General features: G+C 72.8%; 94 protein-coding genes, 2 tRNA genes and 1 pseudogene (2 of these 97 only partly in view). 32 read left to right on the top strand and 65 right to left on the bottom strand.

The window, feature by feature from the left end; genetic code table 11:
• A protein-coding gene (locus AB8O64_RS30620) for an MmcQ/YjbR family DNA-binding protein (protein ID WP_370424021.1) crosses the window boundary here: on the bottom strand, positions 1-210 show its 5' portion. Its footprint begins 180 nt before the window's first position; 210 of the gene's 390 nt are visible here — the first part of the coding sequence; the start codon lies at positions 208-210; the stop codon falls past the left edge of the window.
• A 241-nt stretch (positions 211-451) separates the two neighbouring features.
• Here AB8O64_RS30620 and AB8O64_RS30615 point away from each other — a divergent pair, with 241 nt between their 5' ends.
• A complete protein-coding gene (locus tag AB8O64_RS30615; protein ID WP_370422678.1) occupies positions 452-3700 on the top strand; it encodes an amidohydrolase family protein in 3249 nt (1082 codons plus the stop codon).
• Positions 3701-3765: 65 nt separating this feature from the next.
• Here AB8O64_RS30615 and AB8O64_RS30610 read toward each other — a convergent pair whose 3' ends face one another.
• The 3 genes from AB8O64_RS30610 to AB8O64_RS30600 all read right to left on the bottom strand — a co-directional run bounded on the left by AB8O64_RS30610 (position 3766) and on the right by AB8O64_RS30600 (position 6905).
• A complete protein-coding gene (locus tag AB8O64_RS30610) occupies positions 3766-4653 on the bottom strand; it encodes a chitosanase (protein ID WP_370422676.1) in 888 nt (295 codons plus the stop codon).
• Between the two features lie 144 nt (positions 4654-4797).
• A complete protein-coding gene (locus AB8O64_RS30605) occupies positions 4798-5985 on the bottom strand; it encodes an MBL fold metallo-hydrolase (RefSeq protein WP_370422674.1) in 1188 nt (395 codons plus the stop codon).
• Between the two features lie 272 nt (positions 5986-6257).
• Positions 6258-6905, bottom strand: coding sequence for an alpha-ketoglutarate-dependent dioxygenase AlkB (locus AB8O64_RS30600; RefSeq protein WP_370422672.1), 648 nt, complete (start codon positions 6903-6905; stop codon positions 6258-6260).
• A gap of 165 nt (positions 6906-7070) precedes the next feature.
• On the opposite strand from AB8O64_RS30600, the gene AB8O64_RS30595 reads away from it, so the two are divergent.
• On the top strand, positions 7071-7631 hold the full coding sequence (locus tag AB8O64_RS30595; protein WP_370422671.1) for a carboxymuconolactone decarboxylase family protein: 561 nt from the start codon (positions 7071-7073) through the stop codon (positions 7629-7631).
• Here AB8O64_RS30595 and AB8O64_RS30590 read toward each other — a convergent pair.
• Genes AB8O64_RS30590 through AB8O64_RS30580 form a run of 3 tightly spaced genes read right to left on the bottom strand, consistent with a single transcriptional unit; the run spans position 7628 to position 9670 of the window.
• Positions 7628-8485, bottom strand: a complete 858-nt coding sequence (locus AB8O64_RS30590) for an SAM-dependent methyltransferase (protein ID WP_356456563.1) — start codon at positions 8483-8485, stop codon at positions 7628-7630. The genes AB8O64_RS30595 and AB8O64_RS30590 overlap by 4 nt on opposite strands.
• 57 nt (positions 8486-8542) lie before the next feature.
• The gene (locus AB8O64_RS30585; RefSeq protein WP_356456561.1) at positions 8543-8800 is read right to left on the bottom strand and encodes a DUF397 domain-containing protein; all 258 of its coding nucleotides are present in this window, start codon (positions 8798-8800) and stop codon (positions 8543-8545) included.
• A 3-nt stretch (positions 8801-8803) separates the two neighbouring features.
• On the bottom strand, positions 8804-9670 hold the full coding sequence (locus tag AB8O64_RS30580) for a helix-turn-helix domain-containing protein (RefSeq protein WP_370422670.1): 867 nt from the start codon (positions 9668-9670) through the stop codon (positions 8804-8806).
• A gap of 136 nt (positions 9671-9806) precedes the next feature.
• Between AB8O64_RS30580 and AB8O64_RS30575 the strand changes: the two genes are divergently transcribed.
• Complete coding sequence (locus tag AB8O64_RS30575) at positions 9807-10265, top strand: ATP-binding protein (RefSeq protein WP_370422669.1); 459 nt, start codon at positions 9807-9809, stop codon at positions 10263-10265.
• A gap of 65 nt (positions 10266-10330) precedes the next feature.
• Here the strand turns inward: AB8O64_RS30575 and AB8O64_RS30570 are convergent, their stop codons facing one another.
• A complete protein-coding gene (locus AB8O64_RS30570; RefSeq protein ID WP_370422667.1) occupies positions 10331-11122 on the bottom strand; it encodes an SGNH/GDSL hydrolase family protein in 792 nt (263 codons plus the stop codon).
• 213 nt (positions 11123-11335) lie between these two features.
• Between AB8O64_RS30570 and AB8O64_RS30565 the strand changes: the two genes are divergently transcribed.
• A complete protein-coding gene (locus AB8O64_RS30565) occupies positions 11336-12142 on the top strand; it encodes a tyrosine-protein phosphatase (RefSeq protein ID WP_370422666.1) in 807 nt (268 codons plus the stop codon).
• 47 nt (positions 12143-12189) lie between these two features.
• On the opposite strand, the gene AB8O64_RS30560 is transcribed toward AB8O64_RS30565, so the two are convergent.
• The 16 genes from AB8O64_RS30560 to AB8O64_RS30485 form a co-directional block, all read right to left on the bottom strand.
• Positions 12190-13584 (bottom strand): aspartate aminotransferase family protein, encoded by a 1395-nt coding sequence (locus AB8O64_RS30560; RefSeq protein WP_370422664.1) that lies wholly within the window; start codon positions 13582-13584, stop codon positions 12190-12192.
• On the bottom strand, positions 13581-15491 hold the full coding sequence (dxs, locus tag AB8O64_RS30555) for a 1-deoxy-D-xylulose-5-phosphate synthase (protein ID WP_365210352.1): 1911 nt from the start codon (positions 15489-15491) through the stop codon (positions 13581-13583). Before dxs ends, AB8O64_RS30560 begins: the two co-directional genes overlap by 4 nt.
• 127 nt (positions 15492-15618) lie before the next feature.
• Entirely contained in the window at positions 15619-16641 is a 1023-nt protein-coding gene (gene hpnH, locus AB8O64_RS30550) for an adenosyl-hopene transferase HpnH (RefSeq protein ID WP_370422662.1), read from the bottom strand.
• Between the two features lie 5 nt (positions 16642-16646).
• A complete protein-coding gene (locus AB8O64_RS30545; RefSeq protein ID WP_370422660.1) occupies positions 16647-17297 on the bottom strand; it encodes a 1-hydroxy-2-methyl-2-butenyl 4-diphosphate reductase in 651 nt (216 codons plus the stop codon).
• Entirely contained in the window at positions 17297-19303 is a 2007-nt protein-coding gene (gene shc / locus AB8O64_RS30540; RefSeq protein WP_370422658.1) for a squalene--hopene cyclase, read from the bottom strand. Before shc ends, AB8O64_RS30545 begins: the two co-directional genes overlap by 1 nt.
• A gap of 124 nt (positions 19304-19427) precedes the next feature.
• Positions 19428-20519 (bottom strand): polyprenyl synthetase family protein, encoded by a 1092-nt coding sequence (locus AB8O64_RS30535; RefSeq protein WP_370424020.1) that lies wholly within the window; start codon positions 20517-20519, stop codon positions 19428-19430.
• A gap of 44 nt (positions 20520-20563) precedes the next feature.
• Complete coding sequence (hpnE, locus tag AB8O64_RS30530) at positions 20564-22012, bottom strand: hydroxysqualene dehydroxylase HpnE (protein WP_370422657.1); 1449 nt, start codon at positions 22010-22012, stop codon at positions 20564-20566.
• 82 nt (positions 22013-22094) lie between these two features.
• Positions 22095-23045: a presqualene diphosphate synthase HpnD gene (hpnD, locus tag AB8O64_RS30525; RefSeq protein ID WP_370422656.1), complete on the bottom strand. Its 951-nt coding sequence runs from the start codon at positions 23043-23045 to the stop codon at positions 22095-22097.
• Positions 23042-23941 (bottom strand): squalene synthase HpnC, encoded by a 900-nt coding sequence (hpnC, locus tag AB8O64_RS30520; RefSeq protein WP_370422654.1) that lies wholly within the window; start codon positions 23939-23941, stop codon positions 23042-23044. The genes hpnD and hpnC overlap by 4 nt, the downstream gene beginning before the upstream one ends.
• Positions 23942-24328: 387 nt before the next feature.
• A complete protein-coding gene (locus tag AB8O64_RS30515) occupies positions 24329-25126 on the bottom strand; it encodes an ABC transporter ATP-binding protein (protein ID WP_370422653.1) in 798 nt (265 codons plus the stop codon).
• On the bottom strand, positions 25119-26054 hold the full coding sequence (locus AB8O64_RS30510) for an ABC transporter permease (RefSeq protein WP_356456534.1): 936 nt from the start codon (positions 26052-26054) through the stop codon (positions 25119-25121). Before AB8O64_RS30510 ends, AB8O64_RS30515 begins: the two co-directional genes overlap by 8 nt.
• A gap of 78 nt (positions 26055-26132) precedes the next feature.
• Positions 26133-27014 carry a glycosyltransferase family 2 protein gene (locus tag AB8O64_RS30505; RefSeq protein ID WP_356456593.1) on the bottom strand — a complete coding sequence of 294 codons (882 nt, stop codon included), beginning with the start codon at positions 27012-27014 and terminating at the stop codon, positions 26133-26135.
• A gap of 8 nt (positions 27015-27022) precedes the next feature.
• A complete protein-coding gene (locus AB8O64_RS30500) occupies positions 27023-27802 on the bottom strand; it encodes a CDP-alcohol phosphatidyltransferase family protein (protein WP_370422652.1) in 780 nt (259 codons plus the stop codon).
• Positions 27780-28841, bottom strand: a complete 1062-nt coding sequence (locus tag AB8O64_RS30495; RefSeq protein ID WP_130881384.1) for an iron-containing alcohol dehydrogenase family protein — start codon at positions 28839-28841, stop codon at positions 27780-27782. Before AB8O64_RS30495 ends, AB8O64_RS30500 begins: the two co-directional genes overlap by 23 nt.
• Positions 28829-29581: a sugar phosphate nucleotidyltransferase gene (locus AB8O64_RS30490; RefSeq protein ID WP_370422651.1), complete on the bottom strand. Its 753-nt coding sequence runs from the start codon at positions 29579-29581 to the stop codon at positions 28829-28831. The genes AB8O64_RS30495 and AB8O64_RS30490 overlap by 13 nt, the downstream gene beginning before the upstream one ends.
• Positions 29578-31380 carry a DUF5941 domain-containing protein gene (locus AB8O64_RS30485; RefSeq protein WP_370424019.1) on the bottom strand — a complete coding sequence of 601 codons (1803 nt, stop codon included), beginning with the start codon at positions 31378-31380 and terminating at the stop codon, positions 29578-29580. Before AB8O64_RS30485 ends, AB8O64_RS30490 begins: the two co-directional genes overlap by 4 nt.
• 319 nt (positions 31381-31699) lie before the next feature.
• On the opposite strand from AB8O64_RS30485, the gene galE reads away from it, so the two are divergent.
• The 3 genes from galE (at position 31700) to idi (ending at position 34426) form a co-directional block, all read left to right on the top strand.
• A complete protein-coding gene (gene galE / locus AB8O64_RS30480; RefSeq protein ID WP_365210373.1) occupies positions 31700-32686 on the top strand; it encodes a UDP-glucose 4-epimerase GalE in 987 nt (328 codons plus the stop codon).
• Positions 32687-32831: 145 nt separating this feature from the next.
• Positions 32832-33779 carry a cation diffusion facilitator family transporter gene (locus AB8O64_RS30475; protein ID WP_370422650.1) on the top strand — a complete coding sequence of 316 codons (948 nt, stop codon included), beginning with the start codon at positions 32832-32834 and terminating at the stop codon, positions 33777-33779.
• 56 nt (positions 33780-33835) lie between these two features.
• The gene (gene idi, locus AB8O64_RS30470) at positions 33836-34426 is read left to right on the top strand and encodes an isopentenyl-diphosphate Delta-isomerase (protein ID WP_370422649.1); all 591 of its coding nucleotides are present in this window, start codon (positions 33836-33838) and stop codon (positions 34424-34426) included.
• Here idi and AB8O64_RS30465 read toward each other — a convergent pair.
• Together AB8O64_RS30465 and AB8O64_RS30460 are read right to left on the bottom strand one after the other, a co-directional pair.
• Positions 34401-34904, bottom strand: coding sequence for an ATP-binding protein (locus AB8O64_RS30465; protein WP_370422648.1), 504 nt, complete (start codon positions 34902-34904; stop codon positions 34401-34403). The genes idi and AB8O64_RS30465 overlap by 26 nt on opposite strands.
• 199 nt (positions 34905-35103) lie before the next feature.
• Positions 35104-35760: an HdeD family acid-resistance protein gene (locus tag AB8O64_RS30460; RefSeq protein WP_370422647.1), complete on the bottom strand. Its 657-nt coding sequence runs from the start codon at positions 35758-35760 to the stop codon at positions 35104-35106.
• Positions 35761-35835: 75 nt separating this feature from the next.
• Between AB8O64_RS30460 and AB8O64_RS30455 the strand changes: the two genes are divergently transcribed.
• The 3 genes from AB8O64_RS30455 to AB8O64_RS30445 all read left to right on the top strand — a co-directional run bounded on the left by AB8O64_RS30455 (position 35836) and on the right by AB8O64_RS30445 (position 40058).
• Positions 35836-36606: an enoyl-CoA hydratase/isomerase family protein gene (locus tag AB8O64_RS30455; RefSeq protein WP_370422646.1), complete on the top strand. Its 771-nt coding sequence runs from the start codon at positions 35836-35838 to the stop codon at positions 36604-36606.
• An 85-nt stretch (positions 36607-36691) separates the two neighbouring features.
• The gene (locus tag AB8O64_RS30450) at positions 36692-37543 is read left to right on the top strand and encodes a hypothetical protein (RefSeq protein ID WP_370422645.1); all 852 of its coding nucleotides are present in this window, start codon (positions 36692-36694) and stop codon (positions 37541-37543) included.
• Positions 37544-37667: 124 nt separating this feature from the next.
• A complete protein-coding gene (locus AB8O64_RS30445) occupies positions 37668-40058 on the top strand; it encodes a Tex family protein (RefSeq protein ID WP_370422644.1) in 2391 nt (796 codons plus the stop codon).
• Between the two features lie 169 nt (positions 40059-40227).
• On the opposite strand, the gene AB8O64_RS30440 is transcribed toward AB8O64_RS30445, so the two are convergent.
• The 3 genes from AB8O64_RS30440 to AB8O64_RS30430 all read right to left on the bottom strand — a co-directional run bounded on the left by AB8O64_RS30440 (position 40228) and on the right by AB8O64_RS30430 (position 45432).
• The gene (locus tag AB8O64_RS30440) at positions 40228-42468 is read right to left on the bottom strand and encodes an NACHT domain-containing NTPase (RefSeq protein WP_370422643.1); all 2241 of its coding nucleotides are present in this window, start codon (positions 42466-42468) and stop codon (positions 40228-40230) included.
• A gap of 229 nt (positions 42469-42697) precedes the next feature.
• Complete coding sequence (locus AB8O64_RS30435; protein WP_370422642.1) at positions 42698-44335, bottom strand: ABC-F family ATP-binding cassette domain-containing protein; 1638 nt, start codon at positions 44333-44335, stop codon at positions 42698-42700.
• A gap of 65 nt (positions 44336-44400) precedes the next feature.
• Entirely contained in the window at positions 44401-45432 is a 1032-nt protein-coding gene (locus tag AB8O64_RS30430) for an oxidoreductase (protein ID WP_370422641.1), read from the bottom strand.
• Positions 45433-45501: 69 nt separating this feature from the next.
• Between AB8O64_RS30430 and AB8O64_RS30425 the strand changes: the two genes are divergently transcribed.
• Positions 45502-46455 (top strand): FAD-dependent oxidoreductase, encoded by a 954-nt coding sequence (locus tag AB8O64_RS30425; protein ID WP_370422640.1) that lies wholly within the window; start codon positions 45502-45504, stop codon positions 46453-46455.
• Between the two features lie 117 nt (positions 46456-46572).
• Here the strand turns inward: AB8O64_RS30425 and AB8O64_RS30420 are convergent, their stop codons facing one another.
• Complete coding sequence (locus tag AB8O64_RS30420) at positions 46573-48558, bottom strand: Xaa-Pro dipeptidyl-peptidase (RefSeq protein WP_370422639.1); 1986 nt, start codon at positions 48556-48558, stop codon at positions 46573-46575.
• Between the two features lie 211 nt (positions 48559-48769).
• On the opposite strand from AB8O64_RS30420, the gene AB8O64_RS30415 reads away from it, so the two are divergent.
• Positions 48770-50302 (top strand): M1 family metallopeptidase, encoded by a 1533-nt coding sequence (locus AB8O64_RS30415; RefSeq protein ID WP_370422638.1) that lies wholly within the window; start codon positions 48770-48772, stop codon positions 50300-50302.
• 68 nt (positions 50303-50370) lie between these two features.
• Here AB8O64_RS30415 and AB8O64_RS30410 read toward each other — a convergent pair whose 3' ends face one another.
• The gene (locus AB8O64_RS30410; protein ID WP_370422637.1) at positions 50371-52197 is read right to left on the bottom strand and encodes a long-chain fatty acid--CoA ligase; all 1827 of its coding nucleotides are present in this window, start codon (positions 52195-52197) and stop codon (positions 50371-50373) included.
• Between the two features lie 168 nt (positions 52198-52365).
• On the opposite strand from AB8O64_RS30410, the gene AB8O64_RS30405 reads away from it, so the two are divergent.
• The gene (locus AB8O64_RS30405) at positions 52366-53115 is read left to right on the top strand and encodes a MerR family transcriptional regulator (RefSeq protein ID WP_370422636.1); all 750 of its coding nucleotides are present in this window, start codon (positions 52366-52368) and stop codon (positions 53113-53115) included.
• Between the two features lie 95 nt (positions 53116-53210).
• On the opposite strand, the gene AB8O64_RS30400 is transcribed toward AB8O64_RS30405, so the two are convergent.
• The 7 genes from AB8O64_RS30400 to AB8O64_RS30370 form a co-directional block, all read right to left on the bottom strand.
• On the bottom strand, positions 53211-53519 hold the full coding sequence (locus AB8O64_RS30400) for a hypothetical protein (RefSeq protein WP_370422635.1): 309 nt from the start codon (positions 53517-53519) through the stop codon (positions 53211-53213).
• A 53-nt stretch (positions 53520-53572) separates the two neighbouring features.
• Positions 53573-53899, bottom strand: coding sequence for a hypothetical protein (locus tag AB8O64_RS30395; RefSeq protein ID WP_370422634.1), 327 nt, complete (start codon positions 53897-53899; stop codon positions 53573-53575).
• 202 nt (positions 53900-54101) lie between these two features.
• A complete protein-coding gene (locus AB8O64_RS30390) occupies positions 54102-56285 on the bottom strand; it encodes a 3-hydroxyacyl-CoA dehydrogenase NAD-binding domain-containing protein (protein WP_370422633.1) in 2184 nt (727 codons plus the stop codon).
• Between the two features lie 82 nt (positions 56286-56367).
• Complete coding sequence (locus AB8O64_RS30385) at positions 56368-57582, bottom strand: acetyl-CoA C-acetyltransferase (RefSeq protein WP_370422632.1); 1215 nt, start codon at positions 57580-57582, stop codon at positions 56368-56370.
• A gap of 79 nt (positions 57583-57661) precedes the next feature.
• Positions 57662-58804 carry an acyl-CoA dehydrogenase family protein gene (locus AB8O64_RS30380; protein WP_370424018.1) on the bottom strand — a complete coding sequence of 381 codons (1143 nt, stop codon included), beginning with the start codon at positions 58802-58804 and terminating at the stop codon, positions 57662-57664.
• A gap of 2 nt (positions 58805-58806) precedes the next feature.
• Entirely contained in the window at positions 58807-59940 is a 1134-nt protein-coding gene (locus tag AB8O64_RS30375) for a CaiB/BaiF CoA transferase family protein (RefSeq protein ID WP_370422631.1), read from the bottom strand.
• Positions 59941-60121: 181 nt separating this feature from the next.
• Positions 60122-60499, bottom strand: a complete 378-nt coding sequence (locus AB8O64_RS30370; RefSeq protein WP_370422630.1) for an MmcQ/YjbR family DNA-binding protein — start codon at positions 60497-60499, stop codon at positions 60122-60124.
• Between the two features lie 660 nt (positions 60500-61159).
• On the opposite strand from AB8O64_RS30370, the gene AB8O64_RS30365 reads away from it, so the two are divergent.
• A complete protein-coding gene (locus AB8O64_RS30365) occupies positions 61160-62545 on the top strand; it encodes a glycosyltransferase family 2 protein (protein WP_370422629.1) in 1386 nt (461 codons plus the stop codon).
• Between the two features lie 58 nt (positions 62546-62603).
• Here AB8O64_RS30365 and AB8O64_RS30360 read toward each other — a convergent pair whose 3' ends face one another.
• The 3 genes from AB8O64_RS30360 to AB8O64_RS30350 all read right to left on the bottom strand — a co-directional run bounded on the left by AB8O64_RS30360 (position 62604) and on the right by AB8O64_RS30350 (position 65004).
• Positions 62604-63041, bottom strand: a complete 438-nt coding sequence (locus AB8O64_RS30360) for a hypothetical protein (RefSeq protein ID WP_370422627.1) — start codon at positions 63039-63041, stop codon at positions 62604-62606.
• A 95-nt stretch (positions 63042-63136) separates the two neighbouring features.
• Positions 63137-64072 carry a dihydrodipicolinate synthase family protein gene (locus AB8O64_RS30355; protein WP_370424016.1) on the bottom strand — a complete coding sequence of 312 codons (936 nt, stop codon included), beginning with the start codon at positions 64070-64072 and terminating at the stop codon, positions 63137-63139.
• Positions 64073-64266: 194 nt separating this feature from the next.
• On the bottom strand, positions 64267-65004 hold the full coding sequence (locus AB8O64_RS30350) for an endonuclease V (protein WP_370422626.1): 738 nt from the start codon (positions 65002-65004) through the stop codon (positions 64267-64269).
• Positions 65005-65088: 84 nt separating this feature from the next.
• On the opposite strand from AB8O64_RS30350, the gene AB8O64_RS30345 reads away from it, so the two are divergent.
• Positions 65089-65388 carry a YciI family protein gene (locus AB8O64_RS30345; RefSeq protein ID WP_356455038.1) on the top strand — a complete coding sequence of 100 codons (300 nt, stop codon included), beginning with the start codon at positions 65089-65091 and terminating at the stop codon, positions 65386-65388.
• Positions 65389-65404: 16 nt separating this feature from the next.
• On the opposite strand, the gene AB8O64_RS30340 is transcribed toward AB8O64_RS30345, so the two are convergent.
• The gene (locus AB8O64_RS30340; protein WP_370422624.1) at positions 65405-66511 is read right to left on the bottom strand and encodes a WD40/YVTN/BNR-like repeat-containing protein; all 1107 of its coding nucleotides are present in this window, start codon (positions 66509-66511) and stop codon (positions 65405-65407) included.
• A 151-nt stretch (positions 66512-66662) separates the two neighbouring features.
• On the opposite strand from AB8O64_RS30340, the gene AB8O64_RS30335 reads away from it, so the two are divergent.
• Positions 66663-67841 carry a sensor histidine kinase gene (locus AB8O64_RS30335; RefSeq protein WP_370422622.1) on the top strand — a complete coding sequence of 393 codons (1179 nt, stop codon included), beginning with the start codon at positions 66663-66665 and terminating at the stop codon, positions 67839-67841.
• A gap of 30 nt (positions 67842-67871) precedes the next feature.
• Here AB8O64_RS30335 and AB8O64_RS30330 read toward each other — a convergent pair whose 3' ends face one another.
• Positions 67872-69302: a sigma factor gene (locus AB8O64_RS30330; RefSeq protein ID WP_370422621.1), complete on the bottom strand. Its 1431-nt coding sequence runs from the start codon at positions 69300-69302 to the stop codon at positions 67872-67874.
• 237 nt (positions 69303-69539) lie between these two features.
• Here AB8O64_RS30330 and AB8O64_RS30325 point away from each other — a divergent pair, with 237 nt between their 5' ends.
• Positions 69540-69953 carry an SsgA family sporulation/cell division regulator gene (locus tag AB8O64_RS30325; RefSeq protein WP_370422620.1) on the top strand — a complete coding sequence of 138 codons (414 nt, stop codon included), beginning with the start codon at positions 69540-69542 and terminating at the stop codon, positions 69951-69953.
• On the opposite strand, the gene AB8O64_RS30320 is transcribed toward AB8O64_RS30325, so the two are convergent.
• The 3 genes from AB8O64_RS30320 to AB8O64_RS30310 all read right to left on the bottom strand — a co-directional run bounded on the left by AB8O64_RS30320 (position 69905) and on the right by AB8O64_RS30310 (position 73271).
• Positions 69905-71455, bottom strand: a complete 1551-nt coding sequence (locus AB8O64_RS30320; protein ID WP_370422618.1) for a hypothetical protein — start codon at positions 71453-71455, stop codon at positions 69905-69907. The two genes, AB8O64_RS30325 and AB8O64_RS30320, sit on opposite strands and share 49 nt — an antisense overlap.
• A gap of 56 nt (positions 71456-71511) precedes the next feature.
• Entirely contained in the window at positions 71512-71994 is a 483-nt protein-coding gene (locus tag AB8O64_RS30315; RefSeq protein WP_130881412.1) for an inorganic diphosphatase, read from the bottom strand.
• 200 nt (positions 71995-72194) lie between these two features.
• On the bottom strand, positions 72195-73271 hold the full coding sequence (locus AB8O64_RS30310) for a DMT family transporter (RefSeq protein WP_370422617.1): 1077 nt from the start codon (positions 73269-73271) through the stop codon (positions 72195-72197).
• Positions 73272-73662: 391 nt separating this feature from the next.
• Here AB8O64_RS30310 and AB8O64_RS30305 point away from each other — a divergent pair, with 391 nt between their 5' ends.
• The 4 genes from AB8O64_RS30305 to AB8O64_RS30290 are packed head-to-tail and all read left to right on the top strand — an operon-like array spanning position 73663 to position 81333.
• Positions 73663-75195, top strand: coding sequence for a flavin monoamine oxidase family protein (locus tag AB8O64_RS30305; protein ID WP_370422616.1), 1533 nt, complete (start codon positions 73663-73665; stop codon positions 75193-75195).
• Positions 75195-78500: a ferritin-like domain-containing protein gene (locus AB8O64_RS30300; RefSeq protein WP_370422614.1), complete on the top strand. Its 3306-nt coding sequence runs from the start codon at positions 75195-75197 to the stop codon at positions 78498-78500. Before AB8O64_RS30305 ends, AB8O64_RS30300 begins: the two co-directional genes overlap by 1 nt.
• Positions 78497-80107 (top strand): FAD-dependent monooxygenase, encoded by a 1611-nt coding sequence (locus AB8O64_RS30295; RefSeq protein WP_370422612.1) that lies wholly within the window; start codon positions 78497-78499, stop codon positions 80105-80107. The genes AB8O64_RS30300 and AB8O64_RS30295 overlap by 4 nt, the downstream gene beginning before the upstream one ends.
• On the top strand, positions 80104-81333 hold the full coding sequence (locus tag AB8O64_RS30290; protein WP_370422610.1) for a cytochrome P450: 1230 nt from the start codon (positions 80104-80106) through the stop codon (positions 81331-81333). Before AB8O64_RS30295 ends, AB8O64_RS30290 begins: the two co-directional genes overlap by 4 nt.
• Here the strand turns inward: AB8O64_RS30290 and AB8O64_RS30285 are convergent.
• The 3 genes from AB8O64_RS30285 to AB8O64_RS30275 all read right to left on the bottom strand — a co-directional run bounded on the left by AB8O64_RS30285 (position 81317) and on the right by AB8O64_RS30275 (position 84610).
• On the bottom strand, positions 81317-82870 hold the full coding sequence (locus AB8O64_RS30285) for an FAD-dependent oxidoreductase (RefSeq protein WP_370422608.1): 1554 nt from the start codon (positions 82868-82870) through the stop codon (positions 81317-81319). The two genes, AB8O64_RS30290 and AB8O64_RS30285, sit on opposite strands and share 17 nt — an antisense overlap.
• Before the next feature lie 153 nt (positions 82871-83023).
• Positions 83024-84166 carry an NAD(P)/FAD-dependent oxidoreductase gene (locus tag AB8O64_RS30280; protein ID WP_370422607.1) on the bottom strand — a complete coding sequence of 381 codons (1143 nt, stop codon included), beginning with the start codon at positions 84164-84166 and terminating at the stop codon, positions 83024-83026.
• A gap of 72 nt (positions 84167-84238) precedes the next feature.
• The gene (locus AB8O64_RS30275; protein WP_370422606.1) at positions 84239-84610 is read right to left on the bottom strand and encodes a hypothetical protein; all 372 of its coding nucleotides are present in this window, start codon (positions 84608-84610) and stop codon (positions 84239-84241) included.
• A 6-nt stretch (positions 84611-84616) separates the two neighbouring features.
• Here AB8O64_RS30275 and AB8O64_RS30270 point away from each other — a divergent pair, with 6 nt between their 5' ends.
• A complete protein-coding gene (locus AB8O64_RS30270) occupies positions 84617-85366 on the top strand; it encodes a helix-turn-helix domain-containing protein (RefSeq protein WP_370422604.1) in 750 nt (249 codons plus the stop codon).
• A gap of 206 nt (positions 85367-85572) precedes the next feature.
• A complete protein-coding gene (locus AB8O64_RS30265) occupies positions 85573-86103 on the top strand; it encodes a hypothetical protein (protein ID WP_370422603.1) in 531 nt (176 codons plus the stop codon).
• Positions 86104-86280: 177 nt separating this feature from the next.
• Here AB8O64_RS30265 and AB8O64_RS30260 read toward each other — a convergent pair whose 3' ends face one another.
• Both AB8O64_RS30260 and AB8O64_RS30255 read right to left on the bottom strand, forming a co-directional pair.
• On the bottom strand, positions 86281-86511 hold the full coding sequence (locus AB8O64_RS30260; RefSeq protein WP_370422602.1) for a hypothetical protein: 231 nt from the start codon (positions 86509-86511) through the stop codon (positions 86281-86283).
• Positions 86512-86651: 140 nt separating this feature from the next.
• On the bottom strand, positions 86652-87218 hold the full coding sequence (locus AB8O64_RS30255) for a hypothetical protein (RefSeq protein ID WP_370422601.1): 567 nt from the start codon (positions 87216-87218) through the stop codon (positions 86652-86654).
• 199 nt (positions 87219-87417) lie between these two features.
• On the opposite strand from AB8O64_RS30255, the pseudogene AB8O64_RS30250 reads away from it, so the two are divergent.
• A pseudogene (locus tag AB8O64_RS30250) lies at positions 87418-87603 on the top strand (helix-turn-helix domain-containing protein); the annotation flags it as partial.
• Between the two features lie 848 nt (positions 87604-88451).
• Here AB8O64_RS30250 and AB8O64_RS30245 read toward each other — a convergent pair.
• The 3 genes from AB8O64_RS30245 to AB8O64_RS30235 form a co-directional block, all read right to left on the bottom strand.
• Positions 88452-88539 (bottom strand) — tRNA-Leu (locus AB8O64_RS30245).
• A 135-nt stretch (positions 88540-88674) separates the two neighbouring features.
• Positions 88675-90126, bottom strand: a complete 1452-nt coding sequence (locus tag AB8O64_RS30240; protein WP_370422600.1) for an MFS transporter — start codon at positions 90124-90126, stop codon at positions 88675-88677.
• Between the two features lie 172 nt (positions 90127-90298).
• A tRNA-Leu gene (locus AB8O64_RS30235) sits at positions 90299-90386 on the bottom strand.
• Between the two features lie 104 nt (positions 90387-90490).
• Between AB8O64_RS30235 and AB8O64_RS30230 the strand changes: the two genes are divergently transcribed.
• Positions 90491-91822, top strand: coding sequence for a DUF2254 domain-containing protein (locus tag AB8O64_RS30230; protein WP_370422599.1), 1332 nt, complete (start codon positions 90491-90493; stop codon positions 91820-91822).
• Positions 91823-91838: 16 nt separating this feature from the next.
• On the opposite strand, the gene AB8O64_RS30225 is transcribed toward AB8O64_RS30230, so the two are convergent.
• Positions 91839-93431: an aldehyde dehydrogenase family protein gene (locus AB8O64_RS30225; RefSeq protein WP_370422598.1), complete on the bottom strand. Its 1593-nt coding sequence runs from the start codon at positions 93429-93431 to the stop codon at positions 91839-91841.
• A 279-nt stretch (positions 93432-93710) separates the two neighbouring features.
• Between AB8O64_RS30225 and fdhD the strand changes: the two genes are divergently transcribed.
• From fdhD to AB8O64_RS30210, 3 genes are read left to right on the top strand one after another with little or no spacing between them, the layout of a single operon-like run.
• Positions 93711-94544, top strand: a complete 834-nt coding sequence (gene fdhD / locus AB8O64_RS30220; RefSeq protein WP_370422597.1) for a formate dehydrogenase accessory sulfurtransferase FdhD — start codon at positions 93711-93713, stop codon at positions 94542-94544.
• A gap of 40 nt (positions 94545-94584) precedes the next feature.
• A complete protein-coding gene (locus AB8O64_RS30215) occupies positions 94585-96072 on the top strand; it encodes a hypothetical protein (RefSeq protein ID WP_370422595.1) in 1488 nt (495 codons plus the stop codon).
• Positions 96073-96111: 39 nt separating this feature from the next.
• A complete protein-coding gene (locus AB8O64_RS30210; RefSeq protein WP_370422593.1) occupies positions 96112-96435 on the top strand; it encodes a hypothetical protein in 324 nt (107 codons plus the stop codon).
• 152 nt (positions 96436-96587) lie between these two features.
• Here AB8O64_RS30210 and AB8O64_RS30205 read toward each other — a convergent pair whose 3' ends face one another.
• The 9 genes from AB8O64_RS30205 to AB8O64_RS30165 all read right to left on the bottom strand — a co-directional run bounded on the left by AB8O64_RS30205 (position 96588) and on the right by AB8O64_RS30165 (position 107802).
• A complete protein-coding gene (locus tag AB8O64_RS30205) occupies positions 96588-97919 on the bottom strand; it encodes a protein kinase (protein ID WP_370422592.1) in 1332 nt (443 codons plus the stop codon).
• Positions 97919-98848, bottom strand: a complete 930-nt coding sequence (locus tag AB8O64_RS30200; protein WP_370422591.1) for a PP2C family serine/threonine-protein phosphatase — start codon at positions 98846-98848, stop codon at positions 97919-97921. The genes AB8O64_RS30205 and AB8O64_RS30200 overlap by 1 nt, the downstream gene beginning before the upstream one ends.
• 2 nt (positions 98849-98850) lie before the next feature.
• Positions 98851-99513 carry a VWA domain-containing protein gene (locus tag AB8O64_RS30195; RefSeq protein WP_365374950.1) on the bottom strand — a complete coding sequence of 221 codons (663 nt, stop codon included), beginning with the start codon at positions 99511-99513 and terminating at the stop codon, positions 98851-98853.
• A 31-nt stretch (positions 99514-99544) separates the two neighbouring features.
• Entirely contained in the window at positions 99545-99694 is a 150-nt protein-coding gene (locus AB8O64_RS30190; RefSeq protein WP_365374874.1) for a hypothetical protein, read from the bottom strand.
• A 62-nt stretch (positions 99695-99756) separates the two neighbouring features.
• Positions 99757-101337 carry a hypothetical protein gene (locus tag AB8O64_RS30185; protein WP_370422589.1) on the bottom strand — a complete coding sequence of 527 codons (1581 nt, stop codon included), beginning with the start codon at positions 101335-101337 and terminating at the stop codon, positions 99757-99759.
• On the bottom strand, positions 101334-103727 hold the full coding sequence (locus AB8O64_RS30180) for a GTPase-associated protein 1-related protein (protein WP_370422588.1): 2394 nt from the start codon (positions 103725-103727) through the stop codon (positions 101334-101336). Before AB8O64_RS30180 ends, AB8O64_RS30185 begins: the two co-directional genes overlap by 4 nt.
• On the bottom strand, positions 103724-104950 hold the full coding sequence (locus AB8O64_RS30175) for a hypothetical protein (protein WP_370422587.1): 1227 nt from the start codon (positions 104948-104950) through the stop codon (positions 103724-103726). Before AB8O64_RS30175 ends, AB8O64_RS30180 begins: the two co-directional genes overlap by 4 nt.
• Position 104951: 1 nt before the next feature.
• Complete coding sequence (locus AB8O64_RS30170) at positions 104952-107189, bottom strand: hypothetical protein (RefSeq protein ID WP_370422586.1); 2238 nt, start codon at positions 107187-107189, stop codon at positions 104952-104954.
• 163 nt (positions 107190-107352) lie between these two features.
• Entirely contained in the window at positions 107353-107802 is a 450-nt protein-coding gene (locus AB8O64_RS30165; protein WP_370422584.1) for a MarR family winged helix-turn-helix transcriptional regulator, read from the bottom strand.
• A 115-nt stretch (positions 107803-107917) separates the two neighbouring features.
• On the opposite strand from AB8O64_RS30165, the gene AB8O64_RS30160 reads away from it, so the two are divergent.
• Together AB8O64_RS30160 and AB8O64_RS30155 are read left to right on the top strand one after the other, a co-directional pair.
• The gene (locus AB8O64_RS30160) at positions 107918-108880 is read left to right on the top strand and encodes a zinc-binding alcohol dehydrogenase family protein (protein ID WP_370422583.1); all 963 of its coding nucleotides are present in this window, start codon (positions 107918-107920) and stop codon (positions 108878-108880) included.
• Positions 108881-109016: 136 nt separating this feature from the next.
• A complete protein-coding gene (locus tag AB8O64_RS30155) occupies positions 109017-110960 on the top strand; it encodes an exo-alpha-sialidase (protein WP_370422582.1) in 1944 nt (647 codons plus the stop codon).
• On the opposite strand, the gene AB8O64_RS30150 is transcribed toward AB8O64_RS30155, so the two are convergent.
• Positions 110861-111907: a bile acid:sodium symporter family protein gene (locus AB8O64_RS30150; RefSeq protein WP_370422580.1), complete on the bottom strand. Its 1047-nt coding sequence runs from the start codon at positions 111905-111907 to the stop codon at positions 110861-110863. The two genes, AB8O64_RS30155 and AB8O64_RS30150, sit on opposite strands and share 100 nt — an antisense overlap.
• 85 nt (positions 111908-111992) lie before the next feature.
• Here AB8O64_RS30150 and AB8O64_RS30145 point away from each other — a divergent pair, with 85 nt between their 5' ends.
• Complete coding sequence (locus tag AB8O64_RS30145) at positions 111993-112922, top strand: LysR family transcriptional regulator (protein WP_370422579.1); 930 nt, start codon at positions 111993-111995, stop codon at positions 112920-112922.
• Positions 112923-113134: 212 nt separating this feature from the next.
• Positions 113135-114724 carry the 5' portion of a long-chain fatty acid--CoA ligase gene (locus AB8O64_RS30140; RefSeq protein WP_370422578.1) on the top strand. 237 nt of this gene lie beyond the right edge of the window, so the window shows 1590 of its 1827 coding nt (coding positions 1-1590); its start codon is at positions 113135-113137; its stop codon lies beyond the right edge, outside the window.

The raw sequence follows: 114724 nt of genomic DNA, 5'->3' as shown, positions 1-114724 counted from the left end.
CTCCGTCGCGATCAGCTCCGCCCGCTCCTCACGCGGACACTTGACGCCCATCGACGCGTCGTCGTCCGCCAGCGCGGCGAAGATCTTTCCGCCCTTCGCGGCCTTCCCCGCCGCCCCGCCCACCCGGAACGTGGGCATCCCCCAGGCGAGCCTCTCCGCCGTCTCCGGCAGGGAGAGCGCGATCACTCGGACGTCCTCGGCAGTGACCATGATCGTCCATGTCCCCTCCGACAGCGGGCGGGCCGGCGGCTCACCCGAAGCGGATACAGCGCGCATACGGGGCGAATGCGATGCCGATACGAACGACCGTAGTCCCCGGCACCGAGACCCGCACCCACGACGGCTCCGGAGCCATGCGCGGTGTTGACCTTGGACCGGTGCGCCGTGCAAGTATCAAGCCTCTCGTTTTTCAGCTCCCGCACCGCGCAACTCCCCCGCACCAGGAGGACAGTTGGATACCACCGGCCCGGCGGACGCTCCCCCCTCCGCCCTCTCCCGGCGCAGATTCCTGCAGGCCACGGCTGGTACCGCCGCCGTGGCCGGCGCGGCCGTCGCGCTGCCCGTGGACGCGGTGGCCGCCGCGCCCTCTCTCGCGTCCCGCGAGGCCGCGACACGAAAGGTCACGCTCTCCTTCACCGCCGCCACGAACGGTTCGGCGTCGCTGTCCCCCGCCGGTGACCGGCTGGTCGCCGAGGTGCAGAACGTCCTGTGGTCCGTTCCCCGCGCGGGTGGCGAGGCCGTCGCCATCACCCCGGCCGACCTCGAGCCCACCCGCCCGGTGCACTCCCCGGACGGCAAGCAGCTCGCGGTCTGCGCCTTCCGGGGCGGCGGCTTCCATCTGTGGATCTGCCGCACCGACGGCTCCGGGCTGCGGCAGCTCACGGACGGGCCCTGGGACGACCGTGGGCCGTCCTGGTCGCCGGACGGGACCCGGATCGCCTTCGCCTCCGAGCGCGGCGGGGACCCGGTGACGGGCAGCCCGTACCGCGTGTGGGTGATCGACGTCCGTACCGGTGCGCTCACCCGGGTCACCGGGCTGCCCGGGCAGGAGGGGCCCGCGCAGAGCGGGGCCTGGGAGGATTTCGACCCCGTCTGGTCGCCGGACGGGGCCCGGCTGCTCTTCGTCCGCGCCAGGGTCGCCGGGGCGGCGCTGGAGGCCCGTACGGTCGCCTCCGTGCCGTCCGACGGGCAGGGGCCGGTACGGGTCGAGCACGTCGAGAGCGCCGCGGCGCAGGTGATGACGCCGGCCGTGTCACCGGCCGGGAAGCTGGCCTATCTGCGGACGACGGCCGCGCCCACCGCCTCCTGTGTGCTCGTCGTGGACGGGGCCGTGGTGGCGGTGGACGGGGACGTGGAGCCGGTTCCGCCGCGGTGGGTGTCCCGCGACGAGCTGCTGCTGACGGTGAGCGGTCAGTTCCGGATCATCCGCCCCGAACGGCCCGGAGCGGGAGTCAAGGCCGACACCGCCGACACCATCGCCTTCACCGCCCCCCTGCCCGTCGACCGCCCCCGCTACCGCGGCAAGCGGTACGACTTCGAGGGCGGCGTCGTGCGCCGGGTGCGGGCGGTTCATCTGCCGGCGCTGTCACCGGACGCCCGGCAGGTGGTCTTCGCCGCGCTCAATTCCCTCTGGGTGGCCGACGTCTCCGGCGGCCGGGCGCCGCGCCGCGTGGTGCGGACGGACCCCACGCGCTATCTGCTGGCCCCGACCTGGACCCACGACGGGCGGGCGCTGGTCTATACCGACGACCGCGACGGGCTGCCGGCCGTGCGCCGCCACGATCTCGCCTCCGGCAAGGAGACCGTGCTGGCCGACGGCGGCCGCGCGTATCCGGCACTCTCGCCCGACGGTAAGCGGCTGGCCTGCCTCGACCTCTCCGGCAATCTCCTCGTGCGCGACCTCGCCGCCGGTACCGAGCGGGTGCTGGCGGCCCCTATGGGCGGCGGCGGGCTGCCCGGGCGGCCCAGCTGGTCACCCGACGGCCGCTACGTCGCCTTCTGCGACCGCAACCGCCTCAACCAGCGATTCCGTGAGGGCTACAACCTGATCCGGGTCGTCGACACCACCACCGGCACCGCCCGGCTGCACCCCGTCGCCCCGCACACCTCGATCGCCGACCGCTACGACTCGGGCCCTGTCTGGTCGCCCGACGGGGCTCTGATGGCGGTGATCGTGGAGTCCGCGCTGTGGCTGCTGCCCGTACGGCCCGACGGGACCCCCGACGGCCGGGCCCGTCGGATCACCGACGAGGCCGCCGACCACCCGTCGTGGTCCGCGGACTCGCGCCGGCTGCTCTATCTCTCGGCCGGGCGGCTGCGGCTGCTGGATGTCACGGGCGGCAAGGCGAACGGCTCGGCGCGCACCGTTCCCGTCGCGCTCGACTACCGCCGTCCCACGCCCGCCGACACCGTCGTGCGGGCCGGGAAGTTCTGGGACGGCACGGGCAAGGCCGTCCGCGAGGACGTCGACATCGTCGTGCGGGGCGGGCGCATCGCCGCCGTCGAGCCGCACCGGGCGCGGCGGGCGGCGCTGCGCACCGTCGACGCGTCGCGGCGGACGGTGATCCCGGGGCTGTGGGACACCCATACGCACCCCTACCAGAACACCTACGGCGGCCGGCAGACGGCGCTGCAGCTGGCCTACGGGATCACCACCGCGGTCTCCTTCGGCGGCTTCGCCTACGAGCAGGCGCGGATCCGGGAGGCCGTCGCCGCGGGCGAGCTCGCCGGGCCGCGGCTGCTGGCCACCGGTGAGCTGCTGGACGGGGCCCGGGTGGCGTACAGCATGGGGCGCGCGCACCGCACCGAGGAGGGCTTGCGCCGGTCGCTGACCCGGGCCGCCGCGTTGGACTGGGACTTCGTCAAGACGTACGTCCGGGCGCCGGGTTGGGTGATGAAGGAGGCGGCGCGGTTCGCGCACGAGCGGCTCGGCGTCCGGGCCGGCAGTCATCTGTGCTCGCCGGGCGTTCAGCTCGGGCAGGACCTGACGACGCACCTCCAGGCCACGCAGCGGCTGGAGTTCGGGCATGCCACGACCGCCGCCGGGCACGCCTATCAGGATCTGACGGAGATCTACACCGCCACCGACTTCCATCTGGTCGCCACGATGTTCACGTCCGTTCCCCTGCTGGGCGACGACCCGGATCTGGCGAAGGACCCCCGGGTCACCCACTTGATGCCGCCGTGGGATCTCGCGGTCGTCCGGCAGACGGCGGCGGCCCGGCCGACCGCCGACCAGCTGGCGACGCTGGAGCGGGAGATCGGGGTCTACCGGCGGGTGCTGGCCGGTGGTGGGATCGTGGCGCTGGGCACGGACGCCCCGCTGGTGCCGGTCGGTCTCTCCCTGCATCTGGGGCTGCGGGCCCTGCACCGCTTCGGGCTGTCGGCGGCCCAGGCGCTGAGCACCGCGACGGTGCTGCCCGCGCGGGCGCTCGGCGCGGAGCGGGATCTGGGCACGCTGGAGGTCGGCAAGTTCGCCGACGTGACGGTGATCGACGGCGATCCGTTCACGGACTTCGACTCGCTCGTCCGCACGGAGTCGGTGCTGCGTGGCGGGGTGCCGTTCGAGCAGGCGCGGCTGGTCGGCGCGTTCGAGCCGGCGGGTGTCGCGGCCCCTCGCGCGGGGGTGCGGCAGGAGGACTGGCTCGCGGTGGGGCGGCAGCTGCGCCGCGACTCCTGCTGCGACATGGACACGCTCTGAACTGACCAGGGCGCGTCCCGGGGCCGCCCGCGCACCCTCGGGCCGAGGGTGCGCGGGTCCGCCGGCTACTCCTTGATCTCGTAGGAGTCGCCGTAGACCTTCCACTTCAGCGGCGGCTTGAGGTCGAAGTTGCCGTTGTTGAGGAAGACGCGCTGGGCGGTGTCGACGCGGCTGGTGTCGCTGTGCGCCTCCTCGCTCTGCATGGCCTTCTTGCGGGCGTCGAGGAAGGCGCCCAGATAGGTCTTCTCGTCGCCGCCCTGCGCCGGGGGCTTGGCCTTGGCCAGTGCGGCCTTGCGGATGCCGCCGAAGCTGTCCTTGCTGCTGCCGGGGCCGTGCATGACGATCGCGTCGTAGTAGGCGAACTGGCCGAGCGCGCGCAGACCGTCGGCCTTGGCCTGCTTGACCGCCGGGTCGAAGTAGACGCGGTCGCGCTCGGACTCCTGCGCGTCCTGGAAGGCCTTGTGCTGGGCGGCCTTCTTCCAGGCGTCCTCGAAGGGCTTGCCGAGGCCGGCGTGCGAGTCGCTGCCGTTGACCTTGCGCAGGGCGGGGAGGTACGTGGCGAGCGGGTTGTCGGGCTTCTGCTTGGTGTACCGCTCGACGAGGTCGAGCATGTCGCCGGTGCCGGAACAGAAGCCGATGATGCCGGCGGTGTAGCCGCGGCCGTCGCCTATGTCCTCGATGTAGGTGAACTGGGCGCGCCAGTCGAGCGAGGAGTTCTCCGCGCTCGACACCAGCCGCATGGCCATGTCCTTCTTGTAGGGGTCGTTCAGGTCGGTGCCCGCCGCCAGGGTGCGGAGGGTGGCCCGGGGAGCGGGGGCGGAGGCGGGGGAGGTCGCGGTGGCGGACGCCTGGTCGACCCCGGTGAGCATGAGGGCGGTGGGGATAGCGGCGGCCAGGCCCACGAGGGCGAGACGGCCGGACACAGGGATCCTCTTCGAGGTGCGCGCGGGCATGCGGAACTCCGTTTCCCGATCAGCTGTTAGGAAGCTTTCCTAACCATCGGCGCCATTGAAGCGGCCCTTCCGCGCACGCCACAAGAGGCCCGTACGCATCCTGGTGAAATACCGCCACCCGCCCGAGCGCCGCCGACCGGCCCGCTACGCCTGCAGAATGACTTCGGCGTCGTCCTCGGCACCGCTCGCGGCGCCGTCCCCCGTCTCGGCCCAGCCACCGGCCGGACGTACCGCGACCGCGCGCCACCACGGGTCGACCCGGGGCGCGGCGGCGGGCTCGAACGGCTGGCCGGGACGGGGGGTGGCCACCGCCGCTCCGGCGCGGTGTGCCGCGGCGAGCGTCCCCTCGGCGGGCTCCTCCCAGGGGTGCGGGGCGAGATTGAACGTCCCCCAGTGGATCGGCAGCATGATCCCGCGGGGCACACCGCCCTGCAGGTCGAGATGGGCGCGCATGCCCTCCTCGGGGGTCATGTGGATGTCCGGCCAGAATTCGCTGTAGGCGCCGATCTGCACCATCGTGACGTCGAAGGGCCCGTACTGGGCACCGATGTCCGCGAAGCCCGGGAAGTAGCCGGTGTCACCGCTGTGGAAGATCCGGTGCTCGGGGCCGGTGACCACCCAGGAGGCCCACAGCGTGTGCTGGGTATTGCGCAGTCCCCGGCCGCAGAAGTGCCGGGCGGGAGTGGCGGTGAGCGTGAGGCCCTCGACGACCTGGGTCGACTCGTGCCAGTCGAGTTCGGTCACCCGGTCGGCGCGCACCCCCCAGTGTTCGAGGTGGGCGCCGACGCCGAGCGGCACGACGAAGCGCGTACCGGCCCGGGCCAGGGCCTTGACCGTCGGCAGGTCCAGATGGTCGTAGTGGTCGTGGGAGATGATCACCGCGTCGACCGGCCCGACCTCGGCCAGCGGCACCGGCACCGGGTGCAGGCGCTTGGGCCCCGCGAAGTCGAACGGCGAGCAGCGCTCGCCCCACACCGGGTCGAACAGCAGCCGGCGGCCGTCGATCTCGGCGAGGACGCTGGAGTGGCCCATCCAGGTGATGCGCAGCCCGGAGGCGGCCGGCTCGGAGAGGTCGGCGATGGTCGTGGGGTACACGGGCACCGGCCCGGCGGGGGCTCTGCGGACGCGCTCTTCCTTGCGGAAGTAGGTGGGCAGGAACTTCAGCATGGAGCCGGACGGCGTCCGGTCGGCCGCCACCGGATTGACGAACCGGCCGTCGGCGAAGTGCGGCGACCGCCGGATGCGCGCCATCCGCTCCCCGGACGGATCCGCCCCGAAGGCGGCCGGGCGCAGCGAGTCGAGCGGTGAGCTGTGCGGTCGGGAGCCGGTCACGGCACCTCCAAGGCGATGGGGGCGCCCCCGTGCCGTGCGGGCCACGGGGGAGGGCAGGTCCCCCCATTATCTGCCCGAGCGGCCGGATCACACGGTGATCCATCCCACGTGCGGGCCGCTGAGCTGCGCGTACACCTGGACGTCACCGTCCGGGCCCACCCCCGTTGACTTACGGGCCCGGACGGCGGTGTCCATGCCGGCCGGGAATCCACTGTGCAGGCTCGGCGCCCGGAGCGCACGTCAATTTCGGCGCGCGCCGCCGTGGCGGGCGTTCACAGTCCGCTGACGCGCAGGGTGATGTTGAGCCGGCCGGTGAGGCCCAGGCCGGGTGGCGCGGTGCCCGGCCGGGTGCGGGGGACACCGTGGTAGGCGAGCCGGGAGGGGCCGCCGAAGACGAAGAGATCACCGCTGCGCAGCTCGACGTCGGTCCAGGGCCGGGTCCGGCCGCCCGGGTGCCCGAAGCGGAAGACGCAGGTGTCGCCGAGGCTGAGCGAGACGACCGGCGCGTCGGACTTCTCGTCGCCGTCCCGGTGCAGGCCCATGTGCGAGCCCGCCTCGTAGAAGTTCACGAGCGCGATGTCGTACTCCTCGGTCACCGCCGGCTGTCCGTAGGCGCGGGCCACCGCCGCCCGGGCCAGCTCGCCGAGCCGGTCGGGGAAGGGCTTGACGGGTGAGCCGTCACCGTCGACGACGGTACGGGCGTAACCGTAGGGGAACCAGTGCCAGCCCAGACAGAACGATCGAACGGACATCTCGCCGCCGCTCGGCATCCGCACGGTCCGCAGGCCCGCCGGGGGTTTCGCCCACTCCCGGCAGTCGGCCAGCAGGCGGCGCTGCGCGGCCTCGTCCAGCCAGCCGGGGATGTGCACGGCGCCCGGGGCGATCTCGGCGGCGGGGCGGGGGAACAGCTCGTCGTGCATGTCCCCCAGCGTAGGCCGGGGTCCGTGGCGGACCGGGAAAAGTTTTTTCCCGGATTCCCCGGCCGGATGTCACGAAAGCGCACGGCCCGCCCGTCGTACGGGCAGAGGCGACCGCGGAAGCGGCCGCCACCGGACGACACCCACAGCGACCACGGAGGACCCGACATGGCCCGCGTCTCCCTCACCCCGCCCCGCACCCCGCTGATCCGCCTGCTGGAGTGGTACTCCAAGCGCGCCTACGGGAAGGTCCTCGACCCGCTGATGGCCTACGGCCACCACCGCCGGGTGCTGATCGGCACGACCCGCCTCGAGCTGTCGGTGGCCCGCTGGAAGAAGCTCGACCCCGGGCTGAAGGCCCTCGCGGTGATGGCGTCGGCGTCGGCCATCGGCTGCTCGTGGTGCATGGACTTCGGCTACTGGGAGAACCGCAGGCACGGTATGGCGCACGAGAAGCTGCACGACGTGCCCCGGTGGCGGGAGAGCGAGGTCTACACCCCGCTGGAGCGGGACGTGATGGAGTACGCCGAGGCGATGACCGCGACCCCGCCGACGGTCGAGGACGACCTGGTCGGGCGGCTGCGGCAGCACATCGGCGACGAGGGGCTGGTCGAGCTGACCGCGATGGTCGCGGTCGAGAACCTCCGCTCGCGCGTCAACGCGGCCTTCGGACTGACCGGCCAGGGGTTCAAGGACAGCTGCGACATCCCGGCCCGGGGCTCCCGCTAGGCCTTGCGCCCGACTCCCCCGTAGAAAATGGTGTTGCTGAGCTCCTCGGCGCCCGGCACCGGCCCGTCCGGGCGCCACAGCGGTACCCGGACCAGTCCGGGGTCAAGGAGGGTGAAGTCGCCGAAGAGCGGCGCGATCTCGGCGCGCCCGCGCAGGTTCAGGGTGGCGGTGGCGTTCTTGTAGACATCGAGGACGCCGTCCCGGGCCACCTCGTCCGTGCGGCCCGCCTCGTACGCCTCGTAGGGTTCGCCGGTGGCGTGGGAGAGCACGAGGCAGCTGCCGGAGGGCAGTGCCTCGGCGAAGGCGGCGACGATGCCCGCGGGGTCCTCCTCGTCCTTGACGAAGTGCAGGACGGCGACGAGCAGCAGGGCCACCGGCCGGTCGAAGTCGATGAGTTCGCGGACCACGGGGTCGGCGAGGATCGCCCCGGGGTCGCGGACGTCGCCGAGGGCGAATCCGGCGTCGCCCGCGTTCGTCAGCTTCGCCCCGGCGTGGGTGGCGACGATCGGGTCGTTGTCGACGTAGGCCACCTTGACGTCCGGCGCCACCTCCCGGGCCACCTCGTGGGTGTTGGGAGAGGTGGGTATGCCCGTGCCGACGTCGATGATCTGGCGGATGCCGCCGCCCACCACCTCCCGCACGGCCCGGCGCAGGAAGGCGCGGTTGGCGCGGGCGGAGAGGCGGACCTGGGGGTGGGCCTCGATGACGCGCTCGGCGGCCTGCCGGTCGACCTCGTAGTTGTCCCAGCCGTCGAGGTAGTAGTCGTACATCCGGGCCGGGTGCGGCCTGCTGGTGTCGATCTGGTCGGCCGTGAATCCCTGCTCGCTCACGCGGTTGTTCCCTTCGGTACGCATGACCTTCGGTGCCGGTTGTGCCGGTGCCGCCCCGCCGCGTTCGCCGGCGGGGCCGCTTCACTCGCCGCTGACGCTCGGTCCGGCGAGCAGGAAGTCCGCCTCGCCGGCCTTCGCGCCGCGGATGAACGTCTCCATCTCGTGGTGCGTGTAGATCAGAGCGGGGCCCGCCGGGTCGGTGGACTGGCGGACGGCCACCCGGCCGTCACCCAGGCGCATGACCTCCACGCAGCTGCCTCCGTTGCCGCCGCTCCACGGCTTGCTCCAGCCCTCGGTGCCGAGGTCGCTGGCCCGCATGCCGTTGTAGATGCGATCCATGGTTCAGATCTCCTTACGAATGCCACCCAGGAAGGCCTCGGTGGTCTGTGCCGGCGCGGCTTGCGCGCACATCCGGTCCAGCGCCTCCAGGAAGGCCGAGACATCGTCACGCTGGTCGAAGTAGGAGGCCCCGACGAGGTTTTCCGCGTACGCGATGTCCGGAAGCTCGGGGAGCGGGAACCGGAAGATATGGAACGGTCCGTACATCGCCGGGTGCGGCCCGGCGGCGAACGGCATGATCTGCAGTCGAACGTTCGGCAGCGCGGTGGCCTCGACGAGATGGGCGATCTGCTCGCGCATCACCCCGGGCCCGCCGATCGGCCGGCGCAGCACGGTCTCGTCCATCACGACCCACAAGAGCGGCGCCCGGTCCCGGGTGAGCAGGCTCTGGCGCTCGCGGCGAACGGCCACCGCGCGGTCGATGTCGGCGTCGGGGGCGTGGGGCATTCCGGCGCGGAGCACGGCGCGGGCGTACTGTTCCGTCTGCAACAGGCCGGGGACGTAGTGCGGTTCGTAGGCCCGGATGAGATTGGCTTCTCCCTCCAGGCTGACGAACGCGCTGAACCACTCGGGCAGGACGTCGCGGAAGCGGTGCCACCAACCGGGGCGGTTGGCTTCCCGAGTGAGCGTGAGGAAGCCCTCGACCTCTGCCGGGTCGGTGACGCCGTAGACCCCAAGCAGCTTCTCCACATAGGGAATCTTCAGGCCGACCTCGGCCTTTTCCATTCTCCGGACGGTGGCGTGCGTGACGTCGAGGGCGCGGCCCGCCTCCTCGAAGGAGAGCCCGGCCTTCTCTCTGAGGTCCTGCAGCCGCTTGCCGAGCACGACCCGCAGGACAGTCGGGGCGCCTACACCGCGCGCGTCCGCCACTGTCCACCCCCTCCAACTACTGTCATATGCCAGCAGTGTGCCACGCGACCTGTGGAGCCGACAGACTGTCCTTACGATTCTGCAATTTACAGATTGAACCTTGCCACACCCGAGCCGTATCGCACATAGTTGCGGAGTGGTCCCCTCCCATGACGCCCCCCTGCTCGGGCGCTGCGGCAGTTCCATCGCCGAGCGTCTGCAAGACGCCTTCCACTTCCCGGCCCTCAACACCTCGGTGGCGGAGGCGCGAAGACGAGTCCTCGCCCGGCTGCGGGAGTGGGGCATCGACGAAGTGGCCTGTGACGACGCCCAATTGGTGGTGTCGGAGCTCTTCACCAACGCCGTGCGGCACACCGACAGCGACAAGGTCAGCTGTCAACTGCGGATCAGCGGCGCCCGGCTGCGCATAGAGATCGCCGACCAGGGGCACACCCCCACCGAGCCCCGGGCGCGGTGCAGCGGCGCGGACGAGGAGAGCGGGCGCGGGCTGCTGCTGGTCGGCGCGGTGTCCGAGGCCTGGGGAGTGCGGCCCGACGACAGCGGCCGTGGCCGTGTCGTCTGGGCCGACCTGTCGCACCGTCGGGTCCCCCACTGAGCCGTACGGACCTGTCTTTCCGTACGATCCCCCCACTGAAGGGACCGCGACCTGAGGGCGCGGTGTTACAGCGGCAGCAGATCCGGCCGCTTGGGCTCCACATGGTCCCCCGAGGACTCCCCGCGCAGCCGTCGGCCGATCCACGGCACGAGGTGCTCGCGCGCCCAGTGGATGTTGTCCCGGCGCACCTCGGCGGGCGAGCGGTGCCCCTCTTCCGGCCAGGCCTGGTCGGGGTCGGCCGGTACCCGCAGCCCGAGGACCTGGGCGGCCCGCAGCGCGACGCGCGTGTGACCGTCCGCCGAGAGGTGCAGCCGGTCGTCGCTCCACGCCCGCCGGTCCTGGACCGAGCGCAGCGACCACAGGTCGAGGACCGGGCAGTCGTGCCGGTCGGCGATGGCCCGCACATGCGCGGTGTACGTCGCGATCTTGCCCCGCAGATGACGCAGGACGGGGATGCCACGGGTGTCGAAGCCGGTGCACAGCAGGACCGTGCCGACGGAACCCGCCAGCTCGGCGACGGCCGCCTCGTAGCGCTCGGCCACGTCGTCGGGGTCGCTGCCCGGCCGCAGGATGTCGTTGCCTCCCGCGCAGAAGGTGACGAGGTCCGGCGCCAGCTCCTTCGCCCGGGGAATCTGTTCTTCGACGATCTGGTCGAGAAGTCTGCCGCGGACCGCGAGGTTGGCGTATCTGAAGGAATGCTCCGCCTGCTGGTCCGAGAGGAGTACGGCCAGTCGGTCGGCCCAGCCGATGAAGGTGTCGTCCGGCCCAGGGTCGCCGACGCCTTCGGTGAAGCTGTCCCCGACGGCTGCGTACGACCCGATCGCGCCCTTGCTGAATGATTTCGAATCGTCTGCCACGTCAGCACATCTTTCACCTCACCGAGTGACCTACGCCACCGTAACCAAGGGTTGACGTGCCGTGATGTATCCCACCCCGACAAAGTCGGTGTATGCGGAATACGTCCACACGGCTCCCGTACGGGCCGATCCCCCCGTGAAAAGGGTGTCGTAAGGTCGTTGGGCCGCTTCGTCGACGAGCAGCGTCGACAGCCGGACCAGAGGAGAGCGCCCGTGACGCAGACGCCGCAGATCCCGTCGACCGAGCCGGAGCTGGCGGGGGTGCGCAACTTCCGTGATCTCGGCGGTCTGCCGGCCGCCGACGGGCGGCGGGTCCGACCCGGCGTGCTCTTCCGCAGCGGCCACCTCGCCCACGCGACCGAGGCGGACGCGCGCTTTTTGGACTCGCTGGGGCTGCACACGGTCTTCGACTTCCGCAACGCCGCCGACATCGCGCTGGAGGGGGAGGACGTCACCCTCACCGGGGTGCGGAACGTGAACATCCCGCTGACCGACCCGGCGGACGGCACCGAGTTCTGGCGGATGGTCCGCGACGGCGACCTGGATCTGCTGCGGTCGATCCTGTCCGAGGGCCGGGCCGCCGGGCGGATGTCCGACACCTACCGCGAGATCATCACCACCCGCACCACCGACCACAGCCGGGTGCTGCACGCCCTCGCCGAGGACAGCGTCCCCGCGCTCATGCACTGTGCCGCCGGCAAGGACCGGGCGGGGCTGTCCATCGCGGTGACCCTGCTCGCACTCGGCGCCTCGCGCGAGACCATCGAGGCGGACTACCTGGAGTCCAACGCGCCGCACCGCCGCTACCGGGTGCGCCGGGGCGAGGGCGCGCCCGGCGGTACGTCCCCCGAGGTCATGGAGCTGCTCTCGCCGCTGTTCGAGGCCCGCGCCGAGTACCTCGCCGCCGCGTTCACCGCCATCGAGGAGACCTGGGGGACGACCGAGCGCTATCTCGCCGAGGGTCTCGGCCTCACGGCGGGCACGCGCGAGCGACTGCGGGAACGACTGCTCACCGACTGACCGGGGGCCGACGGCTGCGGGGGCTCCCGCTATTTTCCCCGCAGCCGTCAGCGGCCCGCGACGGCCTGCTTGACCAGCGTCCGGCCGAAGTCCCACATCAGCCCGCCGCCATCGTGGGCGTCGTCCATGACGGCCGTGAAGGCCGCCACGAACCGGTCCACCTCCCGCTCACCGATGATCAGTGGCGGGATCAGCTTGATGACCTCCAGCCGGTCGCCGGAGACCTGGGTGAGGACACGGTGCCGCTGGAGCAGCGGCACCACCACCATCTGCGCGAACAGCCCCTTCCGCGCCGCCTGGAGCATCGTCCAACGGCTCCGCAGCCCCAGCGACTTGGGCCGGCCGAACTCGATGCCGATCATCAGGCCCCGGCCGCGCACCTCCTGCAGCAGCTCGTACTTCTCGACGAGCCCCGCCAGCCGGGTCCGCAGCAGATCACCGGTCCGCCGGGCGTTGGCCACGACCTGTTCGTCCTCCATCACGGCGAGCACCGCGAGCCCGGCCGCCATGGCCTGCGCGTTCGCCCCGAAGCTCGCCGAGTGGACCAACACCCGGTCCATGGAGGAATAGACCTTCTTGAAGATCCAGTCCTTGCCGAGGGTCGCACCGACCGGCACATAGCCGCCGGAGAGCGCCTTGGCCACGCACACCAGGTCCGGTTCGAGCCCGCTCTCGTGCTGGTAGGCGAAGAAGGCACCGGTCCGCCCCATGCCGGTCTGCACCTCGTCGGCGATCAGCAGCGCCTTGTGCCGGCGCAGCAGCTCCTGTGCCGCCCGCAGGTATCCGGCCGGCGGCTCCAGGACGCCCTTGCCCTGGATCGGCTCGACCACGAAGCCCGCCACGTCGCCGCGCTTCAGCTCCCGCTCCAGGGCGTCGAGGTCGCCGAGCTCGATCGCCGTGTCCGGCAGCAGGGGGGCGAAGCCGTCGCGGAAGCCGCCCTCGCCGTTGACCGACAGGGAGCCGACGGTCAGCCCGTGGAAGGCGTGCGCGCAGTACAGGATCCTGGGTCTGCCGGTGGCGTAGCGGGCGAACTTCAGGGCCGTCTCGACGGCCTCGGTGCCGCTGTTGCCGAAGAAGACCCGGTCCAGATGCGGGGCGTACGACAGCAGCTTCTCGGCGAGGAGGCCGGGAAGCGGCTGGCAGTCGAAGCGGGTGAGGTCGGCGAGGGAGGCGTCGAGGACGTCGTGCAGCGCCTTGCGGACGACGGGGTGGTGCCGGCCGAGGCCCATCACCCCGAAGCCCGCGAGCATGTCGAGGTAGTCCTGCCCGTCCGCGTCCCAGAAGTACGCGCCCTCGGCCCGTTCGTAGACCTTGTCGAAGCCGATGGTGCGCAGCATGCGCGGAAGCTGGTGGTTGAGGTACCGGGTGTGCAGGTCGTACCGCTCGCCGCCGCGCTCCGCCAGGAGCCGGGCGAGGTCGAAGTCGCGGGTGTCGTCCGTCATGCGTCCCTCTCCTCGGTGACCGGGGCGGCCGCCCGGCGGACCAGCGTGGCGCTGATCCGGCCGGCGATCTCGGCGGGGGTGAGACCCAGGTCCGCCAACACCTCGCCGCGCTTGGCGTGCGGCAGGAACTGCTCGGGGATACCGAAGGTGCGCACGGGCAGGTCGACGCCCGCGTCGCGCAGGGTCTGCGCGATCGCCGAGCCGACACCGCCGGTACGGCTGTTGTCCTCGACGACGGCGACGACGCGGTGGCGCGCGGCGAGCGCGGGCAGCGCCTCGTCGACCGGCTTGACCCAGCGGGGGTCGACGACGGTGCAGGCGGTGCCGCGCGCGGCGAGCAGGTCGGCGGCGTCGAGGGCGACGGTGGCCATGGCGCCGACCGCGACCAGCAGCACATCCGGGTGGGTGGTCTCCGGCGCGCTCAGCACGTCCATGCCGCCCACCCGGGCCAGGGCGGGGAGGGCCGGGCCCACGGTCTCCTTGGGGAACCGCACGACGGTCGGGGCGTCGTGGACGTCGACGGCCTCCCGCAGCTGGGCACGGAGCTGGTCGGCGTCGCGCGGGGCGGCGATCCGCAGCCCGGGGACGACCTGGAGGATCGACATGTCCCACATGCCGTTGTGACTGGGCCCGTCGGTGCCGGTGACGCCGGCCCGGTCCAGCACGAACGTCACCCCGCACTTGTGCAGGGCCACATCCATGAGCACTTGGTCGAAGGCGCGGTTGAGGAAGGTGGCGTACACCGCGAAGACCGGATGCAGCCCGCCCGTCGCCAGCCCGGCCGCCGAGGTCGCCGCGTGCTGCTCGGCGATGCCCACGTCCCAGACCCGGTCGGGGTAGGCGGCCGCGAACTTCGTCAGGCCCACGGGGTGCAGCATCGCCGCGGTGATCGCCACCACGTCCGGCCGCTCCGCGCCGATGCGCAGCATCTCGTCACCGAACACCGAGGTCCAGGACCGGCCGCCGGCCGGGACGAGCGGCTCGCAGGTGAGCGGGTTCATCACGCCGACGGTGTGGAAACGGTCCGCCTCGTCCTCCAGGGCGGGCCGGTAGCCGCGCCCCTTCTCGGTGCGGCAGTGCACGAGCACGGGGCCGTGGAAGCGCTTCGCCCGGCGCAGTGCCTCCTCGACGGCCCCGATGTCGTGTCCGTCTATCGGACCGACGTACTTCAGGCCGAGGTCCTCGAACATGCCCTGGGGCGCGAAGGCCTCCTTGAAGCCCTTCTTGGCGCCGTGCAGCGATTCGTAGAGCGGGGTGCCGAGCAGCGGCAGCCGCTGGACGATGTCCTTGCCCCAGGACAGGGCGCGTTCGTAGCCGTCGGTGGTGCGGAGCCCGGCGAGGTGGTGGGCGAGGCCGCCGATGGTGGGCGCGTAGGAGCGCTCGTTGTCATTGACGACGATGATCAGCGGGCGGTCCTTGGCGGCGGCGATGTTGTTCAGCGCCTCCCAGGCCATGCCGCCGGTCAGCGCACCGTCACCGATGACGGCGACGACGTGGCGGTTCCAGCGCCCGAGCACCTGGTTGGCCTTGGCGAGCCCGTCGGCCCAGCCGAGGACGGTGGAGGCGTGGCTGTTCTCGATGACGTCGTGCTCGGACTCCTCGCGCGAGGGGTAGCCGGAGAGGCCGCCCTTGCCGCGCAGCTTGGAGAAGTCCTGCCGCCCGGTGAGCAGCTTGTGCACGTAGCTCTGGTGCCCGGTGTCCCACAGGATGCGGTCGGCGGGCGAGTCGAAGGCGCGGTGCAGGGCTATGCAGAGCTCCACCACGCCGAGGTTCGGGCCCAGGTGGCCGCCGGTCCTGGCGACCGCGTGGATCAGGAAGTGCCGGATCTCCTCGGACAGTTCGGTCAGGTCCTCCGCGTCGAGCGCCTTCAGGTCGCGCGGACCGCGGATGTTCTCCAACAACGACACGCGGGCCCCTCCTCGTCTTTCGCTCTCGTCTCCGTACTCGCCGGTCAGCCGGTGCCGGCGACGGGGCCCCCGGCATCGGGGGCCCCGGCGAGTCCGGGCGATATCCGTCGCGCCCGGGCCACGGGACTCAGCCCCGGTTCGAGGCGATGGTCTCGCGGGCGGCGCGCAGCGACTCCTTGAGGGAGCCCATGGTGGCCAGCACGGCCGTGGGTTCGTAGCCGCAGTGCGCCATGCAGTTGGCGCACCGCGGGTCCTTGCCCCGCCCGTACTTCTCCCAGTCGGTGTCCTCGATCAGCTCCCGGTAGGTCGGCACGTACCCGTCGCTCATCAGGTAGCAGGGGCGCTGCCAGCCGAAGAGGGAGTAGTTGGGGATGGCCCACGCGGTGCACGGGAAGTCCGCCTTGCCCTCGAGGAAGTCGAGGAAGAGCGGGCTGTGGTTGAGCCGCCAGCGGCGACGGTTGCCGCCCGAGAAGGCCTTCTTGAACAGCTCACGGGTCTGCTCGACGCCCAGGAAGTGCTCCTGGTCGGGGGCCTTCTCGTAGGCGTAGGCGGGCGAGATCATCATCTCGTCGACCTGGAGGTCGTCGTTGAGGTAGTTGAGCACCTCGATGATGGTCTGGGGGGTGTCGGTGTTGAAGAACGTCGAATTGGTGGTGACCCGGAAGCCGCGCCGCTTGGCCTCCTTGATCGCCTCCACCGCCTCGTCGAAGACGCCTTCCTTCGCGACGGACTCGTCGTGCCGCTCGCGCAGCCCGTCGATGTGCACCGCGAACGCGAAATAGGGCGAGGGCGTGAAGTTCTCCATCTTCTTGCGCATCAGCATGGCGTTGGTGCAGAGGAAAACGTATTTCCTCCGCTCCACCAGCTGCCGCACGATCTCATGGATCTGTGGGTGCATCAGGGGCTCGCCGCCCGCGATGGACACCATGGGCGCACCGGATTCCAGCACCGCGCCCACGGCCTGGGCGACCGGCATCCGCTGCTTGAGCACCCCGGCCGGGTGCTGGATCTTCCCGCAGCCCTCGCACTTGAGGTTGCAGGCGAAAAGCGGCTCGAGTTCCACGATCAGCGGGAACTTCTCCCGCTTGCGGAGCTTCTGTTCAAAAAGGTACGTCCCGACCCGGATGGTCTGGCGGAGCGGCATGGCCATCTAGCTCACCTCCTGGGGAGCAGCAAAGAACGGTGCCATTCGAAAAAGGCCGGAAGAACAGTGCGCAGTACGCGGAAAGCCGATATTCCACCCCGCAAGGTCCCAATTCGGACGAGTTCATGTTCTGGAGCGTCCACGACCACCCGGACGGCCGCAACCGGACGCGGACCGGCCCGCACGGCGCTTCGGAGCGTGGCGGCGGACTCCATGTCCACCGCGAGCGCTCCCGCGGCGTGCAGAGCCGTCCGCTCCGCGCCGCGCACGATGTGGTCCGAGCCGACCACCGGGCCGGTGTGGATGACACGCCGGGGCACGGCCCGGGCCAGCTCCTTGGCCAGCAGCTCCACGCCGACGCACTCGGTGCGCCCGGCGCCGTCGCGGGTCTCGTCGGCGACGACCAGGTCCCCGGGGTGCATCCCCGGGGCGAGGCCGGCGCAGAAGCCGGTGGCGATCACGGCGGCGTCGCACAGCTCCGGGTCGTCCCCCAGCGCGAGGGCCACGGCCCGGTCGGCGGCCTGCGGTCCCATGCCGGTGCGCAGTACGGTCACGGGCCCGGCGGCTCCGCCGAAGCCGCCGCCCAGGGCGAGCCGCTCGATGCCGAGCGCGCAGGCGATCAGCAGCGGTGCGGAGCCGGGGGTGCCCGTGCCGGGGGTCATCAGCCCTCCCGCCCGTCGGGGGCGAAGGGCTCGCCGCGCAGATAGCGGCCGAGGGCCGTGAGGGGGAAGACCTGCCGGTACAGGTGGTAGTTGATGGAGAAGTCCCAGGGGAAGCCGGTCCCGGTGAAGTGCGGCTCGTCCCAGGAGCCGTCCGGGCGCTGGTTGTCCACCAGCCAGGCCACACCGCGCTCGACGGCCTTGCTCTCCCGCTCCCCCGCGGCCAGCAGCGCCAGCAGCGCCCAGGCGGTCTGCGAGGGGGTGGTCGCGCCGCGCCCGATCCACTCGGGGTCGCGGTAGGAGCGCTGGTCCTCGCCCCAACCGCCGTCGGCGTTCTGCACGCTCTCCAGCCAGGCCACGGCCCGGCGGATCGCCGGGTGCGAGAGCGGCAGCCCGGCGGCGACGAGGGCGGGCAGCACCGACCCGGTGCCGTAGACGTAGTTGGTGCCCCAGCGGCCGAACCAGGCGCCGGACGGCTCCTGCTCGGCGAGCAGCCAGTCGATGCCGCGCCGGGTGCGCGGGTCGTGCTGCTTGCCGAGGACCGCCAGCATCTCGACCACATGGGCGGTGACGTCGGCGGACGGCGGGTCGATGACCTCGCCGAAGTCGCAGAACGGCAGCCGGTTGGGGAAGGGACTGGTGTTGTCGGCGTCGAAGGCCCCCCAGGCGCCGTTCCTGGACTGCATGCCCAGGTTCCAGCGGGTGGCCCGCCGGATGGCCGTCTCGACGCGCCCGGGGTCGGGGTGGCGCACCCGCTTGAGGGCGAGGACGACCTCGGCGGTGTCGTCGATGTCGGGGTAGTTGTCGTTGTGGAACTCGAACGCCCAGCCGCCCGGGGGCAGCTCGGGCCGGCGTACGGTCCAGTCGCCGGGCCGGGTGATCTGCTCGTCCAGCATCCAGTCGGCGGCCTTGACGAGCGCCGGGTGGTCGGCGGCGACACCCGCGTCGGCGAGCGCGATGACGGCGAGGCAGGTGTCCCAGACGGGCGACTGGCACGCCTCGATCATCCGGGCGCCGTCCTCCCGCCAGACGGCGAAACGGTCCAGCGACTCGAGCCCGGCGCGCAGCACCGGGTGCCCGAGGTCGTAGCCGAGGAGGTGGAGGGCGATGACGGAGTAGACGGCGGGGGGCTGGATGCCGCCCCAGCAGCCGTCGTTCTCCTGGCGCTCGACGATCCAGCGCTCGGCCGCTCTGAGCGCGGTGCGGCGCAGCGGGGCGAGCGCGAACCTGCGGTAGACGTGCAGCGCCTTGTCCAGGCGCTGGAAGAGGCCGTCCCAGCTCGCGGCCGGGGCCGCCGGGCGCGGGGGGTTGGGGCGCCGCGGGTCGGTGTGCAGCTCGTCGAGGGCGAACGGCGCGGGCCGTACCGGGCGCTCGGCGGAGACGACGGTCAGCGGCACGATGGTCTGCCGGGCCCAGCAGCCGAAGTCGTAGATGTTGAGCGGGAACCACTTCGGCAAGTACATGATCTCGGGCGGCAGTTCCGGGAGGTCGTCCCACTTCCACCAGCCGAAGAGGGCCAGCCAGATCCGGGTGAAGACCCGGGCGGCGGCGATGCCGCCCTGCTCGCGGATCCAGAGCGCCGCGGCGGCCATGTGCGGGGCTTCGGGGGCGTCCCCGGCGAGCCGCAGCGCGACATAGGCCTCGATGGTGGCGGAGAGTTCGGCGGGCCCGCCGTGGAAGGTGGACCAGGTGCCGTCCGGGCGCTGCTCGGTGCGGATGAAGAGGGCCGCCGCCCGGGTGGTCTTCTCGTCCTGGATGCCCAGGAACTGACGAAGCATCAAATCTTCGGCGTCCATGGTGACGTTGGTCTCCAGGTCGCCCTTCCACCATCCCGCCGCGTCCTGCCGGGCGAGCAGGTGCCGGGTCGCGCGGGCGGTGGCCCGCTCCGCGGCCGCGTGCGGCTGCTCCTGCCCGGCCGCATCGGCGGGGGGCAGGACGGTGGTGCTCTCGGTGGCCGCGGCCGCAGGGGGCGAGCCCGCCCCGGTGCCTCCGTCGGTCGTCGCTGTCATGGCTTCCCCTTTTTGCAGTGAGTTTCTTCTCTGCCGTACTGCCGTACTTGGGGGTTCCGTCGGCGGCGCCCCGAGCGAGGGGCGCCTGCCGGCGACTGCGAGATCTAGATCGGGTGAATGGGAATCATCTCTTTCGTACGACGACGAAGTCGGCGAGCGCGACGAGCTGCGCTCGGACCTCTGCGGGCATGTCGACGCCGTCCAGCGCCTCGATCGCGGTGGCGTGCTGGCGGCGGGCCTCCTGGGAGGTCCACTCCCGGCCGCCCGCCTCCTCGATCAACGCCGCGCGGCTGGCGAACTCTTCCTCGTCGAAGTCGGCGGCCGCCGCGTCGCTGAGCTTGGCGTCGGCGGCGAGGATCCGGGCGAGCCGCTCGGAGGCGGGGCCGCCGGCGGCGAGGGCGGCGACGACGGGCAGGGACTTCTTGCGCTGGCGCAGATCGCTCCAGGTCTGCTTACCGGTGGCCTCCGGGTCGCCCCAGATGCCGAGCAGGTCGTCGACGGCCTGGAAGGCGAGGCCGAGGTGGTAGCCGTAGGCCTCCAGGGTGTCGGCCGTACGGTCGTCGGCGCCGCCGAGGACCGCGCCGATGGAGACGGCGCAGGCGAGCAGGGCGCCCGTCTTGTTGCCCTCCATCTCCAGGCACTCCTCGACGGTCACGCGCTCGCGGTGCTCGTAGGAGATGTCCTGGGCCTGGCCGTCGATGAGCTTGCGGGTGGCGGTGGTCAGCCGCCGGGTGGCACGGCCGGCCTCGACCGTGCCGAGCTCCAGCAGGACCTCGTTGGCGAGGGCGAAGAGGGCGTCGCCGACCAGGATGGCCTGGGCCGGGCCGTGCACCTTCCACACGGTGTCGCGGTGGCGGCGCTGCTCGTCGCCGTCCATCAGGTCGTCGTGGAGCAGCGAGAAGTTGTGCACGAGCTCCACGGCCACCGCGCCGGGGATGCCCACCTCGGGGGCGACCCCGGCCGCCTCGGCCGAGAGCAGGGCGAGGGCGGGGCGGATCGCCTTGCCACCGTCGCCGTGCGAGGGGCGGCCCTCGGCGTCGATCCAGCCGAAGTGGTAGGCGGCGACGGTGTCCATGGGCGGCGCGAGCCGGTCCACGGCGGCACGCAGCACCGGCGTGGCAAGCGTCCGTCCGCGCTCCAGCAGGGCGGTGACGCCTGCGGTGTCGACAGCTGGGATCGCCGAAGTCACGGTCTCTCCTCTGGTGTTCATGCTCATGCGTCCCCCGTGCCGGGGGTGCACGCCTTGGGTGGCTCGCTCGTTCATGCCGGCTCCCGGAGGGGGCTCTGATGCGGACGCCCGAGCTCGGAGAGGGCCGCGCCGGCGGCGGACAGACCGCTGCGCACCGCGCCCTCCATGGTCGCGGGCCAGCCGGTGGCGGTCCACGCGCCGGCCAGGTACAGGCCGGGCGCGTTCGTGGGGGCGTGCGGCCGGAGCCGGCCGACGCCCGGGGTGGGGGCGAACGTCGCTGTCCGCTCCCGGGTCACGAAGAAGTCCCGGACACCGGCGCCGCGTGCCGCGGGCAGCAGCCGCTCCAGCTCGGGAAGATAGCGGTCGCGCAGCTCGGCGACGGGCAGGTCGATCTCGTCCTGCACGGCCGACTGGGAGACGGCCAGGTACTGGCCGCCGCCGGCGAGGCCGGAGGAGTCCGTGCGGTCGAAGACCCACTGCACGGGGGAGCCGAGGGCCGCGAAGAACGGCTGTCGCAGGACCTTGCGGTCGTAGACGACGTGCACGTTGAGGATCGGGGCGGTGCCGATGCCGAGCAGCCGGTCGGCGTCGTCCAGGGCGCCCTCGGGCAGCAGGGCGTGGGTCTCGCGCTGCGGGACGGCGAGCACGACGGTGTCGGCGTCCAGCCGCTCGGCCGCACCCGGCCCGGACTCGGTGTCCACGTGCCAGATGCCGTCGGTGCCCCGGGTGAGACCGGTGGCACGGGTGCGCAGACAGGTGCGGACGCCCGCCTTGTCGAGGGCCGCGCGGGCGCGGACGTCGTGCAGCTCGCCCAGCGGGACGTGCGCCCAGCCGATGTCGGCGGCGCCGGGCTCGGAGAGCAGCCCGGTCTTGAAGACCATGGCGGCCAGGCCCAGGGAGGCCTGGTCGGCGGTGGCATTGAGGGTGGCGACGCCGACGAGGTCCCACAGTGCCTCGACCGCGCGGGGGGACTGGCCGTGGCGGTGCAGCCAGCTCGCGAAGTCCTCCCCGTCCAGCGCGGGGTCCATCGGGTCCAGGCCGCGCAGCGCCAGCGCGGCGCGGCCGACCTTGGCCCGCTCGGCGAGCGAGAGGTGCGGGTAGCCGGCGAGGCTGGCCGCCAGGTGCAGGGGTACGGGCAGCGCGGTGCGGCGCAGCCGGCCCAGGACGGGCCGCCCGGAGGGGCGGCCGACGTCGAGGACGGGAACGTCCAGCCGGCTCTGCAGCGGGGCGAGCGCCAGGGCGTCGACCCGATCGAGGAACCACTGGTAGGCGGTGCAGCAGCGCAGGTAGACGTGCTGGCCGTTGTCGACGGTCAGCTCGCCGCGGCGGAAGGAGAAGGCCAGCCCGCCCAGCCGGGGCCGCCCCTCGATCAGGGTGACGCGCAGCCCCGCGTCGGCGAGTTCGAGCGCCGCCGTGGTGCCCGCGAGGCCGCCCCCGATCACCACCGCGGCCGCCCCGACGGGGCGGCCTGCCTCCTGCGCGCGGTGCCCGTCGGGCCGGGTCGTCGTCCGTGCTGTCATGCGCCCTCTCCCTCGGCTGCTGTCAGGGACGCGTCCGCGGGGCGGAGGGTTGCACACCGGTCCTCGGTGTGAGCTCGGGCCATCAAGCGCGCCCCTTGACGGTCTGCCGGTGGACGCTGCGGGCGTCGAAGCCGGACAGACCGCGCACGGCGACATAGGCCTTCTCGTGGCCGGGCAGGGAGACCCGGCCGCGCAGCACGGCCCGGGGGTCCTGGGCGATGCGGTCCAGGAGTCTGCGGTAGATGCCGGACATGGCGGCGACGCAGGCACCGCTGCGCCGGTCCAGCATGGGCAGCAGCTTCATGCCCTCGGCGAACAGCGCGCGGGCGCGCCGGACCTCGTACTGCACGAGGCCGGTGAAGTCGGCGCCGGCCGGGGGCGTGGCGGAGTGGAAGCCCGCGGAGCAGCCGAATTTGGCGAGGTCCTCGGTGGGAAGGTACGTACGGCCGTTGGCCGCGTCCTCGCGGACGTCGCGCAGGATGTTGGTGAGCTGCAGGGCCAGGCCGAGCGTATCGGCGTACTCCGAGGCGCGCGCCGTGTCCCGGGCGCCGGGGACGGTGCCGAACACGCCGAGCGAGAGTCTGCCGATGGCGCCCGCGACGCAGCGGCAGTACAGGGCGAGGTCGTCCCAGGTCTCGTAGGTCTCACCGCGCACGTCCATCTGGACGCCGTCGATGAGCTCGTCGAGCCCCCCGAGGGGGATGGGGAAGCGGCGCGCGGCATGCGTCAGCGCGACGGCCACCGGGTCGGTGTCGTCCTCGTCGAGGGTGCCCTCCCGGATCCGGTCGAGCAGCGCGCGCGTCTCCTCCAGCCGCAGCGTCTTGGACGCCACGTCCAGGGTGCCGTCGCCGATGTCGTCGACCCGCCGCGAGAAGGCGTACAACGCGGACATGGCCCGGCGCTTCGCGGTCGGGAGCAGTCTGATGCCGTAGCTGAAGTTACCTGCCTGCTGTGCGGTGACGGCCTCGCAGTAGCTGTACGCGGCGAGCACCGGCGCGGACGCGGTCGGCGTTCCGTTCACGGTCCCGCTCACCCCTCTCTTCGCAGTGTCGCCCCCACCTCGCGCAGCAGGCTGAGCTTGGTGGGCTTGGGCGGTCCGGGGAGTACGTCGTGGCCCGCGGCGGCGACCGCCTTGAGTGCGGCCTTCCCGCCGCCCACGAACCCCGCGAGCAACAGCTTCAGCCTGCCGTGGACGCTACCCACCAGGGGGGTGCCTTCATTCAGCAGGTCCCCGGCGCGTTCCGCCTCGTACGCGACCAGTGCGCGCACCGATGCGCCACTGGTCGCAAGGGCGAGATCGCTCTCGCTCACGCGGAAGCGTTGCATGTCCTCGGCGGGCAGGTAGATGCGGTCGCGCGAGAGGTCCTCGGCGACGTCCTGGAGATGTTCGATGATCTGCAGGGCCGTGCAGATCGCGTCCGAGCGGCGGATCCGCTCGGGGCTCAGCGTGCCGGTGACGCCGAGGACGAGGCGGCCGACGGGGTTGGCGGACAGCTCGCAGTAGGCGAGCAGTTCCTCGTAGGTGGCGTAGCGGCGCACCCGCTGGTCCTGGCGGTTGGCCTCGATGAGCCCGAGGAAGGGCTCGGGGGTCAGACCGCACCGGCGGACGGTCGGCCGGAGGCGGAGCAGCAGCGGATGGCGCGGGCCGGTGCCCGTGCGGTCGAAGACCCGGCCGAGGTCGGCCTCGAAGGCGTCGAGCATGGCGAGCCGGTCGTCGGCCTGCTCGCGGTCGAGGCCGAGCAGCTCGGCGTCCCGGCCGCCGGGGGCCAGGTCGCCGTCGCCGATGTCGTCGACGAGGCGGGCGTAGCCGTAGATCGCCATGAGGTCGGCGCGCCAGGAGCGGGGCACGAAGAAGGGAGCCACGGGGAAGTTCTCGTGCGCGGCCTTGTCGAGCACGGCGCGCGCGTGCGCGTCCGTCCCTGCGGTCATCGCGGGCTGCCAGGACCGGGGACGGCGTGCGCGCCGCGGAGCTGGAGAGTTCCCGTAGCCATTGCCGTCACATCTCCCGTTCTACACTGCAAACCCAGAACATCCTATTTCGGACACGCCGCAGGTCCCCCCACCCTTGCCCCCTCTGTCCCGCCCCTACCTCGCCCCCCTGAGGCCGGGGATACCCGGGTATCGCCACGCTTCGGCACAAATCAGCACGGTACAGCGTACGCCGCACAAATGCCCGATGCGCGCCGGGGTATGTGCTTGATCCATACAATGCCACGCAGGACGTGAATCAACCCTGCCAATAAGCGAGTTGATCGTTACAGGTCGGTCAAGTCCGCCCGCCGGAGCGCGGCGGACGGACTCGGCCGACGGTGACGGCTAGCGGGCCGTCTCCTTCTCGTACGCCCGGACGACCTCGTCGGTCGGCCCGTCCATCAGCAGCTCGCCGCGCTCCAGCCACAGCACCCGGTCGCAGGTGTCGCGGATGGACTTGTTGTTGTGGCTGACGAGGAAGACGGTGCCGGCTTCCTTGCGCAGCTCGCGGATGCGGGCCTCGGAGCGCTTCTGGAAGGAACGGTCGCCGGTGGCCAGCGCCTCGTCGATCATCAGCACGTCGTGGTCCTTGGCCGCGGCGATGGAGAAGCGCAGCCGGGCCGCCATGCCGGAGGAGTACGTCCGCATGGGCAGCGTGATGAAGTCGCCCTTCTCGTTGATGCCCGAGAAGTCGACGATGGACTGGTAGCGCTCGCGGATCTGCTCCCGGGTCATGCCCATGGCCAGTCCGCCGAGCATCACGTTCTTCTCGCCCGTGAGGTCGTTCATCAGCGCGGCGTTGACGCCCAGCAGCGAGGGCTGGCCGTCGGTGTAGACCTTGCCCCGCTCGGCGGGCAGCAGCCCGGCGATGGCCTTGAGCAGGGTGGACTTGCCGGAGCCGTTGGAGCCGATGAGGCCGATGGCCTGGCCCCGGTAGGCGGTGAAGCTGACGCCCTTGACGGCGTGCACCTCACGGACACCGGCGTCCGGCTTGCGCTTGATGATCCGGTTCAGGGCGGCGGTCGCGCTGCCCCGGCCGGTGTTGCCCCCGTAGACGCGGTAGACGATGTGGACGTCGTCCGCGATCACGGTGGGCACACGGCCGGAATCCGCCGCCTTGTCGACACTGTTCTGATCAGCCACGGCCGTACTGCTCCTCAGCCTTCCAGAAGTACACGAAGCCCCCGAGGCCGAGCAGCAGTGCCCAGCCGAGCGCCAGCGCCCAGACGTGCGGCGGCAGCTTGTCCGCGCCGTAGCCGTCGATCAGCGCGAAGCGCATGAGGTCGATGTAGACGGCCGCCGGGTTGGCCCCGAGGACGTCGATCACCCACTCCGGGGCATGGGCCTTCTCCAGCTGGGTCGTCATGCTGTACATCACGCCGGACGCGTACATCCACGTACGGGTGATGAAGGGCAGCAACTGCGCCAGGTCGGGGGTCTTGCTGCCCGCGCGGGCCATGACCAGCGCGAGACCGGTGTTGAAGACGAACTGCAGCACCAGCGTCGGGATGATCAGCACCCACGACGGCTTCGGGAAGTGCCCGAAGCCGATCAGGATGAGGAACAGCACGCTCATGGAGAACAGCAGCTGCTGGAGCTGTTGCAGCGCGAAGGAGATCGGCAGCGCCGCCCGCGGGAAGTGCAGGGCCCGTACCAGGCCGAGGTTGCCCGCGATCGCCCGGACGCCGGCCATCGCCGAGGTCTGGGTGAAGGTGAAGACGAAGACACCGGTCACCAGGAAGGGGATGTAGGTGTCCGTCCCCATGTTCCCGTGGGCACCCATCAGCACGCCGAAGATGAAGAAGTACACCAGGGCGTTGAGCAGGGGCGTGGCCACCTGCCAGACCTGTCCGAGCTTCGCCTTGCTGTACTGCGCCGTCAGCTTCGCCCGGGAGAACGCCACGATGAAGTGACGCCGGTCCCACAGCTGCCGCGCGTACTCCCCCAGCCCGGGCCGGGCACCGCTGACCGCCAGGCCGTACTTCTTGGCCAGCTCGGCGGCGGGAAGTCCGTCGTCGGGTGACGGTGGGGCACTCAGGGCGACCGCACTGTCGTGCGTTGTCTCGCTCACAGTTGACACTTTCGTCCTCAAGGTGCGCTGCCGGGGCGGTGCCCCGGGCAGCGCCCGATGCTCTCAGACACGAGCTTGTCAGATCACGGGAGGGCGACCCAGTCGGGTCAGGCGCCAAACGGTACGCCACTTCATGGGGCGCCGTGGACCGCAGGGCGTCGTCCACCCCTCCTTGAAGCCGCCGAGCCAGGCGCGCAGCGCGGGCGGCGACGGCCGCCGGGCCAGCGTCAGCAGCAGCCACACCCCGAGGTAGACCGGGACGAGGGGGGCCGGGAGATTGCGACGGGCCAGCCAGACCCGGTTGCGGGCCACCATGCGGTGGTAGACCGCGTGCCGGCTGGGGGCCGTGGTCGGGTGGTGCAGCACCATGTCCGACCGGTAGTCGATCATCCAGCCCGCGTTGAGGGCCCGCCACGCGAGGTCGGTCTCCTCGTGCGCGTAGAAGAATTCGTCCGGCAGCCCGCCGACCTCGGCGAAGACCTTCGTGCGGACCGCGTTGGCGCCGCCGAGGAAGGTCGTCACCCGCGAGGACCGCATCGGGTCGGCCGCCCGCAGCCGCGGTACGTGGCGGCGCTGGGTGACCCCGGTGTCGGGGTCGGCGATCCGGAAGCTGATGATGCCCAGCTTCGGATCGGCGGCGAAGGCCTCGCGGCACAGCTCGGCGGTGTCCTGGCCGGGCAGGTGCCCGTCGTCGTCGAGGAAGAGCAGCACGTCGACCTCGCGGCCGCCGGGCCCGAAGGCCTCGATGCCGACGTTGCGGCCGGCCGGGATGCCCACGTTCTCGGGCAGCTCGACGGTCCGTACGGTCAGCCCGGGCACGTTCAGCTCCGGCAGCGGCGAGCCGTTGCCGACGACGACGACCTCGATGGCCTCGCCCTGCTGCTTGGCGACGGAGTCGAGCAGCGCGCGGAGTTCCTCGGGGCGGTTGCCCATGGTCAGGACGACCGCGCCGAGCTTCATCGGGGCACTCACTTGAGCCTGCTCGAAGCGAGGATGGACACGAGGTGGAGCAGCGTCTGCACGAGGGCGATGCCCGCGAGGACGGCCACGCCGAGGCGCGAGAAGAACAGATCGTCCCTGAGGGTGTCCAGGACCGCGAGGACCAGGATCAGCAGGGACGCCTCGATCCCGAGGATGAGGCGGTGGAACTTCAGCGCGGCGGCGGCCTTGCGGGCCAGTGCCATGCCGGACGACCGCGGCTCGGACGCCGCCTCCTTGACCGGCGGCAGACCGGTCTGGTGGCGGGCGACGCCGACGAGGTCGGTCTCGGCCTTGATCAGGATGGCGCCGAGGGCGGCCAGGGTCCCGAGGAAGGCCCACAGCCAGTCGATCCGGCCGGAGCCCCACAGGTCGGCGGCGCGCAGGCCGAAGCCGACCAGGACCGCGGCGTCGCACAGGTAGGCGCCGACCCGGTCCAGGTACACGCCGCCCAGCGAGAACTGCTTCTTCCAGCGGGCGACCTCGCCGTCGACGCAGTCGAGCAGCAGATAGAGCTGGACCATCAGCACGCCGAGCACGGCCCCCGCGATCCCCGGCACCAGCAGGGCCGGAGCGGCGAGGACACCGAAGACGGTCATCAGGTAGGTGAGCTGGTTGGGCGTGATCCGGGTGTTCACCAGATGCCGGTCGCAGCGCAGCGAGATCTCTCGCATGTACAGGCGACCGGCCCAGTGCTCACCGCTGCGCCGGTCCTTGACCCCCGGGGGGTGGACGACCGGGCGGAGTTCAGCGACTGACGGTTTTTGCATAGTCGGCGTATGCGTCCCTGATCTGGTCGGTGGAGAGGTCGAGGTGTTCCAGGATCGTGTAGCGCCCGGGGCGGGTCTGCGGGGCGTACTCGACGGCCTGGACGAACTCCTCCGTGGTGAAGCCGATCTCCTGCGGTGTGACCGGCAGCCCGTGCCTGCGCAGCACCTGGACCATCAGCGCGGACTCCTCGCGGGCACCGCGCAGGTACATGGCGAAGGCCGCGCCGAGGCCGCACTGCTCGCCGTGGCTGGCGGCGCGCTTGGGGAAGAGCAGGTCGAAGGCGTGGTTGATCTCGTGGCAGGCACCGGAGGCCGGGCGGCTGTCGCCCGCGACCGACATCGAGATGCCGGTGAGCACGAGGCCCTCGGCGAGCACCTGGAGGAAGCCGTCGTCGCCGACGCCGCCGGGGTGGCGCAGCACGGCCTCGCCGGCCTGCCGGGCGATGGCGGCGGCCAGGCCGTCGATGTCCTCGCCGCGCTCGCGGTGGGCGAGCTCCCAGTCCGCGACGGCGGAGATGTTGGAGATCGCGTCGCCGATGCCGGAGCGCACGAAGCGGACCGGGGCCTCACGGATGACGTCGAGGTCGATGACGACGGCGATCGGGTTCGGCACGCCGTAGGAGCCGCGGCCCGCGTCGTTGTCGAGGGTCGCGACGGGCGAGCAGAGGCCGTCGTGCGAGAGGTTCGTCGCGACGGCGACCAGCGGCAGGCCGATCCGCGCCGCGGCGTACTTCGCGCAGTCGATGATCTTGCCGCCGCCGAGGCCCACGACCGCGTCGTAGCGCCCGGACTTCATCGCGTCGCCGAGCTTGATCGCGTCGTCGAGCGTGCCGCCGCCGACCTCGTACCAGGAGGCGCCGGGCAGCGCCGGGGCGAGCCGCTCGCGCAGCTTCGCCCCGGAGCCGCCGCTGATGGCGATGGCCAGCTTGCCGGAGCTGGAGATCCGCTGATCGGCGAGGATCTTCGCCAGATCGTCCAGCGCTCCGGCACGGATGTCGACGACGACCGGCGAGGGGATGAGCCTCGTCAGTACTGGCACGCGATCTCCCGGCCCTTGGCGAGGTCCTCGTGGTTGTCGATCTCGACCCACTTGACGTCGCCGATCGGCGCGATGTCGATCTTGAAGCCGCCGTTGACGAGCTCCTGGTAGCCGTCCTCGTAGTAGAGGTCGGGGTCGCGCTCGAAGGTGGTCTTCAGCGCGGCGGCGAGCTCGGCGCCGGCCTCGGCCTCGATGAGGGTGACACCGATGTACTCACCGGTGGCCTCGGCGGGGTCCATGAGCTTGGTGATCTTCTGGACACCCTTCTCGGGGTCCACGACGACCTTCATCTCCTCGTCGGCGAGTTGCTTCACCGTGTCGAGGGCGAGGATGATCTTCTGGCCCTGGCCGCGGGCGGCGAGCAGGGTCTTCTCGACGGAGACGGGGTGGACGGTGTCGCCGTTGGCGAGGATCACACCGCGGCCCAGGACCTCACGCGCGCACCACAGGGAGTAGGCGTTGTTCCACTCCTCGGCCTTGTCGTTGTCGATCAGGGTGAGCTTGAGGTTGTACTTCGCCTCCAGCGCCTCCTTGCGCGCGTACACGGCCTCCTTGCGGTAGCCGACGACGATCGCGACCTCGGTCAGGCCGACCTCGGCGAAGTTGCCGAGGGTGAGGTCGAGGACGGTGATCGACTCCTCTTCCCCCTCGGGGCCGACCGGCACCAGAGCCTTGGGCAGGGTGTCGGTGTAGGGGCGCAGACGCCGTCCAGCGCCGGCTGCCAGCACGAGGCCGATCATGCGGGTTCTCCTGTTTCGTCGTGTACAGCGGGGGCCCCGGAGGACACCCAGAAGCGGATGCTCTCGCTGAGCACCGCGAGCGCGAGGGCGACCGCGAGGGCCGTCAGCGCGATGGTGAAACCTTGGTTGTGCCACAGGGCGGCGGCGATCGTGACCGCCAGGACGCGTCCCTCGTGGCCGCCGATCGCCCGCACCAGCCAGTGCGGGGGCGCGCCACTGCCGCCACGGATGCGGTACACCGTGTCGTAGTGATGGTAGGCGACCGCGGCCACGAGGCCGAAAGCCGCGGGCAGGGCAGCGTCCACACCGGACCTGGCCGCGAGAAGCAGGATGATCCCGTACTCGGACGCCCGGAAGAGCGGCGGTACGAGCCAGTCGAGGGGGCCCTTGAGGGGGCGGGCGACGGCGCAGCCGGCGAAGACGGCGTACACCCCGGCCTGCAGAACGGCCTGCCAGGTGCCGGCGGTGCCCGCGAAGAGCGGGCCGACGAACAGCGACGCGGTGGCCAGCAGGGCCCACAGGGGGGCGGTGTAGGCGCCGGGGGGGAAGGTGGTGCCCACGGTCCGGCTCGCGAGCTCCGCGATCGGGCCGGAATCGGCGAGGTCGGCCAGCGCCCGGGCCGCGCGGTCCGTGCGGTGCGCCTTGCGGGTCAGCGAGCGCAGCACCCGGCCGGCCGTGGTGTAGCAGGCGGCCAGCGCGCAGCCGACGAGCAGCACGTAGAAGACGGTGCGGGGCGTGGTGAGCGCGGTCAGGACCGCGATCAGGGCCCAGCGCTCGCCGATGGGCAGCACGATCATGCGGCGCGCCCAGACCGTCCAGCCGACGCTGTCGAGCTTGTCGGAGAGGGCGGCGGTGGGGCTGGTGTTGGCCGTGGCGTCGTGGTTCGCCTCGTTGAAGGAGAAGTCGACGACGTGCCGGCAGGTCTGCAGGACCATGGCGCCGAGCGCGAGGGCCCAGACGTCGTCGTTGCCGCCGCCGTGGGCCGCGCCGATGGCGAGGCCCGCGTAGTAGGCGTATTCCTTGGCGCGGTCGAAGGTCGCGTCGAGCCAGGCGCCGAGCGTGGAGTACTGCAGGGAGTAGCGGGCGAGCTGGCCGTCGGTGCAGTCGAGCACGAACGAGAAGATCAGCAGTACGCCGGCGGCGACGAAGCCGGGCCGGGTGCCGGTCGCCGCGCAGCCGGCGGCGACGAGCGCGGTGAGCAGTGAGGCGGTCGTCACCTGGTTGGGGGTGAATCCGCGCCGGGCGCACCAGCGGGCGAGGTAGCGGGAGTACGGGCTGACGCCGTAGGTGGTGAAGAACCCGTCGCGGGACTTCACGGCGGTGCGCAGCCGTACAGCCTCGTCGTCAACCGCGGCGACGTCCCCTTCGGCCTTCGCACGCACGTCGGCGTCGGCGGGGACGGTGGCGACGAGCACCCCGAGATCGGGGCGGTGCACGGCGACGCCGTCGGCCTCCAGCCGGGGCGCGAGGGCGTCGGGCAGGTTCCGGCCCGGGTCCGCGTCCGTGACCGTGGCGAGCGCGCGGGTGAGCGCGTCGCGCGCCTCGGGCTGCGCGGTGAGCGCGCCCTCCACGGCCGCCGCGGGGAAGCGCGGGTCGGTCAGGGCCAGACGCAGGGCGTGGAGGTGGCCGACGAAGCGGGCGTCGACGAGGGCGACCCGCTCGGCCGCCGGGACGGCGGCCAGCGCCGCCGCGGTGCCGGCGGCGTCGGCCGCCGTGCGCACATCGAAGCCCAGGGACCGCAGGTCGCCCTCGAGGGAGGAGCCGACGGGCGGCAAACCGGTGAGGATGGCGGTCGACAGACGAACTCACTCCTTGGAAACGGACGTGGCCGCTCTTCGCGTCCGCGGGGGCGGCCGAGCAGCGGTGTGGCGCGCCAGGGCCCCGTCGGGGGCGGCGTGCGGCACGTCGGCAGAGGCTATCGGATCACCGGAGGCCGTCGTTCACCGCCGTTCGCCCGGCCCGCGAATCCTCGGCCGACGACCCCGTCGCGCGGGCCGGTCCCGGCCGCGACCGGCCCGTCCGGCGCTCGAGGACGACCGCCGCGCGGCGGTGACGCGAACGACACCGGCCGCGAGGCCGGCTCGCATGACCCGCCGGACACGGCCTAGGGTGCCCGTCATGACGTGGCTGATCACAGGCGGAGCCGGATATATCGGGGCGCACGTTGCGCGGGCGATGGTGGAGGCCGGGGAGCGGGTGGCCGTGCTGGACGATCTGTCCAGCGGGGTGGCCACCCGGCTGCCGGAGGAGTGCACGCTGATCCGGGGGTCGGTCCTTGACCGCGCGGCGCTGGACCAGGCGTTCGGGGACCTGGACGTGACGGGGGTGGTGCACCTCGCGGCGAAGAAGCAGGTCGGGGAGTCGGTCGAGAAGCCGCTGCTGTACTACCGGGAGAACCTGCACGGCCTGACGCGGCTGCTGGAAGCCGCGGTCGACGCGCAGGTCGCGAGCTTTGTCTTCTCCTCCTCCGCGGCCGTCTACGGCATGCCGGACGTGGACCTCGTCACGGAGGAGACGCCCTGTCTGCCGATGAACCCGTACGGGGAGACCAAGCTGGCGGGCGAGTGGCTCGTACGGGCCACCGGCGCGGCGTACGGGATCTCCACGGCCTGTCTGCGGTACTTCAACGTCGCGGGCGCGGCCGAGCCGGAACTCGCCGACACGGGGATCTACAACATCATTCCGATGATGTTCGACCGGCTCACCCGGGGCGAGAGCCCCCGGATCTTCGGGGCCGACTACGACACCCCCGACGGCACGTGTGTCCGTGACTACATCCACATCGAGGACCTCGCCACCGCCCACCTGGCCGCGGCCCGCCGGCTCGCCGAGCGGCCGGGCGCGGGCGATCTGACGCTGAACGTCGGCACCGGGCGGGGGGTGTCGGTGCGCGAGATGGCCGATCTGATCGCGGCGGTGACCGGCTACACCGAGCCCGCGCCCGTCGTCGAGCCGCGCCGTCCGGGTGATCCGGCGCGTGTCGTGGCCTCGGGCGAGCGGATCGCGAAGGAGCTCGGCTGGAGCCCCGCGCACGACGTGCGCGCCATGGTCACCTCCGCCTGGGAAGGGTGGTGTCTGCACCACCCTCAGGCACGTCTTCGCTGATCAGCCGTTCGGAGCATCACCGCAGGTCAGAGGCAATGACAACGGTGTTCAGTGCCGCGTTGCCAATACCCCCCTCCCGTAGTTCACTGAAGCCTCGGCCGACGCCCGTCGGCCGTGCGTGCGACGGTTTCGGGAGGCGGCATTCATGGGCGCAGGGCACGACCACGGCCACTCGCACGGAGCACCGCCGCCGGGTACGAGCGGCACCGCGGCCGCCGCGTACCGGGGGCGGCTGCGGATCGCGCTGGGCATCACGCTCACGGTGCTGGTCGCGGAGATCATCGGGGCCGCGCTGACCGGTTCGCTGGCGCTGCTCGCGGACGCCGGGCACATGGCGACGGACGCGGTGGGCGTCTCGATGGCGCTGGTGGCGATCCACTTCGCCAACCGGCCGGCCAGCGCGCGCCGCACCTACGGCTACGCCCGTGCCGAGATCCTCGCGGCGCTGCTGAACTGTCTGCTGCTGCTCGGCGTGGGCGGCTACATCCTCTTCGAGGCGATCGACCGGCTGATCAACCCGACGGACGTGCCGGGCGGTATGACGGTCGTCTTCGGTCTCATCGGCATGGTCGCCAATGTGATCTCGCTGGCCCTGCTGATGCGCGGCCAGAAGGAGAGCCTCAATGTCCGCGGGGCGTTCCTGGAGGTGCTCTCGGACGCCCTGGGGTCGCTGGCCGTGGTCGTCTCGGCCCTGGTGATCATGGCCACCGGCTGGACGCAGGCGGACCCGATCGCCTCGCTGGTGATCGGCCTGATGATCGTGCCACGCACGCTCAAGCTGCTGCGTGAGGCCCTGGACATCCTGCTGGAGGCCGCGCCGAAGGACGTCGACATGGACGAGGTCCGGGCGCACATCATGGCGCTGCCGGGGGTGATGGACCTGCACGACCTCCATGTGTGGACGATCACATCCGGAATGCCGGTGCTGTCGGCGCACGTGGTGGTGGACCAGTCGGCGCTGGAGACCGGCGGTCACGAGAAGATGCTGCACGATCTGCAGGGCTGCCTCGGCGAGCACTTCGACGTGGAGCACTGCACCTTCCAGCTGGAGCCCAGCGGACATGCCGAGCACGAAGCCAAACTCTGTCACTGACGGCGGGGGCGCGTACGGCAGACTTGTGGACCGAAGACCGACAAAGAGGATGGTCAATGCCGATCACATCAGCCGAGGGCTCCGCCGACTCCGTATCCGCCGCTGAACCGATCATGCTGGAGCTGGTCGACGAGGACGGCAGAACCATCGGTACCGCGGAGAAGCTCTCCGCCCATGTCGCGCCCGGCAGACTGCACCGCGCGTTCTCGGTCTTCCTCTTCGACGAGCACGGCCGGCTGCTGCTGCAGCGCCGGGCGCTGGGGAAGTACCACTCCCCCGGCGTCTGGTCGAACACCTGCTGCGGCCATCCGTACCCCGACGAGCCCCCGTTCGTCGCCGCCGCCCGCCGCACCGGCGAGGAGCTGGGCCTCGCCCCCGCGCTGATGCGGGAGGCCGGCACCGTGCGCTACAACCACCCCGACCCGGCCTCGGGCCTGGTCGAGCAGGAGTACAACCACCTCTTCGTCGGGACCGTGACGGCCGAGCCGCACCCGGATCCGGAGGAGATCGGCGAGACGGCGTTCGTCACGCCGGCCGAGCTGGACGCGCTGATGGCGGAGTATCCCTTCTCCGCGTGGTTCATGACCGTGCTCGACGCTGCCCGGCCGGTGGTGCGGGAGATCACCGGGGACGCGGCGGGCTGGTAACCGTCGCGAGGAGCGGCAGGGCGGCCCAGACCACCTTGCCGCCGCTCGCGGTGTGCTCGACGTCGCACCGGCCCCCCGCCTCCTCCGAGATGGCTTTGACCAGCAGCAGCCCCCGGCCGCCGGTGCGGCGGTCGTCCGCCTCCAGGGGCTTGGGCCGGTAGGGGTGGTTGTCCTCGACGGCCACCCGCACCCATTCGGGGCCGAGGGAGACCTCCACGGCCACCTCCGGGGAGAGCAGTGCCGCGTGCTGCACGGCGTTGGTGACCAGCTCGGAGACGATCAGCAGCAGCCCGTGCAGCAGATCATCCGGGAGCCGTACGCCCTGGTGCCGGAGCAGATCGCGGACCGCGTGCCTGGCCTGGGGCACGGAGGAGTCGAGTGCGGGAGCGGTGAACCGCCAGGTGCCGTCGTACTCCATCGGTCTCCGGAGCGGGGCGGCCTGCCCCGGTTCGGGCGGGACGCTCCCGAGGATTTCCATGTCCGATACCAACCCCTCACCGTGGCTGTGCCGCACCCACGAGTGTTGGGGAATGTAAAGGTCCACACCTGCGCACTGTGTAGAAATCAGCACTTATCGATGACATTTGATCGAAGATGCGGCCATTGGGTATCTAGGTGACCGATTCCGGTCGCCGTGTTCCGCGTTCCATGAACGATGCGGAATATCAGACTCCGAGTCAGTCCGGGGGCGCGGTGGCCGCCGGGCCCGCTCCCGGCCCTCCTCTCCCTCCTCCCCTGTGCCCCTCCTGCCCCTCTTCTTGCACCAGGCTCACCACGCGGCGCCCGCCCACCCCGATCGCGATCAGCCCGAGGCCGTCGAAGAGCAGCGCGAGGGAGAAGAAGGTGCCGATCACGTAAAGGCTGCTGTGCGGCCAGTCGGCGAGCACCAGAACACCCAGCAGCACCCCGAAGGCGCCCTGCACCAGCGTCCAGCCGAACTGCGGGCCGCGCACCACCAGCCCGCCCGCCAGCCGGAACACCCCGCCGGCCAGGAAGAGCAGCGCCGCGAACATCGTCAGGGTCTCGGCGGTACCCTCGGGCCGCCGGATCACCACCACGCCCGCGGCGAGGTTCAGCGCGGCGACCACCACGGCCAGCCAGAAGAAATTGCTCTGCCGCGACTGGAAGGCGTGCAGCAGTCCGACCACACCGCCCACCAGCAGCAGCCAGCCGAAGAGGATCATGGTGGTGAGGGTCGCGAAGCCGACGTAGAACAGACCCACCAGCCCCGCGACGACGAGCACCGCGCCCAGCAGCGCGAGCCGGCCGAAGTCGCGGCTCAGCCGGCCCTGGGGGCCGGCCCGCCCGTCCTTGCGCCTGCGGGCTCCGGACATCAGCGCCTCCTCGTAGCGCCCCCTGTCCGGATCATAGGTCGGATCGCATGATCGCGCCCGGATAGCATCCGGCACATGGAGCCCGCACTGCATCTGGACACCGTCGACGGTGTCGCGACCGTCCGCATCGCCAACCCCGCCAAGCGGAACGCCATGACCACGGACATGTGGCGGGCGCTGCCCGGGCTGCTGGCGGAGTGCGCGGCCGAGGAGGCCGTCCGCGTCCTCGTCCTGACCGGCGAGGGGGACACCTTCTGCGCGGGCGCGGACATCGCCTCGCTGACCGAGGGCGCCGAGACGTCGCGGGATCTGGCGGTCGCGGCCGAGGAGGCCCTCGCCGCGTTCCCCAAGCCGACGGTCGCGGCCGTACGGGGCCACTGCGTGGGCGGCGGCTGTCAGCTCGCGGCCGCCTGCGACCTGCGGTTCGCGGCGGAAGGGGCGTCCTTCGGCATCACCCCGGCACGGCTGGGGATCGTCTACGCGGCGTCGTCCACCCGGCGGCTGGTGGAGCTGGTCGGCCCGGCGACGGCGAAGTACCTGCTCTTCTCCGCCGAGCTGATCGACACCGACCGCGCGCTGCGGACGGGCCTGGTGGACGAGGTGTGGCCGCGGGACGCGCTGGACAAGCGGGTGGCGGAGTTCGCCCGAGTACTGGCCTCGCGGTCGCAGCTGACGCAGGCGGCGGCGAAGGAGTTCGCGGCGGGGGCGCGTCCCGGCCAGGACGCCGAGCGGCTCGCCTACTGGGCGGAGCAGGCGCGCGACAGCGGCGACACCGCCGAGGGGGTCGCCGCCTTCCTGGAGCGCCGGGCGCCGCGCTTCGGGTGGACCGTGGGACGGCCCCGCTAGCCGGCGCCCGCGGGGGTCTCGCGGCGGGCTCGGGAGGGTCACCCCGCCCTACCACCCTTACCAACTAGTAGGTAACGTGCGGGACATGACCACTCTGCCCGAGCGCGCCGGTCGGCGCTGCCACAACGTTGTCAACACCGTGCACTCCGCCCTGTACTTCTCGCCGGAACTGCGGGACGAGCTGGGCAAGCTCGGTCTCGAGGAAGGCGCCTACTTCGCCGGCCGGGGCGCCGCCCTCGGCCGCGTCGAGGCGGGCACGATCACGGCGACCTTCTACAACTTCAAGCACGACCTGGTGGCCGGGTTCATCCCGCGGCTGTGGGACGTCGCCTCGCCGCAGGACGTCCTCCAGGCCCGGCTGCGGGCCTGTGACAGCATGATGCGGCGGCTGCTCGGCGACGACGTCGTCACCTCCCCGGAGATGGCCGAGGCGGCCGAACTCGCGCTGCGCGCCACGGAGGGCTGCAGCCGCTCCGCCCGCCCGCTGTACTCCGCGCACGCCGACCTGCCGGTACCGGACGCCCCGCACCTCGCCTACTGGCACGCCGCCACGCTGCTGCGCGAGCACCGCGGCGACGGGCATCTGATGGCGCTGGCCGCGGCGGGCATCGGGCCGGTGGAGGCGATCGTCGGTCACGCCGCGAGCGGCCAGGGCATGTCGGAGAAGTGGCTGCTCGCCACGCGCGGCTGGAGCGAGGAGGAGCTGGCCGCGGGCCGGGAGCGGCTGCGGGAGAGCGGACTCCTCGACGCCGACGGGAAGTTGACAGAAGCGGGCGTCAAGCAGCGCGAGGACCTGGAGGACGAGACGGACCGGCTGGACGCGGGGCCGTACGAGCACCTGGGCGCGGCGGGCGTGGAGCGGCTCACCGAGCTGGGGACGGTCTTCGCGACGGCCGTCGTCAAGGCGGGCGCGTTCCCGCCGGACCTGCGCGGCTGAGGCTCCCTCCCCCGATCCGGGCCGCCCGCCGCCGCGTGTGAAGGAACACGCGGCGGCGGGCGGCGCTGTCGGCGGTACCTGCCACAATGCAGATCGCAGCTCGAAGAGAAAGCGGAGCGTGATCGTGACGGCAGCTGGTGCGTCGACCGAAGGCAGGATCGCAGGCAGGATCGCCGAGGAGCTCGGCGTGCGGGAGCGGCAGGTGAAGGCGGCCGTCGACTTGCTCGACGGCGGATCGACCGTGCCGTTCATCGCCCGTTACCGCAAGGAAGCGACCGAGATGCTCGACGACGCGCAGCTGCGCGCCCTCGAGGAGCGGCTGCGGTATCTGCGGGAGCTGGAGGACCGGCGGACGGCGGTCCTGGAGTCCGTGCGGTCGCAGGGCAAGCTGGACGAGGCGCTGGAGGCGCGGATCCGCGAGGCGGACTCCAAGGCGCGGCTGGAGGACATCTATCTACCCTTCAAGCCCAAGCGGCGCACCAAGGCGCAGATCGCGCGGGAGGCCGGACTGGAGCCGCTGGCGGACGGGCTGCTGCGGGACCCCGGCGTCGAACCGCTCGCCGCGGCCGCGGCCTTCGTCGACCCCGACAAGGGCGTCGCCGACGCGGCCGCCGCGCTGGAGGGCGCGCGGGCCGTCCTGACCGAGCGGTTCGGGGAGGACGCGGACCTGATCGGCGAGCTGCGCGAGCGCATGTGGTCGCGCGGGCGCGTGGCCGCGAAGGTGCGGGCCGGCAAGGAGGAGGCGGGCGCGAAGTTCGCCGACTACTTCGACTTCGCCGAGCCCTTCACCGAGCTGCCCTCGCACCGGGTGCTGGCGATGCTGCGGGGCGAGAAGGAGGAGGTCCTCGACCTCACCCTGGAGCCGGAGGAGCCGCGCGAGGACGGCGGCCCGAGCTCGTACGAGCAGGCGATCTCGCGGCGGTTCGGCATCGCCGACCGGGGCCGTCCCGGCGACAAGTGGCTGGCCGACACGGTGCGCTGGGCCTGGCGCACCCGCGTCCTGGTCCACCTCGGCATCGATCTGCGGCTGCGGCTGCGGCAGGCCGCCGAGGACGAGGCGGTCCGGGTCTTCGCGGCGAACCTGCGGGACCTGCTGCTCGCCGCCCCCGCGGGCACCCGCGCCACGATGGGGCTCGACCCCGGTTTCCGCACAGGCGTGAAGGTCGCCGTCGTGGACGCCACGGGCAAGGTCGCCGCGACCGAGACGATCTACCCGCACGTCCCGCAGCAGAAGTGGGACGCGTCGCTGGCGACGCTGGCCCGGCTCGCCCGCGAGCACGACGTGGAGCTGATCGCCATCGGCAACGGCACGGCGTCGCGCGAGACCGACAAGCTCGCGACGGATCTCATCGCCCGGCAGCCGGAGTTGAAGCTGACGAAGGTGATGGTGTCGGAGGCGGGCGCGTCGGTGTACTCCGCGTCGGCCTTCGCCTCGCAGGAGCTGCCGGACCTGGACGTGTCGCTGCGCGGCGCGGTGTCGATCGCCCGGCGGCTCCAGGACCCGCTGGCCGAGCTGGTCAAGATCGACCCCAAGTCGATCGGCGTCGGTCAGTACCAGCACGATCTGTCCGAGGTGAAGCTCTCCCGCTCCCTCGACGCGGTCGTCGAGGACTGCGTCAACGGCGTGGGCGTCGACGTCAACACCGCCTCCGCGCCGCTGCTCTCGCGCGTCTCCGGCATCAGCGCGGGCCTCGCGGAGAACATCGTCGCCCACCGCGACTCCAACGGCCCCTTCCGGTCCCGCCGGGCACTGAAGGACGTGGCCCGGCTCGGCCCGAAGGCGTACGAGCAGTGCGCGGGCTTCCTCCGCATCCGCGGCGGCGACGACCCGCTGGACGCGTCCAGCGTGCACCCCGAGGCGTACCCCGTGGTGCGGGCGATGATCAAGTCGACGGGTGGCGAGGTCGCCTCCCTCATCGGCAATACCACGACGCTGCGCTCGCTGCGCCCGGCGGACTTCGTGAACGACTCCTTCGGCCTGCCGACGGTCACGGACATCCTGCGGGAGTTGGAGAAGCCGGGCCGGGACCCGCGTCCGGCGTTCAAGACGGCGACGTTCAAGGACGGCGTCGAGAAGATCGGCGATCTGACGCCGGGGATGCTGCTGGAGGGAGTCGTCACCAATGTGGCGGCCTTCGGTGCCTTCGTGGACGTGGGTGTGCACCAGGACGGGCTGGTGCATGTGTCGGCCATGTCGAAGACGTTCGTGAAGGACCCGCGGGATGTGGTCAAGCCGGGCGACATCGTGCGGGTGAAGGTCATGGACGTCGATATTCCGCGCAAGCGGATTTCGCTGACGCTCAGGTTGGACGACGAGTCGCCGTCCGGCGGGGCCGCGGGCGGGCCTGCGGCCCGCGAGCCGCGCGGCGCCCGCGGTGGCGCCCGCGGCGCCGACCGCCGTGCCGCGCCGCAGCAGCGCCGCGGCGGCACGGCCCCCCGCGAGGCGGCGGCCCCGGCGAACGACGCGATGGCGGACGCCCTCCGCCGCGCGGGGCTGCTGAACCCGAAGCGGTAGCTCTGGCCGGGCGCGCGTCCGCCGACGGTGCGCCCGCCGTCGCGGCGGGGCGAGAACTTCCCGCCGCGACGGTGACAGCCACCACCGCTGAGTTCGGCACCGCCGGAACACGACATGGGGGGTTCTCGCCGCTGCGGCGGCAAAGATCACCACTGCGCCGGCAGCCGCATCATGTGCTGGTCGCTCGTACGGGGCTGGGGCGATCCGGTCGCTGGTCCGTACGGGGGTCGGCTGTCCCGGGCTGGGTGGCGAGGTGGTGCTGGAGGCGGGCGTGGCGGAACTGGTAGACGGGGCCGATCTGGCGGAGGATGCCGAGCTGGTGCGCGTCGGCGAGGAACGTCTGCAGTCGCCAGGGGAGCTTGCCGCGTGCGGCCAGCAGCAGGCGGGCGATCGTGTAGTGGGGCCAGGAGTGAGCGGCCAGGGCGGTGGTCAGACCGATGATCCCGCAGTGGAAGAGACCGACGACGGCCGCGAACCCAGTGGTACGCAGCGGATCGGAGGGGGCCCAGGGCCCGGCCCGCATGGCGCCGTCGGGAATGTTGAAGACCACCGCGCAGGCCACTCCGCTGATCACCGAAACCAGGCGGTCCGCCTGAATGGAGGACATGGCCGTCGCCACGTCATCAGCGGTGGACGGGCCCCGGACCCAGTCCAGGGCGGCCAGGCCGATGCCCGCCACGGTGCCGATCATCAGCCCCCACGGCATGGTCCCGGACGGAAGGACGCCTTCGTACCCGGCCATCGCGTAACTGAGGAACAGGGTCTCGGTGATGGCGGCGACGCCGACGACGAGTACGAGCGCACGGACCAACTGTCTGCGCCAGCGTCGCCGCGCGGGGCGGCTCCGGCTCGGCGTTCGGGGAGGGGACGGCAGGCCGGCGCCCAGCATCACGAGCCACAGGCCGAAACAGAACAAGCCGATGGCGGCCACCATCAGCGTCGCGATCGCCGCCGCGGGAGCGCCGCGGTAGTAGTACCACGCCGCGGGGGGAATCGCGAGACCGGCGGACAGCGCGACGAGGGCAGCCATGGCGGACGCACGGGTCAGACTGCGTTCCCGCCGGGATATCAGGCCGCTGAGGCCCAGCATGGGAACGATGGCAAAGGATTCGAGCACCGACAGGGGGAACCACCGCAAAGCCTCCGCCCGTGACGGCGCGTCCAGGACAACCACCAGGAACGACGTGGTCAGCAGCAGTCCGGCGCACATGATCACGGCCCACGTCCCAGCGCGCCGCCAGGGCCCGGCGAGGGCCGGAGTCCACTGGTACAGCCGCCACCACGCCAGATCGTAGGTGCCCCGGGCGTGCATCCCCGCCGCGAGACGGGCCAGGTAGTCATGAGCCTGCCGAGGGTCCCAGCTCCGCGCAGGGCACTGACGCCGGGCGCGGCGGAAGAGGGCCGGGACCAACCCGCCGAGGAGGTGTCGCTCGATGTCGGTCGAGGTGGGGAAGCGTTCCGTGTCGGCGAGTTCAACGGGGTCGTTGTCGTTGTCGGCGTAGACGGACCGGGCCAGGGCCACCATCAGCGGGCTGGTGAAGGCCTGGGCGGCAGGGGCCTGCGGCCGGCGGTCGAGGTGCTCCGCCAGGGCTGCCCAGCCTTCCTGGCGACGGGAATCCGGCGGCGTGGCCAGCCTCAGCAGGTCGAGGGCGTCGCTGGTGCGTACGGGCGCGGGCTCCAGGACCGCCGCTCCGGTCAGGACTCCGCCCTCCGCCACCGCGCGCACGTAGTCGGTGGTGCGGCAGGTGAGGACGAGAGGGGTGTCGGACGGCAGGGTGTCGTTGAGGGAGGCCAGTGCTGCTGCCCGGCTTCGTTCGGGGAGTTCGTCGAGACCGTCGAGTACGGGGACCAGGCGATGCTCGGTGAGGAGGTCCTCGATGACACTGGCACCGTAGTTCTCGGCATCGGCCATGGCCGGGTAGTCAGCGGCGATACGGCGGCGCAGCCAGTTCCTGGCGTTCTCGCGCGCGGGGTCGAAGGAGGACAACGAACAGAGCACCGGCACCGGGACGCCGGTGGTGCGCGTGCGCAGCAGGGCGAGGACGAGCAGGACGGCGAAGGTCGTCTTCCCCGATCCTCCCGGCCCCAGGACCACAAGTCGGCGGCGTGCGAGTGACCCGAAGGCCGCGGCCAGTTCCTGCGGGTCGCCGGCCCGGACCACCGCGGTGCCCACCAGCTGACGGTGGTCGGACACTCCTGGGTGGGAACAGTCGGACCAGACCAAAGGGAGCGGCGCCGGGTCGTACAGTTGCCGGAGGACCGCCTCTTCCTCCCACTGCCTGCGGACCGTCCGGGCCAGCACCTCCGCGGCGTCCGCGACTTGTTCACTGCTGGAGTGCGCACGGCCTCTCCCGGCACGCCAGGCCCATGCGGACAGCACTCCGAACAGGGCGATGACCGTACCCAGCACCGCGGCGACGGCAGAGAGCCGATCAGGATCCCGCAGCGGCCACACCCATAACAGCCCACACGCGACCGCGGCGCACAGCGCCCAGGTCATCATCCATCGTCGGCCCATACGAGTGAAACGACCTGCGATTGGCCGCAGTTACAGGAGTGGCCTTCGGTCTTCCGTTCTCACAGAGCGTTCTGTGCAGCCGCACAGGCCGGGCGCTGCGGGATCGGTCGCGTTGGGCGCGTCAGCGCTCCGCGATGCGGCCCGCCGTCACCTCGATGCGGCGCGTCGTGTGGACCGCTTCGAGCATGCGGCGGTCGTGGGTGACCAGGAGCAGCGTGCCGTTGTACGAGGCGAGCGCGGATTCCAGTTGCTCGATGGCCGGCAGGTCGAGGTGGTTGGTGGGCTCGTCCAGGACGAGGAGGTTGACTCCGCGGGCCTGGAGGAGTGCCAGCGCGGCGCGGGTGCGCTCGCCCGGGGAGAGCGTCGCGGCCGGGCGGAGCACATGCACGGCCTTGAGGCCGAACTTGGCGAGCAGGGTGCGGACGTCGGCCGGCTCCAGTTCCGGTACGGCCGCCTCGAACGCCGTCAGCAGGGCCTCGTCGCCGAAGAACAGGGCGCGTGCCTGGTCCACCTCGCCCACCACCACGCCCGGGCCCAGCATCGCGCCGCCCGCGTCCAGCGGCAGCCGGCCGAGCAGTGCCGCGAGGAGCGTGGACTTGCCCGAGCCGTTGGCGCCGGTGATGGCGACCCGGTCGGCCCAGTCGATCTGCAGGTCGACGGGGCCGAAGGTGAAGGAGCCGCGGCGTACCTCGGCACCGCGCAGGGTGGCCACGACCGCGCCCGAGCGGGGCGCGGCGGCGATCTCCATGCGCAGCTCCCACTCCTTGCGCGGTTCCTCGACCACGTCCAGCCGCTCGATGAGCCGCTCGGTCTGGCGGGCCTTGGCCGCCTGCTTCTCGGTCGACTCGGCGCGGAGCTTGCGCCCGATCTTGTCGTTGTCGGTGGACTTGCGACGGGCGTTGCGGACGCCCTTCTCCATCCAGTTCCGCTGGGTGCGGGCGCGGTCCTCCAGCCCGGCGCGGGTGTCGGCGTACTCCTCGTACGCCTCGCGGGCGTGCCGGCGGGCCGTCTCGCGCTCCTCCAGGTAGGCGGTGTAGCCGCCGCCGTAGAGGGTGACCTGCTGCTGGGCGAGGTCGAGTTCGAGGACCTTGTTCACCGTGCGGGCGAGGAACTCACGGTCGTGGCTGACGAGGACCGTGCCGGCGCGCAGCCCGGTGACGAAGTTCTCCAGGCGGGCCAGGCCGTCCAGGTCGAGATCGTTGGTGGGCTCGTCGAGGAGGAAGACGTCGTAGCGGCTGAGCAGCAGCGAGGCCAGCCCGGCGCGGGCCGCCTGGCCGCCGGAGAGGCTGGTCATGGGCCGGTCCAGGTCGACAGTGAGGCCGAGGGAGCCCGCGACCTCCGCCGCGCGCTCGTCGAGGTCCGCGCCGCCGAGGTCGAGCCAGCGGTCGAGGCCCGTGGCGTAGGCGTCGTCCGCGCCGGGCGTGCCGTCGACGAGTGCCTGGGTGGCGGCGTCGAGCGTGGCCTGGGCCTCGGCGACCCCGGTGCGGCGGGCGAGGAAGGCCCGTACGGTCTCGCCGTCCCGCCGCTCGGGCTCCTGCGGCAGGTGGCCGACGTTCGCGGTCGGCGGGCTGAGCCGGAGGCCGCCCGCCTCGGGGGTGTCGAGGCCCGCGAGCAGGCGCAGCAGCGTCGACTTCCCGGCGCCGTTGGCCCCGACGAGACCGATGACGTCGCCGGGCGCGACGACGAGGTCGAGCCCGGAGAAGAGGGTGCGGTCGCCGTGTCCGGCGGCGAGGTCCTTGGCGACGAGAGTGGCACTCATAAGACCTTCGACTCTAGCCGCTGGGCCGGGCGCCCTCGAACCGGTTTTCCCGGGGGCCCCGCCGCTCAGCCGCCCACCCTCGCCACCCGTACGTCCCCGAAGGTGCGCGCCACCAGATACACCCCGCCGTTCGCTCGTTTTCCCAGGCGGGCGTCGAGGGGCACCGTGTGCGCGCCCGGTTCCAGGCGGGCGTCGAGCAGGTCGTGGGCGCGGACCCGGTGCAGGCGGTCCAGCCGGTAGCCGGTCAGGCGGACCCGGCAGGCGGCGGACACCTCGACGTGGGCGTCGGCCGTGGTGGCGGTCAGGGCGGTCAGCGGGCGCCGGTCGTCGGGGGTGCGCTGGAGGGCCTGCTCGATGCGGGCGACGAGGAGCGGGACGATGGGCGCGAGGGGCTCGACGAGGACGGCGTCGGATCCCGCGGCCGCGAACGCGGCGCGGACGGCGGCGCGCTCCTCCTCGCCGACCGCCGGGTCGAAGGCCACGGCCCCGTAGGTCCGCAGTTCCTCGCCGGCCGCGCCCGCCGCGTCATGGGTGATCTCGGCGCCGACGCCGATGGACCGCAGGGCCGCCGCGAGCCGGGCGAGCACGGCGACGCGGCCGCCGACCAGCAGGACCCGGCGGGCGGCCGTATGGGGGGCGCCGTCGGCGAGCAGCCGTTCCAGCGTGGCGCGGTACTCGTCGGCGCGGAAGCGGAAGGGGCCTATGCCGTGGTAGCCGTCGCGGGCGAGGTCGGGACTCTCGTCGGTCTGCCAGGCGAAGTCCCGCCAGACGATGTCGGGGCCGTCGCGCTCGATCACGGCGGTGACCGCGCCGCACGCCAGGCCCTCGCACTCGGGGCAGCCGTAGAGCACGTACCGCCCGTCGGCGAGCGGGGGGTCGGCGTCCAGCAGCAGTCGGCGGACGTGTGCGGTGAAGATCGACGGGCCGAGGTCGGCGGCGAGCGGGGAGACCGCGTCGAGGTCGGCGAGGCGGGCCAGCAGGGGTCGGCCGTCGACGATGAAGTCCAGGAAGTCCCGGTGCGCCTGGTACCCGCCGTCCGGCAGCATCCCGCCGGCGCGCGTCGCCGGTGCCAGCCCGAAGGTCGCGTACTCCGCCATGTCCGCAGTATTCCCCCGTGTGTGCCGCTTCGAGCCCGCCGCCGGGGATTTCGCGGGTAGCGTCGCCGCATGGCGAGTGATGTGATCGTGATCGGTGCCGGGGTCATAGGTCTGACCAGCGCGGTCGTGCTGGCGGAGCGCGGGCGGCGGGTCGAGGTGTGGAGTCGGGAACCGGCCGTCGACACCACGTCGGCGCTGGCCGGGGGGCTGTGGTGGCCGTACCGCATCGAGCCGGAGGCCGCGGCCGGGGAGTGGGCGCTGCGGTCGCTGCGGGAGATGGCCGAACTGGCCGGGCGGCCCGCGGAGACCGGGGTGCGCATGGTCGACGGCACCCATGCGGACGTCGGCCTGGCGGAGCTGGGCCCGTGGGCGGCGCGGGTGCCGGGGCTGCGGGCGGCCGGGCCCGAGGAGTTGCCCGCGGGGTACGGGCACGGGCTGCGCGCCCGTACCCCGTTGCTGGACATGCCGGCCCATCTGGACTATCTGCACCGGCGGTTGGCAGCCGCGGGCGGCACGGTCACCGCCCGTACGGCCGGCTCCCTGGCGGAGGCGGGCCGGGCGGCGGCGACCGTCGTGAACTGCACCGGGCTCGGTGCCCGCGATCTGGTGCCCGACCCGGACGTGCATCCCGTGCGGGGGCAGATCGTCGTCGTCGACAACCCGGGCGTGACGGAGTGGTTCGCGGCCGCCGCCCATGACGCCGCCGACATCCTCTACGTACTCCCCCAGCCCTACGGTGTGGTGCTCGGCGGCACCGCCCTGGAGCATGTCTGGGACCGTACGCCCACGCCCGTCACCGCCGAGGCGATCGTCGCCCGCTGTGCCCGGGTGTATCCCGCTCTCGCGGACGCGCCCGTCCTGGCGCACAAGGTGGGGCTGCGCCCCGCCCGGTCCCGGGTGCGGCTGGAGGCCGCCCGGCTGCCGGGCGGGGCGCGGCTGATCCACAACTACGGTCACGGCGGGGCCGGGGTCACCGTCTCCTGGGGCTGCGCCCTGGCGGCGGCGGAGCTGGCCGAGGGCTGACCGTGCCGTTCGATCCGCCCGGTCCCCGGCTGCGGGCCGTGGTCTTGCCGCCTGCGGCGGCGGGCGCCCTGCGGGCGCGTCCTCAAACGCCGGACGGGCTGGAACTGCCGGCCAGGCCTACGGCAGGTGGTCGAGCGCCGGGATGCCCAGGCCGCGCGCCGGGGCGACCGGCGTCGGCGGCCGGCCGTCGTGCGTCCCCGCCGTCGCACGGGCGAAGGCCGCGTAGCCGCCGACGAGCGGGAGCCGGGCGGTGGTGCGGCGCAGGTCCACCGTCAGTCGCGGGGTGGTGGAGGCGGGTTGGAGCAGGCCTCGGTCCGTGCCCGCGACGATCAGCGCCAGACGGTGGCCCGCCGGGACGACGTGGTCGCTCGCGGCCAGGTCGAGGGTGATGGTGTACGGCTTGCCGGGGGTCAGCGGGCGGCCCTGGGCGAGGTTCGCGTGATGGCCGAGGTCGGCCCAGCCGCGGCTGAAGACGGTGTGGCCGACCTGCGCCGTTTCGGCCTCCGTCCGCTTGTAGCAGGCGCTGTCGCCCGTGCCGGTGCTGCCCCAGCAGGTGCGGTCGGCAAGGGTACGGATGCCCTCCCCGTAGGACGCGTAGTCGCGGATGCCGGCCGGGCCGAGATCGACGAGGACGGCCGAGAGGTGGGCGGAGGTGGTGGAGGGGGTGACCGTGAGGCTCACCCGGGAGGAACCGGACAGCCGTAGATCACGGGTGAGCGGCTTGGTGATGAACCCGGCCTTGTCGGGGGTGGCGGTGTCGATGCGCTCCGACCAGTCGCGCTCGCTCTTCGCGGGGTCGTCGGTGAACACCTCGGTGGCGCCGCGCGGCGCGGGTGCGAGGCCGAGGGTGCCGACGCCCGGGGCGGTTCCGGGCGCGGGGCGCAGGGTGGTCGTGGCCGTGGCGCGCGGCGGCCAGACGCGGTCGGTGCGCCACTGGTCGGGGGCGTGCTCGATGTCGGCCATCGGCTCGCGCTCGACGCCGTTGTCGTAGCCGAGGAGGTAGTGGTCGAACCAGCGGTGCAGGGTGGAGACCCAGGCCTCGCGGCGGAAGTCGAACGGGTCGACGTGTCCGGTCTGGGAGAGCCAGAGCTTGCGTTCGACGCCGTTCGCGGCGAGGGCGTCCCACCACTGGCCGAAGTGCTTCGTGCGGACGTTGAGGTCCTGCATGCCGTGGACGGCGAGGACGCTGGCGCGGACCCGGTGCGCGTCGGGGACGTAGTCGCGCTCGCTCCACAGCGCGGTCCAGTCGCCGTTGCGCGGCGCGCCCTCGACGAGCTCGCGCTGTACGGCCTGGCAGCGGCCGCGTGCCTCGGGGCTCTCGACGCGGTGTGCGAGCCCGTCGGGGCCGCTGCCGAAGAGCGCGGCGCCCTTGGCGAAGTAGTAGTCGTACCAGGAGCTGATGGCCCCGATCGGGACGATCGTCTCCAGGCCCTCGACCCCGGTGGCGGCGACGCCGTTGGCGATCGTGCCGTCGTAGCTCTTGCCGATCATGCCGACGGCGCCGGTGGTCCAGTCGGCCGGGGCGGCCTCGCTGCCGGTGTGGGTGCGGTAGCCGTGCGCACGGCCGTTCAGCCAGTCGACGACGGCCTTGGCGGACTGGATGTCGGAGCGGCCGCCGACGTCGGTACAGCCGTCGGAACGGTTGGTTCCGGCGAGGTCGACGAGGGCGACGGCGTAGCCGCGCGGTACGAAGTAGTTGTCGTAGTACAGCGGGAAGCCGACGGGTGCGCCCTGCTCGTCGTAGGTCTTCTTCTGGCTCTCGTTGCCGCGTCCGCAGCAGGAGTAGTAGGGGCTGGCGTCCATGACGACCGGTACCCGGCGGCCGCGTTCGGCGGCTTCGCGGGGGCGGATGATGTCGACGGCGACCCGGTCGGTGCGGCCGTCCCCGTCGCCGTCGAGGGCGATGTCGACCCATACGGTCTCGCGCACGGCGCGGTCGTAGGAGTAGACGGGTCTGCTCTGCCCGCCCCGTGAGCCGCTGTCCGGCGCGGGCGCGGCGTGCGCGGCCGGCGGCAGCGGGACGAGTACGGCGACCAGGGCGGCCAGGGCCGCGACGACGAACGTTGTCACAGGTATGCGGGTGTCCCGCGCGCGTTTGGGCACGGCCGGACCGTAGCGTGAGTCAACTCCCGTGCAGAAGGGGCGGGAGCACTCGGACCGGGACTCACGAGGTGGCCGGGATCGCACTGATGACAGCCGCGTGTCGATCACATGTCGGGATAAGCCATGGACATGACCCCGTGCACAGTGAGTACATAGGGTGCGAGTGATTGATCGTTCTCCCGATCGTTCTCCCTTACGAGTTGGAGGATTCGTGCGTCACAGACTCATCGTTCCGAGTGCGGCCGCTGCTGCCCTGCTGCTGGCGATCCCGGCGTCGGCAGCCGACGCCACGCCGGGGGCGCCGGGCGTCGGAGACTCCTACTACCCGGCCGCCGGCAACGGCGGGTACGACGTGTCCCACTACGACCTGCGGCTGAAGTACCAGCCGAAGACGGACAAGCTGGAGGGCACGGCGACGCTGATCGCCACCCCCACCCAGACGTTGTCCCGCTTCAACCTCGACTTCGCGCTCGATGTGAGCGAGGTGCTGGTCAACGGCAAGAAGGCGACCTTCGCCAAGTCCGGCTCCCACGAGGTGGAGGTCACCCCCGCCGCCCCGCTGGAGAAGGACAAGCAGATCAGCGTGGTCGTCCGCTACAGCGGCGTGCCGTCCCAGGTGAAGGTCGACGGATCCACGGCCTGGCTGCGCACGCCGGACGGCGCGGCCATCGCGGGCGAGCCGGAGGGCTCGATCTGGTGGTTCCCGAGCAACGACCACCCGACCGACAAGGCCACGTACGACATCTCCGTGTCGGTACCGGACGATGTCCAGGCGATCAGCAACGGCGTCCTCGCGTCGAAGAGTTCGAAGCTCGGATGGACGCGCTACAACTGGCGCGCCACCAAGCCGCAGGCCACGTATCTGACCACCCTCGCGGTCGGCAAGTTCGACATCACGACGGACACCACGACCAACGGTCTGCCGGTCGTGAACGCCTACAGCAAGGACCTGGGCGACAACGCGGCGTCGGCGAAGGCCAGCGTCGAGCGCACCACCGAGGTCCTCGACTGGGGCGGCAAGGTCTTCGGCCCGTACCCGTTCAACGCGGCCGGCGGCTATGTGCCGAACGTGCCGACGGGCTACGCGCTGGAGACCCAGACCCGGCCGTTCTACAGCCCCAAGGGGTTCGCGAACGGCGCGAACGTCTCGCTGGTCGTGCACGAGCTGGCGCACCAGTGGTTCGGTGACAGCGTCTCGGTGAAGAACTGGCGCGACATCTGGGTCAACGAGGGCTTCGCGACGTACTCGCAGTGGCTGTGGTCGGAGAAGGAGGGCGAGGGTACCGCCCAGGAGCTGGCCGACTACATCTACACCTCGATCCCGGCGGACAACGCCTTCTGGAAGGTCAAGCCGGGCGACCCGGGTGCGGAGAACCAGTTCCACACCGCCGTCTACAACCGTGGCGCGGTCGCCCTCCAGGCGCTGCGCAACACGGTGGGCGACAAGACGTTCTTCGCGATCCTCAAGGACTGGACGGCGGCGAACAAGTTCGGCAACGCCTCGGTCCAGGACTTCGTGAAGTTCGCGGAGAAGGCGTCGGGCAAGCCGCTCCAGAAGCTCTTCGACACCTGGCTGTTCACCACGTCGAAGCCCTCGAAGGCGAGCGCCGCGAAGGCGGGCATCGGCAAGGTCGCCGCCACGGGCAAGGCGGGCAAGGGCGTGTCGGCCGACGGGTCCGGCAAGGTCGCCGAGCCCAAGTCGTGGAAGAAGATCCAGTCCGCGCAGCGCGCGCACAAGCACTGACCCCTCGGTCGGTTGCCGTCCGGCGGCCCGGCACCCCGCGGACGCGGGGTGCCGGGCCGCCGTCGCGCTCACGGGGCGTACAACTCCTCGATCTCCGCGGCGTACTTCTCCCGGACGACCCGTCGCCGCAGCTTGAGCGAGGGCGTCAGCTCGCCCGTCGCCGGGCCCCACTCGCGGGTGAGCAGTCGGTAGCGCTTGATCTGCTCGGTGCGGTTCAGCCGCGCGTTGGCCGCCGCCACGGCGCGGTCGATCTCCGCCCGTACGGCCGGGTGGTCCGCCAGGGCGTCCGGGTCGGCGTCGATGCCGTGCCGGGCGGCCCAGGGCCGGGTCAGCTCGGCGTCCAGGACGAGCAGGGCGACGAGATAGGACCGCCCGTCGCCGTGGACGAACGCCTGGCCGACGAGCGGGTGTTCCTTGAGGGCGTTCTCGACGAGCGCGGGCGAGACGTTCTTGCCCGTCGAGGTCACGATGATCTCCTTCTTGCGGTCGACGACCCAGACGAAGCCGTCCTCGTCGATCCGCCCGATGTCACCGGTGGAGAACCATCCCTCGGCGTCCGTCGCGCTCTCCACCGACCCGTCCGCCCGCAGATATCCGGCGCAGACGATCTCGCCGCGCACCTCGAGCTCACCGTCGGCGGCCGTCCGCACCTCCACCCCGTCGAGCGGGCGGCCCACGGACCCGAGACGGAAGTCCGTCGGCGCATTGAGGGTCACCACGCCCGAGGTCTCGGTCAGCCCCCACCCATCCATGATCACGATGCCGAACCCGGTCCAGAAGTCGACGACTTCCCCGGGCATCGGCGCGGTGGCACTGCCGGCCCACATCAGCCGGTCCAGCCCCGCCAGGGCCAGCAGCGGCACGAGAACCTGCTGCCGGGCCGCCTCGTACGCGGCCGCCAGCGCGGGCGGCGGCTCCTCGCCCCGCGCCCGGTGCGCCACGTGCGCGCGGGCCGTCTCGCCCGCGGCCTCGATCACCCGCCGCCGCTCCTCCGGCAGGGTCTCCAGCGCGGCCCGTACGGACGCGGTCAGCTTCTCCCACACCCGCGGCACCCCGAAGAACTCCGCCGGACGCAGCTCGCGCACCCGGGCGGCGACGGTGGCCGGGTCGTCGCAGAGGTGGACGTGCGCGGCCCGCAGGACGGGGAGGTAGATGCCGAGCACCCGTTCGGCGATGTGCGCGAAGGGCAGATAGCACAGGTGCTCGACGTGCTCGGGGAGGGCGACCGCGCGGTCGATGCCGACGCAGTCGAGCAGCACGGCGCGGTGGGTGATCACCACGCCCTTGGGGTCGCCGGTGGTCCCCGAGGTGTAGACGACGGTCACCGGGTCGGTGGGGCGCACCTCCTGCCAGGCCTTGTCGAAGGCCGCGCCGCCGTGGGGTGCCGGCTGCCGCGCGGTGAGCGTCGCGTACGGGGTGTGCCGTCCGGCCACGGCGGCGTCGACGACGAGGATCCGCTCCAGGGGGACCGTGGCGTCGTCGGTCAGCGGCTCCCAGCGGGCCAGCTCGCCCGCCCCTTCGAGCACGGCCAGCCGGGCCCGGCTGTGCCGGGCGATATGGGCGATCTGCTCGGGCGAGGAGGTGCCGTAGACCGAGACGGGGACGGCGCCGAGGTGGACGAGGGCGAGATCGCTGAGCCAGTGTTCGGGCCGGTTGCCCATCATCATCAGCACATGGTCACCGCGCCCGACGCCGAGCGCGGCATAGCCCGCGGCGAGGTCGGCGACCTCGGCGCGGACCCGCGCCCAGGTGAGCGTGCGTAGCGCGGCGCCGCCGGGTTCGCGCCAGGTCAGGGCGGGGAGTTCGGGGTACTCCCGGGCGTTGCGCAGCAGCAGTGCGGGGAGGGTGAGTTCGTCCGGTGCGGCGGGGAGTCGGCGGCGCGGGGGCGTGGTCAATGCGGCCTCCAGGTGTTGGTGTCCGTGGGCCTTGGGCTGACGACCGGTCGAGAGGGAAGGTTTCACAGTGGTGGTGGCACAGCAATACTGTTGAACTCGATTGAGCCGGACGGAAACCGTAACGGAGCCGACCGCAGCAGAGCCGGAAGAGAGAGCGAGGCGCCGCCGATGGCCACGGATTCCGGGGAAACCGTCCTCACGGTCGACGAGTTGGCCGCGCGCGCGGGGATCACCGTCCGGACGGTCCGCTTCTACAGCACCCGGGGGCTGCTGCCCCCGCCGGAGATCGGGCCGCGCCGGGTCGGGCACTACGGCCCGGACCATCTGTCCCGGCTGGCGCTGATCGAGGAGTTGCAGCACCAGGGGCTGACGCTCGCCGCCATCGAACGCTATGTGCGGCAGCTGCCGCCGGATCTCAGCGCGCACGACCTGGCCATCCACCGGGCGCTGGTGGCGTCCTGGCTGCCGGACACGGCGGAGGAGGCCACCCGGGCCCAGCTGGAGCGACGGGCCGGGCGGGCGCTGGCCGAGGAGGACATCGACCGGCTGGCAGCGCTGAACGTCCTGGAGCGGATGGACGCGCGGGAAGGTGAGGGCGGCGACGGGGACGCGTTCCGGGTGGACCCGGGGCTGCTGGGGCTGGGGGTGCGGCTGCTGGACGTGCCGATCGCGCTGGAGACGATCCTCGCGGCCCGTACGGTGCTGCTGGAGCACGCCCGCTCCACGGCCCGGGAGCTGACGCGGCTCTTCGAGGGCGAGGTGGACACGGAGAACATCGAGGCGATGAAGTCGCTGTCGGCCCATATGCAGCCGCTCGTGGTGCAGGCCCTGGTGACGGCGTTCCAGCGGTCGCTCAAACAGGAGCTGCGGGCGATGTACGCGGCCGGGGAGTCCGGGGAGTCCGGCCGCACGGCTTAGCTCCGCGCGGCGGCCGGCTCCGGATGACCGGATGTCACCGGGCTGGATCGTCCCGCTGAGGCGCACCGGTTCGCCTCAGCGGGGTGTTCAGCGGATCAGCGGGTGCAGTTGATCGCGGCGTCGCCCGCGTAGTAGCCGGGGGCGAGCCGGGTGGAGTTCGCGTAGAGCAACACACACTGCTCATTGAGGAATCCGCTGATCAGCGCGTTCTGCCGGGCCCTCTTCTCGGCCTCCCGCTTCGCTTCCTTGGGGCTGTTCTCGTACGCGAAGCCCGTGAACACCCGCGTCTCCTGCACACTGACGCCGGGCTGCGCGCCGGCGTCGGCGTGCGCGACGGTCGGCGCGAGCACGGCGAGGCCCGCGAGAACCACGGCGGCCCCACCCCGGATGAGCATCGAGGTCATGTCGATATCCCCCTCATGAAAGAAATCCCGGAAATCCTGGACATCGGTGCCAGTCAGCGCTGGCAGAACAAGCTGGCGACCGCGGCGTACACCCCACCGCCGACCGACCTGACGTCGGTGGCACGGACGTGGCACTGGTTCGTCTGCCAGCCCGCCGACTGGGCGATCGTGTAACCCATCCGGACCGCGCCGTCCACCGCCTGGGACGGCGAGGTGCCGGTCCCGCTGCCGGTGAACGTCCGCACCTCGGGCGCGACGAGCTCCTGCTTCGGACCACCGCCCGGGGCCGCCTGGACGGACGTGACACCTCCGACGAGGCACGCCGAGGCGACGAGGGCCACGGCGGTGGAACGCAGACGTAACGCGGACGAGCGGCCCACGGGGACTCCTCGGCAGTCGCTTTGACGGTCAGCTGAACGGTCGGCGCACGTGACCGGGGCACATGTCGAACCCCGGTACGAGGCCTATCCCACCCGAGTCAGAACCGTCCCACTACGGAGGAACCGGCCATTCCCTCGATGTCGGACACGCCATCACCGCGCATGCCCTGCCGCACCGACCGTGAACGTGCCGGGGAAGGCGTCAGCGGAACGTGCCGCCCTGTTCCGCCTTCTCCACGAGCAGCGCGGGCGGCTCGAAGCGGTCGCCGTAGGCGGCCTGGAGCTCCCGGGCTCGGGCCACAAAACCGGGCAGCCCGCCCTCGTAGCCGTTGATGAACTGGAGTACGCCGCCCGTCCAGCCGGGGAAGCCGATGCCCAGCAGGGAGCCGATGTTGGCGTCGGCGACGGAGGTGAGGACGTTCTCCTCCAGGCAGCGGACGGTGTCCAGCGCCTCGGAGAAGAGCATGCGGTCCTTCATGTCCTCGAAGGGCACGGGCGGGAACGCCCCGCCGTGCTCGGTGTCCCGGCCGAAGTGCTCGCGCAGGCCCGGCCACAGGCCGGTCCGCTTGCCGTCGGCGTAGTCGTAGAACCCGGCGCCGCCGGAGCGGCCCGTGCGGCCGAACTCGTCCACCATGCGGTCGATGACGGCGTCGGCGGGGTGCGGTGCCCAGGTGCCGCCGGCGGCCTCGACCGCGCGCCGCGTCTCGTCGCGGATCCGGCGCGGCAGGGTGAGGGTCAGCTCGTCCATCAGGGAGAGCACCTTGGCGGGGTAGCCGGCCTGGGCGGCGGCCTGTTCGACGGAGGCGGCGTCGACGCCCTCCCCGATCATGGCCACGCCCTCGTTGATGAACCGGCCGATGACCCGTGAGGTGAAGAAGCCGCGCGAGTCGTTGACCACGATGGGCGTCTTGCGGATCTGCCGGACGAGGTCGAAGGCGCGGGCGAGGGCCTCGTCGCCGGTCCGCGCACCCTTGATGATCTCCACCAGTGGCATCTTGTCGACGGGCGAGAAGAAGTGCAGGCCCACGAAGTCCACCGGGCGTTCGACGCCTTCGGCCAGGGCGGTGATGGGCAGGGTGGAGGTGTTGGAGCACAGCAGCGCGTCGGGCTCGACGATGTGCTGGATCTCCTGGAAGACCTTGTGCTTGAGGGCCGGGTCCTCGAAGACCGCCTCGATGACGGCGTCACAGCCCGCGAGGTCCTGCGGGTCGGCGGTCGGGGTGATCCGGGCGAGCAGTTCGTCGCGCTTCGTCTCGGTGGTGCGGCCGCGGGAGAGCGCCTTGGCGAGCAGGCCCTCGGAGTAGGCCTTGCCCTTGGCCGCGGCCTCGGGCGAGACGTCCTTGAGGACCACGTCGATGCCGGCCCGGGCGCAGGAGTACGCGATGCCCGCGCCCATCATCCCGGCGCCGAGGACGGCGACCTTGCGGACCTTGCGGGGCGCGGTGCCCTGCGGGCGGCTGCGGCCCGCGTTGACGGCCTGGAGGTCGAAGAAGAAGGCCTGGATCATGTTCTTGGAGATCTGCCCGGTGACCAGCTCCGTGAAGTAGCGGGCCTCGATGACCTGGGCGGTCTCGAAGTCGACCTGGGAGCCCTCGACGGCGGCGGCCAGGATGTTGCGCGGGGCGGGGTAGGGGGCGCCCGCGAGCTGCTTCTTCAGACTCGCCGGGAAGGCGGGCAGGTCGGCCGCGAAGCGGGGGTTCGAGGGGGTGCCGCCGGGAATTTTGTATCCCTTGACGTCCCAGAGCTGCCGGGACTCGGGGTGGGCGGCGACGAAGGCGCGGGCCTTGGCGAGCAGTTCGTCGCCGGTGGCCGCGGTCTCGTGGATCAGCCCCGCCTCCAGGGCGCGGCGCGGGTCGTACTGCTTGCCCTGGAGGAGGACCTTCAGCAGCGCGTCGGTGATGCCGAGCAGCCGGACCGTGCGGGTGACGCCGCCGCCCGCCGGGAGCAGGCCGAGGGTGACCTCGGGCAGGCCGATCTTGGTGCCGGGGGCGTCGAGCGCGACGCGGTGGTGGCAGGCGAGGGCGATCTCGTAGCCGCCGCCGAGGGCGGCGCCGTTGATCGCGGCGACGACGGGCACCCCGAGGGTCTCGATACGGCGCAGGTCACGCTTGATGGCCATGCCCGCGTCGAAGGCCTGCTGGGCCTGCGCGGGCCCGATCCTGATCATGTCCTTGAGGTCGCCGCCCGCGAAGAAGGTCTTCTTCGCGGAGGTGACGATGACGCCGGTGACCGAGGCGCGCTCGGCCTCGAGGCGGTCGGCGACCGCGCGGAGGGACGTCCGGAACGCGTCGTTCATGGTGTTGGCCGACTGGTTCGGGTCGTCCAGGACGAGGGTGACGACGCCGTCGCCGCTCTGCTCCCAGCGGATGGTGGTGCTCTCGCTCATGTCGAAGTCTCCAGGGTGTTCCATTGGCGAAGGCGTGCCGGCGCGCGGGCACGTGGGGGCGCTGGGGGAAGCCGCCGGCAGGCTAGAGGCGTTCGACGACCGTCGCGCTGCCCATGCCGCCGCCGACGCAGAGGGTGATCAGGCCGTAGCGCTTGTCCTGGCGCTCCAGCTCGTCGACGACCGTGCCGAGCAGCATCGCGCCGGTCGCACCGAGGGGGTGGCCGAGGGCGATGGCACCGCCGTTGACGTTGATCTTCTCCAGGCCGATGCCCATGTCGTGGGCGAAGCGCAGCACCACGGCGGCGAACGCCTCGTTGATCTCGATCAGATCGATGTCGTCGATGGTCAGGCCCGCCTTGGCGAGGGCCTTGCGGGTGGCCGGGGCGGGGCCGGTGAGCATGATGGTGGGGTCGGCGCCGGAGACGGCCGCGGAGACGATGCGGGCGCGGGGCGCCATGCCGTAGCGCTCGCCGACCTCGCGGTTGCCGATGGCGACGAGGGCCGCACCGTCCACGATGCCGGAGGAGTTGCCCGCGTGGTGGACGTGGTCGATCTTCTCCACCCAGTGGTACTTCTGGAGCGCCACCGCGTCGAAGCCGCCCGCCTCGCCGATGCCCGCGAAGGAGGGCTTCAGCGCGCTCAGGGAGTCGGCGGTGGTGCCGGGGCGCAGGTGTTCGTCCCGGTCGAGGACGACGAGGCCGTTGCGGTCCCGTACGGGCACGACGGAGCGGTCGAAGCGGCCGGCCTTCCACGCCTCGGCGGCGCGCTCCTGGGAGCGGGCGGCGAAGGTGTCGACGTCGCGGCGGGTGAACCCGCCGAGGGTGGCGATGAGGTCGGCGCCGATGCCCTGGGGGACGAAGTTGACGTCGAAGTTCGTCATGGGGTCCGCGAACCAGGCGCCCCCGTCGGAGGCCATGGGGACACGGGACATCGACTCGACGCCGCCCGCGAGGATGAGGTCCTCCCAGCCGGAGCGGACCTTGGCGGCGGCGAGGTTGACGGCCTCCAGGCCCGAGGCACAGAAGCGGTTCTCCTGGACACCGGCGACGGTGTCGGGGAGCCCGGCGGCGATGGCCGCGATCTTGGCGATGTCGGAGCCCTGGTCGCCGACGGGGCTGACGACGCCGAGCACGATGTCGTCGATGGCGGCCGGGTCCAGATCCGGGAAGCGACGGCGCATCTCGTGGATCAGACCGACGACGAGATCGATCGGCTTGGTGCCGTGCAGCGACCCATTGGCCTTGCCGCGGCCGCGCGGGGTGCGGATCGCGTCGTACACAAACGCTTCGGTGCTCAAGGTCGGCAGCCTTTCGGGGAAAAAGGGGGGATCTGGGGGATCCCTGTATCGGTGGAGAGCTGTGGGGCACGCGGGCGGATCAGGAGAGCAGGGACCGGCCGATGATCTCCTTCATGATCTCGGTGGTCCCGCCGTAGATCGTCTGGATCCGGCCGTCGGTGAAGGCCTTGGCGACCCGGTATTCGGTCATATAGCCATATCCCCCGTGCAGTTGCAGACAGCGGTCGGCGACCCGCTTCTGCAGCTCGGTCGCCCACCATTTGGCCATCGAGGCGTGCACGGCGTCGAGTCCGCCCCGGGCGTGGTCCTCGATACAGCGGTCCAGGAACGTGCGGGTGACGGCGCACTCGGTGGCCATCTCGGCGATCTCGAAGCGGATGTGCTGGAGCTTCGCCAGCGGACGGCCGAACGCCTCGCGCTCCTTGACGTACGCGGTGGTGATCTCCAGCAGATGCTCGGCCGCCGCGATCCCGGCGACGGCGATGTTCATCCGCTCCTGGGCCAGGTTGGTCATCAGATGCCCGAACGCGCCGTGCAGTTCCCCGAGGAGGTTCTCCTTGGGGACGCGGACGTCACGGAAGAACAGCTCGGCGGTGTCCTGGGCCTTCTGGCCGATCTTGTCGAGGTTGCGGCCCCGCTCGAAGCCCTCGGCCCCCCGCTCGACGACGATCAGGCTGAGGCCCTTCGCCCCGCCCTCGGGCGTGGTCTTCGCGACGACGATGACGAGGTCGGCGAGGATGCCGTTGGAGATGAAGGTCTTGGAGCCGTTCAGCACCCAGTGGTCGCCCCGGTCCTCGGCCGCGGTGCGGATGCCCTGCAGATCGGAGCCGGCCCCCGGCTCGGTCATGGCGATGGCCGTGACGGTCTCGCCCGTGCAGAAGCCGGGCAGCCAGCGGCGCTTCTGCTCGTCGGTGGCGAGCGAGGTCAGATACGGGCCGATGATGTCGTTGTGCAGCCCGATCGCCAGCCCCGAGACGCCCGCCCGGGTGAACTCCTCGGTGAGCACCGCGCTGTAGCGGAAGTCGGGCTCTCCCCCGCCGCCGTACTCCTCGGGCACCGCGAGGCCGAGCAGCCCCTGCCGCCCGGCGGCGAGCCAGGCGTCGCGGGAGACGACGCCGTCCTCCTCCCACCGGGCGTAGTGCGGTGTCACTTCCTTGGTGAGGAACGCCCGCACGGTCTCGCGGAACGCCTCGTGGTCGGCGGTGAAGATCCGGCGCTGCATCGTCACGGGCCCTCCTGGGGCTTGAGAAGGCCGCGGACGTCCCAGTCGCGGGCGACCTCGGCGGTATCGGCGCCGGGCCGCGCGGGCGGCCTGCGGACGGATCCGGGGGTGGCGGAGAAGCGCGGGGCGGGGGCCGGCTGGACGAGACCGGCGTGCTCGATGAAGGTGCCGCGCGCGGCGAGGTGCGGGTGGCCGGGGGCTTCGCGCAGCGACAGCACCGGCGCGACACAGGCGTCCGAGTCCTCGAAGACGGCCGTCCACTCGGCGCGGGTGCGCTGCCGGAACCGGTCGGCGATGGCGGTACGCAGCTCGCCCCAGCGGGCGAGGTCGTCGCGGGCGGGCGCGGTCTCCTCGATGCCGAGCAGGCGGACGAACTCGGCGTAGAAGCGGGGCTCCAGCGCGCCGACCGCCATGTGGCCGCCGTCGGCCGTCTCGTACGTGCCGTAGAAGGGCGCGCCCCCGTCGAGGAGGTTGGCCCCGCGCCGGTCCTGCCAGCCGCCGGCCGCCAGCATGCCGTGGATCATGGCGGTGAGGTGCGCGGCGCCGTCGACGATGGCGGCGTCGACGACCTGTCCGGTGCCGGTGCCGCGGGCGTGCTGGAGGGCGGCGAGGACGCCGATGACGAGGTAGAGGGAGCCGCCCGCGTAGTCGCCGAGGAGGTTGCCGGGCGGGTACGGGGGGCCGTCGGCCGGGCCGGTCATGCCCAGGGCGCCGGTGACGGCGATGTAGCCGATGTCGTGCCCGGCCGTGTGCGCGAGCGGGCCCTCCTGGCCCCAGCCGGTCATCCGTCCGTAGACGAGCCGGGGATTGCGGGCGAGGCAGGTGTCGGGGCCGACACCGAGCCGCTCGGCGACGCCGGGGCGGTAGCCCTCCAGCAGCACGTCGGCCCGTTCGACGAGGTCGAGCACCGTCGCCGGGCCGTGCTCGGTCTTGAGGTCGACGACGACGGAGCGTTTGTTGCGGTTGGCGATGTCGTGGTCGGGGTCGATGGCGAGCCCCGGACCGCCGGGGCGGTCGACACGGACGACGTCGGCGCCGAGATCGGCGAGGAGCATGGCCGCGAACGGGCCCGGCCCGATGCCCGCGAGCTCGACGACGCGCACCCCGGTGAGCGGGCCGTTCCCTGACGCTGCCATCCAGACCCCAGTCCCGTGACGACCTCTTGTGACACAACTGCTGTAACACTCGCGATGTTAAGAACGTGTTCCACTTTCCACAAGCCCCCGGGAGTGTTCCGCCGGACGCCAAAATCCCGCTGCCGCGGCGGCACTTGACCGGGGCGTCGGCGGGATCGGGCGGGGGGCACGGGAGACGGGCTCAGCCCGCGTCGAGCTGGGCGATCAGTCTCTTGGGGGCGATGGTCCGGTAGCTCTCCTCGACCCAGTCGCAGAGCAGGTCGACGGGCGTCCCGCCGGTCAGCGGCACGGACACCCAGCCCGACCGCCCGAGCCCGTACCCGCTGGGCGCGGCTCCGGGCACGGCGAGGGCGTGCCCGTGGGTCTCCTCGTCCTTGAGCTTGACGCTGATGCCGGGGCTCTCGGTGTTCCCCTCGGCCCCCAGGAAGACGAAGATCTTCTTATTGACCTTGATGACGGCGTCGTCCTCCCACGGGAACTCCTCGACGGATCCCGGGAGTCCGAGCGCGAAGTCACGGACCTTCGCGCGCGCGGTGAGGGGGGCTGGGGATGCCGGCATGGGGTCCTCCGGTCGGGGGCTGTTCTTACGCGTCGCGGTACGCGGTGCGGGGACCGGGCGCTCCGGCGTGGGGCCTTGTCCTTCCCCCGGAACTTCCCGGGCCGGACAGCATGCACCGCCGTCACCTCCCGTCACCGAATGAGCTGACCTACGACACGGTATGTGAGAAGAACTACCGTCGCAGCGTCAACAGGCAGTTCACCCTTCGCCAAGCGGCGGGCGCGGGCCGAGCACGGCATCGCCCGCCTCAAGGACCACCCGCGCCATCGCCGTCCTGGGGCCAGAAGGCCGCGCTGGAGCGTGCCCCGAAATATCCGCGCGAGGGAGGCGCGGGGGCTGGATCCGCGGCGGGTGCCGCCGGTGAAGTGAAGGTGGACCAGTCGTCGGCGGGTGCTTCGTCAAGCCCGCCATGGGGCGGATGTGTGCGCGGTTGTGCCCTTCGTACTGATGAATTCCGGTGCTGGGCAGGATGCCGAGCGGGATCCGGCTCATGATGTGAGTGATCTGGTTCCGCTTCTGCGAGGAGATGCCGGCTGGTGAAAACAAGGGTCGGCTGCCGCTACCGCTGTCCAGCTCCCGGCTGTTGCGACCGGGGTCATCGCTTCGCCCGGGCGCGGGCCCTGGCCGCCGTGGCCTACAGGGTCAGGGCCGGGTGAGCCGGTGGACGCACCGAAGCAGGCACTCACGGCGTTCATCGATGTCATGCACCCCGTCGCACTGCTGTTGAGCATCGTGTTCATTACCTATGTCGTGTTGATCTCGGTGCCCTATGTCCGGCACGCGCCGCGGCCGCCGGGTGACGCGAGGGACTTCGCCTGGCATCTGTTCGTGCCCTGCCGTGACGAGGAAGCGGTCATCGGCGCCACGATCGCCCATCTTCGGGCCGGCTTTCCCCACGCCCACGTCTGGGTCATCGACGACGCCAGTGTGGACGGCACGGCACGGACGGTCCGCTCGGTGGCGGAGGCCGACAGCCGGGTGCACCTGGTGTCCCGGCGGCTGCCCGAGGCACGGACCGGCAAGGGAGGGGCGCTCAACGCCGCCTACCGGGCACTGGACCGATGGCTGCCGGCGGACACCGACCGGTCCCGGGTGATCGTCGGGGTCATCGACGCCGACGGCCGACCAGCCGTGGACTGCCTCGACATGTGCGCCGCCGACCACCTCTTCGGCAACCCGGAGGTGAGCTCGGTACAGGTCATCGTGCGCATGGTCAACCGGGACAACGCCCGCCCGTTCCCGCGCCGTGGCCGGCTGGTCAACGCTCTCGGCCAGGCGCTGGTACGTATGCAGGACCTCGAATTCCGGGTGCCGATCTCAGCGATCCAGCTGACCCGCCGGCACACCAGGACAGTGGCCCTGGGCGGCAACGGGCAGTTCACCCGGCTCCGCGCCCTGGACACCGTACGGCGGCAGTACGGGCAGCCGTGGGGCGGCTCCCTGCTGGAGGACTACGAGCTGAGCGTCCACCTCCTCCTCACCGGGCACCGCACCGCGTACACGCCCGACACCTACGTCGATCAGGAAGGGCTGCCCAGCCTGCGGCGGCTGATCACCCAGCGCACCCGGTGGGGCCAAGGCACCATGCAGTGCTGCCGCTACCTCCCACGGCTGTGGAACTGCCGCCACCTGCCCAAAGCCGGCAAGCTCGAAGTCGGCTACTTCCTGCTGGCGCCGTGGATCCAGCTCTTCGGAACCTTCGCGTTTCTGGCCCCCTTGGGAATCCTCGCCTGCGACGCCGCCAACCCCGGCGTCTCCCCGGCGGCTGCTCCCGCATGGTCGACCGGCGGCGGCCTGGTGCTGTACATGCTGCTCGGGATGACACCGCTGGCCACCTGGGGTCCGCTCTACATCTGGCGCTGCGAGCCGGCCACCGGCCTGCGCGGAGCGATCGGATACGGCCTGGCCTACGCCGTCTACATCGTTGTGCTCTTCTACGTCACCTCATGGCGGGCGTTCTTCCGCATCCTCCGAGGCCGCAGCACATGGTCGAAGACCCGCCGCAACGCGGAGGCGCACCAGGGCACGGCCGCCGTGGAAACGTAGGCTGTGCCGCGGTAACCGGCGCTGTGCCCGGTCGGCCAGGGCGGCGCGGCACGTCGCGTCAGTAGCGCTTTCGGTGGTGTGTGTAGGTCCACCAGTCGGGGGCGTCACTGTGGCGCGGGTCGGGGAGGACCCGGTCGAGGAACAGCGCGTCCAGCGGCTCGACCACCGCGCGCAGTTCCCGCGCGGCGCGTGGCGGAAGGGCGTGGAGGGCCTCCTCCAGGAGGACGCGCGCCTCATGGCTCGTGAAGCAGCAGGGCCAGTTCACGTCGCCGTTCCAGTCCTCCTCAGCGGCGTGCCGTCGCATTCCGTGGACGGTACGGGACCAGGAGGTGACGGCGTCGGCGATGCCGCCGGGGCGGTCGTGGACGTTTTCGTAGGCGGCCGTCTGCCGCTGGGCGGGGGCGGAGAGCCCGGGGACGACGCGACCGGGCCGGTCGTGATGGCGCGGTGTTCTCGGCAGCCCGGGGCGGATCCGGGCAGGCGGCTTACGCGGCATGGGACTTTCGGTAAGTGATCATGTCGGTGACGGTAGCGGCCGGGCCGACGGGCGCAAAGCGAATTAACGCCGGGGCGGCGTCGGGCCCGCCGCGCTCACAGGAGCCCGCCTTCCTCCAGGTACCGGCGTACGGACCGCACGGCGGCGTCGGGGAGAGGTGTCTGGGGGACGGCCGTGGCCGGGCAGTCGATGACGCCGAGCAGATGCAGGGCGGCCTTGAACCCGCCGAGGGCGGAGGAGCTGCCGCCCATGACCGCGGGGTCGCCCGTCTCGGCGAGCGCGAACAGCGCGGCGAGCCGGTCCTGTTCGCCCGCCGCTTCGGCCCAGCGGCCGGCGCGCGCGTGCCCGTACAGCCGTACGTACCCGGCCGGGTCGACGTTGCCCAGCCCGGGGACGACGCCGTGGGCGCCCGCCAGCAGGGCGGCGTCGACGGTGAGTTCGGAGCCGGTCAGCACGGAGAAACGGTCGGCGAGGCCACGGCCGCGCAGGGCGACCAGCAGACGACGCAGCGCCCCGCCGTCGCCGCTGCTGTCCTTGAGCCCGGCGAGGGTGCCGTCCTCGGCGAGCGCGAGGACGGTGGCGGCGGCGAGCTTGGTGTGGACGGCGGACGGGATGTCGTAGGCGAGGAGCGGCAGGTCCACCCCGTCGCGGATACGACGGAAGTGGGTGGCGGCCTCGGCCGGGTGGGGGTGCGAGTAGAAGGGCACGGTGGCGACGAGCCCGTCCGCGCCGAGCGCGGCGGCGGCGCGGGCCTGGTCGAGCACACGGGCGGTGGTCATGTCGATCACCCCGGCCAGCACGGGGACCCGGCCGGCGACGGCGTCGACGGTGGCCCGCAGCGCGGTGCGGCGCTGGGCGTCACTCAGATAGGCGGTCTCCCCGCTGGAACCGAGGGCGAAGACAGCGGTGGCACCCGCGGTGAGGACGTGTTCGACGAGGGAGGCGAGGGAGCGGGTGTCGATGTCGCCCGATGGGGTGAGCGGAGTGCACAGCGGAGGGACGACGCCGGAGAGGGGGCTGGGCAGACGCATCGCGGAACCGGCCTTCGACGGGAGGGAACGGGCGAGCGATCCGGACACGGCGGATCGCCGCTTCCGCGCCCGAATCTGTCTCAGCGCCCCTGGGGTGTCAAGGCCGCGCCGGCGCTGCGCGCGGCCGGGGCAGCGTAGGGGAAGCCGCCGCCCCGCGGCGCGCCCGCACGAGGGCGGCCACGGTCCGCGGGCCGTCAGGTGCCCGCACTCCGCCCTGACTCCCCCGCCTCCGACAGCGCCCGGCGGCAGAGGGAATCCGCCGCGCGGGTGGTTTCGGGGAGACGGAAAGCGGGGGCCAGGCGCAGGGCGTGGGCGCAGGCGTGGTCGAGGCTCACCCGGTGGCCGACGGAGACGAAGACCGGCTTCACGCCGTCCTGGGTGCGCAGGGCGCGGCCCACCTCCTCGTCGCCGTCCAGGAGCGCGGACGTGTCACCGCGGCGCGGGCCGGGTGGGGCGTAGGTGAAGGTGAAGGGGTTCTTGGCGACCCCGATCGTGGGCAGGCCGGTGAGGACGCCCAGGTGGGCCGCGAGGCCGAAGCGGCGGGGGTGGGCGAGCCCGTAGCCGTCGCAGACGACCAGGCCGGGGGTGACGGTGAGCCGGTCGAGGGCCGCGAGCACGGTGGGGATCTCGCGGAAGGCCAGCAGGCCCGGCACGTAGGGGAAGGCCACGCGGCCGACCGCCGTGGCCTCCTCGACGACGTCGAGCGTCTGCGCGTCGAGCGCGACGGCCGCCGCCGCGACGACGTCCCGCTCGTCGTCGTAGGCCACGTCCACGCCGACGACCACCAGCGGTTCCCCCGGCGGCGGCCCCGCCTCGTCCGTCACGACCCGGCCGCGCAACTCGTCCTGGACGGCGAGCGCTTCCGCCTCCGTCGTCGGCCAGTCGCCCGGCAGGTTCTCGCGGCCGCCGTGGTCAAGGTGCGCAGTGGTCATAGTGCGGGTCACGTTAATCGAGGGGCGGGCGCGCCGGGCTGCCGGGGCGGGCCGTGGACGCCCCGGGCGCGTAGCCTGTTGATCATGTTTGTACTGGAGCTGACCTACATCGCCCCCGTCGAGCGCGTCGAGGCCGCCCTCGCCGAGCACATCGCCTGGCTGGACGCGCACTACGCGTCCGGTGTCTTCATCGCCTCCGGCCGCAAGGTGCCGCGCGACGGCGGGGTCATCATCGCCCTCGGTGACGACCGGTCGAAGATCGAGGAGATCGTGGAGAGCGACCCGTTCACCGTGGCGGGGGTGTGCGAGTACTCGGTCACGGAGTTCCTCGCGACGAAGACCGCCCCGCCGCTGGAGTCCTACCGGCAGGAACTGCCTTCCTGAGCCCCGCCGGTCGCGGTCAGCGGCCCGGCCGGGCGAGGCGGGCGATCCGCCCCTTCTCCCCCGCCGCCCAGCAGCCGCGGTCGGGGGCGCAGTCGACCGTGTCGTACGAGCCGGGGTCGAAGGCGCGCCAGGTGCGGCCCGCGTCCGTGCTGAACTCGCTGCCGGTCGGTCCGACGGCGAGGGCGGCGGACCGGCTGTGCGGCAGCCAGGCCACGCCGGAGCGGTAGGCGGCCGGTGGCCGGCCCGCGGGCGTCCAGGTCGTGCCGCCGTCGCCGCTGACGGCCGCGGCGCGCGCCGACGGCTGCCCGGCACGGTAGTCACCGCCGACGGCCAGCCCGTGCGCGCGGTCGCGGAAGGCGAGCCCGAAGACGCCGCGCGCGGGGTCGCCGGCGGGCAGGGGCGTGTCGGTGACCGTCCAGGTGCGGCCGCGGTCGGCCGAGTGGAAGACGCGGGACGTCGCGCCGCCGCCGGTGGCGAACCACGCGTGGGATCCGGCGCGCGCGTCGGCGCCGACCACGCACTGGCCGCTCGCGGCGAACGCCGCCTCGCCGGGCAGGGCGGCGGGCATGCCGGCCGAGGGCAGCACCCGCCAGCGGCGCCCGCCGTCGTCGGTCGCGAGGATCCGGAACTTCCCGTCCACGGGGTCGCCGAGGGCGATGCCGCGGCGGGTGTCGAAGAACGTGAGGCAGTCGTAGAAGGCCTTCGGGTCGGTGTTGCGGAAGCTCTCCGTCCAGGTGGTGCCGCCGTCGTCCGTGCGGAAGACGCGCGAGGCCTCGCCCTCGCCGATCGCCAGGACGACCGCGCGGCGCCCGTCGAAGGCCTCCACGTCCCGGAATTCCAGCGCGCCCGCGCCGGGCGGTGAGACGTCGCGCCAGCGGCGTCCCCCGTCGCGGGTGAGCAGCACGGTCCCCTTGGTGCCCGCCACCCACGCGGTGCTGCGGCTCACGGCCGCGAGTCCGCGGAACCGCGCGTCGGATCCGCTGCTCTTCGTCTCCCAGGCCGGCTGCCGCGGGCCACCGTCGCCGTGCGCGGCGCGTGCGGCGCCGTGGGCGGGCGCGGTGCCCACGACGGCGAGCGCCACCCCACAGATCCCGGCGAGTAATCCTCTTGTCGACTTCCCCATCCGCCTCATAGGGCGGGAAGCTAGCCGACCGGGAGCGGCTCGTCCATGGTGCTGTTACCGAAGGAAACAGTCCAAGTTTCATCCTTTTGACCGATCGGGAGTGGCTGGACGGGCGATCCGGGGCCCGGCGGGCGCGCCTAGCGTGAAACGCATGACCCCCATCCCCCTGCCGTCCTCTTTCGGTACTCCCCTCGGGCCCCCGCGTCGACGGCACCGATGGCCGGCGGCCGCCCTGTGCGGTCTGTGGCTGATCGAGGGATGGTGGCTGAGCCGGGAGGCCGCGGACTTTCCGAACGGGGGCCACGCGCACCTGGTGGTGTGGGTCGCGGGGCTGCTGGTCGCCCTGTGCGTGCTGCCGTGGGCGGGACTGCCCGTACGGGCCCTGGCGGCCGCCGGGGTGTCGTGGTCGGCGACCGGTTGTCTGCTGGCCTTCGGGGTGCATGTGCCGGTCTGGGGATTCGCCGAGAGCGCGGCGCTGCTGACGTTGCTGGCACTCGTCGCCTGGCGCGTTCCGGTACGGGCCGCGCTGCCACTGGGTGTCGCACTGGCCGCCGGGGTGCTCGCCGCGCCCGTGCGGGACGCGAACACTGTCGGCACCACCGTCGTCGTCCACGCCCTCGTCGTGGCCGGGGTCGCCGCGCTGGGCCTGTGTCTGCGCTACCGGGACGCCGAGCGCGCCGAGGCGGTGGCCGCCGCGCGCGACGCCGAACGGCTGGAGCTGGCGGGCGAGTTGCACGACTTCGTCTCCCATCACGTCGCCGCGATGACCCTGCTGGCGCGCGCCACCGGCTCACTGGCGGAGGACGAGCGGGTCGCCGCGTCCCTGCGGGACATCGAGGAGGCCGGTGACGAGGCGATGACAACGGCCCGGCGGCTGCTGCGCGTCCTGCACCAGGACCAGCCCCACCGCGAGCCGCTGCCCGGGGCGGGCGGGCTGACGGAGCTGGTCGACGGCTTCCACCGGACGAACCCGGGCGCCCCGCGGGTCACCCTGCACGTCGACCCCTGTTTCGACGCGGGCCTCGCCCCCGAACTGGCGGCGTCCGTGCACCGCATCGTCGGCGAGGCCCTCGCCAATGTGGCCCGGCACAGCCCCGGTGCCTCGGCCGTCCGCGTCACCCTGCGCCGGGCCGGCCACCGCCTCTTCGTGTCCGTGCACGACGACGGCGCCGCCCCGGGGCGGCAGCCGCACCGCACGCCCGAGGACAGCGGCGGTCTCGGCCTCGTCGGCCTCACCGAGCGGGCCGACGCGATCGGCGGCACGTTGACGGCGGGGCCGGTTCCGGGCGGTGGCTGGGAGGTCCTGGCAGCGCTGCCGGTACGCCCGTAGCTTGCCGCCTGCGGCTTGATGTGGCCGAGCTCAGCCGTACCAGCAGATCGTCCAGTGCCCGGCGCCCCACTCCAGGCAGTGACGGGTGGGCGAGGAAGACGGGGTCGGTACCCGCGTGGGGCTCGGGGTCGGCGGCGGGGTGGTCGACGGGGCGACCGTCGGGGTCGGGGCGGGAGCCTGGGACCGGGTGGGTGCCGCGACCGTCGGCGCGGACACCGCCGTGGGGGACGGACCGGGCGGCCGGACGACCGGGGGCGCCGTTGGCGTGGCCGTGCGCGGGACAGCCGTGACGGAGGGCGCGGGCACAGCCGCCGTCTGCCGTCCCGTCGCCCCGGGAGCCGGTGAGGCGGGCGCCGACGGCGCTTCCCCTCCCGGCCGCCCCGGCCGCCCCGGCCGCCCTGTCTGCCCCGGCTGCCCCGTCGCCTCCGCGGAGCGCCCAGGCCCCGGCGAACCGCTTCGCGCCGACGCCGTCACGGCCGGGGCCGCGGCTTCTGGCCGCGACCCGGATCCGGTGCCGGCGGCCAGCGCGATACCCGCGACGACCGCGCCCGCCACCGCCAGCACGCCCGCCCCGGCCGCGCCCGCCGCGACGGGACCGCCCTGCCCCGTCCCGCCACGCAGCAGCTGACCCACGGACTTGAGCGCGCCCGATCCCGTACCGCCCGAACCGCCCTGCGCCGCACCGGCCGCACCCGCCGCGCCCGCCACCGGCAGCAGGAACTTCCCCGCGCCGCCGGCGAACAGCACCAGCAGCGCCGGACCGACGAGGGCGGGCAGCCGGTGATTGGCCCGGGTCAGCAGGGCCAACCGGGCCCGGCAGTCGGGGCAGTCGGCGACGTGCGCGTCGAGCCCGTCGGACTGCCGGGCCGGGGCCACGCCCCGGACACACGCCGGCATGCGCTCCCAGTGCTTCCCGCACGCCGCGCGTTCCGGGGCACCCGGCAGGGTGCGCAGGAACGCCTGGCGCATGCCCTCCCGGGCCCGGTGCAGCAGGACGGCCGTGGCGCCGCGCCCGGCGCCGATGCGCCGGCCGACCGTCTCCAGCGGCTGCCCCTCGGCCTCCGCCAGCCAGAGCGCGGTGACCCAGCGGCGGGGCAGCTGGCCGAGGACCTTCGCGAGCAGTTCGACGTAGGCGACGCGCTGGAAGGGGTCGGAGCCGGTCGTGGCCGGCACGTCCGGCCAGGCGGGCCCGTCCACCGGGTCCTGCGGGATCTCACGCGTCGCCCGCCCCACGGTGGTGGCGAGGTTCTTCACGGTGGTCGTGAGGTAGGCGGACACATTGTCGATGTCGTGCCCGTCCCGCAGCCGGCGCCAGACCCGGAAATGAGCCTCGGCCACGAGGTCCTCGGCGGCCCAGGAGTCGGCGGTGAGGGTGCGTGCGTAGGCCACGAGCCGCGGGTGTTCGCGCTCGTAGAGCCGCGTGTAGTCGGCCGCTCCCGGCGCTGTCGAACGGTCGGTCATCGTGGTGCGTACTCCTGTCGGTGCCTCGCCGCGGGCGGGCGGCTTCTCTGCAGGTCCGCCCGCCCTTGGAGGCATTACCTAGAGTTCGCAAGCGTAGATGGCAAATGTCTCCCCCATCCAAGGGCAGTGACGCAGCTCACGCTCGATTCATGTGCACGAGGACGATCGATATCCCGTCTCTCCAGCCGAAGAGGCAAGGACCCGCACCACCCGGAATCAAGCGCAAGGGAGCAGGCGTTGTCCACTCTCATCGACCAGGCCGTCCAGGCCCGGCTCATCGTCTCGGCCCCGCCGGCCCGCGCCGTTCCCGCGCGGCTGCGCTACGAGCGCGCCGATCCCTTCGCCGTGCACATCGCCTTTCCGCCCGCCGCCTCCCTCGACGGTGCGGAGGTCGAGTGGACCTTCGCCCGCGAGCTGCTGGCGACCGGCCTCAACACCTCGACAGGCTGCGGGGACGTCCAGGTGTGGCCGTGCGGCGCGGACCGTACGGTGCTGGAGTTCCACGCGCGGGAGGGCGTGGCCATGGTCCAGCTCGACACCGCCGAACTCCGCCTCTTCCTGGGGCGTTCGTACGAGCTGGTGCCCGCGGGCACCGAGGCGGGTCACCTCGACGTGGACAGCGACCTCGCCGCGCTGCTGCGGGAGGCCTGACCGGGCGGTCCCGGCGGCGCCCACGGGACGTACGCGACCCAGCCGGTGCCCGGCAGCGGCCGGGGCAGCCAGTCGCGGGCGTAGGACGGCAGATGGCCGTCGCGGGGGTCGAAGAGGACGGCCGTCGGCTCGCGCCCCGAGGTGCGGACGATGTCGGCGGCGGTGGTCGAGCGGTTGTTGCCCGCGGTCTGGGCGGACACGCACCCCGCCGCGTAGGCGATGGGCTGCGCGCGCGGGCCGGTCACGAGGCAGGGCGGTTCGATGCCGAGGCGGCGCAGCGCCTCCGCCGCGCGACGGTAACGGACGGCGGTGTCACGGGCGTCGGCCGTGTTCACCCTCAACTCCTCCAGTTGCACCGAGAGATGGGCGACGAGCACCGCGCACAGCACGGCGGTCACGGCGTACCGCCGCCCGGTGGTACGCACCGAACGCACGACCCGGGCGGCGAGACCGGCCACGGGCAGGGCGAGCAGGGCGTAAGCGGGAAGCAGGAAGCGGGGGGCGGAGTAGTCGAGGAGCAGCAGATAGGGCAGGGCGAGGCCGAGCGCGCAGGCGACGGGCAGCAGGGTGACGGCCGCCCCCTCCTCCGCGCGCCGGCGGGCCCGCAGCGCGAGGGCGCAGGCGGTGGCGGCGACGACGGGGAGCAGCAGCCACCACAGCGAGTGGGTGAGCGACGGCCCCGCGATCCGGCAGGGCCGGCACAGCTGCGGGCCGTTGAGCGCGCGGTAGGCGGCCCGGAACCCGGCGCCGAGGTGCGCGCCCATGCCACCTTCGGTGTCGCTGGACAGAGCCAGCCGGTGGGCGATGCCGCCGAAGCGCACGTACGCCTCGACGGCCCACTGGGCACCGCCGAGCGCGAGTCCGCCGAGGACGGCGGCCACGGTGCCGGGCCGGCGCCAGGCCCGTACGGCCGCGCAGCCGGCCAGCAGGGGCAGGGCCAGCCAGACCCCGTCGTGGGCGCGGAAGAGGGTGGCGGCGGCGAGGGTGATGACGACACCGGCCAGGGCGGTGCCCCGGTCGGTGACGTCGTGGTGGGCGCGCAGGAACCAGCCGACGGCGGCGACGGCCGCGAGCGCGACCCAGAGGTTCGGCATGACCTCCGGGCCGCTGAGCACGGTGATCCACAGTCCGGCGAGGAGCAGCGCCGCGAGCGCCGGCCGCCCCCGCCCGAGCAGTGGCTCCCACACCTTGAACGCCGCGTACAGCGCGGCGGAGGAGAGGAGCACCAGCACCAGGCGCAGGGCGAGGGTGGAGGAGGTGAGGACGATGACGGGCGCGACGAGGAAGCTGACGCCGCGTGAGCGCGGGGCGCTGAAGTAGGCGGCCGGGTTGTGGGGGTCGACCTGCGAGAGGTAGACGCTTTCGTCCCAGCCGAGCTCCATGTGCGCCACGGCGAAGCACAGTTGCAGCACCGCGTAGCCGAGCGCGACGGCCGCCAGGCGCGGATCACGGCGGACCGGCCGGGTGGGTACGGGCTCGGTGACGCGCTCGGTGGTGGCCATGGTCCTCTTCTACCGCATCCACGCCCGGCGCGGGTCGTTCGAACGGCGGGGCGGTGTCAGGGCCGTTCGGCCCGGAGCCGGGAGGCGGCGATCTCGGCCTCGGCGGCGGTGCGGTCGGCCCAGCAGGCGCCGTCGACGGACTTGCCGGGTTCGAGCTCTTTGTAGACCTCGAAGAAGTGCTGGATCTCCAGCCGGTCGAACTCCGGCAGGTGCCGCAGGTCCCGCAGGTGCTCGTGCCGGGGGTCCTGGGCGGGCACGCACAGGACCTTGTCGTCCTCGCCCTGTTCGTCGCGCATCCGGAACATCCCGATCGCGCGACAGCGGACGACGATGCCGGGGAAGGTGGGCTCGCTCGCGAGGACGAGGGCGTCGAGCGGGTCGCCGTCGGCGCCGAGGGTCCCTTCGATGTATCCGTAGTCCGCGGGGTAACGGGTCGAGGTGAACAGCAGCCGGTCCAGCCGGATGCGCCCCCGCTCGTGGTCCATCTCGTACTTGTTCCGGCTGCCTTGCGGGATCTCCACGATGACATCGAAGTCCACGGATGCTCCTCGGTAGGTGTCGGGCCACCATGGTGGCCCGACAGGCCACGCCCTGTCCGGGGTTCGGAGGCGCCCCCACCCGTCGGCCCCGGGCGGAACCCGTCCTCCCACGGCGGGAGGCACCGGGACGCGCGGAGCGGCCCGGGGCCGCGGGTGACCACGGCGACCGGCCCCGGACGGCAGCAGACCGCAGCAGACGGCTAGTCGTCCTCCGGCGCGGAGCGCGACGGAACCAGGCAGCGGCCGTCCGGCCGCGCGGCGGAAGGCCGGGGCACGGGCATCGAGTCGGGCTCGGACCCGGGCGCCGAAACGGACGCGCCGCGGCACGGCACAGGGCCGGAAGTACTGCCCTCGGCACGAGACACCCCACCCGGCGGCCGGGGCTCGGACACCGACTCACAGCCAGGCGCCGCCGTTCCGCACGGCACGGGAGCAGAACCGGCGGAGCCCTCCGCAGGAGAGGCCCGCAGCGTCAGCATGACCACCCCGGCCGTGGCGACGGCGCCCGCCACGACGGCCAGCACGCCGCCGGCGGCCCCGTAGCGGAAGCCCTCGCCGAGGACCGTGATGCCGACCGCCGCGGCCACCACGGGGTTGACGACGGTCACCGTCGCGAGCGGTGCCGCGAGCCCCGCCCCGCGGTAGGCGGCTTGGGACAGCAGCAGGCCCGCCGTGGCGAGGACCGCGATGATGCCGAGGGTGGGCAGCAGGGAGCCCGTCGCGCGGTCGGTCCAGTCCTCGGCCGCCGCCTTGGTGAAGACGGACGCGATACCGAAGGCGGCACCCGCCGCGGACGCCAGGGTCACGCCCCGTACGACCGGCCGGCGCATCCGGTGCGCGGCGAGCACGAGCGCGGCCACGGCGGCCAGGACGACCGCCGCGAGCACCGGCCGCTCGGCGCCGCCGAGGGACTCGGGGTGCGGGGTGCCGGTCAGGGAGAGCAGGCCCGCGAGGCCGACGGTCGCGAGGACGGCCCCGCGCCATCCCGCGGCCCCGACCGGCCGGTGCACGAGCAGGGCGGCCATCGGCAGGGCGAACACCAAGGTCAGCGCGCCCAGCGGCTGCACCAGGCTGAGCGGTCCGAACGCCAGGGCGACCACGTGCAGCGCCGCGCCGACGCCGGTGAGCGCGACGGCGCCCCACCAGCCGGGGCGGCGCAGGGGCGCGTAGGTGAGGCCGTCACTCGTGGCCGCGACGCGCTCCTGTGCGATGGCCGCGGCCGCGTAGGCGGCGGCGGATATCAGGCACAGCAGCACCGACACCATGAGTGCACTCACGCCACGCCCCGCCCATCCGTTCCATCGTGCCCATCGCGGTTCATACCCCCAACAATGCCTCGCGCGGGGCGCCGCCGTCGTCGTCCCTGGGTACGGGTTCGGTCCTACTCCCGATGGAGGACCGGAGCAGTACGGAGGGTGGCGCCGTCACTCCCGTCGGAGGTGTCCGGCGCGGGTGGTCACGAGGGCCAATTCTCCCCGTCCTCTCAACCGGAATATCCGGAATCGACGTCATACGTACGCCGTCTGCTCTCCATGAATTTCCATGCCGCGGGGGCGGCACCGGGTCCGAGGGTGTCCGGAAAACTCGTTGCCAATCCTCACTGCGGACCTATGGACTCGACGCGAGCGCCGGCACGGGAATTGGTTGTACATCACGGGGGGAACCACCATGTGCAGCACTTCACCAATTTGGCATGCTCATGCACCCAGCGAAGGCGAGGGACGAAAGGGCCGCCGCGTCACCGTCATCGGCGCCGGGATGGCCGGGCTGGTGGCGGCCTACGAGCTGGAGCGACTGAATTACCGGGTCCGGATACTGGAAGGCAACACCCGTATCGGCGGGCGCGTCCACACCCACCGGTTCGGCCCCGCCCCCGGCGCACCGTCGGTGGAACTGGGCGCCATGCGCATTCCGGACCGTCACCACCGCACCCTGAAATACATCGAACATTTGCGCCTCGGTGAAAATGTTCGGGAATTCAGGACCCTGCTGTCGGACGAGAACGCTTTTCTGCACACGGCCGAGGGGTTCGTGCGGATCCGGGACGCCTCCGGTCCGCTGCACCGCGGCTTCCGGCGCGAGCTCGCGCGGGAGCGCCACCCCGGCTCGTACGACGACGCCACCGTCGCCTTCGGCGCCTGGCTCACCGCCGTCGTCGGGGCCATCGCCCCGCCGGACCTGCGGGACGCGCTGCGCGCGGACCTGCGCCGACAGCTGCTCGACCTGGTCGCCCGCGTCGGTCCGGCCCCGTATCCGGCCGGGGCCGGGGCCGCCGGGGGCCGGGTGGACCTCCACGCGCTCTTCGCCGCGCACCCGGGGATCAGGGCCGGTTGCAGCGGCCGGCTCAACAGCTTCCTCGACGACATCCTCACCGAGACCAGCCCCGCGCTGCTGCGGATCGAGGGCGGCATGGACCAGCTGCCCCGCCGGCTCGCCGAGCGGCTGCGGGGCCCGGTGGCGTGCGGCCGCAAGGTGGTGGGCATCGACGTACGGGAGCACGACGTGCTGGTCCGCTCCCGGGCGGGCGTCGGCACGGTCGTCGAGCCCAGCGACTTCGTCGTCTGCACGGTGCCCTTCCCGGCGCTGCGGCGCATGCGGCTGACCGGCCTGGACGCCGACAAGCTGGCCGTGCTGCGCGAGGTCGACTACTGCCCGGCCACCAAGGTGGCCTTCCACTGCCGGGAGCCCTTCTGGCAGGCGGACGGCATCGCCGGCGGGGCCTCGTTCACCGGCGGCAGCATCCGCCAGACGTACTACCCGCCCGTGGACGGCGGCCCGGGCCGGGGGGCGGCGCTGCTGGCCAGCTACACGATCGGCCGCGAGGCCGGGCGGCTGGGGCGGATGTCGCCCCGCCGCCGGCACCGGCTCGTCCTGGAGGAGCTGAGCGCGGTCCATCCCGAGCTGCTGCGGCCCGGCATGGTCCTGGACGCGGTGAGCACGGCGTGGGGGCACACCCCGTGGACCGTGGGCTGCGCGATGCGCTGGGGCAAGGACGCGGCCGAGGTCGAGCGGGAGCGGACCCGCGCGGCCCGCCCCGTGCGCCGGCTGTTCTTCGCGGGCGAGCACACCTCGACGACCCCGGCGTGGATCGAGGGAGCCGTCGAATCGGCGCTGCGGGCCGTCGAGGAGATCGACGGGTACGCGCCGGGCCGCCACCCCGCAGCCGCCCTCGGGATCCACGACCCGGCGGGAGCGTGCTGATGAGCGTCTTCGACCTGCCGAGGCTGCACTTCGCCGGAGTCGCGACGACGAAACTGCCGACCGGGCCGCGCTGCGGGCACGTCGACCTGTCCGCGAACCGGGTACTGACCGACGAGGGGCCCTTCCCCGCCGACCGTCCCGCAAGCGACTTCCACGCGTATCTCGACGAGCTCGGCCCACGCTTCGACCGGGACGGGCGGCTCGCGCCGCACGGGGAGTTCAGCCTCGCCAAGGGCTGGAACTTCGACGGCAACGGCCACTTCCTGATGGACGCCCGTATCGTCGCCGCCGAGGGCCCCGACGGGATGCTCGCCGTCGCCGATCCGGCGGTCGGCCGCGGCGTGGACGTATGGGGCCACTACAACGACTATCTGCGCACCACCGTCAACCGGGCCCGTGTCTTCGACCTCGACCCCGCGTCGCGGTGGACCACGGCCCTGATGGTGGGCCGGTTCGGCTTCGGCCGCGTCGGCCGCTCGCACGACCGGGGCTATCTGTTCACCGGTGGGGTGAACGGTCTCCAGCCGCCGCGCTGGGTCGACTTCGGCCACATCCTGGACATCGGCGACCATGTGCTGGCCCCGCAGTTGCGCTACTGCGCGGTGCACCAGTTCGTGGTGGCGGACGACGAGGACGCCGACTGGCTCCCCGACGCCGGGACCTCCCCCGTGGTGGGCGCGCTGCGCCAGGCCCTGGACGGGGGTGCGGACGGTCTCGTCGTGCAGTTCGCGCTGGACGGCATGTCGTCGCCCGTGGCCCCGGACGCGCCGAGCCACTGGCGGGTCCGGGGGACGATCGCCCCGTGGCACCGTGACGAGCTGCGCACCTACCCGGCGGGGCGGCTGCTCGTGCCCGGCCCGCCGCCCGCGGGCGGCAGCGTCCTGCACCACCTCACGGTCGGCCTCGCGGCCGGGCGGGCGGCGTTCAACATGGTCTCCGCCGTCCCCCTCACCGGCCGGGCCGAGCAGGCGGGCCCCGGCCCGCTGCACCGGCTCGGCCCACCGCTGGACCTCGGCGACCTGGAGCTGCGGGCCGCCGACTCCGGCCGGCTCGTCGCCCGGCTGCCCTCGGCGGCGTACCGCGACGACCTCACCTCGGGCATCGTCACGGTGCCCGCCGAGCCCGGCTGGGAGGCGGCCCACGACGCGGCGCTGTATCTGACCGGCGTGCTGCCCGACGGGCGGCGGGCGACGCTGCTGACCGAGCGGGAGACGGTCGTCCAGAGCGACGAGGCGCTGACGGCCGTGCACCACCGCGACCTCGCCCACGGCCGCGACCACGCCGTGGTGGTGCCGCTGCGCAGTTACGTGCGCGGCCGCCCGGCGAGCGCGGGCCCGGTGACCGTGCGGCAGTACGCCAACCCCCGTGCGCTGCCCGGCCACCGGCCGGCCGGGACGCCCGGCGCCCGCTGCGGCGACGCGGTGACCCTGGGGCTGCGCGCGGGCCCGCCGGACGGGCCCGGCGCCTTCGCCCCCGAGTGCGTCGTGGAGACGGACGAGCACGGCCACGGCCTGCTCACCCTGCGCGGTGAACGGGCGGGCACCTGCCGGGTCCTGCTGTCCACCGGCCCCGGCGACGTGCCGGACACCGACCCCGACGCCCCGGGATCGGCGTGGGCGGCCTACGACGACGAGGACTCGCTCGGCTTCTGGGCGGGCGCCGGGGCCCTGGCCGTACGGGTCCTGCCCGACGACTGGCACCTGGACGACGTGCCCCGCGAGGACGTGGACTTCGAGCTGCTGCACCGGGAGGTCTTCGCCTACTACGAGCAGATCTCCACCTTCATGACCTCGGAGGTGTTCAGCCTCGCCGACCGCTGCAAGGTGGCCACGTACGCGGAGCTGGCCTGGCAGATGTGCGACCCGGGCAACAAGGCCAAGACGTACTACATGCCGCCCACCCGCGATCTGACGGATCCCAAGGCGCGGCTGCTGCTGGCGTACCTGCGCAACCAGCAGGCGCGGGTGCGGCCGCCCGTCCCGGTGCCCGCCGTGCCCGGCACCGGGACGGGCATCACCACGCGCGGCCAGTTGTGGACCGCGCTGAAGCAGGCCGCCGCCCTGGAGCTGGCGGTGATGCTGCAGTACCTCTACGCGGCCTTCTCGCTGCCGACCCACGGGGCCGGGCGGCAGTACGTCCGGCGCGGGCTGTGGACGCCCGCGCAGCTGGAACTCGCGTGCGGCCGGGGCGGGGCCACGACGGACGACGGGATGCGCGGGGCGCTGCTGAACGTGGCCCGCGAGGAGATGATCCATTTCCTGGTGGTCAACAACATCATCATGGCGATCGGTGAACCGTTCCACGTCCCGGCCGTCGACTTCGGCACGATCAACTCCGTGCTGCCGGTGCCGCTGGACTTCGCGCTGGAGCCGTTGAGCGTCGGCAGTGTGCAGCGGTTCATCGCGATCGAACAGCCCGCCGGGCTCGTCCCGGAGCTCCGGCGGGAGGGCGAGGGGCGCCCGGAGGCGGACAGCGGCCCGAAGCGGCGGCGGGCGTTCGCGTGGGGCTCGGTGAGCGAGCTGTACGCGGGGATCCGCGAGGGGTTGCAGCGGGTGCCCGAGCTGTTCCTGGTGGAGAAGGGCCGGGGCGGCGGCGAGCACCACCTGTTCATGCGGGAGTCGCTCAACGCCACGCACCCCGACTACCAGTTGGAGGTCGACGACCTGTCGAGCGCGCTGTTCGCGGTGGACTTCATCACCGAACAGGGCGAGGGCGGCGCCCTCGGCCACGGCCCCGGCCGGCCCTCGGACGAGTCGCACTTCCAGACGTTCCTGCGGATCGGTGAGGCGCTGACGACCGAGCGGGTCGAGGGCCCGTACGGGCGGCTGGCACCGTGGAACCCCGCCTACCCGGCGCTGCGCAATCCGACGGTGGAGCCGGGCGACGGCGCGAAGGACCCGATCACGGACCCGGAAGCGCGCGCGGTGGCCCGGCTGTTCAACCGCTCGTACTTCCTGATGCTCCACCTCATGGCGCAGCACTTCGGGGAGAGCCCCGACGCGAGTCTGCGCCGCTCGAAGCTGATGAACGCGTCCATCGACGTGATGACCGGCATGATGCGCCCGCTGGCGGAGCTGCTGGTCACCATGGAGTCGGGGCGGCGCGGCCGGACGGCGGGACCGACGTTCGAACTCGATGTCGCGCCCGTCGCCAATCCCCGGCCCGACGTGGCGCGCCGCGCGCTCGCGCTGCGCTTCGAGCACCTGTCGGCGGCGGCCCTCACGTGCCCGCCGGTGCCGGTGCAGGTTCCCGAAATGATGGCGTTCTACGCCGACTTCTTCCGCAGGACGCAGGGTAGGTCATGAGTCGAATTCTTCGCACGACGGACGTACTGATCGTCGGCGGTGGCCCGGTGGGCCTGGCGCTGGCACTGGACCTGAAGTACCGAGGTGTCCCCTTCATGGTGCTGGACTCCTCCGACGGCACGGTCACCCATCCGAAGGTGGGCACGGTCGGCCCCCGGTCGATGGAGCTGTTCCGGCGCTGGGGCGTCGCCGACCGGATCCGGGCCGCGGGCTGGCCCGGGGACCACCCCCTGGACATCGCCTGGGTGACCGCGGTCGGCGGCCACGAGATCCACCGCCTGGAGTTCGGCACGGCCGACCACCGGCCGCCGCTGGCGTACACCCCCGAGCCGGAGCAGGTGTGCCCGCAGCACTGGCTCGGCCCGCTGCTCGCGCGGGAAGTGGGTGTGCACCCCGACGGCCCGCTGCGGCGGCGCTGCCGCCTCGACCGCTTCACCCGCTACGACGACCACGTCGTCGCGACGGCCACCGACCTCGACGACGGCTCGCGGCTGAGGATCCGCGCCCGCTATCTCGTCGGCTGCGACGGGGCGTCGTCGCTCGTCCGCAAGGCCGCGGGCATCGCGGCCCCGGCCCGCTACGACACGCGGGTCTTCCGCAACATCCTCTTCCGCGCGCCGGGGCTGCGCGAGCGGCTCGGTGCGCGCGGCGCCCTGGTGTACTTCCTGACCCAGCCGCCGACGTTGCGCTACCCGCTGCGGTCCATGGACGGCCGGGACCTGTACCGGCTGACGGTGAGCGGGCCGGGCCCGGCGGGCCCTGAGCCGGAGGCTGCCGGGCAGGACGCGCTGACGATGATCCGCAACGCGATCCGGTACGACACCCCGGTGGAGGTCCTCTCCGAGAACGTCTGGCATCTGACGCACCGCGTGGCCGAGCGCTACCGACACGGCCGTGTCCTGCTCGCGGGCGATGCCGCGCACACCCTCTCGCCGTCCGGTGGCTTCGGTATGAACACCGGTATCTGCGACGCCGCCGACCTGGGGTGGAAGCTCGCCGCGGAGCTGGCGGGCTGGGCCGGCCCGGGGCTGCTCGACTCCTACGACACCGAGCGCCGCCCGGTCGCCGAACGCAGCCTGGAGGAGGCCAACGCCCATCTGCTGCGGACGACGCGCCGCGAGCTGCCCAAGGCGATCCTGCTCGACTCCGCCGAGGGCGCCCGCGCACGGGCGAAGCTGTCGGAGGGCATGGAACGGAGCGGGGTGCGGCGCGAATTCGACTCGCCGGACGTGCACTTCGGCTTCCGTTACGTGTCACCCGTCGTGATCCGCGACGGCAGGAGGGAGCGGGACTGGCGCACCGACGCCCTGCCCGGGGCCCGGGCCCCGCACGCGTGGCTGGGTGCGGACACCTCGACGCTGGACCTGTTCGGCGACAGGTTCCGGCTGCTGTGCTTCGCCGACTCCGACCGGCTGGCCGCGTTCGAGGCGGCCTTCGCGCACCGGGGCGTCCCGTTGAAGGCGACGCGGTGCCACGACGCGTCGGTGGCGGGGCTCTACCGCAGCGCGTTCGTCCTGGTGCGCCCGGACGGCCATGTCGCCTGGCGCGGCGCGGCACTGCCGAGGGACGTGCTGCGGGTGGCGGACACCGTCCGGGGCGCGCTGTGAGCGGGGGCGCACCGGGCCCGTTCCGCACGGCCGATGTCGACGTCACCGACCCCTACCCCTGCTACCGCCGCTACCGGGAGGAGGACCCGGTCCACCGGGGTGAGGACGGGTGGTACCTCTTCCGGCACGCCGATGTGGCGCGGGTGCTGTCGAGCCGCCGGTACGGCCGGGGCGGGCTGCCCGCCCGCCTGCCCGAGGAATGCCCCCATCTGCGCGGGACCGTCGCGAACTGGATGGTCTTCATGGACCCGCCGCGCCACACCCGGGTGCGCGCGCTGGTGGCGAAGGCCTTCACACCACGGGTCGTGGAGGGGCTGCGTCCGCGTATCGGTGAGCTCGCGGCGGGCCTGGTCGCGGAGTTGGCCGAGGGGGCGGCCGCGCAGGGCGAGGCCGACCTCGTGGACGGTTTCGCGGCACCGTTCCCGATTCTCGTCATCAGCGAGCTGCTGGGGGTGCCGAAGGAGGACCGGCCGTGGTTCCGCGCCCGCGCGGTGGATCTCCAGCAGGCGACCAGCGCGCGCGTCGCCCGGCGGCCGGACGCGTTCGCGGTGGCGGAGGCGGCGGCGCGGGAGTTCGGGGCGTACTTCCGCGCCGAGTTCGCCCGCCGTCGCGCCAAGGCGGCGGGCGGCGGGACGGATCTGATCGCGGCAATGCTGGCCGAGCCGGTGCGGACCGGCATCGACGAGGACCTGCTGGCGGGCACCTGTGTGCACCTCCTGACAGCGGGCCACGAGACGACGACGAACCTGCTCGCCAAGGGTCTCCTCGCGCTGCTCGCCCACCCCGGCCCGCTGGACCGGCTCCGGGCCCGCCCGGGGTCACTGCCGGGCGCGGTCGAGGAGCTGGTCCGCTACGACTCCCCCGTTCAGATGATCAGCCGGTGGGCTCTCGAGGACGACCGGGTCGGCGGGCGCGTCATCCGGCGGGGCGAGAAGGTCACCCTCGTCCTCGGCTCGGCCAACCGCGACCCCGAGCGCTTCCCCGACCCCGACCGCCTGGACCTTCACCGCGACGCGCGCCGCCACACCGGTTTCGGCCTCGGCATCCACTACTGCGTCGGCGCCCCGCTGGCCCGGGCCGAGGCCGAGATCGGGCTCACCGCGCTCCTGGGCCTGCCGGGGCTCGCCCTGACGGACGAGCCGGTGCGGTGGGCGGACGACCTGGTCTTCCACGGGCCGGCGCGCATGATGGTGCGCGGGGACGAGCGGCCTACCCACGGGGAGTGAACCACCGCCGGACGTAGGCCTCCAGCTCCTCCACCGTGTCGGTGGAGATGCCGATGTGCCGGTCGGGCCGCACGAGGATCAGCGACCCGGCCCCGGCCAGCCGCCGCCGCGCGCTCCGCGCCGGGTACGGGCGGACGTGCTCGACCGGCATGGCGCAGCTGTCGGTGAGCCGCCGCAGCCGGGCGTCGTCGACGCAGGCTCCGGGGGCGGTCAGCAGGGTCCAGCGCTCGTAGGAGAGCAGCTCGTGGAGGCGGCGGCGCCGCCCGTCGAGGAGGACGGGGAGGTCGGGCAGCCGGTCACCGGCGAGGAGGGAGCGGTACCGGCTCGGGGTGCTGTCGGAGAGACGGCTCTCCCGGTGGTGCATGGTCAGATCGCTGAGGACGGTCCGGATGCGTCCGGCGAACCACTCCCTGCGCATGAGGTGCGGCCCGGCGAGGCGCATGCCGAGCAGGGTGAGCCGGGTGGGCGGCAGCTCCAGGACGTCGTGCCGCATCGCGCGCATCACCTTCCGGGCCGTGAGCCGCTGCTCGGTGGCGTACGTGTCGAGCAGCGCGTCGACCGCCCAGCCCCGGTGGACGGCGGCGAGCTTCCACCCGAGGTTGTGCGCGCCGCGCAGCCCGGTGTTGAGCCCGTGCCCGCCGATGGGCGCCCACAGATGCGCGCTGTCCCCCGCGAGCAGCGCCCGCCCGACCCGCAGCGACCCCGCGAACCGGTCCTGGAAGCGGGCCCGGTTGGCCCACGGCGGATCGGTCGGCACGAGGGTGGTGCCGGGGTCGTGGGCGGCGTCGGCGACGAGAGCGCGCATCTCCTCGACGGTCGGGGCGTGGTCGATCGTGGGGTCGGGATCGGTGCTGAAGCAGAAGAACCGGTAGCCGCCGCCGGGGCGGGGCGAGACCCCGAGGGAAGCGCCGCGCACGAGGAAGAAGTAACTGCGGTCGGGGGCGTAGGGGTGCTTCCAGTCGGCCTCGGCGTTGATCTGTACGCACTGCAGATTCGGCCGGCGCGCGCCCTCGAACGGTATGCCGAGCGCCTTGCGCACCATGCTGTGCGACCCTTCGCACCCGACAACCCAATGACACCGGACGCTCGTACCGAGCCCGTCGGCTCCCCGCAGTTCGACGACGGCCCCGTCGTCGGAGGTCCGTACGCCGACCGCCTCCGTCGACCACCGGATCTCCCCGCCCACCTCCCGCAACCGCTCCCCGAGCAACCGTTCCACGGCGTCCTGCTCGATCGACAACGGCCGTGGATAGGCGGTCTCCCCGGCCCCGAGGTCGATCCCCCCGACCTCCCGCCCCTCGGCGACCACCTCGACCCGCCGCAACGCCAGCCCCTCGGCCAAGAAGGCCTCCGCGCACCCCAGATCCCGCAACACCTCGAGCGCCCGCTGCCACACCACCCCCGCCCGTGCCTCCCGCTTCCCCCGCGCCCCCTTCTCGACGACGACGACATCGATCCCGTACTGACGCAAGGCAATGGCGAGCGCGAGGCCGGTGGGCCCGGCTCCGACGACGACGACATCCCGGATCTTGCTCACTGACGTCTCCCCCTCGTTCCGCCCGTGACGCGGCGGCCACGCCGCTGTCCACTCATCGTGGGGGAACGCCGACCGGGCCTCAACGGGGCGCATTCGGGGGGCGGTCGTTCCGGATCGAACGGGGCCGTGCCGCGTACCGACAGGCGGGTCGGCTCAGGAATCCGGCTCGTCACGGCCCGGCTCGCCGCGCCGCCCGGAACGTACCGTGCTGCGCACGACAGCCTCTTTGAAGGCCGCCGCGGCGCGTCCTGTCAGGACGAGCCTGCGCGGCCGGTCGTCGGCGTGCGTGAACTGGACAACACCGTCGTGCCGGCCGAGGCTGATGTTGGTGAAGGCATAACCGATCCGGACGGGCCCGGGTTCCCGGCCTGCCAGCCGAGCCGCGACGACATCGGCCACGCCCCGGCCCATGGGCAGCGCTGTCTGGCAGGACATCCGGCTCGGGGCCCCGCCCGCCGACAACCCGGCAGCCGCGTCACCGACGGCGTACACCTCAGGGTGCGAGACCGAGCGCAGGGTGGCGTCGACGAGCATCCGACCGCTCCCGTCCGTGGCGAATCCTGCCGCGCGGGCCAGCTCCGGCGCACGGAACCCGGTGGCCCACACCACGGCGTCAGCGGCGAACGACGTGCCGCCGCGGGTCTCCAGACCGTCCTCCCGCACCGCCGTGACGACGGTGCCCGGATGCACCGCGACGTCCAGCCGGTCCAGAGCGCGCCGCAGGTGGGCCCGGGCTCGCGGCGCGAGCCCCGCACCGACATCACTGGCACCGGTGAGCAGACTGACGCGCAGGCCGGGATAGCTTTCGGCCAGCTCCGAGGCGATCTCCAGCCCGGTCAGCCCTCCGCCGACCACCGCGACAGTGCCGCCGGACGCGATCTGGGCAACCCTGTGCCGCAACCGCGTCGCCTGCTCGAGGCCGGCGACAGCGTCGGCGTGCTCGGCCGCCCCGGGAACATCGTCGAGCCGGGCCTGGCTGCCCACCGCGTACACCAAGGTGTCGTAGCAGATCTCCCGGGGCGCGACGTCGGTACACACCGTCCGGCGAGTGGGGTCGATCGCGGTGACGCGGCCGACGACCAGCCGGACCGATGTGCCGCTGAGCTGTTGACGCAACGACGGTGCCGCCAGCCGCTGCCCGGCGGCCAGTTGATGGAGCCGGACCCGTTCCACAAACCGGTCCGAGGCATTGACCAGCGTGACGGTGACATCGCCGCGGCTCAGCTTGCGGGCGAGGCGCTCGGCCGCCGCCAGACCGGCGTAACCGGCACCTATGACAACGAGTCGATGACTCATGGCATGACTTCCTCTGTGACTACGGGCGGCCTTCGGCGCCGCCTCGGACATTCGGCCACCGCGCGGCCGGTGTCAGACCGCGGAGGTGGCCACTGCGACCGCCCAGACGATGTACAGGGCGTTCACCACCAGCCGGGCCACCGCACCGACCGGCCGCTCCAGCAACCGGGAGCGGTCCGGCCGCGCGCGTCGCAGCGCGTCCACATGGGACACCTGGTAGCAGATGATCAGGACGGCGGCGGCCCAGCCCCCGGCCGTTCTGCCGCACGGAACGAGCACCAGCGCACCCACCACGACCTCCGCCGCCCCGCTGACGGCCACGAGGAGCCGCTCCCGGCGGAACCAGGCGGGCACCAGCAGACGGAAGTAGCCGGGGGTCAGAAAATGCATGACCCCCGTGACGACCAGGAACGCCGCCAAACCGACGGCAGCGATAGCGTGCATGGCACGATGATCCGTTCACCTCGAGCCTGGGCACTTGAACAAAACGATCGCCGCACGGTCTTCGCCTCCGGCACCGAGGCGACGATGTTCGCCGAGTCCCGCCCGTTCCGCGTCGCCCCGCACCGGCTGCCTGCCTGGAAAGCCGTGCTGCCGATCGGCGGCCACGCCGAACTCCACCAGCCGGGCAGGCCCGTGACGGCAGCGCCCGGGCTGATCGTTCCGCCCCAGCTGACCCACGCGTGTGCGGCGACCTCGCCCTACATCGCCCTGTTCATCGACTCCTGGCTGCTGCCCTCCCGCCCCGAGCCGGTACGGCTCGACGCGGGCGAGGTCCGCCGCGTACTCGCCACGCTCGGCACCACCGATTCCGACGGCCCCGGCCCCTGTGTGGACCTGGCCGCCGGATACGGCGAGCTGCGGGCACTCGCCGGGCGCCCGGCCCCGCTCGATCCGAGAGTCGCCCACGCTGTCGACCTGTGTACATCGCTCGATCCGGACATGCCCCTCACCTCCGTCGCCATCGAGGTCGGCCTGTCGGAGCCGCGGCTGCGCGCCCTGGTCCGCCAGGACGTGGGCATTACGCTCACCCGCCTGCGCCGATGGGGCCGGCTCCGTACCGCGATCGCCGATCTGCCGGGTTCGACCGCGGCTCTGGCCGCAGCCACCGCGGGCTTCGCCGACCAGGCCCATCTCGCCCGTACCGCGCGGGACTTCATCGGACGCACGCCCGTCTCGCTGCGACGCGCTGAGACTTAGACGCCGACTCTTCCACGCACACATGAACGAATCGTCACGCTATACGGTGAACCGGGCTGTATTCGCGGGTCAGTACATAAAGGTCGGGCACGCGCACTGTGCAGGTTCCCGGGCGCGGACTTCCCCAGGCCGAGCGCCCGTCCGACATTCACCGACGCCGCGCGCTCCGCGGAGGTGACGCGGCTCCGACGAAAGGGAACGCGAACATGGCAACTGACGCTTCTACCGGGCTGCAAGGGCTCGATCCCGGCGTCTGGGAGCAACTGGCCCGGGCCGTCAACGATCTGAAGCCGGAAGGCGAACCCGGCACGACCGCCGAGGCGCTGAAGCAGGACTACATCGCAGAGGCTCAGCGCTTCGAGGAAAAGGGCGTGGAGGCCCCCGAGGTCACCCAGGCCCTGTCCGGCCAGGCCGACAAGTGGGAGCCCTGGGAGATCAAGGTCATTGGCCCCATCAGTGTCTACGGGGGTGCCGAATTCTCCTTCGGTGAGCACTGGGTACTGCGCGCGGAAGTAGGCATCAAGCTGTCCGGCAAGGTGATCTGGAAAGAGGGATTCAACCTCAACTCCAAGCTGAACAGCATCACCTGGGAGAAGAGCCTCGGACCGGTCCGGGGCAAGCTCAGCGTGGGGATCCACGGCGAGAAGAAGTGTCTTCAGGTGAGCGGCGAGGCCTGCTACTGGTGGGGAAAGTGGCACTGTGCGGGCTTCAACGAAACCCTCGGGTGCTTCGGCTGAAGCTGTCCCGCGCGGCTGGTGGGGGCCGGGTACTCGGCTCGCGTCCCATTCAGGAAGCGGTGCGGTCTCCGACCCGAATCCACCAGCGTATGCGCGCATACGCGAGCGCCGAATGGGCTCCTACCCCGGACCGTGACACGGGGTAGGAGCCCCTTCCATGACGAGACCTGTCGAAGCTCAACTCACGGCGCGTACGAGCCCCTGACCGACACCCGATGCCGCCTGGCCGACGCCCGAGGCAACACCCGATACCGTCTGGCTGAGCCCCGACGCCACACCCGACGCCGCCTGTCCGACGCCGCCGCCGACATCTGCCGGCGCCGCGTGCGCGGGAACGGCCAAGGCTCCGGCCGACCCGAGAAGCACGCTCAGAGAGACGATGACCAGAAGACGGTGAACGCGCTGCATGCTGCTCCTCACAAGCGGATGCTGCCAGGGACCACCCCCAGGTTTCCCCCGGCAATACCAGGGACACTCGCGGGAACCGGCGCATGGGGCCATCCGGAGGCGCGCACCTCAAGGGTTGCCGCCGGAGGTTTTGGGGAGCCCTAGTGACCGCTCGGCGGCTCGAAACAGCCCGTTTCCAGAAATCGGCCGTTGACCTGGACCTGGTAATTGGTCGTCTGCACGAAGGCGGTCACACAGGCGTCGCGACGGACGTTGAGGGCGACGCTGGCCCCTGGGTTCCTGTCGGGGTCGTGGGCCTGTACGAAGAGCGTTCCACGCCCCTGCTCGCTGTCCGGACCCTCGTTTCGGTAGCCCAGTTTGAGCAGCGCCTCACGCACGCTCTTGGCATCCCAGGTCTTGGCTGTCCAGAGCCGCTTGAGGACGGGCTCGATGCGGGCGGCTTCGGTGCGGGCGGCCTTCTCGCTGTCGGCTGACATGTCCTTGGGGGCCTTGAAGCCGTTGTTCTCGCGGTAGTGCGGGGCTCCGTCGTGGGCGTCGGGCTCCACGTTTCCTCGCGCGGGGCCCTGGGGAGAGTGCGCGGGCGCCGGGGCTCCGGTGTTCGAGGTGGGGCCGGCCGCTGTCGGGCCGGTGCGCTCCTGGCCGCAGGCGGTCAGGGCAGTGCCGAGGAGGAGGCCTGCGGCGACGTATCGGGATCTGGATATCCGCATGAGTTGCACTCTGCCACGTCGTCCTCCAGAGGGGGCCGGGGCGGGGGCCACCGCCGCTGTCCACTCATCCTGGAGGAACGCTGGCCGAGCCCCGACGGGCGTATGCGGGGACTGCCGTTCCGAATCGGCGAATTTCGCGGTGCGATACGCGTACGGCGTACCGTGACCGTAGGCGCTCCACTTCCTGACGGGCAGGGACATGGCGACGACACTCGGGGACCGGCTCGGCGAACTGCGGATACGACGCGGCTTGACGCAGGAGGGACTCGCCGAGAAGTCCCGGCTCAGCGTGGACACGGTGCGGAAGCTGGAGCAGAACCAGCGGCTGACCGCCCGTATGACCACGCTCAACAAGCTCGCGCGAGCACTGGACGTGGAGGCCTCCGTGGCGGCGATGCCGCGCTCGGCGCGGAGTGCCGAGAGAGTGCCGGCCTCGGTGACGCCCGGCGCACTGATCTCCAGCAGGCCGCGACCGCCTGAGCGGGTGAACTGCGCCTCAGTGCCCGCGGATCCTCCGCAGCGGCAAGCAACAGATCCGTGTCGAGCCGCGCCGACCAGGCGAGCAATGTCACGATGGGAATGTCATCACCCACAGGTCCGCCAGCAACGGCACGGCCGATTCCGCTTCAGAGTCCTCCTTGCCACCGCGACAGTGGCAGCCATTGCCATCTGGCTACGAACGTGATTCTGCAGATGAGGCCGCGTCGTCGTTGCAACCGTGGTCGCCCCACTCTTTGAGGAGCTCGGCCAAGCTTGCAAGCGGCGTTGTCATCGGCCAGGGAGAACGTTCTTCACGACCTGTCCACGTCAGGTGAACCACAGCCCAGGGGAACGGGCGGTTCGCGACGCTGAACAGGACGTCGTCGCATCCTTCGCATCTCGCCACAGCGGTGACCTCCACTCCGTGCAGTGGGTGCCCAGGAGGAAGCTCGCGACGCAGCTCCAAGTCGAAGCCGTGCATGCCACCATCGGGCACCCACCACGGGGCGGGCAGGAGCGAAGGGTCATCCGGCATGTGCTGCATCACAGCATCCTCGCAGAACCCCCTGGGCCGGCCTTGATCGGCCGGACAGGCTCCAGCGGCCTCATCCAAGGTTCCTGACCGGTCGCCTCGCGGGGCGTCACACTGCCGGTCGCAGGAAAACCCGGATCCTACTGGTCACGCGCTGGTCACGCGGACCTGCGATCCCACACCGGAGAAACAGAAAAACCCCACCGGAGTGGGGTCACTGCTGGTGTCCGAGGGGGGACTTGAACCCCCACGCCCGATAAAGGGCACTAGCACCTCAAGCTAGCGCGTCTGCCATTCCGCCACCCGGACCAGGTGCTGTCTCCGCGAGGTGTTCCCCCGCAGCGGCACGGCCAACAATACCAAGGTTTTGGAGTGCCTTTCAGCAGGTCAAGGGGGCGCGGGCCGCCCCGGGGGTGCGAGGCCCCGGGGCGGCCCGCGCCGGGGTCAGTCCCGCGCCTCCGCCGAGACCGGCTTCGGGATCAGGAACGATGCCGCGAGCGCGGCGCCCAGGATGACGACGCCCGCGATCATGCCGGAGGTGTAGCCGGTGGACGAGGTCGCGTCCGTGGGGGCGGTGGCCGTCTTGACCGCGTAGAGGAGGGCGAAGCTGAGGCCCGCGCCGAGGTTGAAGGCGCCCGCGTTGAGGCCCGGGAGGAAGCCCGGGTTGTCGGCCGGGGAGTGGACGATGCCGAGGCCGTTGAGGACGATGTTCGCCACGCCCGCGTAGGTGATGCCCACGAGGATCGACGCCGCCAGCAGCATGACGCGCGAGTGGGCCGGGATCGTGAGGATCATCAGGACGACCGAGGCCGCGGAGCCGATGAGGCCGAGGCGCAGGACGCGGCCGTAGCCGAAGGTGGCGGCGAGGCGGCCGGCGACAGGGCCCATGGCCAGGCCCGCGAGGGCGTAGGGCGTCAGGGTCCACCACGCGGACTGCTCGGCGCTCATGCCGAGGCCGGCCTCGGCGTCCTGGGCGAACGCCGGGATCAGCCCGTTCATGACGGCGAACACGCCCGTCATGGTGAGCACGGTGGTCAGCAGGGTCGCCCAGGTGGCGCGCCGGCGCAGGTGACCGGTGGCGACCAGCGGGTGGGTCGTGCGGTCCTCGGTCCGCCAGAACAGGGCGAAGGCGACGGCGGCGACGGCCACGAGCCCGCCGGCCAGGAGCCAGTTCGCGGCGCCGAGCTTGCCCGCCTCGTTCAGGGCGATGAGCAGCGAGCCGACGGACACGACGAGGAACGCGACGCCGCGCCAGTCCATCCGGCCGGCGGCGGGGACCTTGGACTCGGGGGTCAGGGTGGCGACGAGGACGGTGGCGACGACCGCCACGACGGCCATCGACCAGAAGACGGCCTCGAAGCCGTGGTTGTCGGCGAGGAAGCCGCCGGCCAGGGAGTCGACGCCGGCGATGCCGCCGTTGACCGCGGTGATCACGCCCAGCAGGGTGCCGTACCGCTTCGGCTCGGTGATCTCGACCCGCAGCATGATCAGGCAGAGCGGGACGGTCGGGCCGGAGACGCCCTGGATGACACGGCCGACGAAGAGCATCGGCACGCTCGTCGCCAGCGCGGCGACCACGCAGCCGACCGCCATGAGCACCAGCATTCCGGCCAGGACCTTCCGGCGGCCGATGACGTCGCCGAGGCGCGGCAGGAAGAGCGAGAACAGGGCGGCGGAGGTGAAGAACGCCGTCTGGGTGAGCCCGATCTCCGCGGAGTCGGCACCGAGGCTGTCCTCGATGCTCTTCAGCGCGGGGCTGAGCATGCTCGCGTTGAGCTGGAAGGCGATGCAGGCGGTGAGGAGCGCGGTGACCAGCACGGCCACCCGGGTGGGGCGCCCGCCCGTCGAACCGGTGGGCTGATCGTCGGTGATGCGGTCAGTGAGGGAAACGTTCATGCCTCGGGGATCTCTGGGAGCGCAGCACAGCGGCTGCTGCCGGGGCGGGGCCTGGGGCACCGCGTCCGGTCGAACGGCAATATCTCTGGGCTGCCGGCCGACCCTCGGGCACGCCTTGGGTCACACCGCCTCCCAAACACAGAAAAACCCCAGCAAAAGCTGGGGTCTCCACTGGTGTCCGAGGGGGGACTTGAACCCCCACGCCCGATAAAGGGCACTAGCACCTCAAGCTAGCGCGTCTGCCATTCCGCCACCCGGACCGGGTGTGCGTCCCGCAGGTGTTCCCCGCGGCGACATGGATAACAATACCAAGGTTTCGGAGTGCCTTTCACCTGGGTATTCGCGAGGGGCATAAGGTCCTTTTATGGGCAAAGAGGGACACTTCGCCTCGCCGAGGAGCACCCCGCGGCGGCCGCGGGCCTTGTCGCCGTTGCGGGAGCATCTGCGGGACACCTTCTGGTTCACACCGACCGTGGGCCTGGTGGCGGCGGGGCTGCTGGCCGCCGGGGTGCTGGAGCTGGACCGGCTGCTGATCGAGGTCCTCCAGGAGGAGCAGGACTACGACACCGTCGAGTCGCTGATCGGCATCGCCGACGACACCAAGACGATCGTCACGACGGTGGGCTCGGCGATGCTGACCTTCATCGGTGTCGTGTTCTCCATCTCACTCGTCGCGCTCCAGATGGCCAGTGGGCAGTTCTCACCGCGCGTCGTGCGGCTGTACGTCCGCAGCAGGATCACCAAGGCCACGTTCGCGGTGTTCCTGGCGACATTCCTGTTCGCGCTGCTGGTGCAGGCGTCGTACGAGGGGGAAACCGATCCCCGCGTGGTGCGGACGGTGCCGATCGTCTCCAGCCTCGCCTGCGTGGGCATGGTCCTGGTGAGCCTGGCGCTGTTCATCGCGTATGTGAACTCCACCCTGCGGCTGATGCAGGTCAGTCACGTCGTCGACCGGATCACCCGGGAGTCGTTCCGGGTGCTGGCCCGGCTCGGGACGGTGGACAGCGGGGCCGTGCCGCTGCCGGGGGCCACGGCCGAGATCGCGTATCCGGGGCGGGCGGGGGTGCTGCGGGATGTGAACATCGCCCGCCTGGTGCGGGTGGCGCGACGGCACGGGGTGGTGTTGCGGCTGATCCCGCGGATCGGGGACTTCGTGGTGCCGGGGACGCCGTTGCTGGCCGTGCACGGCCGGGGCGGGGTGCCGCCGCAGCGGATGCTGCGGTACACCGTCTCCGTCGGGGTCGAGCGGACCTTCCACCAGGATCTGGCCTTCGGGCTGCGGCAGCTGTCGGACATCGCACAGCGGGCCCTCTCCCCCGCGGTCAACGACCCGACGACCGCCGTGCAGTGCCTGGACCGGATCACCCAGTTCCTGGCCGCGATGGCGGGCCGGCCGCTGGGGGCGCTGCACCACAGTGACGGCAAGGGCGTCGTACGGCTCGTGCAGGACCTGCCCGGCTGGACGGGCCTCGTCGACCTCGGCTTCACCGAGATCCGTGGCTGTGCGATCGGTAATCCGCAGGTCACCCGGCGGTTGATGGCCGCGCTGGACGATCTGTGGCGGCTGGCTCCCGAGGACCGGCGGCCACCGCTCGAGCGGCACCGCGCGCTCCTGGCACAGGCCGTGGAGCGCGCGGTGCCGGAGGCCGCCGACCGGGAGTTCTCGCTGCTGCCGGACCGTCAGGGCATCGGGTGACCCGGCCCGGACCGGATCAGCCCGCCTGGCGGGTCGGCATCAGGTGGTACTCGGGGAAGTTCCCCGGCAGTCGCTCCTCCGCCGCGCGCGGGCCGTCCGTCACCGCCCGGACCAGCAGTTCCCCGCCCACGAACGCCCCGCGCCACGACGCCCCGAAGCCGCCGAACAGCTCGTCGCGGTCGCCGCGCGAGCGCGGCTTGCCCCGGCCGACCTTGAAGGCGCGGATCTGCGGGGCCAGCCGCTCGTACGCCGCCTCGTCGTCCGTGGAGAGCGAGGCGACGAGGGCGCCGTTGCTGGCGTTCATGGCGGCGAGCAGCTCGGCCTCGGTGTCCACGAGGACGATCGTGTCGACCGGGCCGAACGGTTCGGCGTGGTGCAGGGGCGAGGATGGGGGCGGGTTGAGGAGGGCCACGGGGGCCACGTAGGCGGAGACGTCCTGGCCGGGCAGGAAGCGGCCGGCGGTCAGGTCGCCCTGATGCAGGGGAATCGCGCCCCGGTCGATGGCCTCCGCCACGTGGTCGGTCAGTTCCTTGGCCTTGGCGGCGTTGATGAGGGGGCCGAAGTCCGGCTCCGGCAGGGCGTCCGCGGGGTCGGCGACAGCCAGCGGATGGCCGGGGGTGACCGACCGCACCGCCGGGAGGTACACCGCGAGGAAGTCCGCGAACGCCGACCGCTGGACCACGAAGCGCGGGTACGCCGTGCAGCGCTGCTTGCCGTAGTCGAAGGTCTTGCGGATCTGCGGGGCCAGCGCGTCCCAGCCGGTGAAGTTCCACACGCCCCAGGTGTTGAGGCCCTCCTGCTCCAGGATGTGGCGCTTGCCCAGGTCCGCGAGGGCCGTGGCGACCCGCGCGCCGGTGTCCCGGCCGCCCACGAACGAGACGCAGCCGATCTCCGGCGACCGCACCAGCGCCTCCGACAGCTCGGCGCCGCTGCCGCTGACCAGGGTCACCGGCAGCCCCTCGCGGGCCGCGAGGGCGCAGGCGAGGGTCAGACAGGCCAGCCCGCCGTCGGTGGGGGTCTTCGCGATGACCGCGTTGCCCGCGAGGGCCTGGACGAGCATGGCGTGGACGAGGACGCTCATCGGGTAGTTCCAGCTGGCGATGTTGCTGACCGGGCCGGGCAGCGGCACCCGGCCGGCGACCATGGCGTCGATGCCCGCCACGTACCAGTGGACGCCGTCGATGGCCCGGTCCACGTCCGCCCGGGCCGTCCGCCACGGCTTGCCGATCTCCCAGACGAGGAGGAGGGCGAGCAGGTCGCGGTGCTCGGTGAGCGCGTCGAGGGTGGCGGCCACCCTGGCCTTGCGTTCGGCGAGCGGGACCTCGCGCCAGGCGCGGTGCTGATCGAGGGAGGCCCGTACGGCGTGCCGGGCGGTGGCCCTCTCCAGGCGGGGCGGACCGGCGATGGGGGTGCCGTCGACGGGGGTCGTCGCGGGCAGCGGACGGCCGTCGGCCTGCCAGGTGCCGTTCCACAGGTTCAGGACACGATCGCCTCGGAACGCCTCCGGGGCGACCGCCAGGCAGCGCTGCCAGGCGGTGGCCCATTCGGTGCCGGGCTTGAGCAGGAGGGTGGTTTTGGAGGAGGAGGAGCTTCCAGGGATGACTGCCATCGGTGTCTCCGCTCTCGGTGCACGGGGGCTCCCCTGCCGGGGCAAGGGGAGTGCGGGGCGGGGAAGTGGCGCGGTCGTGCCGTACTACGGACCGTTCTCCTTGCCATAACCGAGCATTACCGAACGGTAGCCACGTGGCGGGCCGCCCGCCGGGCCCCCGCGTCGGATGAGGCCCACGTCACTCCCGGAGCAGCCGGCCGGGGACTGCGCGGCCCGGGGCCGAGGCCAGCGGGGACAATGAGCCGTCCACCGCCGCCACCAGCACCGGGACTGATCGACATGGGACGGGTCACCGAACGACGCCGCGTCATCCGCATTCGCGAGGGGGCCGTCAGCACCCGGCCCGACACCCTCGTGGCCGAGGAGCCGCTGGAGATCCGGCTGAACGGCAAACCGCTCGCGATCACCATGCGCACCCCCGGTGACGACTTCGCGCTCGCGGCGGGCTTCCTGGTCAGCGAGGGCGTCCTCGGCAGTGCCGAGGAACTGGCGAATATCGTCTACTGCGCGGGCGCGACGGAGGACGGTGCGAACACCTACAACGTCGTGGACGTCCGGCTCGCGCCCGGCGTGCCCGTCCCCGACATCAGCCTGGAACGGAACGTCTACACCACGTCCTCCTGCGGCCTGTGCGGCAAGGCCAGCCTGGACGCCGTACGGACCACCGCGCGTTGGCCCGTCACCGACGGGCCGACGCCGATGCGGCTCGAACCCGCCCTGCTCGCGGTCCTGCCCGACCGGCTGCGGGAGGCACAGCGGGTCTTCGACCGCACCGGCGGGCTGCACGCGGCGGCGCTCTTCACGCGGGACGGCGAACTCCTCGACGTCCGCGAGGACGTGGGCCGGCACAACGCGGTCGACAAGCTCGTCGGGCGCGCCCTCCAGCAGGGGCTGCTGCCGCTCTCCGACGTGATCCTCCTCGTCTCCGGCCGGGCCTCCTTCGAACTGGTCCAGAAGGCCGTCATGGCCGGGATCCCCGTGCTCGCCGCCGTGTCGGCGCCGTCCTCGCTCGCCGTCGACCTGGCGGCGGAGACCGGTATGACCCTGGTCGGCTTTCTGCGCGGCTCCTCGATGAATGTCTACGCCGGGGAGCAGCGCGTTGCCCTAGGGTGAAAGCCGCCTGAGGCACGGGGCCCAAGTGGGGGGACGACACATGGCACCACGGCAGTTGCCGCCGTTACCGCAGTACCGCGTCGACGCGGTGACGCGCCGGATGTGTGCCACGACGCACATCGACGAGGACTTCACCGACGAGGTGCTGTTCGAGTTCACGGCGGACCGGCTCAAGGCCGTGGGGCTGCCGCTGGGCATCAACCTCGTCGCCCTCGTACGGCACGCGCTGGCGGCCCGGGGGCGGGCCGTGGCCCGGGACCGTACGCTGTCGCTGCTGCTGGCCGGGGCGCTGGCCGCGGTCCTGGGGATCTCCGTCTCGCTGGGCAACGGCTCCACGCCGGCCGCCGTCGGTTTCCTCCTCGCGCTGCTCGCGGTCGTGGTGGCCGCGTGGGTGGTGGCGTGCCGGGCCGCGTTCCAGGCGCGCCGGGCCGCGTTGGAGGTCTACCGGGGCAGCGCCGAGCCCGAGAAGCTGGCGCCTCCCGCGCCGCGGGAGACCGAGGACTATCTCAAGGCGCTGCGCCGGGCCAACGTCGTGCCGTACGACACGGAGGCGGAGTACGCCAACCCCTTCGTCGGCAGCGGGCAGAAGATCAAAGAGGTGGTGTGGGCGCCGATCGACGTGGGGCGGCCCGCCGATTCGCCATCCGGCGGGAAACTGACCATCAAGCCGTTCGACGCCGTCAGTCTCCACACCTATGTGGCGAAGGAGATGGCGAACATCGTCGGCCTGGAACGGTTGCGCGCCCAGAACCGGCTCTACATCCGCGGGTTGAACGTGCCGCACCTCGGTGCGGACCTGCTGCCCGATCCCCTCAAGCGCCCCCTCCCCCGCATCCCCCCGCCGCTGGTGCAGTCCGCCGTGGTGCGGTCCGGGGCGGGGATGCGCGCGTATCTGAGCCTGGAGATGGTGGGCGAGGGCGGCAATGTGGTGGTGTCGATGCATCTGCGGGCGCGGCTGCTGGATCCGAGGCTGTCGTGGGAGGTGGCCGCGTATGTGCTGGCGCCGACGAAGTCCCGGTTCCACGCGGTGGCGTATCTGCCGTTGGGCGGTTTCGAGCAGTGGTGGGCCGTCGTGCGGGAGCCGTCCTCCAACCCGCTGCGCGCCATGTGCGGCGCCCCGGGCCGGGCGCGGGACCGGCGGAGGGCCTTGCACCAGCACGAACGGGATCTGGAGAAGGTGCGCCGGCAGATCACCAAGTACCACGCCGCCTACGACTACGGGGCGTTGAACAGCCTGCGGGAGCGGGCCTCGGACTGGAACGCCATGGGCCACTCGGAGCGCACGGACGCGCAGGACATCTTCCAGCGGCTCCAGCAGGGTGTGCTGATCGCCACGGAGCGCTTCCTCCGCGACCACAACGTCGACACCGGTGACTTCGACCGCGCCCAGCAGGTCATCACCACCCAGACGTACAACATCTCGGGCGACATCACGGGCCCGAGCAACTTCGGCAACCACGGTCAGATCAACGCGTACGGGCAGCAGCAGGGCGCGGGCCAGCAGCAGGGCGGCGGCGCGCACCCCTGAGCCGGACGAGCACCCTGCACAGCCATTTGGAGGGATTCGATGAGTACGTACAACTTCCACGGCAATATCTCGGGGCCGGGCAACTACGGCGACAACGGGAAGATCGTGGTGCACCACGGCCAGTCGCCCGCCGAAGCCCTGCGGCTGGCCGGGGACTTGGTGCGGCAGTTGCGCGCCGAGAGCCCGGCGCTGGCCGGTGAGGCGGAGCTGCTGCGGGGCGAGCTGGTGCGGGCGGACGAGGAGGGGCGGCCCGCCGACCGGGGGCGGCTTCGGGAGTGGCTGGAGCTGATCTCGACGGGGGCCGCGGCCGGGAGCGGATCGTTCACCCTGGCCCAGGAGCTGGGGCGCGCCTTGGGGATGTGACACTCGCCTGGCCGGCGGACCTTCGGCTGAAGGCAGTTTTGCCGCCTGCGGCGGCGGGCGCCCTGCGGGCGCGTCCTCAAACGCCGGACGGGCTTGATCGGGCTCAGCCCCATCAAGCCCGTCCAGTGGCCCGGAGGCCCGCCTGTAAAGCCCTAATCCGCCCGTACCACCGCTTCCGCGCCCGCGAGGTTCACCGTGAGCCCGGAGCGCAGGGGGAGGGTCTGGCCGGGGGCCACCGACTGCGAGGTGCCGTCGGTGCGGCGTGCCGTCCATGCGGTGTCCGAGCGGTTGGCCAGGCCGAACTTGCCCGGCTTCCTGGGGTGTTCGACCAACTCGGCCACCAGGGTGGCGTCGGTGTAGTCGTGCCGGGGCGGCTCGGCCCGCACATGGTGGGCGTGGAGCCGGGCGGCGTGGCCGAGGCGGACGTGCCGTTCGGTACGCGGTGGCGGCGTGGTGATGACCAGCCGCGGCGGCAGCAGCAGGGTCCGTCCGCAGGACCAGCAGGCGCGGGCGGTGGCCGAGCGGGGCTCAGTCATGTTCTGACGGCCGCAGGACGCGCAGACGACGATCGTGTCGCGCACCTCGCTCAGGGCGTCCCGCCATTGGGATTCGCGCACCCGCCGGGAGGCGTCGCGCAGGCCCTCGGTGAAGTTCTGGATGAAGAGCTTCCGCAGGGCCGGGGGTGCGGCGGCCCAGGTGGCGAGGACGGTGCCCTGCTCGGTGGGGTCGGGGGCGTTGCGGCTGTCGTCGGGGTCGAAGATGAACAGCGGGCTCTTGCCGTAGAGCTTGCGTTCGGCGGCCTCGTCCAGGCAGCGGATGGCGAGCTCCGCCTTGCCCTTGAGCGGGTGGTGGTTCATCAGCAGCATGAAGAGCAGGACGGACAGGGAGTGCAGGTCCGTCTGGGTGCCGGGGATGGCGCCGCTGTCGCCGCGGACGAGCTCGGGGGCCATGAACTCCATCGTGCCGGAGATGCCGCTCGCCTCGCCCTCGACCACCGCGTTGTCGTTGTCGCAGACCAGGACGTCGCCGGTGGTGGGGTCGAAGAAGATGTTGCCCCAGGAGATGTCGCGGTAGGCGATGCCCCGGGAGTGCAGCGTCTGGTACGCCTCGACCATGTGCAGACCGGCGGTGACGAGCGCCTGGGGGGAGGTGCGCAGCCGGCGGCGGAACAGCGCGGGCAGGCCCTTGAAGCGGTCGGGGCGTACGTCCATGAGGTAGCCGAAGCCGTCGCCCCGGCCGGTGACGAACGACTGGGGCCACAGGAAACGGTCGTCGTCGAAGTCCCGGCCGACGAGCTCCTCGACGATCTTGCGCTGTTCCGCCGTGGCGCAGGCCGGGTAGTACCACTTGAGCGCCTTCTCGCCCTGGTCGGTCGAGACGCGGTAGACCTCGCCCTGGCCGCCGGCGCCCAGCATCCCGGTCACCACGGCTTCGTGGCCGTCGTCGATGGTGAGCCGGGCGCCGTTGTCGAGCATGCCGGACATCAATTCTCCGTTTCCCGATGGTGTGGTGCGTCCTGCGGAGGTGCGCTCTCCGGCGGTGCGGCGTGCGGGGGCGTCGGATCCTGTCGGAGCCGCTCCCGCGGGTCACCGCTCTGGGCCGTGCTCATGTCCCCGCTGACCGCCGGTGGCCGCCAGGCGGCGACCACGGTGGTGTCGTCGCCCGAGTACTTTCCCGCGTGCGCGAGCCAGCCCGGCAGGGCCTCGCGGATCTCTTCGGCTCCCACGGTGTCCAGCCGTTCGCCCAGCTCGCGGACGAACTGGACGAACCCCTCCTGGGCCGCGAAGCTCTTCGACAGCCCGTCCGTGGAGAGGGTGACGCAGCGCGGCATCCGGTCGGGGTCCGCGACGGGCGCCCAGTGCACCCGCATCAGCTCCCACGCCCGGGGGGCGCACAGCGACTCCGTCTCGTCCCCGAGTTCCGGCTCGGCCGGGGCGAGCGGCGCGCCGATCGAGCCGTCGGCCTCGACGACCATGAGGTCGCCGTCCCCGAGCTGCCAGGCGGCGAAGAGGCCGGGCACGAGGACGGCGCCGAGCAGCGTCGTGCCGTACGGGCGGAAGGCCCCGCTGTCGTCGGACGCGTCGGCCGGCGGATGGTCGCGCAGGTGCCGGCGGACCTCTTCCTGCCAGTCGCGCACGATCTCCCGGGGCAGCCAGTGGCCGGCCGCGTGACGCAGCCGGCGGAGGTCCTCGGGCGCCCGCGCCCGCTCGGCGAACGCCCGGCCGCACCGGATGAAGACGTCGACGGCGAACCGCGAGCCGAGGTGGCTGCGGGTGTAGGCGGCCGAGCCGTGCCCGTCGGCGACGGCGAGGACGAGGATGTCGTCAGCCGGGGCGTCGGTGTCGTACCAGTCCTGATTGCGGACCTTGGCGGGGCCCTGGACGCTGCCCCGCAGGATTTCCCAGTGCGGCACGCTCACCACACGGCGTCGTCATCGTCGTCGTCGAGCGTGGGCGGCGCGAACGCGGGCCCGGGTGCCTTGGTGAGGCCGCCGGCGACGGGCTGCGAGGCCGCCTTCACCGCGGCGGTCGAGGCCCAGCGGATCGCCGCCGCCAGCTGCTTGGGGCTGTTCGCGTCGAGCACGGGCAGCTCGGGGTTGCCGAGGAATTCCTGCAGGACGCCCCGGTCGGCGTCCTGGCCGATGGCGATGGCCACGCGTACGGCCTTCTTGCCCCAGGGCGTCGCGTCGATGGCCTTGAGGCCCGTCCGCCACTCGTCGAGGGGCTGGCCGTCCGACACCAGGGCCAGCACGGGCTTGAGCGCCCGCTGCGGCATGGGCGGCGTCTCCAGCTCGCGGGCGGCCAGGCTGAGCGCCGCGCCCAGGTTGGTGCCGCCGTCGACCTGGACGTCCTGCCAGGTGAAGTCGTCGATGGAGACGGGGACGGGCGTGTGCCACTGTGCCGTGGTGGAGAAGGTCATGACCCGCACCAGCAGCTGGGCCGCCGGGTTGTCGTGCGCCACCGACCGCATCTCCGGGATCGCTTCCCGGATCGCGTAGTTGAGCTGCCCGATCTTCTCCCCGGACATGGAGTACGAGCAGTCGAGGATCCAGATGAAGTGAACCGGACGGTTCTCCATCGGGCCTCCGGGAATGTCGCTCACGTCGACATCACCCTCCGTTCAGCATGAGCAGGACGATAACCACGGCCGCGCCACCCACCATTGCGGACGCGGCGACGAACAGACCCAGTACGACGCGGCGTTGCCGCGCGGTGTGGGTGGGCACCCCGGTGGGTGCGTGGGTGGAAGCGGGTGTCACCTGGGGTGGTCTCCCTCGTCGTTCGGGGACAGCGTCGACACTAACCGGGTCTGTGCGGCCCGTCAGCGTTTTCCCGCCCCACGGGCCTCGGCGACCTCGGCCGCGAGCAACTTCCCTACGGGAAGTCCCGTTTGTGACAGCAGCCAGAGGACCGGTTCGGCCGCCCGGCGCTGTTCGCCGCTCTGCGCGTCCGCTCCCGTGGCGGCGTGGGCGCTGACCGCCCAGTAGCGGGTGCGGCCGAAGCTGTGGTCGAGACCGCGGACCAGATTGCCCAGGCCGACGCTCTCCAGCCAGGAGTCGATCCGCGGGCCGGGCACGGGCAGGGAGACCAGCTGGTCGAGGACGTCCCGTTTGGTCACCACTGTGGCGACGGGGGTGCGCCGGCGCCGGCCGGTCAGTGCCTGCATCTCCCCCGCCAGCCGGTCGTAGGTGGCGGTGGGGCCCTCCGGGGAGGGGCGGGCGGAGACCGCACGCGGCGCGTCGTCGCCGCCCAGCCGGGCGCGCACCCCGGGTTCGGCCAGCGCGTCCACGACCATGACGACCCCGGTGGCGTGCGCGAGGTACTGCTGTTCGCGGACCGTCCTCGCGTCCCGCAGCGTCTCGCCCATCGGGTCGTACAGATACAGCAGCCGGCGGCGCCGTCCGCGGGAGACCCGGAGCATGAAGGCCCGCGGCTGCCGGGCGGTGGTGGCGTGGGCGAAGCCGTCGCCGGCCAGCTGCCGGTCGAGCGCGTCGAGCTCCCGCGCGTCCTCGACGGTGGCGAACTCCACCTCCAGCGACCCGCGCCGGTCCCAGGAGCGCAGCCCGGCGACCATGGCCGCCAGCAGCATCGTCTTGCCCGAAGACGTGCCGCCGACGATCGGCACGTGGACGATCCGCGCGGCGGCCAGCTTCCGGGGCAGCCGCTCGGCGCAGTGCGGGCAGTGCCCGGTCAGCGCGTCACGGCCGGCCGGGAGGCTGGTGGCGAGCTTCCGGCCGCACGCGCAGATCCGCCACAGCGCGCCGAAGCGGCCCGGGCGCAGGCGTGCGTGGGAGGCGCCGCAGTCCGGGCAGTGGTAGACCGGCAGGGCGATCGGCCGGTAACAGCCGGGGTAGGGGCACTTCATGCGGACACCGCGGGCGAGCAGTCCGGCTCTTTCCACGGCCCGCACGGCGAGGGCGGTCGCGGCGAGGGCCGCGCACACCACGGCGACCAGCAGGGCGAGCGTCAGCAGTATGACGGCGAACAGTCCGGCGGTGCAGACCGCGGCGAGGGCCGCGCCGACGGCGACACCCAGGCCGGTCAGCCACAGGACGCAGCGGGTGAAGCCGTTCACCCCCCGGGAGCCGCTCGGGCGGCAGCCGCGCAGCAGATTGCGCGTGATCCGGCCGAACCACTCCTTGGTCAGGGTGTGTTCGACGGCGCGGGTGCCGCTGCGCGCGGCGGAACCGATGTCCTTCCACACCTGGCGGAACCAGTACGAGAAGTGGGCCGGTTCGCCCGTCGTGCCGGGCCGCTCGACGCGCGGGTCGGGGGCGCCGGGCTGCCACGGCCCCAGGCAGCGGCCGGTGGTGCTGAGAGCGCGCCAGAGGAACTCCGGGGCGGTGCGCAGGAAGACGGCGAGTACGCACAGTTGGAACGGCCCGCTCAGTAAGTAGGTCATCGGCCGGGCTCCTCTCCGGGGCGCTCGATGTCTCCCGGCCCGTAGGCGGGCCCGGGTGCCCGGCCGCCGCGGCCGCGCCAGCGGCCGCCGAACCGGCCGAGCACGCCGGGCCGGTGCCAGTCCCCGAAGGCCTCGGCCCAGCCGCCTCCGCGTCGTCGCAGGGCCTCCAGGAGGGCGTCGACGTCCTCGGCGGGCATCCGGCGCACCACGGGCTTCAGCACGGAGGCCAGCAGTTCGGTGCGGGTCCGCTCCCACAGCGGGTCGGCTCCGGAGGCGGTGTGCCAGGCGACGAAGCAGGCGGCCGCGTACGACGGGGAGCGGCGCAGCGCGCTGCCGACGCCGTCGCCGCGGGCCCGCTCGGCGTAGGCGCGCAGCAGCGACTCGTCGCCGGAGCCGACGAGGGCCCGCAGTTCGCCGGGGGGCTGTCGTTCGGCCAGCAGCCGGTCGGCGAGGGCCGTGCCGAGGCGTTTGTCGATGCCGGGTTCGAGCGGGGCCGCCTGGGGTCGTACGGCGAGTGCCCGTTCGGTGAAGCCCGGCTGGGCCTCGCCGGTGGTCAGCTCTCCGGCCAGTTCGAGGAGGAGCAGCGCGGCCCGCTGCCGGGGGGCGAGATCGCTCGCGCAGTGGGCGAGCAGGGCCTTGGCGAGGTCGGGTGCCTCCCGGTCGTCGGGGGCGCTGTCCAGGGCGGCCCGGATGAACACCTCGTCGAGGCCCGCCGCGCGGTGCCAGGCCGCGGGGAGCAGTGCGAGCAGGGTGCCCGCCTCGACCGGGCTCAGGGGGCGTTCGCCCTGGACGAGGCGGAAGGCGGCGCGCAGGACGGACGGTTCGGCCCGGTGCTCGGCGCCGGCGGCCTTCATGAGCGCGTCGAGCAGGGCCGGACGGTCGGGTCGCAGCCGGCCGTCGGCTGTCAGGGCGCCGAACTCGCGGGCCATCCTGAGGTGGGGGTGGTCGGTGAGGTCCACGTCGGGCAGTTCGGTGAGGGCATGGCAGACACGTGCCGGGTCACCGGTCGCGGCGTGCTGGTCGAGGGTGTCGAGCACGGTGGCGGTGAGGGTGCCGTGCGGGGCGAGGGCGGTGCGCACGGCTCGGCGGTCCTCGGTGGTGCCGTCCAGCAGGGCGGTGGTGAGGCGGGCGGTGAGGGCGGGCAGGGCGGTGGCGGGGTCGGCGCGGAGCGCGTCGGCGAGGCCGAGCAGGGCGAGGAGCGGACCGAGGGGGCTGTCGGGGTCGGCCGCCGCCCGGTCGAGTGCGTCGTGCAGATCGCCCCTGAGGGGGGCGGTGGCCGTGTCGTCGGCCAGCCGGGAGAATTCCTCGGCGAGCCCGGCGAGTGCCGTCCATTCCTCGGGGGTGCGGTCCGTGCCGCCGGCGGCGAGGGTGGTGAGCAGCGGCGGCCAGAGGGTGTCGTCGGCCCCGGTGTGCTCGTGGGCCGCGCGGGCCGCGGCGGTGCGCCCGGTGGCGTCGAGGGCGATGCCTGCGCGGGCCGCGAGGACGGCCAGCAGCCCGGCGTCGGGGCCGGTGTCGTGACCTGGGCCGGGGCCGGTCCGGGCCGCCTCGGCGAAGAGTTCGGGCCGGTCGGCCAGCCAGACGCGGGCGGCGACGGCCGCCCAGGGGTCCGGCTCCCGGCGGGCGGGGCTGGAGTGGCCTCCGGCGCAGTCGTGGACGCGGTAGCGGTGGTCGGCGGCGGCCCCGGCGAGGTCGAAGTCGGCGTCCGGGAGGGTGCCGACGATCTGCTGGCGGGCGAGCTGGGGCCGGCGGGTGTAGGTGGTGAAGGTGAGCCGGTCGGCCCGGTCGCGGGGCAGGACGGCGCTGGCGACGGCGATCCAGTGCGCGGTGTCGGCGGTGTCGCGTTCGACGACGAGGAGTTGCGGGGCGTCGGGGGTGCGCAGCAGGGCTCGTACGTCGGCGAGGAAGGGTTCGAGCCGGTCGGCGCGGGCGCGGCAGAAGCGGATCAGCCCGGCGCGGTCGACCCGCCGGGCGGGGGTGAGGGTCGTGAGCGGGCCGGGGTGGCGCTCCTCGGGGGTGCGGTCGCTCCACGACGGTGACTCCCACGCCTCGATGGGCAGCAGTCCGCCGGGCAGGGAGCCGTCCTCGGGCAGGCGGACGGCGTGGGCGTGGAAGTTTCCGTAACGGCCGCTGTAGTCGGTGCCGGTGTAGACGGTCCGGCACAGCAGTCGGCTGCCGTCGGAGAGCGTGCTGTGGCTGAACGCGACGGGGAACACGGCGAGTTCGTCGCGGGTCGGGCGGCCGGGGGCGTCGCGCGGGGGTTCGTAGCCCACCAGTTGCTCGACCTCCCCCAGCAGCGCGGTGGGCAGGGCGGCGCTGACAGCGGTGAAGCGGAATCCGGAGCCGTCCGGGCCGGGGGCGGCGGAGGTGTAGTGCAGCTGCGGCAGGTTCACGCGGCTCCCTTCTTGGCCTTGCGGACGGGCAGCAGGCCGCGGCGGGCCAGCAGCCACAGCAGGGGGTCCTCCACGCGGGTGGGCTGGGGGCCCGATTTGGGGGCGTCGGCGGGGGCGTCGGCCGGTGGCGGGGCGCCGAGCGCGGAGAGGCCGAAGAGGGCGACGTCGGAGAAGTCGCTGTCGAGCTGCCGGCACAGCGCCCCGCCGTCCCAGCCCTCCAGCAGCGAGCGCACCTCTTCGTGGACGACGGGGCGCTCGGCCTCGTCCAGGGCGCCGCCGTGGTGCGGGGCGTTGTGGTGCAGCGGCGACCGGGGGGAGAGCAGCGGGCGCAGCATGTCCGTCTTGGTGAGCGCCACGGCGATGGGGGTGGACAGGCGGCCGCGGGAGCCGGAGCGGCCGTGGCCGCGCAGTTGGGCGGCGACGTCGGCGGCGATCTGCTGGGGCGCGGTCTCCACCGGCGGCAGGGGCGGCCCGCCGGTGCCGCCCAGCTCTTCCCTGACGGGCGCCATCTGCAGCGGGTCGACCAGCAGGATGATGCCGTCGGCGGCGGCGAGGTAGGCGGTGTAGCGGTCCATGGCCTCGGCGTTGCGCAGGTCCTCGCCGGCGGCGTCGAAGAAGACGAGGGCGGTGTGCCGGCTGCTTTCGCCGAACCGGCCGCGGTGGGGCACGCTCAGCCGGTACAGCAGCGGGTCGTTGAAGCCCAGCGCGGCGGGTCTGGTGGCTTCGGGGAGCTGGAGCCGTTCGTAGAGTTCGGCGGCCATGTCCCGGTCGCGGCGCTGGGTGTCGCTCCCCATCGCGGCCAGCGACGCCCGGTAGGCGCCGCCGACGCGGTGTCTCAGCTCGTTGACGAGCACGGCGACGTAGGTGCTCTTCCCGGTGGCCTTGGCGCCCACCAGGGCGATGATGCGGCTGTCCTGGTCGCAGTAGTCGCTGGGCAGGTCGCTGTGGCACTGCCGGCAGACCCGTACGGGGGTGGCGACGCCGCAGCCCGGGCAGTCGGCCCGCTTGGCGCCGAGGCGGAAGGCCCGCGGCGGGTCGAAGACGGGGCCGCGCATCCGGGCCTGCGGGGCGACGGAGGTGCCTTTGAACTGGGCCCAGACATCGTCGCGTTCGGGGTCGCACTTGGTGCCGCCGCGGATGCCGGAGGCGGACATCAGGCAGCGGTAGCCCAGCCGGCCGGACTGGCCTCGGGTGAAGCAGTAGGGACAGATGACGGTCGTCATGTCAGCGCACCACCAGGTCGTTGTGCGGGGGTTCTTCGAGTCGTACGGCGGGGGCGTGCGGCCCGGTCAGGAAGGCTCGCAGGGTATACGGGCGGCGGACTCCCGCGTCGGCCACCGCGGTGTCGAGGTCGCGCCGCACGGGCCCGGCGAGCAACTCCGCGCCGCTCAGGCGCAGTACGGGCGTGCCGTCCCGCACGGTGCGCGGCGGGGCCGGTGCCTGGCGGGGAGCGCTGCCCGCGCGGGCGACGAGCACGAACTCCGGCAGTTCGGGGGCGGCTTCGCCGACGGGACCGGCGGGCTCGGGGGTGTCGGCCCGGACGGTGACGCGGCGGCGGGCGGTGAGGAAGCCGGGGCGGTCGAGCGCGTAGCTTATGGCCACGTCGGCGGGGAGCGCGGTCTCGGCGGCGGCGGGCGGGACGACGACGTCCGCGTCGGCGACCGCGAGCGGTTCGACGCGAAACCGTGCGGCCGCGCGGGTGATCGCGAGGTGGAGGCCCTCGCGGAGATAGGCGCTGCGGGTCAGCCGCCGCTCGTGCGTCGCGCCCGACTGCCACCAGCGGACGAGGACGCGGTCCGTGGCGCGCGGCCAGTCGAAGGTCAGCCGGGCGCGGGTGGGCTCGACGCGGCGGGCCGTGAGCTCCGGCACGCCTTCGGGCACGTCGACGCGCACGCTGGGGCCCGCGACGGCCCGGTCGCCGAGGACGGTGACGGCGGTGAGGCGGGTGGTGGCACCGGCCGGCGGACGGTACGCGGCGCTCCCCGCCCGGGGTGCTCCGCACGGGGGCCAGGCCGGCTCGGGTGGCAGGTCGGCGGCGGGGGTGCGCAGGTCCTCGCCGGGCGCGGGGGGCGGCCCGGGCCAGTCGAGGAGCCGCACCTGGCCACGGGCTCCGCCGGTCCAGTCGACGGTCAGGACGCCGGGGGTGTCGCCCTGGCGTACGGTCAGGCCGGTCACGGGGTCGGGCCACGGGTGGACGGTGCGGTGGGCGGGCACCCCCGGGGACCGGACCTCCCGGCCCGCGGCCGTGCGGTAGACGCAGTGGATCCGGTAGCGGTGCTCGCCGGGCGGCAGGCCCTGGTCGGTGAACCCGTGCGGGCCTGCGGGCACATCGGTGGCCGCCGGGTCGGGGCCGGTCCGCAGGACGGTGACCCGGTGGGTGCCCGGCGGGGTCCGCCACCGGGCGTCGACGCGGGCCCGGCCGTCGGTCAGCGTCACGTCCGACACCTCGGGTGCGACGAGGACCTCGGCGCTGACGAGCGGTCTTCCCGCGATCCGGCCGCCGTCGAGCGGCAGGGCGGCGTAGCGGACGCGTTCGCCGAGCGGCGCGACCCCGTCGACGATGTCGCCGCCGCCGGTGGGCGCGGCGGTGGTGACTTCCGCCCACTCGTCGCGCCCCGCCGCGCCGCGCAGGAGCCGCCAGGTGCGGCCCTCCGGGGGCTGTTGGGGGTCGGTGGGCCAGCGCAGCCGTACGCCGTCCTGCCGGACCTCGGCGCGCAGAACGGTGGGGCGGCAGGTGCGCAGGAGGCCGTGCAGGGCGTCGGTGTCGTCCTCGGCGGTACGCAGGGCGCGCAGATAGTGGTCGGCCGCCGCGTCCGTGGCCACGCGGCGTTCCAGGGCGTGGGCTTCCTGGAGCAGGGCGTCGGTGCGGCGGGCCCGGGACGCGACGCGGGTCACGAGGTGGGCGAGGCGCTGATCGCCGGCCGGGGCGGGTAACTGCCGGGTGAGGGCGTGGGCCCGCCGGGTGTGCCCGGCACGCCAGACGTCGACCAGGGTCTCCGCCGCCGTGCGGGCGGCGGGCGTGGGCCGCGCGGCGCGGCGGGCGGCGTGGGCGAGGGCCGCGGCTTCGGCGGGGTCGACACCGAGGGCCGTCGCCGCCTCGACACTGGGGCCGCGCGGGGTGTCGCGCAGCAGGTGGAGGAGTTGGTACAGGACGACCCGGCGCAGCCCCATCGGGTGCTCGGCGAGGGCGGCGTCGTAGCGGGCGAAGAGGGCGCGCACCGGCTCCGGGGCGCCCGCGCGCAGGGCCGCGTCACGGACCTCGGCCAGCAGGGCGCGGTCGACGTGTCTGCGGCGTCCGCCGCGGCCGGGCACGCGCAGCCCGTCCAGGATCTGGAAGTACGCGCCGGGGGTGGCGCGGGTGCTGCCGGGCGGCAGCAGCGCGTCGGCGGCATGCCGGAAGCCCGCCGCCCGTTCGGCGGTGCGGAGTTCGGCCCAGCCGGGTACGAGAGGGGAAAGCGGCATGTCCGGCAGGGCTTGTGGCAGCCCGAGGAGATCCCCGAAGTCCCGACCCATTGCTCTCGCCCCCGTGCCCCGCGCCCCGTTCCGTGCGAAGTGACATCCCACCAGATCCCGGGGGCTCTCGCCCGGGCTTTCGAAGAAAGGGCGGGCGGGAGGGCGGGGAAGGTCAGGCCTGACCCTCGGCCTCCACCACCCGGGTCAGCAGGGTGAGGAACTGTTCCCGCTCGGCGGGGGTGAGCGGGGCGAGCAGTGCCTCGTTCGCCTCGTCGCCCAGTTTCGCGAGCCGGGTGAGACGCCTGCGGCCCTCGGGGGTGATGGTGATCGCGTTCTTACGGCGGTCGTCCGGGTCGGGAGTACGGGTGACGAGGTCGTCGGCCTGGAGGTCGTTGAGGATGCCGACCATGTCCTTGGGGTCGAAGCCGGTGGTGCGGCCGAGTTCGGCCTGGGCCACCGGCCCGAGGTCGGCGACGGCGGACAGCACCGCGTGGTGCGGCATGCGCATGCCCTCGCGGGCCAGCGCCTCGCCCACGAGGCGGCGGCCGCGTGCGGAGGCGCGGCCCAGCAGCCAGCTGGGCAGGGAGCGGATCCGGGTGAGGGCGGGCTCGTTCTCTGTCATGGCGGCACCCTATCCACCGAATCATTGGGGACCCCCACGAAAAACCATTGGCCTCACCCATGAATTCTCGTATCGTTGGTGCCGCCAACGACATCCGCGGAGGTGGAGGAAACCCATGCGTCGCGTCCGGTATCACGAGAACGGCGGCCCCGAGGTCCTGCGCGTCGAGCAGACCGACGTACCGCGGCCGGGCCCCGGCGAACTGCTGCTGCGCACCGAGGCGATCGGCGTCACCCTGCCGGTGGTCCGCAAGGTCCGCGGCGGTGGTCTGCCGCTCCCCGCGAGCCTGGGCGGCGAGGTCGCCGGGGAGATCGTCGCCGTCGGCCCGGACGTGACCGGCTTCGCGGTCGGCGAGCGCGTCACGGGCCTGTGCTTCGGCGACGGCTACGCCGACTACTCCCTCCTCCACTCCGCCATGGCCTCACCCGTCCCCGAGGGTGCGAGCGCCACCGACGCGGTCGCGCTCGTGCGCTGCGGGCTGGTCGCCCTCGGCGCCTACGAGGCCGCCCGCCCGGCCGAGGGCGAGTCGGTGCTGGTGACAGCGGCCGCGAGCGGCGCCGGGCACCTCGCCGTGCAGCTCGCGAAGGCGCGTGGCGCCGGGCGGGTCGTGGCCGCCGTCGGCTCGGCCGCGAAGGCGGACTTCGTACGGTCGCTGGGGGCGGACGAGGTCGTGACCTACGACGAACTCCCCACCCCCGGCGGCCCCAAAGCGGCCACGATGCCCTTCGAACCCGTGGACATCGCCCTGGACGCGGTCGGCGGCGAGCTGCTCTCCCCCGCCGTCGCCTCGCTGGTACCGGGCGGCCGGCTGGTGGCGTACAGCTCGGGCGGCGGGACCATCGAGGCGTACGACCTGCTGGTGGGCGCCAAGTCCGCCATCGGCTTCCAGATGGCGCTCGTCGCCCGCCATCGCCCCGCGCTGATGGAGCGGTGGCGGCAGGAGCTGTGGGGACTGTTCACCGCCGGGGGGCTGCGGCCGCACGTCCACGTCGAACTGCCGCTGGAGGAGGCGGCCACGGCGCACGCGATCATCGAGTCCCGCACCAACCGGGGGAAGGTGGTCCTGCGACCCGTGTGAGCGCATTCGGCTCATGGCGCTTGTGGGGTGAGGAGCCGCCACGTACGTTCGGCCCACCGGACATGGGTTGTGTGGGACGTCCGGTCCACCGTGTCACGACATGTCATGACGTGCCTCGACGCGAAAGGGACGGGCCATGGCGCCGCTTCCTCCGGCACAGCCCCCGCGCACCCTCAGACGCACCGCTGTACGGCGGGTCACCGCCGCCGTGCTCGCGGGCACCGTACTCGCCCTCCTCCCCCAGCCACCGGCCACGGCGCTGGAGAGCCCCGCCACAGACCCCGCCGCCGTGGCCCGTACCGGTTTCGAGGAGCGCGTGCTGTTCAAGGCCGCGCAGGACCCGGGCTACGCCTGCTATCGCATTCCCGCGCTCGTCACCACCGTGCGCGGCACGCTTCTCGCCTTCGCCGAGGGCCGCAGGCACAACTGCGGGGACGCCACCGACATCGACGTCGTCCTCAAGCGTTCCACCGACGGCGGCCGCACCTGGGGCCCGCTGCGTGTCGTCGACGCCGGGCACGGCGACACGCACGGCAACCCGGCGCCCGTCGTCGACCGGCGCACCGGCCGGATCGTGCTGGCCACCACGTACAACAAGGGCCGCCCGGACGCCGGGAACTGCGATACGCCCTGCGAGCGCACCCCCCATCTCCAGTACAGCGACGACGACGGTCTGACCTGGTCGCGGCCGCGCGACCTGAGCGCGACGCTCCGGCCGCGCGGCTGGAACTCCTGGTACGCGACCGGGCCGGGCCACGGCATCCAGCTCACGCGCGGGCGGCACCGGGGCCGGCTGATCGTCGGGATCAACGCCGAGAGCCATGACGGCACCCGGCCCACCGCGAACCACGCGGCGCTCGCCTACAGCGACGACTCCGGTGCGCACTGGCGGCTCGGCGCGGTGGACACCCACCGGATCCGCCCCGACGGCACGTACCGGCAGAAGCCGTCCGAGCTGACCCTCGCGGAGCGGACCGAGTCCGACGACCGCTCAGGATCCGGCTCCGGCGGCACCGTGTACGTGGGCGGGCGGGAGCAGGACGGCACGGATCTCGGCAACCGCGACCACGCCGTCAGCCGTGACGGGGGCGGGCACTTCGCCGCGCCCTTCCGGGCCGTTCCCGACCTGTACACCCCCATGGTCCAGGGGACCGTCCTGCCGCTGCCGTCCGGCCGCTGGCTGCTCTCCGCGCCCGCCGACCCCGACCGCCGCCGCACGATGACCATCCGCTCCTCGTACGACCAGGGCCGCACCTGGGAAGGCGTCGACCGCGGCCGGGCGGTGACCGCCGACTGGTCCGGCTACTCCGACATGACGGTCGTCGGCCGGGCCACCACCGGGCTGCTCTACGAGGCCGGCAGGGCCGACGCCCGCGACGAGATGCGCTTCGCCCGCTTCACCGAGGACTGGCTCGGCCCGCGCCGCGGCCCCGGTCCCACGACCCCGGACCACGCCCCGGGCGCGCGGGGGGCCTACGTGCTGGGCGGGGCCCGGCCGGTCGGCGGCCGGTTCGGCGGGGCGCTCGCCTTCGACGGCGTGGACGACGCGGTGCGCCTCCCCCACCGTGCCTCCCTGCCGCTGGGCGACGGGGACTTCACGGCCTCGCTGTGGTTCCGCTCCACCGCCACCCGGGGCGAGCAGCCGCTGCTGTGGATGGGCGGGGTCGGCGGGGCCCCGCAGGTAGCGCTGCGCGGCGAGCCGGGCGCGCGGCGGATCACCGGGCAGATCACCGGCATCGTCGGCCGGGGCCCGTCGAGGACCGCCACGGTCCGGGCAACCGGCGCCTACCACGACGGGCAGTGGCACCACGCGGCGCTGCGCCGCGCGGACGGACTCCTCACGCTCACCGTCGACGGCGTCGAAACGTCCGTACCCGATGTACCGGGAACGGTCAGCCGCACATCGACCTTCGGGGTGCATCTGGGGCAGAAGCCGGACAGCCGGTCGCATCTGACCGGGGACCTGGACGAGGTACGGGTCTATCGGCGGGCGCTGTCGGACGACGAGCTGGGCGTGCCGGAGAGGACGGACGCGGCGACCGGCGACGCGGTTCTGCGGCTGCCGCTGGACTTCGCATAGTTCTTCGCCAATACCGCGCAGACCATCAGCTGCATCTGGTGGAAGAGCATCAGCGGCAGGACCGCGAGGCTCGCGTGGGCGCCGAAGAGGACGCCCGCCATCGGGAGCCCGGCGGCGAGGCTCTTCTTCGAGCCGCAGAAGACGATCGCTGTCCGGTCCTCGCGGCCGAAGCCGAGCCACCGCGAGCCGTGGCCGGTGAGGGTGAGCATCACGGCCAGCAGCACGGCCTCCACCCCGACGAGCGCGAGCAGCCGCAGAGGTGTCACCTGGTGCCACACCCCCCTCACCATCCCCTGGCTGAACGCCGCGTAGACGACGAGGAGGATCGACCCCCGGTCGACGTAGCCCAGCGCCCTGCCGTGGCGGGCGAGGAAGCCGCCGACCCGGCGTCGCAGCAGTTGCCCCGCCAGGAACGGCAGGAGCAGCTGACCCACGATCGACACCAGTGAGCGCGGCGAGAAGCCGCCGCTGCCGCCCAGCAGCAGGGCCGCCAGCAGCGGGGTGAGGACGATGCCCACGATGCTGGAGAACGAGCCCGCGCAGACCGCGGCCGCCACATTGCCGCGCGCGAGGGAGGTGAAGGCGATCGAGGACTGGATGGTGGAGGGCACCAGGCACAGGAAGAGCAGTCCGGTCTGCAGTTCCGGCGTCAGGACGTACGGCACGAGGCCCCGGGAGGCGAGGCCGAGCAGCGGGAAGAGCACGAACGTGGCGGTGAGGACCGTCAGGTGCAGTCGCCAGTGCCGCATGCCGTCCATCGCCTCGCGGGTGGAGAGCCGGGCCCCGTAGAGGAAGAACAGCAGGGCGACCGCGCCCGTGGACGCGCCGTCGGCGACGCCCGCGGCCGCGCCCCGGGCGGGCAGCAGCGCGGCGAGCGCGACCGTGCCGAGCAGGGCCGCGAGGTACGGGTCCACGGGGAGACGGGAGAGGAAGGTGGGGCGTCGCATGACCTCCACCCTGCCCCCGGCGTGGCTCATCGGGAACCCCGTTCACCGCACTGACTGTTATCACGGTCGGCGATAGCCTCGGGCCATGTTCGATCCGACGCAGTTGCGCACCTTCCTCACCGTCGCCCAGACGCTGAGCTTCACCCAGGCCGCCCACCGCCTCGGTCTGCGGCAGTCGACGGTCAGTCAGCAGGTGCGCCGACTGGAGGACGCGGCGGGCCGGCAGTTGTTCGTCCGTGACACGCACAGCGTGCGGCTGACGGAGGACGGCGAGGCGATGCTCGGCTTCGCGGGGACGATCCTGGAGGCGAACGAGCGGGCCGCGAGCTGGTTCGCGGGGACCCGGCTGCGCGGGCGGCTGCGGTTCGGGGCGTCGGAGGACTTCGTGTCGACGCGGCTGCCGGAGATCCTGGAGGGCTTCCGCCGCGAGCATCCCGAGGTCGATCTGGAGCTGACGGTGGAGTTGTCCGGCACGCTGCACGAGCATCTCGCGGCCGGGCGGCTCGACCTGGTGCTCGCCAAGCGTCGTCCGGACGGACCGCGGGGGCGGCTGGTGTGGCGGGACAAGCTGGTGTGGATCGGCGCCGAGCGACTGCGCCTGGACGCCGGTCGGCCGCTGCCGCTGGTGGTCTACCCGCCGCCCGCGGTGACCCGGGCGCGGGCCCTGGAGGCGCTGGAGCGTGACGGCCGCGCCTGGCGGGTGACGTGTACGAGCGGCAGCCTCAACGGCCTGGTCGCGGCGGCCCGCGCCGGGCTGGGGGTGATGGCGCACGCGCGGGGCATGATCCCGCCGGGACTGGTGCGGATCCCGGCCCGGGCGGGGCTGCCGGAGCTGGGCGCCGTCGACATGGTGCTGCTGCACGGCACCGCGCGGGGCGGCGCGGCGCGGGGTCCCGCGGAGGCGCTCGCGGAGGCGATCCTCGCGGGCGGCGACCGGCTGCACGGCCCGGACGGTTTCGCCCCGGGCCCGGGGCTCACCCCGGGCCCGGACGGTTTCGCCCCGGGCCCGGGGTGAGCCGGCCCCAGGGTTCCCGATGCCTGGTCCAGGCCTGCCACCGGGTGTGGTCCAGGCCTGTTGTGCGCAGAAGGAGTGCCGGTGCGCCCGGCGCGGAGATTCCGTGCGGATCCGGCCGGGCGCCGGGCATCAAGCGGTAGGAAAGGGGTTCGGGCCGGTTCCCGACCGGGTACGGTCACGGCGCTGTGCGGAGCGTCACAAGGAGCGAGTAGTTGCGCGAGTTCACCGTCCCACCGCTGGCGACGGCGCCCCACGTCGGAGGACTGGCGGACGTCGTGTTCTCCCACGCCGAGGAGGACCCGGAGCGGGTCGCCCTCGGCCGCAAGGCGGCGGACGGCCGGTGGCAGGACGTGACCGCGGCCGCGTTCCGCGACGAGGTCATGGCGCTGGCGAAGGGGCTGCTCGCGCGGGGGGTCCGGTTCGGTGACCGGGTGGCCATCATGTCCCGCACGCGGTACGAGTGGACGCTCTTCGACTTCGCGCTGTGGACGATCGGCGCCCAGCCCGTTCCGCTGTACGCCTCCTCCTCCGCCGAGCAGGTCTTCTGGATGCTGCACGACGCGGGCGTCACCGCGTGTGTCGTCGAGCACGAGGACCACGCGATGACCGTCGGCTCGGTCGTCGACCGGCTTCCGCACCTCACCCGGCTGTGGCAGTTGGACGCGGGGGCCGTCGAGGAGCTCGGCGCGGCCGGGGAGCGGGTCGACGACGAGGTGGTGCACCGGCACCGCATGGCGCTCACCCCCACCACACCGGCGACGGTCATCTACACCTCGGGCACCACCGGGCGGCCGAAGGGCTGTGTCCTGACCCACGCCAACTTCATGGCCGAGTCCGACAACATCGTCCGGCGCTACGAGCGGGTCTTCCACTCCCGGCCGGGCGACGAGGCGGCCACACTGCTGTTCCTTCCGCTCGCCCATGTCTTCGGGCGGATGGTGCAGGTCGCGGCGGTGCGCGGCCGGGTCAAGCTGGGCCACCAGCCGCAGGCGACGGCCGCCGCGCTGCTGCCCGATCTGCGCGCCTTCCGTCCGACGTTCGTCCTCGCCGTCCCCTACGTCTTCGAGAACGTCTTCGCCGCCGCCCGGCGGGCCGCGGAGAACGACGGCAAGGCCGGGCCGTTCGACAAGGCCGTCGATGTGGCGGTGCGGTACGCGGAGGCGCTGGAGCACAAGGCGTTCGGCACCGGGCCGGGGCCGTCCGCCGGGCTGCGGGTACAGCACCAGCTCTACGACCGGCTCGTCTACGCCAAGGTGCGCGACGCGCTGGGCGGCAGGGTGCGGCACGCCATGTCGGGCGGCTCGGCGATGGAGCGGCGGCTGGGGCTGTTCTTCGCGGGCGCGGGGATCACGGTCTTCGAGGGGTACGGGCTGACCGAGACGACCGGGGCCGCGACCGCCAATCCGCCCGAGCGGACCCGGTTCGGGACCGTGGGGCAGCCCGTGCCGGGGACGACCGTGCACATCGCGGAGGACGGGGAGATCTGGCTGCGCGGCGGTCAGGTCTTCAGCGGCTATCTGAGCGACCGGAAGGCCACCGACGCCGTGCTGCGCGGCGGCTGGCTCGCCACCGGTGACGTCGGCGAGCTGGACGCGGACGGCTATCTGACGATCACCGGGCGGAAGAAGGAGATCCTGGTGACGTCCAGCGGGCGGAGCGTGTCGCCGCTGCCGCTGGAGGAGCGGGTGCGGTCGCATCCGCTGGTCGACCGGTGCGTGGTCGTCGGCAACGACCGCCCCTATCTCGCCGCTCTCGTCACCCTCGATCCGGACGCGGTGGCGCACTGGCTGGCCATCCGCGGG

The organism is Streptomyces sp. QH1-20, from assembly GCF_041283565.1.
In the GTDB taxonomy this organism is placed as follows: Bacteria; Actinomycetota; Actinomycetes; order Streptomycetales; family Streptomycetaceae; genus Streptomyces; species Streptomyces syringius.
This window is presented reverse-complemented; position numbering and strand designations above follow the sequence as displayed.

Bases quoted from the DNA above. Each gene is read 5' to 3' on its own strand.
- AB8O64_RS30275 (WP_370422606.1), bottom strand. From the start codon at position 84,610: ATGCACGCTATCGCTGCCGTCGGTTTGGCGGCGTTCCTGGTCGTCACG.
- AB8O64_RS30150 (WP_370422580.1), bottom strand. From the start codon at position 111,907: ATGCGACGCCCCACCTTCCTCTCCCGTCTCCCCGTGGACCCGTACCTC.
- AB8O64_RS30210 (WP_370422593.1), top strand. From the start codon at position 96,112: ATGAGTACGTACAACTTCCACGGCAATATCTCGGGGCCGGGCAACTAC.
- AB8O64_RS30475 (WP_370422650.1), top strand. From the start codon at position 32,832: ATGGGCGCAGGGCACGACCACGGCCACTCGCACGGAGCACCGCCGCCG.
- AB8O64_RS30345 (WP_356455038.1), top strand. From the start codon at position 65,089: ATGTTTGTACTGGAGCTGACCTACATCGCCCCCGTCGAGCGCGTCGAG.
- AB8O64_RS30500 (WP_370422652.1), bottom strand. From the start codon at position 27,802: ATGCAAAAACCGTCAGTCGCTGAACTCCGCCCGGTCGTCCACCCCCCG.
- AB8O64_RS30160 (WP_370422583.1), top strand. From the start codon at position 107,918: ATGCGTCGCGTCCGGTATCACGAGAACGGCGGCCCCGAGGTCCTGCGC.
- AB8O64_RS30155 (WP_370422582.1), top strand. From the start codon at position 109,017: ATGGCGCCGCTTCCTCCGGCACAGCCCCCGCGCACCCTCAGACGCACC.
- AB8O64_RS30165 (WP_370422584.1), bottom strand. From the start codon at position 107,802: ATGACAGAGAACGAGCCCGCCCTCACCCGGATCCGCTCCCTGCCCAGC.
- AB8O64_RS30405 (WP_370422636.1), top strand. From the start codon at position 52,366: ATGGCCACGGATTCCGGGGAAACCGTCCTCACGGTCGACGAGTTGGCC.
- AB8O64_RS30280 (WP_370422607.1), bottom strand. From the start codon at position 84,166: ATGAGTCATCGACTCGTTGTCATAGGTGCCGGTTACGCCGGTCTGGCG.
- AB8O64_RS30390 (WP_370422633.1), bottom strand. From the start codon at position 56,285: ATGAGCGAGAGCACCACCATCCGCTGGGAGCAGAGCGGCGACGGCGTC.
- AB8O64_RS30370 (WP_370422630.1), bottom strand. From the start codon at position 60,499: ATGCCGGCATCCCCAGCCCCCCTCACCGCGCGCGCGAAGGTCCGTGAC.
- AB8O64_RS30450 (WP_370422645.1), top strand. From the start codon at position 36,692: ATGACCACTCTGCCCGAGCGCGCCGGTCGGCGCTGCCACAACGTTGTC.
- AB8O64_RS30320 (WP_370422618.1), bottom strand. From the start codon at position 71,455: ATGGCCACCACCGAGCGCGTCACCGAGCCCGTACCCACCCGGCCGGTC.
- hpnE (WP_370422657.1), bottom strand. From the start codon at position 22,012: ATGACAGCACGGACGACGACCCGGCCCGACGGGCACCGCGCGCAGGAG.
- AB8O64_RS30260 (WP_370422602.1), bottom strand. From the start codon at position 86,511: ATGCAGCGCGTTCACCGTCTTCTGGTCATCGTCTCTCTGAGCGTGCTT.
- AB8O64_RS30360 (WP_370422627.1), bottom strand. From the start codon at position 63,041: ATGCCGCGTAAGCCGCCTGCCCGGATCCGCCCCGGGCTGCCGAGAACA.
- shc (WP_370422658.1), bottom strand. From the start codon at position 19,303: ATGACAGCGACGACCGACGGAGGCACCGGGGCGGGCTCGCCCCCTGCG.
- galE (WP_365210373.1), top strand. From the start codon at position 31,700: ATGACGTGGCTGATCACAGGCGGAGCCGGATATATCGGGGCGCACGTT.
- AB8O64_RS30590 (WP_356456563.1), bottom strand. From the start codon at position 8,485: ATGCGTACCGAAGGGAACAACCGCGTGAGCGAGCAGGGATTCACGGCC.
- AB8O64_RS30225 (WP_370422598.1), bottom strand. From the start codon at position 93,431: ATGGCAGTCATCCCTGGAAGCTCCTCCTCCTCCAAAACCACCCTCCTG.
- AB8O64_RS30610 (WP_370422676.1), bottom strand. From the start codon at position 4,653: ATGCCCGCGCGCACCTCGAAGAGGATCCCTGTGTCCGGCCGTCTCGCC.
- AB8O64_RS30375 (WP_370422631.1), bottom strand. From the start codon at position 59,940: ATGGCAGCGTCAGGGAACGGCCCGCTCACCGGGGTGCGCGTCGTCGAG.
- AB8O64_RS30295 (WP_370422612.1), top strand. From the start codon at position 78,497: ATGAGTCGAATTCTTCGCACGACGGACGTACTGATCGTCGGCGGTGGC.
- AB8O64_RS30335 (WP_370422622.1), top strand. From the start codon at position 66,663: ATGACCCCCATCCCCCTGCCGTCCTCTTTCGGTACTCCCCTCGGGCCC.
- AB8O64_RS30305 (WP_370422616.1), top strand. From the start codon at position 73,663: ATGTGCAGCACTTCACCAATTTGGCATGCTCATGCACCCAGCGAAGGC.
- AB8O64_RS30185 (WP_370422589.1), bottom strand. From the start codon at position 101,337: ATGACCTACTTACTGAGCGGGCCGTTCCAACTGTGCGTACTCGCCGTC.
- AB8O64_RS30240 (WP_370422600.1), bottom strand. From the start codon at position 90,126: ATGAACGTTTCCCTCACTGACCGCATCACCGACGATCAGCCCACCGGT.
- AB8O64_RS30595 (WP_370422671.1), top strand. From the start codon at position 7,071: ATGGCCCGCGTCTCCCTCACCCCGCCCCGCACCCCGCTGATCCGCCTG.
- idi (WP_370422649.1), top strand. From the start codon at position 33,836: ATGCCGATCACATCAGCCGAGGGCTCCGCCGACTCCGTATCCGCCGCT.
- AB8O64_RS30545 (WP_370422660.1), bottom strand. From the start codon at position 17,297: ATGACCCCCGGCACGGGCACCCCCGGCTCCGCACCGCTGCTGATCGCC.
- AB8O64_RS30425 (WP_370422640.1), top strand. From the start codon at position 45,502: ATGGCGAGTGATGTGATCGTGATCGGTGCCGGGGTCATAGGTCTGACC.
- AB8O64_RS30585 (WP_356456561.1), bottom strand. From the start codon at position 8,800: ATGGATCGCATCTACAACGGCATGCGGGCCAGCGACCTCGGCACCGAG.
- AB8O64_RS30380 (WP_370424018.1), bottom strand. From the start codon at position 58,804: ATGCAGCGCCGGATCTTCACCGCCGACCACGAGGCGTTCCGCGAGACC.
- AB8O64_RS30175 (WP_370422587.1), bottom strand. From the start codon at position 104,950: ATGACGACCGTCATCTGTCCCTACTGCTTCACCCGAGGCCAGTCCGGC.
- hpnC (WP_370422654.1), bottom strand. From the start codon at position 23,941: ATGACCGCAGGGACGGACGCGCACGCGCGCGCCGTGCTCGACAAGGCC.
- AB8O64_RS30205 (WP_370422592.1), bottom strand. From the start codon at position 97,919: ATGTCCGGCATGCTCGACAACGGCGCCCGGCTCACCATCGACGACGGC.
- AB8O64_RS30355 (WP_370424016.1), bottom strand. From the start codon at position 64,072: ATGCGTCTGCCCAGCCCCCTCTCCGGCGTCGTCCCTCCGCTGTGCACT.
- AB8O64_RS30145 (WP_370422579.1), top strand. From the start codon at position 111,993: ATGTTCGATCCGACGCAGTTGCGCACCTTCCTCACCGTCGCCCAGACG.
- AB8O64_RS30535 (WP_370424020.1), bottom strand. From the start codon at position 20,519: ATGAGCATGAACACCAGAGGAGAGACCGTGACTTCGGCGATCCCAGCT.
- AB8O64_RS30560 (WP_370422664.1), bottom strand. From the start codon at position 13,584: ATGACGGACGACACCCGCGACTTCGACCTCGCCCGGCTCCTGGCGGAG.
- hpnH (WP_370422662.1), bottom strand. From the start codon at position 16,641: ATGGCCATGCCGCTCCGCCAGACCATCCGGGTCGGGACGTACCTTTTT.
- AB8O64_RS30505 (WP_356456593.1), bottom strand. From the start codon at position 27,014: ATGAAGCTCGGCGCGGTCGTCCTGACCATGGGCAACCGCCCCGAGGAA.
- AB8O64_RS30300 (WP_370422614.1), top strand. From the start codon at position 75,195: ATGAGCGTCTTCGACCTGCCGAGGCTGCACTTCGCCGGAGTCGCGACG.
- AB8O64_RS30465 (WP_370422648.1), bottom strand. From the start codon at position 34,904: ATGGAAATCCTCGGGAGCGTCCCGCCCGAACCGGGGCAGGCCGCCCCG.
- fdhD (WP_370422597.1), top strand. From the start codon at position 93,711: ATGGGACGGGTCACCGAACGACGCCGCGTCATCCGCATTCGCGAGGGG.
- AB8O64_RS30490 (WP_370422651.1), bottom strand. From the start codon at position 29,581: ATGATCGGCCTCGTGCTGGCAGCCGGCGCTGGACGGCGTCTGCGCCCC.
- AB8O64_RS30600 (WP_370422672.1), bottom strand. From the start codon at position 6,905: ATGCACGACGAGCTGTTCCCCCGCCCCGCCGCCGAGATCGCCCCGGGC.
- AB8O64_RS30255 (WP_370422601.1), bottom strand. From the start codon at position 87,218: ATGCGGATATCCAGATCCCGATACGTCGCCGCAGGCCTCCTCCTCGGC.
- AB8O64_RS30400 (WP_370422635.1), bottom strand. From the start codon at position 53,519: ATGACCTCGATGCTCATCCGGGGTGGGGCCGCCGTGGTTCTCGCGGGC.
- AB8O64_RS30350 (WP_370422626.1), bottom strand. From the start codon at position 65,004: ATGACCACTGCGCACCTTGACCACGGCGGCCGCGAGAACCTGCCGGGC.
- AB8O64_RS30430 (WP_370422641.1), bottom strand. From the start codon at position 45,432: ATGGCGGAGTACGCGACCTTCGGGCTGGCACCGGCGACGCGCGCCGGC.
- AB8O64_RS30215 (WP_370422595.1), top strand. From the start codon at position 94,585: ATGGCACCACGGCAGTTGCCGCCGTTACCGCAGTACCGCGTCGACGCG.
- AB8O64_RS30455 (WP_370422646.1), top strand. From the start codon at position 35,836: ATGGAGCCCGCACTGCATCTGGACACCGTCGACGGTGTCGCGACCGTC.
- AB8O64_RS30195 (WP_365374950.1), bottom strand. From the start codon at position 99,513: ATGGAGAACCGTCCGGTTCACTTCATCTGGATCCTCGACTGCTCGTAC.
- AB8O64_RS30270 (WP_370422604.1), top strand. From the start codon at position 84,617: ATGATCCGTTCACCTCGAGCCTGGGCACTTGAACAAAACGATCGCCGC.
- AB8O64_RS30435 (WP_370422642.1), bottom strand. From the start codon at position 44,335: ATGAGTGCCACTCTCGTCGCCAAGGACCTCGCCGCCGGACACGGCGAC.
- AB8O64_RS30230 (WP_370422599.1), top strand. From the start codon at position 90,491: ATGGGCAAAGAGGGACACTTCGCCTCGCCGAGGAGCACCCCGCGGCGG.
- AB8O64_RS30170 (WP_370422586.1), bottom strand. From the start codon at position 107,189: ATGCCGCTTTCCCCTCTCGTACCCGGCTGGGCCGAACTCCGCACCGCC.
- AB8O64_RS30265 (WP_370422603.1), top strand. From the start codon at position 85,573: ATGGCAACTGACGCTTCTACCGGGCTGCAAGGGCTCGATCCCGGCGTC.
- AB8O64_RS30330 (WP_370422621.1), bottom strand. From the start codon at position 69,302: ATGACCGACCGTTCGACAGCGCCGGGAGCGGCCGACTACACGCGGCTC.
- AB8O64_RS30340 (WP_370422624.1), bottom strand. From the start codon at position 66,511: ATGGGGAAGTCGACAAGAGGATTACTCGCCGGGATCTGTGGGGTGGCG.
- AB8O64_RS30460 (WP_370422647.1), bottom strand. From the start codon at position 35,760: ATGTCCGGAGCCCGCAGGCGCAAGGACGGGCGGGCCGGCCCCCAGGGC.